Here is a 115,343-nt window from a genome sequence, read left to right as displayed (position 1 = left end):
GGTTACCATAGAGGGCGTAGGCTGGGATACGGCTTACGATCGTGCGCAGGCAGAGCCTTTGATGTGGGGATGGGGAGCCCATTCTCCTATGGAACTGTATAATATTTATCATACTTTGGAAAATGGTTCCGCAGAATATTCTCCCTATTCCAATGAAGCGGTTGACAAATACATGGATGAAGCCCTGGCGGCCAGCGATCTGGACAGTTCCTATGAGTTTTGGCAAAAAGCACAGTGGGATGGAACAACCGGAATTACACAGGAGGGAGATATTCCCTGGATTTGGCTTGTGAATGTGGATCATCTGTACTGGTCAAGGGAAAATCTGAAAGTGGCAGAGCAGAAGCTGCATCCCCATGGACATGGCTGGTCTATTGTTAATAATGTGGATCAGTGGATGTGGCAGTAAGTGTTTACAATAATAAGCTAACCCATTATAACCAACTATAAAAGCAAAGCAGGAGCTGCTTTAGGCGGCTCCACTTTGTGCGTTTATATGGAATGGTGGGGCATTTGGAATTCACCAAGTTTTTGGCAAGGGCGTTATCTTGTAATAGGAGGAACTGACAGATGAAATTAGATGAAAAAGATCCATCTGCAAATATAGGAAATACCCAAAGGGTATCCCTTTATGCACGCAAAACATGTGCAAATATAGGAAAGCAGGCCATTCGGATGTTTCTGCTGCTCATATGTGTCAGCATGGCGGCATTTTTTCTGGTATCCCTGTCTCCGGTAGATCCCCTGCAGGCCAATGTGGGTCAGGCGGCATTAGGAAGCATGAGTCAGGAGCAGATTGCGAAGCTCAATGCTTATTGGGGTGTGGGTGAGCCCCCGGCGGAGCGCTTTCTTGCATGGGCTTCGGATTTTTTTCGGGGAGATATGGGGATTTCCCTCCTGTATCGGCGGCCCGTATCGGAAGTGATTGGTGTTAAATTTTTCAATTCTATCTGGCTTCTTGCTATTGCCTGGGTGATTTCCGGCGTGATGGGCTTCTGTCTGGGAGCTTTGGCAGGGATGAAGCGCGGGACATGGGTGGATAAGGCCATACGTGGATATTCTCTTTTGATCGCCAGCACTCCGGCGTTCTGGCTTGCTTTGGTACTCCTTATGATTTTTGCAGTCTGGCTTCAGGTTCTTCCGGTAGGCTTAAGTGTCCCCATTGGCATGGAGGCCGCAGGCGTCACCCTGGCAGATCGGATTCGTCATGGGATTCTTCCTGCCCTTACATTAAGCATCACCGGGATTTCCAATATTACTTTGCATACCAGAGAGAAAATGATTGACATTATGGAGAGCGACTATGTGCTTTTTGCAAGAGCGAGAGGGGAGAGCAATTGGAGCATTTTTAAAAATCACGGTTTTCGAAATGTGATTCTTCCCGCATTGACTCTGCAATTTGCTTCCATCAGTGAGATTTTTGGCGGCTCTGTCCTGGTGGAGGAGATATTTTCCTACCCCGGACTTGGTCAGGCTGCGGTGACGGCAGGGATTGGAAGTGATGTTCCCCTGCTTCTTGGAATTACGGTAATCAGTGCGGCGATTGTATTTGGGGGCAATCTGATTGCGAATATTTTGTACGGAATCGTAGATCCCCGTATTCGCAGGGGAGGTGCAGGGCTGTGAGACGGATGAACGGAAGAGAGCGTACGGTACTTTTGTTTGGCATGGCATTGCTGTTTTTGGCCTTGATTACCATAGCAGGGCAGAGCTTTGCCAAGGCAGCTATGGAGACGGATTTTTCCAGAAAGAACCTGTCTCCCTGTTGGGAATATTTATTTGGTACAGACTGGATGGGACGTGATGTGTTTGTGCGCACCCTTACGGGCTTGTCTATGAGCATTCGCATCGGGCTTTTGGCAGCAGGGGTCAGCGCACTCCTGGCTTTGGCGCTGGGAATTCTCTCGGCTGCCATGGGAAAGGCTGTAGATTCCATTGTCACCTGGATTATCGATCTGGTTATGGGAATTCCTCATATTTTGCTGCTGATTCTCATTTCCTATGCCTGCGGAAAGGGCTTTAAGGGAGTGGTGATAGGAGTGTCCCTCACCCACTGGACTTCTTTGGCAAGGCTGATTCGGGGTGAGGTCTTGCAGTTAAAGGAAGCTGCGTATATAAAGGCGGCGAAAAAGCTTGGCATGAGTCCCTGGCGGATTGCCTGGAAGCATATGGTTCCTCACTTGTTTCCTCAGTTTTTGGTGGGATTGATTCTTTTGTTTCCCCATGCGATTCTCCATGAGGCAAGCATCACCTTTCTGGGATTTGGTCTGTCCCCGGAGCAGCCGGCTATTGGGGTGATATTGTCAGAGAGCATGCAGTATCTGGCCATGGGAAAGTGGTGGCTGGCGCTGTTTCCGGGGCTTTTGCTGGTATTGACGGTGGTGCTGTTTGATGTGGCAGGTGAGAGCCTGCGGAAGCTCCTGGATCCGGGCAGCGCACATGTATAAAACAGATTTGGGTGTACTGTTTGAGAGGGACGGAACTGGAATAGGAGACATAGTAGCAGATGGTAGAAAAGAAGATTATATTAGATATACAAAATTTATCCATTTCTTTTCAGCAATATGACAAGGGCTTTGCAAGAACGGATTTGGATGTGATTCGGGATCTGAATGTAACCATTCATGAGGGCGAAATGGTGGCGGTGGTAGGCTCCAGCGGCTCCGGAAAAAGTCTGCTGGCCCATGGAATCCTGGGGATTCTTCCCTACAATGGAGTGCTTGGCGGTACCATCCTTTATGATGGGGAGGAACTGACACAAAAGCGGAAGGAAGCGCTTCGGGGAAATGAGATTGTTCTGGTTCCCCAGAGTGTGGCATTCTTAGATCCGCTTATGAAGATAGGTCCTCAGATCCGAAAGGGAAAAAAGGATCCGGCATCCAGGGAAAAACTGAACCAGATCTTTGAGGGCTATCATCTAAAGCAGGAGGTTCAGGAGCTTTATCCCTTTGAACTGTCCGGGGGAATGAATCGGCGTGTGCTGGTTTCTACGGCTATGATGGGCAATCCCCGCCTGGTAATTGCGGATGAGCCCACGCCGGGGCTTCATATGAAGATGGTGCGCCGGGTGATGAGCCATTTCCGGGAATTAGCGGATCAGGGGGCAGGGGTTCTCTTGATTACCCATGATCTGGAGCAGGCTCTGGAGGTAGCTGACCGGGTGGGGGTGTTCTATGCGGGCACTACGGTGGAGGATGCGGATGTAAGGGATTTTGATAAGGAGGAAACCCTGCGGCATCCCTACTCCAAGGCTTTGTGGCGAGCGCTTCCTCAGAATGGATTTCAGTTTATCGGGGGAACACAGCCTTATGTGAAGGATATGCCAAAGGGCTGTCCTTTTGGTCCCAGGTGCGACAAGTATTGTGAGAAGTGTAAAGGGGAGATTCCCTATCGTAAACTCCGAGGCGGTAAGGTTCGCTGCTTGTATGCGGAACCATAATCAGCAGGACTATAAATAGGAGAATTCAGATGGTATTGGAAGCAAAACATATTTCTTTTCGCTATGGAACGGATAGCAGACAGATTTTAAATGATTTCAGCCTGAAGCTGACCCAGGAGGAACGGGTGGGACTTATTGCCCCCAGCGGCTTTGGAAAGACTACTTTCTGTAAGATTCTGGCAGGCTATGAAAAGCCGGATGAGGGGGAGGTCCTTTTGGACGGACATTCCCTGGCTGAGTATAAAGGCTATTGCCCGGTGCAGATGATCTGGCAGCATCCGGAAATGGTAGTCAATCCCCGTCTTCGGATGAAAGAGGTTCTGGCAGAGGGCGATAAGCTGGAGCAGCGAGTGATTGAGGGGCTTGGGATTGAGCCGGATTGGCTGAACCGATATCCGGCGGAGCTTTCCGGCGGAGAGCTTCAAAGATTTTGTATAGCAAGGGCTTTGGGAGCGGGGACGCGGTTTGTTCTGGCGGATGAGATTAGTACTATGCTGGATCTCATTACCCAGAGTCAGATCTGGAGCTTTCTGGTTCAGGAGGTGGAGAGCCGGGGGATTGGGCTTTTGGCAGTGAGCCACAGCACCCCGCTTTTAGAGCAGGTCTGCACCCGGATGGAGGATTTGGAGAAAACGGAATAAAGGGAAGAAGTGTTAACTGGAAAAAATAGTCTTTTTTTATCTTGTCATTTGCGGTATACTATAAAAAAGCGTGGACAGAGGTATATTTTTTCTGACGGGCAAATATAAACAATAGGAAATACCCTACGGGTATCCCTCTATGCACAAAAAAGCATGTGCAGATCAAAGAAACACCCTACGGGTATCCCTCTATGCACAAAAAAAGCATGTGCAGATCAAAGAAAGGAGAATTTTTATGGCACTTATAGAGGTAACGGAGCAGAATTTTGAGCAGGAAGTATTGAAATCAGATATTCCGGTTTTAGTGGATTTCTGGGCAACCTGGTGTGGTCCCTGCAGGATGCAGGCGCCCATTGTAGATGAGCTTTCCGGGGAGGTAAGCAGTGTAAAGTTTGCCAAGCTGGATGTGGATGCAAACGGCAGACTGGCACAGCAGTATGGGGTAATGAATATTCCCACCCTGCTTGTATTTAAAGAGGGAAAGGTAGCAGGGAGCGCCGTAGGGCTTCAGTCCAAGGAGAGCTTACGGGAGCTGCTTGGCTTATAAGTCTTAAGTATAGGAATTGAGATGGAGAAAATGATATCATGATGTATGATGCGGTGATGATCGGGAGCGGTCCGGCAGGCCTGTCGGCGGCGCTCTACACAAGCCGGGCAAATTTAAAGACTCTTGTAATCGGCAAAGACCGAGGCGCTTTGGAAAAGGCGGATCGAATTGAGAACTATTTTGGAATGGCTGAGCCCATATCCGGCTGCGAGCTGGTGGAGAATACAAAGACTCAGGCCAGGAATCTCGGTGTGGAGCTGGCAGAGGATGAGATTTTCCATATCTCCTGGAACGGTCATTTTATTTTGGAGGGGAAAAATGGAATTTATGAGACTCTGGCTGTGCTTCTGGCCACAGGAACCGGAAGAAAAACTTTGAAGATAAAGGGCTTAAAGGAACTGGAGGGCAGAGGTGTCAGCTACTGCGCTATCTGTGATGCCTTTTTCTACCGGGATAAAGAGGTGGCTGTTCTTGGCAATGAAGCCTATGCCGTCCATGAGCTGAGCCAGCTTCTTCCGGTGGTGAAGTCCGTTACGCTTTTGACCAACGGGCAGGAGCTCAAGGCTGAGGTGCCGGAGGGTGTTCATATTATCCGGGAACCGGTTATTTCCGTAGACGGAGCGGAACGTGTGGAGGGCGTGACTTTTGCAGATGGAAGCAGCCTTTCGGCAGAAGGACTTTTTGTAGCCCTTGGAAGTGCAGGAGCCATGGAGCTGGCAAAAAAGGCAGGAGCATTTACCGAGGGGCAGAATATCAAGGTAAATGAGCGGATGGAAACGAATGTTCCGGGCCTGTATGCGGCCGGGGACTGTATTGGCGGTCTTTTGCAGATTTCCACTGCCGTGGGAGAGGGGGCACAGGCGGCTATGTCTATGATTCCCTTTGTGCGGAAGCAGAGGAAGGAAGTGTAAAAAAATAATGCTCTCAGCAGCTCAAAGGCTGCTGGGTGCATTATAAAATCAATGCTATATGCCAGAGTTTATTCTTGCAGATAATAAACCATATATACATGTTTGAATGTTTTCTCTTAGTTAGAGCCGGACAGCATATTCCAATTTAACGTCTGTATATCTTTTAAAACGGATTCCAGTATCGCCCCTCATTTATAAACTGAAGCGCAATAGAAATACCAATCAGTACAAAACCTAAGATAATAGTAGTATAATCCAGACCAGTAAACTTCCGCTCCCGATACCAAGTCCGCCTGGACTTCTTGCCGAAGCAGCGAAGTTCCATGGCATTGGAAACTACCTCAATCCGCTCCATGCTGGACAGAATCAAAGGCATAAGAATAGCGGCAGCCCCTTTCAGCCTTTTCACCAGACTTTCTTTTCCTGACAGCTCCACGCCCCGGGCCTGCTGCGCCAGAGAAATAGTGTGAAATTCGTCCAGAACGTCCGGAATATAGCGCAGGGCCAGAGATACGGAATAGGAAACCTTGTAGCTGACACCGATTTTATTCAGGGATGCAGCGAATTCGCTTGGCTGTGTGGTGGAGATAAAAAGAATCACCACCGGAATGGTTGCTGTGTATTTTAAAATTACATTTGCATGATAAAGAAGCTGCTGTACAGTAATGCTGTACCTCCCGATAATGTGAAACAGCTCAGTTCGGGTATCATAGATGCTTATCCCATGCTCCGGGGAGAAAAGATAGATCAAAAGGTTATTCATAACCAGAAATACTAAAGAGAAAATAAGGATAACCTTAACATCGCTTACTTTGATTTTTGATACTTTGAACAGAACCAGCGCAGCAATGGTCAGCAGGATAAGATATCTGGTATCAAAGGTAATCATAGCTGCAAGAACCCAGCAGAGCATGCAGGCCAGCTTGGAGGCTCCGGTTAATTTGTGAATGGGAGAAACGCGGTCTATGTAATTAAATAGCTGAATCATTTTCGTACCTCCTCCTCTTCATAGTCTATAAAGTGCTGAACGAATACATTAGGGTCCTCAATTCCGCACAAAAGCGCCAGATCATAAAGGGAGGTTTCTTTCAGATTCGCACGCTTGATAATATCCGGATTGGTCAGAATGTTGGCAGAGGTATCATCTGCAATCACCTGTCCCCCTGAGAAGACAATAGCTCTCTGAGCGTATTCCAGCATGAGATGCATGTCATGAGTAATCATAACTACCGTGATTCCCCGGTTGTGAAGCTCTTTCAGGAATTCCATGATCTCCGTATAATGACGGTAATCCTGTCCTGCCGTAGGCTCGTCCAGAATAATCATCTGGGGATCGAGGGCTAGAATGGAGGCAATGGTAACACGCTTTTTCTGTCCAAAGCTTAAGGCAGATACCGGCCATTTCCGGAAAGGATACAGGCCGCAGATTTTTAATACTTCTTCTACCTTTGCTGTGACGGTGTCTTCCGGCACTTGTCTCTGGCGAAGTCCAAAGGCCACCTCGTCAAAGATCATGGTCTTGGAAATCATCTGGTTGGGATTCTGCATCACATAGCCAATGCGATCCGCACGCTCCTTGATGCTGTAGTTCATCATATCCTCACCCTGGAATGTAAGAGTGCCGGACTGCTGCTTTTCAAAACCGCAGATAACCTTGGAAAATGTAGACTTACCGGCTCCGTTTGTTCCTACAATCGCCAGAAGTTCCCCTTTGGCGGCTGTGGCGCTGATTCCCTTTAGGGCATGGAAGCCGTTTTCATAAGTGAAATCAATTCCGTCGGCCCGAAGCAGAATATCCGGTTCATCCTTTTTTTCCTTTTCCTTTCGGCTGTGATACCAATCACGGACTGCTGCCGTTTCCTCATCTGACAGGGTAAGGCTGTGGATGCTGTGGGGCTTACACTTTGGAGTAATGGTCATTCCGGCGTATTTGAGAGCTGTTAAGTATAAGGGCTCCCGGATTCCGTTTTCCAGAAGAAGATTGGTGGAGAGAAGTTCGTCAGGAGCTTGAACAGCCGCAATTTCTCCATTTTTCATGAGTACAATCCGATCTACGTCACGCCACAGCACATCTTCCAAACGGTGCTCTACAATGATTACAGCTGCTCCTGTTTCCTTTTGAATCTGATCAATGATCTCAATGGCACGTTTTCCGGTAGCCGGGTCAAGATTGGCTAAAGGTTCGTCAAAGAGAAGAATTTCCACCTGATTTACCATGACCCCTGCCATGGAAACCCGCTGCTTTTGTCCGCCGGAGAGAGCATCGGGAGCATGCTCCAAGTGGTCGGCAATTCCTACCTTTCGGGCCGCCTGAAGAACTTCTCTTTTCATATCCTCCTGATTTACACAGGCATTTTCCAGAGCAAAGGCAATATCCTCCGCAACAGTTAATCCAATAAACTGTCCGTCCAGATCTTGAAGGACGGTTCCGATGGTTTTGGATATCTCGAAAATACTTTCATTTTTCGTTTCCTTGCCATGTATGGTCAGAGTTCCGGTAGATACTCCGGAATAGGCAAAGGGAATCAGCCCGTTCATACAGTGGGTGAGGGTGGATTTGCCGCAGCCGGAAGGGCCAGCAATGAGAAGCTTTTCTCCCGGATAAATCTTCAGATTGATGTTTTTCAGAGTCGGCTCTGCCTGGGCATCGTACTGGAAACTGAAATTTTCAAATTTTATAATCGGTTCTTTCACCTGTACCTCCTTTTCGATTGCTGGACATTGTCAGACAGTATAACTCATACGAAATATCTTAAGGCATGGCGTGAAACATAAAGTTGTTTCGCAGGGATTATACGAATAACAGGCATTCCAGAATCGAGATGTATGGTTCATAACAATTAAGAAAGGCTGCCGCAAAATAAGACAGCGGATTTTTTGATCCAAATGCCTTACTTTGGGACAGCCTTTTCCGTATATTTTATTTTTCTGCTTTTAAGGACCCCTTTTTCGCTCTTGTAGATGCATAAGCAAAGCACAAAATAGTGCCTACAATTGCTGTTGACAGAATATTTCCAACGCTGCCTACTGCGCCCTGAAGAAAGATTTTTTCTGCAGGCTCGTCATAGATCAGAATATCCAGGCCAGGTGCAATAAGACCCCATGCAATCAAATGCGCAATAATCTGTACTATATTAAAGATAATAACGCCTTTTACACCAAAATCACCTTTGGACAATTTCAGTTTGTAGCCTAAGAAGCCCATAACCAGACCGAAAAATGCGCTCCCTGCGATCCAGCTCCACCAAACCCCCCAGCCGCTTGCAAGGTCGCTTAAGAAGTGGCCGATAAGACTCATAAGGAAGCCTGCTGCCGGGCCGAACAGCATAGCCATCACTGCCACAACGGGGTAGTGTACGCTGATCTTCAGATTGGGCGCCGGTGTGGGAATTGCCACATAGCTGCTCAGCACGAAAAACAGTGCTGCGCCGATTCCGGTTGCTACGATTGTTTTTACTGAGAAATTCTTCATTTGTAACTCTCCTTTTCCCTCTTGATAGTTTGGAATACTCGTACAAATTTAGCATCATATACCTTATAGGCATCATGTAATACATACCCTGCGGAGGCAGCGGACCTCATCCTTAAAGGTTTATTCCTGTGGGCAATGAGCCAAGCGGACGTGCTTGCACGTCCATTTGGCGACTGCCGCAGGGGTCAAATACCCCGCAGCTCTGCTGCGCTACAAGCTTGATGCCCCGTCAGCTTGCTGCGGGGTATTTGACTTTGCAGGAGTACTCTTAGGTATATAAATTTATATTACAAAGGCTTAAGGCCTTTTGCAACCTTATTCCTGCGGGTACCTGACTATATAGGGGGATATACAGCCTGGTACAGTGAGGGCATTATCCTCTGGGATCCTTTCGAATCTCAATATGCCAGCTGTTGCCGGTTCCGATATTATAAGCCTTGGCAAAGCTTCCCTGATTGATGGCGACTGCCATACAGTTCAGAGAATTCATATAGACCAGAGGTTCGCCTACATATACATCTGCAAAGGAGTGGGCATAGACCATGGTATTTCGGTACAGGGTTCTGGTATCATTGGAGATCTGTACTTCTACACGCTCGCCAAAATCAATGCCGAGGGTTTTAAACAGTTCTATGGGAATATTCGTCCACAGGCTTCCAAACCGAACATCCAGTACGTCGATGGTGCCTGCCGCGCCTCCGTCCGAAGTTTCTTTGGCCGGAATGGTAGGCAGTTCCAGAATGGTGGAGGGATCGATTTCTTCTCCTACCTGCTCAAAAGTAATCGTACCGGCAGCAAGTCTGGCGCCTGTAAAAGCATAGACGTCCCGGCCATGGAAAGTATAGGATTCCTCAGAACCGGAACGGCGGTTAACTGTTTCATCAATAATACGGGCCGCCTCAATTCCGGGGTTTCGCTTTACAAAGGTCAGAGTGCCGTTGTCCGGAGTTACTACATACTGCCCGGTCTTTGTCTTGGCGACAATGCTTCTTCTGGTGGAACCTACTCCCGGATCTACCACCGATACGAATACAGTGCCCTCCGGCCAGTAGCTTACAGTCTGAATCAGACGATAGCTGGCCTCCCAGGTGTTGTAGGGTTCAATTCCATGGGTGAGATCGTAAATCTTTAAATCCGGTGATACACCGTAGGCAACACCGTACATAGCGCTTACGGCGCCGTCCTGCATTCCGAAATCTGTCTGGAACACCAAGGCTCCTTTTACCATATTCATCACCTCTTTCTTTTATATTTTTCTTAATTTTGTTATTAAATCTGTCATCAGCGGATCACGTTCCATCCGATATACGTACCGCATGGAATGGCGTCCTTCTGTGAAATGATATCTGCCCTGGCTGGTAATCTTCGGACAGGGAACCGTTCGTTCTTTCATAAATCGCTGATTGTCATTGAGAAGCCACGCCACAGCCGCCACATCCCAAATAGCCTTTGTCCACATAGGAGTTTCGGCCCATTCTTCCACAGAGGCGATGGCATGGGAAGCCAGATAATCTGTAAGAGGACTGTGCCCTTTCAGATATACTTCCAGCTCCGGTTTGCTGATGGAGAAGCTTTCCACAACACCCCAGCAGGGAAGCTGTACCAGAGGAACACCGCTGTCAAAAAGCACCTGTGCTGCAGGAATATCCTCCATAAGGTTAAATTCTTCTATTTCCGAACAGTGAAATCCGCTTCCTCCAAGCCAGATAACCACAATGCGCTCTCGTATGGAGGGTTCCAGAAGAATGGCAGATGCAAGATTGGTAGCTGCCGCAATTCCGATTACATATAAGGGATGTTCCTTTGAATACTGGAGGGCACGTTCAATCAAATCTTGGGCGGCTTCCGATTTTGCAGGCTCATTTCTGTCTTTCAGAAAATGCTCTGCACCTGGAAATACTCGTTCTCTGTATTTTGGCGCCTCAGCCAGATTCAGAATATTCAGAATCTCATCATAGCTTTTCTCCATTCCTGTTTTTGGGGAATCCGCTTTTTCATTGAAGAAAGGGGCCGCATAGATGGCCTGTAGACGAAGCTTTTCCTGATTGCGTATTAGATAGGCCAGAGCGAATTGATCATCGACTTCATTGAAAGCATCGGTGTCCAAAACCACATCTACCGGATATGTGGGATATTCGAGCATCTGAAGCCGCAGGGTTTCTTCCAAAAACAGCACCTCCCTGGTTTTGTAATATCTTAAAAATACTGTTTTAAAACCAATGCCTAAATTTTGTGGAATTTATGTAAAAAAATAGAAAAAAATAAACTTCTTGTAGCATTTATACCATGGAACCGGCAAGATGTCAATTGGTTTATTTTTATTAAAAAATGACTTGTGGCAGCCTCCGGAATGTAGTATGATAAGGGAAACATATGTTTGCAAAATGCTGTGGGAAAAGGGCAAGGTGATAGGAAATGATGGAACAGCTAAGCCTGTTTGACGATCGGGAACAAAGTGCGCCGCTGGCCAGCCGTCTAAGGCCGGAAAGTCTGGATGAATATGTAGGGCAAAGACATTTAATCGGGGAGGGGAAAATCCTGCAGAAGTTAATCGAGAGGGATCAGGTATCTTCTATGATTTTCTGGGGTCCTCCGGGAGTGGGAAAGACGACTCTGGCAAGGATTATCGCTAAACAGACACGGGCGGAGTTTGTAGAATTCAGCGCAGTAACCAGCGGAATTAAGGAAGTAAAGGAAGTGATGAATCAGGCAGAGCAGAATCGCAGAATGGGGATTCGCACCCTTTTGTTTACAGATGAGATTCATCGTTTCAACAAGGCTCAGCAGGATGCATTTCTGCCTTTTGTGGAGAAAGGCAGCATTGTTCTGGTAGGGGCAACCACGGAGAATCCCTCCTTTGAGATTAATTCCGCTCTCTTATCACGCTGTAAGGTTTTTATTTTAAAGGCCCTGGAGGAAAAAGATCTGATGGCTCTTCTTTGCCATGCATTAAAAAGTCCCAAGGGCTTTGGCAATCTGTATATATTAATAGAAGAAACACAGTTGAAAGCCATTGCCCGATTTGCCAATGGTGATGCAAGAACGGCGCTAAATACGCTGGAAATGGCTGTTTTGAATGGAAAAATGAATGAGGAGGGAGTGCTCTGTGTAGATTCGGAGCTTTTGGCCCAGTGTATGAACCGGCGTTCCCTTTTGTACGATAAAAATGGAGAGGAGCATTACAATTTGATTTCCGCACTCCATAAGTCCATGCGCAACAGCGATCCGGACGCAGCGGTTTACTGGATGCACCGGATGCTGGACGGAGGAGAGGAGCCTTTGTATATTGCAAGGAGGCTGATACGGTTTGCCAGTGAGGATGTGGGAATGGCGGATTCCGGAGCTCTTTCTCTGGCGGTTTCAGTCTATCAGGCCTGTCATTTTCTGGGAATTCCGGAATGTGATGTGCATCTGACCCATGCAGTCGTGTATCTTTCCATGGCTCCCAAGTCCAATGCCCTTTACCAGGCTTGTGAGGCATGCAAGACGGATGTGCGTGAGCTTCCGGCGGAGCCTGTGCCATTGCAGATCTGCAATGGGCCCACGAATCTTATGAAAGAGCTTCATTATGGGGAAGGATATATTTATGCTCATGATACGGAAGAAAAGCTGAGCAGAATGGAGTGTCTGCCGGAGGCTTTGGCAGGGAGGAGGTATTACCATCCCACAGAGCAGGGACAGGAGCGGCAGGTGAAGGAAAGGCTTGAGGAAATATTGAGGTGGAAAAATGAAAAGTCCAAGGCATAAAGTGCGCAAATCTGCAAAAAGATTAGGCTTAAATGTGGTAGAAGTGCATAAAAATAAAATAGAACTTGAATAATATGAAAAATAGTGATAATATATGCAATGAATATGCATAATAATTCAAAACCGTAAATGCAGAATATGAGGTGCACAGTGTCCTGCTTCTTATAGCCGCTCGACCAAGGAGCATGAGGTTATTGGAAAAATGTAAACAGGATACGGAAGAATTAGAGAAGAAAGCTTAAAGCAGAGAGGATAGAGGAGATTATGATTAAAGTAGGAATTATTGGATCAACCGGATACGCAGGCGGGGAACTGGTGCGAATCCTGACAGGGCATAAGGAAGCGGAGATTAAATGGTATGGTTCCCGAAGCTACATAGATAAGAAGTATGCCCAGGTTTATCAAAACATGTTCCAGATTGTGGATGACAAATGTATGGACGACAATATGGAGGAGCTGTCCAGGGAGGTGGATGTGATTTTCACTGCCACTCCACAGGGGCTTTGCGCATCTCTGGTAAATGAAGAGATTCTGTCACGGACAAAGATTGTGGACTTGAGCGCAGATTTTCGAATCAAGGATGTTAAGGTATATGAGCAGTGGTATGGGATCACCCATCCTACGCCCGGGTATATACCGGAAGCGGTTTACGGTCTCTGTGAGATTAACCGGGAGGATATAAGAAAGGCAAGGCTGATTGCCAATCCCGGATGTTATCCTACCTGTACCACACTTTCCATTTATCCCTTGTTAAAGGAAGGGCTCATTGCGCCAAATACGATCATAGTGGATGCCAAGTCCGGAACATCCGGCGCAGGCCGTGGAGCCAAGGTGGACAATCTGTTCTGCGAGGTGAATGAAAATATCAAGGCTTACGGTGTGGCAACCCATCGCCACACTCCGGAGATTGAGGAACAGTTAGGCTATGCGGCAGGGGAGCCGCTTAAGATTAATTTCACGCCGCATCTGGTGCCTATGAACCGGGGAATACTGATTACGGCTTATGCTAGTCTGAAAAAGGAGACTTCTTATGAAGAGGTAAAGGCAGCTTATGACAAATATTATGCTTCCGAGCAGTTTGTACGGGTACTGGATCAGGATGTATGCCCTCAGACGAAATGGGTGGAGGGCAGCAATTATGTGGATGTGAATTTTAAGCTGGATCCCAGAACGAACCGGATTATTATGATGGGGGCTATGGATAATCTGGTAAAAGGAGCAACCGGTCAGGCAGTTCAGAATATGAATCTGATGTTTGGAATAAAGGAGAGCGAGGGACTTAATCTGGTTCCGATGTTTCCGTAGTTTTACTAGAAAGGAATGGCAAAAAACATGACAATCCGAACAATGACAATCGAAGATTATGACGGTGTATATGAGCTTTGGATGACAATCAAAGGTTTTGCCATTCGAAGCATTGACGATTCCAGAGTGGGTGTGGAGCGTTTTCTTCGCCGGAATCCGGATACCAGTGTGGTTGCTCTGGAGGATGGAAAGGTGGTAGGGAGCATCCTCTGCGGCCATGACGGGCGGCGTGGCTGTCTGTACCATGTGTGCGTACATGGGGATTATCGGATGAGGGGAATCGGCAAGGCGATGGTAGTGTATGCCATGAATGCGCTGAGAAAAGAGCAGATCAGCAAGGTATCCCTGATCGCATTTACCCAAAATGACATTGGAAATGCTTTTTGGAACCGAATTGGCTGGACAAAACGGCAGGATTTGAATTATTATGATTTTGTGCTGAATGAAAAGAATATTGAGGAGTTCAATAAATAATTGGGCCGGGAATCGGGAGCTTTTAGAATACAAGACAAACTATACAGAAAATGGAGAATTAGATTATGAAAGATATAAAAACCATTTCAGGCGGCGTGACAGCGGCAAAAGGATTTGAGGCAGCAGCAGCGGCAGCGGAGATCAAATATAAGGGGCGCACGGATATGGCCCTTATCTACAGCGAGACGCCCTGTCAGGCAGCGGGAACCTTTACCACCAATGTAGTAAAAGCTGCTCCTGTAAAATGGGATCAGAAGATTGTGGCCGAGTCTCCCTTTGTTCAGGCAGTGGTTGTCAATTCCGGAATTGCAAACGCCTGCACGGGAGCGGAAGGGTATGGGTATTGCAAGGATACAGCTAGAGAGTGTGCCAGGGTGCTGGATGTGCCGGAGGATGCCGTATTGGTAGCTTCCACAGGCGTGATCGGCATGCAGCTTCCTATGGAACGCCTGAAAAAGGGAATCACTTTATTAAAGGAAGCAAAGGGCAGTACTGCAGAGCACGGTACGGCGGCGGCCAAGGCAATTATGACTACGGATACAGTGCATAAGGAGATTGCGGTTCAGACAGAGATCGGCGGAAAAACAGTGACCATCGGCGGAATGTGCAAGGGCTCTGGTATGATACATCCCAATATGTGCACCATGCTTGCCTTTGTGACCACGGACGTCTGCATTTCCAAGGAAATGCTGCAAAAGGCTGTGAGCGAGGATGTAAAGGATACTTTCAATATGATTTCTGTGGACGGAGATACCTCCACCAATGATACATTGCTGGTTCTGGCCAACAAAGCGGCAGAAAATCCGGAGATAGCAGAGGAAAATGAGGACTTCAGGCAGTTTGCGGCTGCGCTTAATATAGTCAATACTTATCTTGCAAAGAAAATGGCAGGGGATGGGGAAGGAGCCACAGCCCTTTTTGAAGTAAAGATTGTGGGTGCAAAGACAAAGGAGGATGCAGTGACCTTAAGTAAGTCTGTGGTGACCTCCAGCCTGGTGAAAGCGGCCATCTATGGTCATGATGCCAATTGGGGCCGGATTCTTTGTGCTATGGGTTATTCCGGCGTACAGTTTGATCCGGAGAAAGTGGATCTGTTCTTTGAGAGTAAGGCAGGAAAGCTTCAGATTATAGAAAACGGCGTTGCAGTGGATTACAGTGAAAAGGAGGCTACCCGGATTTTGTCGGAGCCGGAGGTGACAGCTTTGGCGGATGTGAAGATGGGGGATGCTGCGGCTGCGGCGTGGGGATGTGATCTCACGTATGATTATGTGAAGATTAATGCGGATTATCGGTCATAACAGAATGAATAGGGGAAAATATGTGAAAAGAGGGGGCTGTCGGGAAATAAGACATCAGCCGGACACAGGGTATCAGAAAAGTCTTCGGTCTTATTTCCCGACAGCCCCTTTTCCGCTGCTGGGTATGATTTAGATTTTGATTTAAATGCACCTTTTTATGCTGCTTTTCGAGATCCTACGACTCCCAATTTTCTTCCAAAAACCGCAGGATATCAACGGCTTTGGGCGGACATCCCTTTAAAAAATCAGAACAGCAGGAAGTACAATTCCCTATACCGATTTTTCCGGGACAATTTTTCCAGCCCTGGCCGATGGAGACAGGAGAGGCATTCTTTTTAAGCTTTCCGGCTTGGCGTAAACGGTCTAGTGCATAGATAAGGGAACCATAACAAGCGGAGCAGGCATCCTTGGGAGCAGTATATCCGGCCAGAGCTTCTACCCGGCGTGTGAATCTGGGACGGGAGTCAGTAAAAGTATCTTGATTCAGCAAAATTACATTTGCTTTCGAGGTGTCGGCACAACCTACCCCCAGACGCTCTGCCATAGTAATATAGGGCACTTCATCTACGGAATGCCCCATAGAATCGCAAACATAGGCATCACAAAGGACTGGATCCCAAAAGCCCAGGATTCGGTTCATGGTTACAGGATTGCCGCCCTCTTCAAAATCCAGATCCCCACAGATATTGTCTACCAATATAAAATCATTGCGGGCAACTGTGTTTAAGTGAGCAATAGGCTTATGGAGACCCAACGTATGAAATCTGCGTTTTTCAGAATTGGGAATCACACCTTTATTATTCTTAAGGGCGCAGGTGATAGTAGTTTGACAATGCCCCTTAAGAACTGGAAGATTAATCATAAAGTCCACATTCATTGCAGCATCACATACATTGATTTGCATTCCTTTTGCATCATAGGTATGATAGCTGTCCTTTTGGAGATCCACAAAGGGGATACCATAGGCATCACAGATGCGGTCATAGCCAAATGCATGGAAGGAACGAGAGGTACGCTCTCCAACCCAGGAGCTTTCCATCACTGTAATGTGAGAAAAACCATGTTTTTGCAGATATTCAATGGTTCCAGCGGTTAGCTCTCCATGAGTGGTGGCTCCAAGGGAAGGATCCTTGGCACAGATCAGGTTTGGTTTTAATCCAATATGTTTTTTGGTGCTGCCAATAGCTGCTGCCAGATCTGCAGCTTCCAAAAGCTGTAAGGTCATTTCCTTATAGTTTGTTCCGTGAATAATGAAAATATCTTTTTTGTTCATAGGTATCATAACCTCCTGTTCTGATTATATAATAGTTTATATTTTCTGGCAAATGGAGGGAGAGCGTTTATATAATTTAACCTGTTGTGCCGCTTAAATAACCAGTGCTGCATTCTTTGCACAAAGTACTAAAAAGCCTAAAATATCTCTATGAAATTAGTGAGACGGTTCATAATCTTTGGGAAAAATTTGATGTAAGGATAGGGGAGAAAATAGGAAAATTAGTAGAAAAAGATATAAATAAGTTCGTAGAGTAACCTGCTCTACAAAAAAATGCAGAAGCAGCAAGGCTCTTAGATACTGAAAGAGCTGCGGTACAGAAAGGGGTCCTTGATATCTGGTATGTGCTTTATTGTCCGAATCAAAAGGAAGAAGATCTGCTCTACGCCTGTAAGCAGCATTTGACCGGCGAGGCTCTTAAGGATGCTTTTGTATTCACCTATGACCGCATGCGGCGGTACGGCGGTGCCTGGCATCTGGATACAATTGTTAATTTCCATAATGCGCTGCTTCCGAAGTTCCCTGGGAGGAATGCGCCGAGCTGGGCTATATTTGAAAACGAGCAGGAAACGGGGATCACCTGGCACTATGTCACAAAGCAGGTGGATGCGGGAGATATTATTATACAGAAAAAGTGCAGGATAACCGCAGATGTACGGGCGTATGAGCTTACTGAAAAATTGATGCAGCTTGCTTTTGAAGCATTTAAGGAAAAATTTGCGGAAATAATAGAGGACCGGGCAGCGGCCAGAAAGCAGCTGCTGACAGGGAAAAGAAAGATTTATAAGTCATCAGATATTCCGGGAATGTGCAGGTTCGGCATGGAGGATTCACCGGAGTATATTTATCGTCTGCTGCGGGCGGAGGAAAAGCCGGGTAGGCTGTATCTGCCGTTGGACGGAGAGTTTTCTTTGCGGCTGTCCTGGGCGGAGGTTTGTGGAAATTTTGAGGGGGGGGGGTAATGCCTGACATAGAATATTTTTATGAACTGGTATCATGGGTAAGGACTGCTGACAGAAAATATCTGTCCAATTATTACTTTTTGCAGAATACGTTACTGTCAAAAGCAATTGAGCAGGCAGAAATAACATATCATTACAGGGAAAAAGAGTATTTGGTTTTGTGGTATCAGAAGGAACAATTTAAAAGAATGTATTATTTCATTGCGGATGCCGGCCATTATAAAATAAGTAACGATTCTGATGAGATATATGTATGTGACATTATCTGCCGGGATCCCGATTCATCGGAAGCAGGCCGGATATTATCCAGGGCAGGAATGCGTAAACACGCAGTTTACATGAAGTGGCTCTGCAGAAGTCCGGTTTATCTGAATATGCAGAGCCCGAGTGATTTACAGATAGTTTATGAGGATGATGGAGATCTGTTTAAAGAAAAGTTATATCTGTATTTTGATGAACTTTCAGATTTACTGCCGGATAAAAGGGAATGGGATACTTTTCTTAAAGAGAAGCATTTTATCGGAGTACATGATATAGACAGAGGTGCTCTTGCAGCAGGAATGGTTTATTCAAAGTCCGGCAGCGTTATTACAGAGGATTTTATATTCGTCACGCCTGCATATCAGGGAAAGGGGATAAGTAAGCTGCTGCATTATGCTTTATACGAAAAATATGCGGCAGATAAGGTGAGGTATATTGCGTGGATACGGACGGACAACATAAAGAGTATAGGTTTACACAGGTTTTTTAAGTATCAAAGACAGGAGCAGTTTAAAATTACTTTTAGGAGCTGATACAGCAGCCATTGTAATCAGAAAAGTAGTGTTTGGCTGTTATTTGTTTTGGCGTATAAAGAGTTCCAAGAGAAAATAAGATTATGATATGCATAGAAAATACTCACTATTCTAACAGCTAATATGATTAGATAGTGAGTATTTTTTTGCCATGCATACAGAATTTCTGTATTTAAAAGAACAGTTTAAATTGATTCGGCTTATTTTGGTAAGAATTATAGGAGTTATTACTGAAGTGTATAACGGTTTTACTTTTTTATAATTTTGAAATTGCACAATGGGAAAAAGAGGAAGAAAAACGGTAGTTGAAGCTATAGAGTGGATGGAGGCTTAAAGGCTATTATAACAAACAATCTAGATTTTTTGGATGGAGCTTTACACATAGAACTACAAAAATTCTAAGAAGAAAATCTAGGAATCCCCAAAGATTTATGGTATCCTAAAATAAAATACCAAAATATGACATACGGAACCATAAGATAAAAAGGGGAAAACACAAATGAGTTATGAAGAACTGTCCTTAACTGGATTTATAAATGAAATGAAGGATGTCTCCGTCGGTCCCCATGCAAGAAAATTTTGTTTTGTCCTAGGGGCAGGGGCGTCCATTACATCCGGAATAAAGTCAGGCCAGGAGCTTGTAAACATATGGGACAAAGAACTACTGGAGAGAAACAGGGATAGTCATTTAAAATGGAAAAAGGATTTAAAAATAAACGATTCCAATAAATACAGCTTTTACAGCCAATATTATGAAAGACGTTTTAAACGTCAGCCCATGGATGGGTATAATTATTTGGAAAAACTGATGGAGCATGCAAAGCCAAGCATTGGATATGTAATGCTTTCGTATATGCTGACGCAGACGGAGCATAACGTTGTAATCACCACAAACTTTGATCATCTGACAGAAGACGCCGTAAATTATTACACACAGACAATACCCCTCATCATAGGACATGAGACATTGGCCCATTATATAGGAAAGCAGATCAGAAGGCCCACAATTATAAAAATACACAGGGATCTTCTTTTTGATCCGAAGAATAGAACGGACGAATTGGAAAAGCTGCATAAAAACTGGAAGGAAGCATTGGGGATCGTATTTTCCGAGTATCATCCTGTCTTTATAGGATATGCAGGAAATGATAAGAGCCTTATGAATTTTTTGTTGGAGAATAAGGAGAGATTTTCAAGAGACGAATGGAGATTCCCTTACTGGATGCTTTATAAGACAGACGAGGCAAACGCCGAGGTGATGCAGTTTCTGGAAGCGGCCAATGGATATCTGATTAAGCATAATGGATTCGATAAGGTTTTGTATTTGCTGGGAGCTGAATTTGAGTGCAAATTGCCTTTAAAGGAAGACTTCATCAACGATGCCGAAAAGCGGTTTCAGATGCTGGCAAATGCGATAGACGAGTTTACTGAGAAATCAATCCGGAAAGAGGATATGCCTCAGGAGGAAAAAGAGCCTGACGAAGAAATGGACCAGGCAGTTCGGAAAATTACCAATCAGACAAAATTGCAGGGGATGTACAGAAGGGCAGTTGAATTGCACAACTCTGAGAAAAATAAAGAGGCAATAGAATTGGAACAGCAGCTTCTGGAGTTTGAGCCGGACAATGCCAGATACCGTTATCTTTTGGGCTTAACTTTACAGCAAATGGAGCGTTATGAGGAATCATTAGATGAGCTTCAGAGAGCATTGGAGCTTGATCCGGATAATGCAGAATACAACTACAGCCTTGGTGTAACCTTTTTTGAATTAAACCGTTACAATGAGGATTTGGAGGCGACAAGAAGAGCATTGGAATTTGACCCGGATAATGCGGAATATCACTGGAGCCTGGGACGCACTCTGCAAACGCTGAAGCGCTATGATGAGGCACAATGGGCAATGCAGAAGGCTTTAGAATTGGAGCCTGACAATGAACAGTATCAGGCTACTCTTGAAAAGATAAAAAATGAAAAATTCGGTTGACAACCTTGGAAGCTACTGGGGCTTTTGGGGTATCCAAAGGAAGAGTTTGATACATGGAGGTAAAAAATGGTTGATTTACATATGCACAGCAATTACAGTGATGACGGAGAGTTTACGCCCCTTGAGCTGGTGGAGAAATGTGCAGCTTGGGGAGTGGAGCTGATGGCTGTCACGGATCACAACTGCGCCTGCGCAAATCAGGAAGTAAAAGAAGCGGCAAAGGAACGGGGAATCCGTTATATTTCAGGAATTGAGATTGATTGTACCTATGAGGGAGCGAATTTTCATGTGCTGGGATACGGTATAGATGATGCGTCCCCGGATTTTGCCAGGGTGGAGGAAAATATCAGATCTCAGGTTCGAAATGCTTCTATAGAAATGCTCGCCAAGACGAGAAAGCTGGGGTTTATGGTGGAAGAATGGGAGATGCGGCAGCTTTCCGAAGGGAGCCGCTGGCCGGATTCCTGGACGGGAGAGATGTTTGCGGAGGTTCTCCTTGCAAAGCCGGAATACAGAGAACATCCTCTGCTTTTGCCTTATCGGGAGGGCGGAACCAGGGCGGATAATGCGCTGGTGAACTTTTACTGGGATTTTTATTCTCAGGGAAAGCCCTGCCATGCGGATATTGAGATACCGGAAATGAAAGATATCATAGATATCATCCATCAAAACCACGGCTTGGCGGTTCTGGCCCACCCTTGCGTCAACCTGAAAGGGCGGGAGCAGCTTCTTGGCGGAATCATAGGTTTGGGGATAGACGGGATCGAAGCTTTCAGCAGTTACCATACGCCAGAGCAGGCTTTGGAGCGTGTGGAGCAGGCAAGGGCTTATGGGCTCTTCTACACCTGCGGCAGTGATTTTCACGGAAAGACAAAGCCGGCCATTTGCCTGGGAGGGCATGGATGCAAAGCGCCGAAGGAAGAACTTGAACGGGAATTGGAGAAGCTGATGGAGAAAGCGCTGTGAGTGTTCGCTGATTTTGATTGAAAAGACAGCTTGCTTTTACAAGTTTTATGATGCTTTTATGGAAAACCCGGTTGACAATCTCGAAATCTACAGATATAATGTCCCTAGTATCTGACAGATATCCATTACAATTTTATCATTGCAAAAGCATTGACGGGAACAAGTAGAGAGCAGTGACCCCGGACAGAAAGCAGCCGGCTGATGAGAGGCGCACGGAAAGCCTGTTTTTGAATACATCCCTGAGCTTCACACCAAACGGAGTAATATTCTAAATTAGCTCCAAGTAGGCTGTGACGGAGCCCTGCACACGTTATCGTGCTAGAGTGTTTTGAGACACTTGAAGAGGTAAGCGGCGTGAGCCGTTTATAAAAAAAGGTGGTAACACGAGTATAACCCTCGTCCTTTTATTAGGACGGGGGTTTTTTGCACGCTGGCAATGAGCCGGGCAGCCAAGCGGAATCGAGCGGCCCGGCAGGGTAAATTTAAAATCAAACAAAATAATCAAAAGGAGAACAAACCAATGTCACAAAACGTATACGACACCCTGATGGAGCGTGGCTTCATCGAACAATGTACCCACCCGGAGGAGGTAAGGGAGCTTCTGGGGGGCAGTGAGCCGGTAACCTTTTACATCGGCTTTGACGCAACGGCGGACAGCCTGACGGCAGGACATTTCCTGACGATTATGGCTATGATGCATATGCAGAGGGCAGGCCACAGGCCCATTGCCCTTCTTGGCGGCGGTACTACGATGGTAGGGGATCCCTCCGGAAAATCCGATATGAGAAAGGTTATGACCAAGGAAACCATTGAGCACAATGCGGAGTGTTTTCGTAAGCAATTTTCTCATTTTCTGAATTTTGAGGATGACAAGGCGATTCTGGCCAACAATGCGGACTGGCTGCTGAATCTGAACTATGTGGAGTTCCTGCGGGAAGTAGGCGCTCATTTTTCCGTAAACCGGATGCTGACGGCCGAGTGCTATAAGCAGAGAATGGAGAAAGGATTGACATTCTTTGAATTTAACTACATGATTATGCAGTCCTATGATTTCCTGAAGCTGAATCAATTGTACGGCTGCCAGATGCAGCTAGGCGGCAATGATCAGTGGTCCAATATCATCGGCGGCGTGGAGCTGATTAGAAGAAAAGAGAACAAGCCGGCTTATGGTCTGACCTTTAAGCTCTTGACCACCAGCGAGGGCATTAAGATGGGCAAGACTATGAAGGGAGCTGTGTGGCTTGACCCAAAGAAGACCTCTCCCTACGAGTTTTATCAGTACTGGAGAAACATTGAGGATGTGAAAGTGGAGGAATGCCTGGGACTTCTGACGTTCCTGCCTATGGATGAGGTGCGCCGTCTGGGAGCTTTGGAGGGTGCCGAGATTAACCATGCCAAGGAAGTGCTTGCCTATGAGATTACCAAGATTGTTCATGGGGAGGAAGAGGCAAAGAAAGCTCAGGATGCCGCAAAGGCGCTCTTTGTAAGCGGCGGCAAGACGGATGATATGCCTACGACGGCTTACCCGAAAGCAGATTTGGAAGCAGGCAAGGATATCCTTTCTCTGTTGGTTGAGACTAAGCTTGCGCCGACCCGTTCGGAGGCCCGCCGTCTGGTGCAGCAGGGAGGCGTAACCGTCAACGATGCAAAGGTGACGGATGTTTACAAGAGCTTTACTGCTGCTGATTTTGACAGTGACGGGGCGCTGATTATTCGGAAAGGGAAAAAGGCATACCATAAGGTTATAGCAGAATAAAGGTTCAGGGATTACAGGGACATTCGCAAAATAAGCTGATCAATTTATTTTGCGGATGTCCCTTGTCTTTGAAAGGATTGAAAAAAAGCAAATATGCGTCCCTGCGATTCGGGGATTCATTTTACAGTTTTATTTCCTCTCTAAGAAGCGAATAAATGTAATAAGAATGAACCCGACCATTCTTGTAAATACCGTTCCGCATAGTGCCCTCATAGGTAAAGCCGGCTTTTTTAAGAACACCTATTGATCCGGCATTATAGGCAAAGGGCTCTGCAGAGATGCGGATAATGTCAAAGGTCTTGAAGGCTTCCCGGCAAATGATTTGCACGGCCTGAGACATAATGCCCTGCCGCCAATATTCTTCCGAAAGCCAGTAGCCCAATTCACCGGATTTCTCGTATACATCATTCAGGAGCGTGACTGCAATGCACCCGGCGGCTTTCCCCTCCACTTCAATGGCCCATGTGAACCCATGGCTGTCTCCCTTGGAAATGCAGTCGTTGATGAACCAGTTGGCATCCTCAAGGGTATAGGGATTGGGAAAGACATTGCGCAGGTTGGCGGCGATCTTCGGATTGTCCGCAGCTTTGGCAAGGGCTTTAGCGTCTTCTGTTCTCCAGTGTCTTAGTTGAAAGTTCATATTAATAATCTCCTTTTAAAAGCGTTCCAAATGTCTTTTTCAAATAATACAGCAAATAGCTCCTTTTATCAATAAAATATTGTTGTAACACTTTACATTAAAACGTCCCTTTCCGGTATGCGGAGGGAGACACGGAAAATTCCTTTTTAAATAGTTTGGAAAAAGCCAGCGCATCCTCAAAGCCCAAAGATTCCGCAACAACGGCCACCGGAAGCTGAGTGGACTTAAGCAGTCCGCAGGCTTTCTTAAGCTTTAGCTCTATGAGGTATTGCTTGGGCGGAATTCCAAACTGTTCCCGGAAAATCCGTGTCATGTAATGGGGGTGAAAGCCCAGATCCGAAGCCACGTCCTTTAATTTCAAGTTTTTGAAATAATTCATATCCAGATAAAAGCGTATCTTATCCGCCCCGTTGCGGCGGCCCCACTCCTGCTCCTGGAATGCAATATCCGAAAATAAGTAGGACATAATACGCAGTAAAATGCTGTTAACTGCAAAATAGCTGCTGGTAGTGTCATCCTGAAAGGTGAGCAGCTCCAGGATGGCAGTTTCGTATTTTTCTGCTGAAAGGCCGCGGATGATATAGATTTCCTCCGTGGATGTCATAATATGACGAAGATAATTTTCGGCCTGAATGCCCAGAAAGCAGACCCAGGCATAGGTCCATGGCTCATCCCTGGAGGCTTCATAATAGGCCACCTGTCCTGCCGGTATCAAAAAGGCATCGCCTGAAGCTGCATGGAACACATGATCACCGATATGCAGCTCCCCCTGGCCCCTTAAAACAAAGTGAATCAAATTATAGGGCCTGACCCGAGGACCATAATTCTGTCCGGGGCTGCAGGCTTCATGCCCGGCACTGTAAAGTGTAAGATCTGAGTTGGATTTAAACAGCAGTGAATGATGGGTCTCTTTATATTCTCGCATAAAATCTCCCTGTTCCCCTTTTTCATATGAAGCAACCCCCAGGTATTAGGAGCTAAGATCTCTTTGGCCCAGGCATCCTATCATGAGTTTAAGCTAAAAACAGGTAAAGGCTTCGGTAAAGTCATCTTTTTATTTAAAGAATAACACAAAAAGTGTGTTTTTTCCATATTTATTTTTGGAAATGATATGGAAGAACGGGGTGAAATCTAGTTTAATAGAAGCATGAAAGTCAAGTACCCCACAGGAGGATGAATATGGGACCTGATAAGAAACAGCAGTACCACCTTGAGCCGCCCAAGGGGCTTATGAATGACCCCAACGGCCTTGTCTGGTTTCGGGACAGATATTATGTGTTTTTTCAATGGAATCGATATAAAAAGGATCATTCCCATAAGGAGTGGGGGATGTTCTGGTCCAAGGATCTGATAAACTGGGAATTTCGGGGAGGGGCGATTCAGCCGGGCGATACCTATGACCGCTCGGGAGTCCATTCCGGAAGCTGTCTTGAGATTGACGGAAAGCTTTGCGCTTTTTATACGGGAAGCCGAAAGGACAGTCAGGGAAAACGCAACAGCACACAATGTCTTGCCGTGAGCCAGGACGGACTGCATTTTGAAAAGAAAGGTGTGGTTCTTTCAACTCCCAAGGGCTTTACCCAGCATTTTCGGGATCCGAAGGTTTTTCGGACGAAAAAAAACGGCTATTACATGGTACTGGGCGGACAGAAAGAGAACGGAAAGGGCTCCGTAGTTCTGGGAAGCTCAGAGGACGGGCTTCAGTGGAGGTATTCTCATATACTGGCTGAGGCAAAGGAGCACGAAATGATTGAGTGTCCGGATTTGTTCGCCCTGGATGGACAGTATATACTGCTGTATTGCCTGCAGAGACGGAACAATGAGGAGGATCAGGTGATTTCCGCCCATTCCGCCTATCAGCTGGTTTCCTTTGATGAGGATACGGGCCAGCTTAGGAGCGGGGATTTGGAACATGGCTATGAGACGCTGGAATCCGGTTTTGATTTCTTTGCACCCCAGACCTTTGAAGCTCCGGACGGACGGCGGATTCTCTTTGCTTGGATGTCACGGATGGAGGAAGAGGAGCAGGAAAACAGCTTTGGCCAGGGAGATCCCCGGATTCACTGTCTGACCATTCCCAGAGAGTTGGAGCTTCGGGATGGAAAGCTGTATCAGAGACCGCTTCGTGAGTTATACGGGCTGCTTGGGCAGGAATATGAAGTTAAACGGACCGGAGAAAATAGTTGTGTGGTGCGGCCTGAGCGGCGGACATGGTATTTGAAGCTTCAGGCAATCTCCCATGAGGCATTTTCATCAGAGCTGCATTTGAATCTGGGTGAGACCGAACTTCACTGGGACGGACGGAGGCTGGTATTCACTCGCCGGAACTGGGTGAGGGATGAACAAGAAATCCGCAGCCGGATCCTTGATAGACTGGAAGAGATCGAGATTTGGTCGGATGTTTCCAGCGTAGAGGTATTTTTAAACGGCGGAGAGGCAGTATTTTCCGCAAGGGTATTTCCCATGACGGAGCCGGCTGTGGTGATTGACGGGATGGATGAGAGAGCAAAGCTTACGGTTCGGGGAATGATATAAAATACCGGTATCCCGGACGGCGCCGGAAATTGTTTCATAGAGAGGGCTCCTAAAAAGGGTACTGAAAAATTAAAAATGAGGAGGAGATTCAAAATGACGGAACAAGAATTGGCTTCGAAGATCGTAGAACTGACCGGCGGTAAGGAAAACATTTCCACTGTCCGGCACTGTGCCACACGTCTGCGCATTGTTGTGATTGACAGGGAAAAGATTGACACGGACGCAGTGGAGAATCTGGAGAGGGTTAAGGGCTCCTTTTTCAACTCGGGACAGTATCAGATTATTTTGGGTACGGGTCTGGTAAACCGTATCTATGACGAGGTAATTAAGATTACCGGAGATCCGGATGCCGGTGCAAAGGGCGGCAAGGAGGAAGCGCCTGTGTACGGAAATAAGTTCCAGAGGGCCGTCCGCATGTTTTCCGATGTGTTTGTGCCAGTAATTCCCGTACTGGTGGCTACAGGTCTGTTTATGGAGCTTCGGGGGCTTCTGACACAGGAGGCGGTTCTGTCGCTTTTTGGAATGACGCCCGGGGATGTTCCTCAGGCGCTGCTTACGTACACGCAGATTCTTACGGATACGGCATTTGCATTCCTGCCCGCGCTGGTGTGCTGGTCCACGTTCCGCAACTTTGGCGGCAGCCCTGTGATCAGCATTGTGCTTGGCCTGATGCTGGTAAGCCCCAGTCTTCCCAGCGCCTACGATGTGGGATCCGGGGCGGCGGAGCCTTTGATTTTCTTCGGCTTTCTTCGGGTGGCAGGTTATCAGGGCTCGGTGCTTCCGGCCTTTGCTACAGGCATTCTTACCGCAAAGTTTGAAAAGTTCCTCCGCCGCCATGTGCCGGATGCGGTTGATTTGATCGTGACGCCTTTTGTGACTCTTTTGGCGGGCTCGGCTCTTGCCATGTTCTGTATCGGGCCGGTGCTTCACATGGTAGAAAATGTGGTATTATTCTGGTAAATGTGGTTTCCTTTGGGGCGGCATTTGCGCTTACATGGTTCTTTGGCTTTAGTGACAAGACGGGGGAAGAGAAAAAGGCTGTTAAGACCGAAAAGTCCAATTTCCTGCCTGAGCCTGAAAAGACGGCTAAAATTGGCGCAGTGGTAACCGGAACCTATGTACCGATGGCAGAGATTCCTGACCAGGTGTTTGCGCAGGGAGTGCTGGGACAGTGCTGCGGAATTAAGCCGGATGAGGGCAAGGTTTATGCGCCTTTTGACGGGACGGTTACCCAGGTGGCGGATACGAAGCATGCGATTGGACTTCAGGGGCCGAAAGGCGTGGAGCTGCTGATTCATGTGGGACTTGACACGGTGGATATGAACGGCCAGGGCTTTGATGTTCAGGTGAAGGAGGAGCAGGAGGTCCGTAAGGGACAGTTGCTGCTGACGATGGATTTGAAGCAGATCGCAGAGGCGGGGCATCCGGATGTGGTGATGATGGCTGTGACTAACAGTGATGGTTATGAGGACCTAAGGTGGACTGTCGGCGGCAGGGTTGCGGCTGGTGAGGATGTGGCTGAGGTAGGTTAAAAATATTTTTTGAAAGCGGAGTATCGTACCAAAGTTAGGGGCTGCGGCAGCTGCCTGATGGTGTTGGTGAAGTACTCCGCTTTTTATACCTTTTATTAAAGTAAATTTTGCTAGAAATAACCGAAATTCTGTAGTATAATGAAAAAGTCCTAATAAAAATTGAAAAAATAATCTAATGTTTTATTTATATATGCCGATATATACAATAACGGAGCTGAAAATGAGCGCTCCAGCAGATATTTATGTTTTGCGGACAAAGTTTCGCAGAAATAAATATAAAAGTTATTCCAGGAGGTATCAAACGTGTCAAACACAGAGCCAAAGAACAACGTAGAGGCAAAGAAGAAGGGAGGGAAAATTGTTCTTATCATATGCATTTTGATTATCCTGGCCTTGATAGGCGTTGTGATCTATCTGTTGCTGAACAAGGATGGTGAAGAGCAGGGACGCCGCAATGTGGTAGTCAATGAGGACAATGTGGATAAGATCATTGAGCAGATGCAGGACAGCGAAAGAGTTGCTGACGGTTACTACGAGATGACCATGAATTCCACTTGGTATTTTGAGAATGGTACCGCAGCGTCGGACAATGCATATGTAGAGAATACGGTGACGAATACCAACTCGGTGTACTTTGATATCGTGCGTTCTGATACGGGGGAGACAATCTTTGAATCACCCATTATTCCGGTGGGGAGTCATATGGAGGGAATCACTCTGGATAAGGACTTGGATGCCGGAACGTATGATTGCGTTCTTATTTATCATTTGTTGGATGAAGAAAATGAGAATGATATCAGTACAGTGCGGGTGAGTGTAACGATTGTTATTGAGAATTAAAGGAATTGGATGTATTTTCAAGGAGGATATGATAATGAGAAATTATAAGAAGGTTTTGGCAGCCACATTGGCAATGGCTATGGTAGCAGGTAATTCCGTACTGGCAGCGGCTCCGGGGAACAGCTATATGACTGGCAGTAACGTTGATAAAGTAACAAGCAGTGATACACAGGGAACTGTTTCAGGCGGAGGCCAGATGGAAGGTCAGGTTAGTAAGGATGTTTTCTGTGTGACTGTTCCTACACAGATTACTGATGCAGGCGGTGCGTCTACTTATGATGGCTTTACTTTTGTAATGGATCCGCAGAAGCTCATTACAGCGACACAAGCTACCAAATATGTGGATGCAACTACACCATTAGCAAAGGGTTTTGTAGAGGGTAAGACTTTATACTTTACAAAGAGAACAGATGAGATATTGGATAATGTCAGTGATTATGCTCTGATTACCAATAAGAGCAGTATAGCTGTTGATATTGCAATAAAAGCTGTAATGAAAAATCACACTGGTATCACAATGTCCTCGTCGGATGAATTTGAAGACGATAGTGTAAGCATGTATATGGCAGTGATTGGAAACGGGAAAGAAACAGCAATTGGAGAGACCAGTGCAGCGGAAGTTGCAGGGACGATTCCTGCAGCAGGAGATGGTGCATATGAAATAGCGTATGATGATACTGCTGGTGATTATGAGTATAAGCTGGTAGGAACAGATCCGTCTCTCTTCTCAACATATGAGTTTGCCTTGACGGGTTCTTGCAGTGAGGGTGAAGGCTGGTTGGATCTTCCTTCTACTGTAGCTCCTGAGGTAGAGTTGACATGGAAGGTTGAGCCTTCAACGGCTCCGACAGAAGCAGCTCCGTCTCTTGCACAGACATCATTTGCAAGACCGGCTAGTGGAGATTTGGACATAGCTGTTAATTTGGGCGCAGGCGATCTGGCAGCAACGGGAATTACTTCTATTTCATTCATAAATCCGACAACAAGTGCTGAGCAGATTGTAAAAGACACAAATTACACATTTGCAGATGGTACATTGACATTAAAGTCAAATCTTTTTCTTAATTTGACAGCAGATCGTACTTATACAATTACGTTTAATGACGATGCAAAGACTACGGTTCAGTTTACAATTACAATTTAAGTGTGTTTGAAGTATAAAAGTTGATTTATGACTGATAGAGAAGAGATACTTTGTAGTATCTCTTCTCTTCAAAAGAAGTATATGAGTAAAGAATGAGGACAGGATGGTTTTAAGGGAGAGGGCGATGTGGATTTTGTAAAAGCTTCTTTTTTGGACGTGATTTGTGAAGATGAGTATTTGTGGATTTTTGATAATTTGATACAGGCTATTTGTCGAATAGATATTGATAGCTTTGAAATGGAAGTAGTATCTTGCTACAGGAAAGAAGAGCGATTTGCTGCTCGAAGAATATTTTTATTTCAAGATAAATTTTATCTGGTAACAGAGAATTCGCTAAAGATTTTAGTATTTGATAGAAAAAAACAGGGAGAAGATTCAGGCTTTTATTTACAGGAACCCTCTATATTGTACGAAATGTCAAGGCCATATATGACATTTATGCATGAGAGTTGTATTTATTTTTTCCCTAGATATATAGATGGAGAAGTTATTTGCTTTGAATTATTAACAAAGAAGTATATAAAAAAGAAATTATATGAGTGCATTAGAAGAACAAAAATAAGCAATAATGATTTGCGTATCAGATATCCTGGCTATTATAAAGGGGTAGTGAGTTTTACTTTGCATAATACAAAATATTATGTGGAATGCAATCTAAATGATGATAAAGTAATTATAAATGAATCAGAGTTTAATAATATTATTCTGAATAGTTGTTGTTATGATGGAAAAGAAATTTGGCTGACAGAATTGGACAGCAGCAATGTTACTTGCATGGGCAGGAGGATTGAGAGGTTACCAAAAGAACAGGGTTATTCCAGAATTTATCCGTTAGAGGATGGTGTTATCATATTTCCGGATAATGGTAATAAGTTGGTTTATGTCGAAAAAGGGACTTTTAAAGTGGCAGTAATGCAGATACCTTTGTTGGAAAATGAAAAGCAACATATACGATTGGATTGCTGTGAGAATAGCAATTTTGTTTTTTTGTTTTCGAGGAATGAACATATAGATGGATTCTTTCTCGTGAATAAGAGAACTTTTGAAGTAAAACGTGTTCATTTAAAATGTGCAAATTATCTAAAAAAATGTTTTGAATTTGAAAAGATTATAATAAATGAAGATGAGTTTAAAGATTTAATAAAGCTTATACAATTTAGCAAAGAAAGAGTTAATGTTTTATACACTGGAGAAGGCGTTATGGCTGATGCAGGTAAAGCGATATGGGGGGCCATAAGGTAGAAAACCAGAGAGTTGGAAAGATTAAAAAGGAGAAGCGCTTTATGGAACACAAGTGTAAAAGGATGATTGCAGGTATTTTGGCAGCAACAATAATAATGAGTGGCTCTGTTTCATTTGATTCTAGAGCGACGGGCGGCAGTACAGGTGGGTCTGGCGGGATGGAAGGTGTGCTGTCAGATGTATTTAGTGTTGTGGTTCCAACAGAGGCAAATCGTCCTGCAAATGAGAATACGCTTTACACAAGTGCATTTGATTTTATCTTAGATCCAAAAGGCCTTGCTTCAGCAGCAGGCGGTTCTCTTGTTGGCAAAAACCTAGAACCCAATGCAAGTGTATATTTTGAAAACTTAGAGCAAGATGCTGCTTATGATTATAGCAGTACAAGCGATGGGTTTACTGTAATTAATAAAGGTATGGTTGATGTTGATGTCACGTTAGAGGCTACTCTTACAGGGATGGATGGCGTTCGGCTAATTGGGGATAAAAACTTTGTGGATGATATGAGTGCCAGTGTTTATCTTGCATTGACGGACAGTAAGGGGAAGACTTCGGCGGTTGATAAATTTGGTGCTGCTATAAAGACAACCTTGAAAGGGCAGCCAAATGGATATAAGGCGACATATAATCATTCGACAGGTAAGTATGAGTATCAGATAAAAAGTGATGTTGAGCTGTTGAAAGATAATATTAAGTTTGTAGATTATACATTTCGGTTGACAGGGGCCTGCAATTCAGCGAATTCCTGGTTTAAATTGTCTGGTTATTTGGAACCAGTGATTAGTGTTGAATGGCATGTTGCGGCTCGTCCTAAAAATCTGGCTCCATCAATTGTAAAGACCTCTTATGTTATGAACGTTGGTAAGGCGCTTTTTGTTGATGTGGATCTGGGTTCAGGAAATTTAGCAGCTACAGGTATTAGCTCAATTACTTATACAAACTCTTCGGGGACGATGAGTACATTGGCAGACAGTAATTATGTATTTGAAGATGGTGTATTGAGATTTAGAGCTTCCTATATCTCCAGTGTGCTTAGAGAAGGTGTTAAGCAGCGAGATTATACAATTACTTTTAATGATAGGGCAAGAACTGGGAAAGTAGTTAAATTAGTTGCAAATGATGATATAGCTCCATCCATTGCTCAAACAAAATATAGTATGACTTCTGGACAGTCTATTGATGTGGATATGGATTTAGGTGCAGGAGCTCTGGGAGCAAGTGGCATTACTTCTATTACGTTTATTAATTCGTCTGGAGCGACACAAACTCTGAAAACCGATAAATATACATTTACAAATGGTGTGTTGACATTTAATGATCTTTACATTGATATGATGCTAAGTAATGGTATTGCATCACGCACACATGTTATTACTTTGAATGATAATGCCAAAACTCAGTTTTCAGTTACATTAGCAGTAGATGGGACAGAGCCATCTATTGCCCAGACGGAGTATAGGATGGAAAGAGGAACGGATGTTGATGTGGCAGTAGATTTGGGCACTGATTCATTGGCAGCATCAGGAATAAGTTCCATTACATTTACGCCTCCGGCTGGCGGAACTAAAACTTTACAAACTGACAAATATACATTTGCCAATGGTGTACTCACATTTAAAGCAGACTTTATTAATATGCTGTTTAATAGCGGTGTTGCATCACGAGCTTTTACAGTCAATTTTAATAATGTTACAACAACATCAGTAGTGATTACATTAACTGCTGATGATATTGAACCTTCTAATGCAGATGTTAGCAGTTTTATTAACAGTGGTCAGCCTATTACAGTGAATGTGGATTTGGGTTCAGGAACAGTAGGGGCAACTGGAATTAAGTCAATTACTTTTATAAATCCGACTGGTGCCGAGAAGACCTTGCAGACGGATAAATATACATTTGCAGATGGGGTGCTTACATTTGAAGCTGCTTATATTGACATGTTATTAAGTAATGGTGTAACGTCCCGTACACATGTAGTCACTTTAAATAATAAGTTAGAAACGAAAATGAAAATCACATTGGAGGTGGACGGAACAGGGCCAGCTATCGCACAGGCAGATTATACTATGGATCGAGGGAAGAGTATTGATGTGCCAGTGGATTTAGGCACTAAAGCGTTGGCGGCAACTGGAATTAGTACTATAACGTTTGTATCTCCGACTGGTGAGGTTAAGACTTTATTAACTGATAAATATACATTTTCAAACAGTGTATTTACGTTCAAAGACAGTTTCATTGATATGTTGCTTAATAATAGTGTTGTATCACGAACTTTTACAATTACCTTTAATGATATGGCCAAAACACAGGCAAAGGTTACATTAAAGGCACCGGATGTGGCCCCGACTATTGATGTAAAAGAGTATACAATGGTTAATAATCAGCCGCTTAATATAAAAGTGGATCTTGGTTCAGGTTCTATAGGGGCAACTGGTATTAAATCAGTCACATATATGGATGGAACTAAGCAAAAAACAGTTCCCACTACTTATTATACATTTGCAGATGGAATATTGAAGCTTAGAGCTTCTTATGTTAATGGAGTAATCAGTGCTGGGATTACATCACGTGATTATACAATTACTTTTAATGATACAAATGGGACGAAGGAAGTAATTAAGTTGCAAAAGTAATTGAAGTTTTTGGCAAGAAAAAGGGGTACTTTAAAGTACCTCTTTTTTGCAGAATCAGTGTAGAACAGGGCGGAAGGAAAATAAAAAATTGCGGATTGTTTTTTGGGGAACAGGGAATACGGCAAAGAAATATATAGATCGAATAAAAAGATTATCAGACCGATTTGAAGTTGTGGCATTTACTGATAGTTGTCAGAATGACAATAACACTTGTTTTTGCTGGGAAGGGTTTAAATTGATAGCCCCCAAAGCGATTTGTGAGCTTGATGTGGACCTCCTTTGTATTTTAAGTATTTGGGAATGGGAAATACGTAGGACAATTTATGAAGAAAGGGTGTTTGATTTATCGAGGATTATAAGCTTCCATGAGATTTGCATGATGGATTCTTTTGATATGGAATTGGATATTTGTTATGAAAAGGAATTGGAAAATATGCATCCGCAACAAAAAGAATCGGCAGAAATGTGGAGAGATTATGAATATCTTAAAAGAAAGTATTCCTATGTGTTGTGTGATAAGTGCTATTGGAAGATAGAAGCAAAGAGAAAGGCTTATTTTGAAAAAGATATAAGACCGATTTGGATTCTTTGGTTACAAGGAATGGATCGGGCTCCGGAATTGGTAGAAATCTGCATTCGATCTTTAAAAAGAGCATTGGGAGATAAAGAATTTATCTGTCTGTTAGATGCAGAGAATGTATGGAATTATATTGATCTGCCTGACTATATAGTACAAAAATGGGAAAATGGAGTAATAAGCAATACCCATTTTTCAGATCTTATCAGACTGCGCCTTTTAAATGTTTATGGCGGCATATGGATAGATGCAACTGTGTATTTTACAGGAAGCAAATTGCCGGATTATATGAAAAACAGCAAATTATTTATGTTCAATATGAGGGAACATTGGAGTGTGTGTACAGAACCCAGGATAGCGGCAAACTGGCTGATATCTGCTCAGTCTGAAAATAAGATGCTGATTATTTTAGAAGCATTGCTGCATGAGTATTGGAAAAGAGAGAACAGAGCGATAAATTATTATTTTTTTCATATATTCTGGACAATGGTAGTGGAGTGTAGGCCGAAGGAATGGGAACAGGTGGAAAATGTTATAAGAGATCCGGCTCAACTATTAAATGGGAAATTAACCAAAGAATTTCAGGAAGATTCTTTCGAATATTTAAAACAGATGTCAGATATTCATAAGCTTTCTTATAAGGAGGCTTATTTGGATGCTGGAAAAACAAACAGTTTTTGGGCTAAATTATGCGAGATAGACAGGAGGAACAGGTAATGGAGCATACGTTATTGATACACATAGGAATAAGCAAAACAGGGACAAGTGCGCTGCAGACTTTTTTGTACGAGAATATGGAAAAATTAGAGGAATATGGATGGCGCTATCCGGATTTAAATAAGGAACTGTTTGGGCTTCAATTTCTTACATTTGGAAAAGAAATAAACGGAAGTGTTTTCTATAAGGAAAGAGAAAAGCTGGATACCGAAGCAGAAAATTGGAATAAGGCGTGGGAACGAGTACTGGAGCATTTAAAAACTAAAAATGTAATAATATCGGATGAGAGAATATGTGTCTGGGATACAAACAAATTTCTTACTGCAGCGAAAGAGAAGTATGACAATATTAAGGTTATTATTTATTTAAGACGTCAGGATAGGGCAATTGAATCCTTTTGGAATCAGAGAGTAAAAAATCCGGTGGGATGCGGACAAATATTCCAGGAATTTATACATTTCGACGGCTGTGCAGAATGTGCCCCATATCATTATAAAAGACAGTTAGATGATATAAGTAATATTGTTGGTAAAGAAAATCTTATTGTAAGAGTATATGAAAAAGGACAGCTTTGTGGGGAAAAGCATAATACAGAGTCAGATTTTTTGTCGTCTATTGGAATAGAACCAGACTGGGATCAATGGAAAAAGTGTGTTCCTCAAAATCTTAGATTAGGTGAAAATTATCTTGAGATTAAAAGAATTTTTAATTCCATACTTGATGAGGGAGATGTGGAACAAGGAATATCATCTATGTTATGTTTTGAGAAATTATCGCAAAATTTTTGCTGTGAGGAAAAAGAAAAGGGATGTTTTACTATAGAAGAACGGGAAAAGTTTTTAAAACAGTTTGAAGCAGAAAATGAAGAAATTGCAAGGGAATATCTGCATAGAAATGATGGGATTTTGTTCTATGATGACAGGAAGGATTACCCTTTATATGAATATTCTTATACTTCATTTGAGCAGGATATGATAAGAGTATTTTCTGCTTTGATAAATAATCAGAGCAGAGAACTTCAGCGTTTGGAAAAGCACAACTCCTTTCTGGCAGAGAAGCTTATGCTGTTTAACAACTCAAATGGCAAGAGATTGCTACTTTTTGGAGCAGGGCATAAATGCAGAAAACTTTTGGATGAATTGAGAACTCCTGTTACTTTAATTGTGGATAATGATGAAACAAAAAGCGGTAAAAGTTTACAAAAAGTTCCTATTGTTTTTACGGAACAAGTAAAGGATTGGTCTGACTATTTTATAATTGTAACTTGTGCAGAAACAGAGGAGATAGAACAACAATTGCAGGGGTTCGGATTAGAGAAAGAAAAAGACTATGTAGTTGCTAAGGATTACTTTATATATTATTGATCGTAGTTTGTAAGTGACAGTATTTTTTAAACAGAGAGTTTAGAGGGAAAAATATGAAAAAGCTAATTATGGTTTTAGGAATGCATAGAAGTGGTACTTCAGTTGTAACCCAATTATGTCAATGCATGGGTGGTTATTTAGGTGAGGAAGATGAATTGATAACTGCAAGCAAAGATAATCCGGATGGTTATTTTGAGAATAAAGATATAACGTGTATAGATGATGAAATATTGCACTTGGCTGGACGGGAATGGTATAGTTTAGGAATGTTGGAGGCGGATTACGACTATACTCAGCTTGCAAAAGTAATGGCAGAGTTAAGGTCAAGTATTCAAAAGCTTCTAAAAAGAGGGAATATCGTTACGATTAAAGATCCGAGAACTGCTGTTCTGCTTCCTGTGTGGGAGAAAATTTTAGGTGAATTAGAGGTTGAGGTCCATTATATCTGGGTGTTTAGAAATCCATTGGAGGTGGCAGAGTCATTACGAAAAAGGGACGGATATAGTAGAGAGCATGGGGTATTGCTTTGGGCCTATTACAATCTTAGTATATTGAACTACCTTAAAAGAAAAGAGTATAAATTGGTTCACTATAGGGATCTATTAGAAAATGTGCAGATAATTGAGGAATTAAATCAATTGTTTGGCAGTGAGACAGATGAAAGCTTAAAATATAAACAGGAACGTATTATAAAAAGAGGATATTGTCACTCGGAGTATTCAGTACAGGACGTATGGGATATACAAGACAAACTGGTTTCAGATTTTTATTGCTCATTGTTAAAAAATGAAGGACTGGAACAAAAGATATTGGATTGGGAGAAACAGTATACAGAAAGAATTCCACAAGAAAAGGAAAGATATATTGATTATGATGTATTAGATAATAACAGTTCTTTGAAGGAAAAAGATATAGTTATCTATGGAGCGGGAAAATGTGGTAAGCAGGTTGCGGGAATGCTGCAGCAGATGGGATTCAGGTATGACTTTTGTGATAAAGATATTCATAAGCAAGGTACGCTTCTTATGGGGGGACATGTTTTATCAATTGAAGATGTAAAAGAAAAAGAAAAACTTTGTTTTATTATTGCAATTGAAAAAGAAAGCTTGAAAAAAGAGATTGAGCAAACACTGTTATGTGTAAAAAAAGCAAGTTTTCTTTCATCTTTTGCAGTACAGCTCTTATCAAAATGTTTTATATGTGAAAATACTGTTTTGGAAACGAAAGCAGAGATATTTTCTTCCGGATATAAAAGGATGGTGTCGCAGTGGGGGATGATTAAAGATGCTTGTAAATACCCTGTACTGGTTTACCAAGGTGGAAAAGTAGGTTCATTGACAGTTTCACAAAGCTTATGGAAGGCTGGTGTAAAGAACACACATATACATGGATTCTTTTTTAAAAATGATATAGTTGCCGAATTACTACTTAAAGACTGGTATAGAGATTTTGTAAAAAGTTCAAGTATTTACCAATTTCATTCACCGGAATATGCAAAATATGTAAAGGATGAAATGAAAGGTAAAAAGATTATCACAATGGTACGAGAACCTATAGCGGTTGACCTATCTAGAGTGTTCCAGTGGATAGGGACAGGAATTGCGGATAGCTATCTGAGACAACAACTAAAACAAGGAAAGACCTTCTTGGAGATTGTTTATACACTTATGATGCGGATTCAGGATCGAGTTTTTATCTGGTTTGATGAAGAACTTAAGGAATTGTGCGGAGTTGATGTTTTTGCATATCCTTTTGATAAAGAAAAAGGATATGTGCGTATCAAAGAAAATGGTGTGGAAATATTGCTTATGAAGGCAGAAAAACTATCTCAAATGACAGAGGTAATTCGCAAATTTACAGGTAATCAACAGTTGGAATTGAAGAACCAGAATGTGGGAAAGGACAAAGAGTACGCTCATATCTATGAAGAAGTAAAGAAGAAACTTGAAATTCCGAGAGAGTATGCAGAGCATTATTATAGAAATAATCCATATATGGATCATTTCTATACAGAAGAAGAGAAGAAAAGCTTTTATAAAAAATGGATGAAAAACATAAAAGATTAAGAATTATTAAACAAATTAGTCAATGCATAGAAAAGTGGGAACGTGAAGAATATGATTTGGTATTGGGAAAAGGATACTCATTGGATAAAAGAAAATTGGAGAGAGCACTATGAGATGTAAAGGCTTAAGGCTGCTGTGCGGGAGTGTGCTGAGCGGTGTGGCAGTGGGATATCTGATAAACGCTTATTGGGCAAAGAGGCAGAAAGTTTTACAACAACAGGAAGAAAAGCTCCAAGACCATTACTGGCTGTTAAATCATTGGTTAGAGTTTAAAAATGAGGGAAAAACGGCGGCTTCCTATTTTGAGGATATGGGCTATCATCATATAGCTATTTATGGAATGTCCGATTTGGCTAACCGTCTTATGGAGGACTTGGAGGGAAGCTCCATTCAGATTGATTATGGAATTGATCGGGATATCTGCTGTTCGAACGCAAGAATATCAGATATTTATTTTCCGGAGGATGAGCTTCCAAAGGCAGATGCTATTGTAGTTACACCATATTCGGCAATGGAATCTATCAGTGCGATGCTTAAGAGTAAAGTAGACTGCCCGGTTATTTCCTTGGAAGAGGTTGTATGGAGTGTATAAAAATGAAAATGATTGCAATGTACTTACCACAGTTTCATGAAATTCCTGAAAATAATGATGCCTGGGGAAAAGGATTTACGGAGTGGGTGAATGTGAAAAAAGCAAAGCCCTTATTTTTCGGACATAATCAGCCGCGGATTCCTTTGCATAATCATTATTATAATCTTTTGGATAAGGGCGTGTTGGAAGGACAGACTGCGTTGGCAAAGCGGGCAGGCATCTATGGATTTTGCTTTTATCATTATTGGTTTCATGGCAGGATGGTCTTGGAAAAGCCGGTTCAGATGCTTTTGGATAACAATAAGATAGATTTTCATTATTGTTTTTCCTGGGCTAATGAGCCTTGGACAAAAACCTGGCATGGCGCAGGAGGTAATAAGGAGATTTTGATTCCGCAGACCTATGGAAAAGAGGATGAATGGCAGGAGCATTATAATTATTTCAGGCCTTTTTTTATGGATGAACGGTATATTAAGGAGGGAAACTGTCCGGTTCTGTTGATTTACCGTCTGCGGAATATACCCCATTTTAATGATATGATTCGCTTTTGGAATGAATGTGCCCGTGGGGATGGATTTTCCGGAATATTTGTGGTTTCTATGAATAAAAGCCGGGAACATGTGGCAATGAGTCGTTTGGTAAATGCGTCAGTGGATTTTGAACCCAATAGAACAAAATCAGATTTACTTGAAACACCGTCCTGCCTGCCTGTAAAGGCAGAAGAGAGTCTCTTGTGGAATTGGTTTGCCATGAAACGTATTGATTATAAGCTCTTAAATGAAAAGATGCTTCATACTACACATGAAAAAAATCATTTTCGCATGGTATTTGCAGACTTTGATGATTCTCCTCGGAGAAATACAAGGGCCGTGGTTATGAAGGGGAGTACGCCCAAGCGGTTTGGAAGATATTTGAGGAGAACCTTGCAACTGAGCCGGCAGGAGGGAAATGATTATGTGTTTTTAAATGCATGGAATGAATGGGGAGAGGGAAACTACCTGGAGCCGGACGTAAGGCATGGCTATAAATATTTGAAGGAGATAAAAGCCGCCTTAGAATACCAGGGAAAGGAAATTTGAGAACTATGGATAATAAAAATCCTTTAGTTAGTATTGTTGTACCTGTATATAATGTATCTCTCTATATAGAAAAGTGTATCAAAAGTATACAGGAACAAAGTTATGAAAACTTGGATATTATCCTTATAGATGATGGTTCCACAGATGGAACATCAGAAATTTGCGATAAAATCGCTGAAAATGATATGAGAATAAAAGTAGTTCATCAAAAAAATTCCGGAGTTGTCAGGGCAAGGAAGAGGGGCGTAGAGTTAGCAAAAGGAAAATATATTTCTTTTGTTGACGGAGATGATTGGATTGAACCGGATATGATCAAGTTTATGCTGAATAATATCAGAGAAGCGGAGATTCTTTCCCTGGGAGTTTATGAGGAAGTTGCACCGGATAATATTGCGGTAAGATATGACGAATTTCCGGAAGGACTGTATATAGGTGAATCACAAATTGCTGAAATATTAAGGAATATGATTTATGATTTTGCCCAAGACCGTTTGCAGAGATTGACGCCTTGGGGATGGAATAAACTTTTTTTGAGTGTTCTGATTAAAAAAATTTATCAGGAAATAGATCCTGAGATTACGATTGCAGAAGATACGGTGTTCGTCTATAAATGTTTATTAAGGTGCAAATCGATAGTTATCAGCCATAATTGCTTCTATCATTACCAATATCGGGAAGAATCTGCCGTACATACGGCGAATCCTCATATGTTGATTAGCATTAATAAAATTTATCTTGCACTGTATACTGAATTTAGCAAGCATCCAATGAGTGAATCCCTGCTTCTTCAACTGCAGAAGTGGGTTTTGCTGATGGATTATTGGGCTGTTAATATTTATTTGGGCTTTGATAAACGAATCTATATTCCGGAATTTGTTGCGAATCTTTCCGGTTTAGAAAATAAAAAGATAATATTATATGGGGCGGGAAAAGTAGGAAAGACGGCATATGAACAACTTAAAAAATTTGGATATAATATTGTGTCATGGGTAGATAAAAATTTTAAATATTATCAGAATATAAATTTGCCGGTTACGGCACCTGATAGATTAGCAGATAAAGACTTTGATTTGATTTACATCGCTGTCAGTGATCAGGAAGTAGCAGAGAAAATAAAAATGGAGTTATTGGCAAAAGGAATTCCGGACTATAAGTTAATATGGAAAGAACCTATGAAGATTTTTGATTATAGCGAATGTCGGTAAATGAAAGGGTTAAAATGGAATGAGGATATTATTGTATAATTGGATACCATTTGATGACAAGAATGGACGAGGCGGAGGAGTAACCGTATATTTAAAGAATTTAATTGATGAAATGGTGAAAGAACATAGCCCCAACATAGAGGTGTTTTTTTTATCTTCCGGTTGTTATTATGATATATATAATGAAGAAACGAGAGTTGAAGAAACATCAAATGTTTACGGGAAAAAATGCAGGACTTTTTCAATTATCAATTCTCCCGTATTTTCGCCGGGCTATCTGTCATTTTATTATTTGGACAAGGTATTATATGACGAAACATTGAAAGATGTATTTTACAAATTTTTAAATGAATATGGACCCTTTGATGCTGTACATTTTCATAATTTAGAAGGTGTGTCAATTCAGCTTTTGGCATGCAAAAAAGATTATCCGAAAACAAAGTTTATCTATACGCTGCATAATTATTACCCCTTCTGCCCCCAGATTAATTTATGGAAGGAAGAGCGACGTAACTGTAATATTCAGGATACGGGTGAGATCTGTATGAAATGTATGGATCAGCATGTACCGGCGGAAAAGCTCAGACGTAAGATGGCAATGACCTACAACCTTGTAAAAAATCCGTCGGAGAACTTAGCCAAAGCATATAAATATTGCGGAAGTCAATTGGACAGCTATTTTGAAAAATTTGAAAAGAGTGATTTGTCAGAAGAGGATTATAAACGTGTAGTGGATGCGCTAAAACAATTTAGACAATATTTTGTAGAGATGATTAATACAAATATAGATCTTGTGTTAGCTGTTTCGGAAAGAGTCCGTGAAATTGCCATAAGAATGGGAATTCAAAAAGAACGATTGACTGTTTCCTATATAGGAACTAAAGCGGCTGATTTTGCATTAAACCATGCAAATTGTACCTGTTTAAAAAAGGAACCTTTTTCTTTAATATATATGGGATATCAACGCATAGATAAGGGGTATTATTTTTTGGCGGAGGTTTTAAATAATATGCCGGAAGCTATAGCAAAAAAAATAGATGTTACGCTTTTGGCAAAGAAATATCCTAATTCGAAATATAAAGATACACAGATAAATGAAGACAAATTTCATTCATTTATTGCAAAGGATGGTTATTTAAAAGATGAAATGCAGTCGTTATTAATGAATAAGCATTTGGGAATTATCCCGGTTTTATGGGAAGATAATTTGCCACAAGTAGCTATTGAGATGACAGCTTATGGTGTACCGATACTAACATCTGATTTAGGAGGCGCTTCGGAGCTATGCGGCGATAAGGCATTTGTTTTCCATGCAGGTGATGTTAATGATTGTATCAATAAAATTATCAATTTTGTTTCCCATCCGGAAATATTGGAAAAGTATTGGGAGAACTATAAAGGGCTTAAAACAATGAAGGAACATTTAAAAGAACTAATAGAGCATTGGAGCTGAATCACAAATCAAGGCATGTAGGAAAGACTATTAGAAAGATTGTATGGCATGGTGCAGGGCAAATAAATGAAAATAAATCAGGGACAATATGAATCTATAATAATATATGGGATCGGGCAGTATTTTGAAAGTATTAAAGAAGACTTATTTCAATATGTAGAGCCTGACTATTTGTGCGACAGAAAATGGGATGATGATGTACCAAGTAGTTATCATGGCATACCAATTATAAAGAGAAAAGAACTGCCTCATTTAAAAAACAGCTTAATAATTATAACAACAGGTTCCCCCTGGATAACGGCTTCTATAAAAAATGAATTAAAGCTGGAGGAAGCATCTGTAATACATGCAAATGAAGTTCTTGGAAGACCTAAAAGTATAACAGGTAAGGAATTGAAAGAAGCTTCCCATAAGGGGTATTATCAGGATATATGGGAAAATCGCATCTACTTTAACGAGACAGTCCCAAATTCAATTATAATAAATTTTTTAGGGAAAAATAATACGCTGGAGATAGGTACTAATGTGACGGTAAATAATCTGAAAATTTCCTTTGGAAATGGCGGAAGGTGCAGTATTGGGGAAAGAACAGAGGTGATGGGAGCAAATTTTGCGGTATCAGGAGCAAGTTTGAAGATTGGAAGAGACTGTTTGCTTTCTTTTGGAGTATTTATACGAAATCATGATTCACATCATATTTTTGATGTTCATACACATGAAAGAATTAATTATCCTAAAGATATTGTAATTGATGATCATGTATGGATCGGACAAAATGCGATTATCCTGCCAGGCGCTGGAATAGGCAGGAATTCCATTGTAGGAGCCGGAACGGTTACTTCCGGCCAGTTTGGCGAAAATCTAATTATTGCAGGGTGTCCGGCAAGAGTGATTCGCAAACAGGTATGTTGGAGCAGAGAGGATACGGCTTATTTTAGTTATGATACATTGGAAGAGTGTGCATCTCAGGAGGCGCTTAAATATCTATGAAAGATAACAACTGAATAAAGGCTTTACACCTTTCAAGCGATCCATTATAATATCAAGTAACAATACATTATAATAGAGTAACGAGAAGGTGATGAAGATATGACAGAAAAAGAAATGATAAAGGTATCTATAGAAGAGTTTTCCAGGCTTCAAAGTTATATGCTTGCAACTGAGAAAGATTCGAATGGTTACAAACTCATGAAAGAGCGTTACATTGAGTTAAAAGTAATTTTAACTTCTTTTGGCATCAATCTAACAGAGATAGACAGGATCAAAGAATAGCTCTGCAAACAAATCAAACAGCATGAAAGCATGGTGTAAAGCCTTTGTTGGATTATTAAGGGGCTTTACACTTTTTGATTTTTTAAAGGAGAATCCATATGACAGAAAGAAAAACAAACACCCACTTAGACGCCCTTGAGGCAGAAGCCATTTACATCATAAGAGAAGTAGCGGCGGAGTGCGAAAAGCCGGTAATGCTCTACTCCATTGGAAAGGACAGCTCGGTGATGCTTCACCTGGCACTGAAAGCATTCTATCCCGAGAAGCCCCCTTTCCCCTTTCTTCACATTGACACTACATGGAAGTTCAAGGATATGATCGCTTTCCGTGACCGGATTGCAAAGGAAAAAGGCATCGAAATGTTGGTTTACACCAACGAGGAGGGCGTACGCCAGGGCATCAATCCCTTTGATCACGGCTCTGCCTACACAGACATCATGAAAACTCAGGCATTAAAGCAGGCCCTTACCAAATACGGTTTTACGGCAGCCTTCGGCGGCGGCCGCCGGGATGAGGAGAAGTCCAGAGCTAAGGAGAGAATATTCTCCTTCCGCAACAGTGAACAGGCATGGGACCCCAAGAATCAGCGGCCGGAGATGTGGAAGCAGTATAACACGCAGCTTCACAAGGGCGAGAGCATCCGGGTATTTCCCATTTCCAACTGGACAGAGAAGGATATCTGGCAGTACATTGAGAGGGAAAAGATAGAGATTGTGCCCCTGTACTTTGCAAAAGAACGCCCGGTGGTGTATCGGGACGGCAATATTATCATGGTGGATGACGACAGGATGCGGATGCGCCTTCTTCCGGAAGAGCAGATAGAACAAAAAAGTGTCCGCTTCCGGACCCTGGGCTGCTATCCTCTGACCGGCGGCGTGGAATCTACGGCAGACACCCTGGAAGAGATTGTAAAGGAAACCCTTGGAGCAGTGACCTCCGAGCGGACAAGCCGGGTGATTGATCATGAGGCGGCAGGAAGTATGGAAAGACGTAAGCGGGAGGGATATTTCTAATATGAACGGACTACTAAAATTTATTACCTGCGGAAGTGTGGACGATGGAAAATCAACGCTGATTGGGCATATGCTGTATGATGCCAAGCTGCTTTTTGCGGATCAGGAACGTGCCCTGGAGCTTGACAGCAAGGTGGGAAGCCGTGAGGGTGAGATTGATTATTCTCTGCTGCTGGACGGACTGATGGCGGAGAGGGAGCAGGGAATCACCATTGACGTGGCATACCGGTATTTTACCACGGAGAAAAGGAGTTTTATTGTTGCCGATACCCCCGGTCATGAGGAATATACCCGAAATATGGCAGTGGGAGCCTCCTTTGCGGATCTGGCGGTCATTCTTGTGGATGCGTCTCAGGGAATCCTGGTACAGACCAGGCGCCATGCCAGAATCTGTGCACTTATGGGAATCCGGCATTTTGTATTTGCCGTAAATAAGATGGATCTGGTGCGCTATGATCAAAAGATCTATCGAAGGATCGAAAAGGATATTAAAAAGCTGGCAGTGGATCTGGAGCTTGACCATGTGAATGTGATTCCGGTTTCAGCCACAGAGGGGGATAATGTTACCTTAAAGTCACCCAGTATGCCATGGTACCAGGGAAAGACCCTCCTTGGACATCTGGAAACGGTGGATGTGGAGGATGAGACGGAGGAACAGGGCTTTGTTCTGCCTGTTCAGAGGGTCTGCAGGCCCAACCATACTTTCCGTGGATTTCAGGGGCAGATTGAATCCGGAACGGTTAAAAGGGGAGATGGGATCACCGTTCTGCCAAGCAGGGAGAAAGCTATCGTGCAGTCGATTCTGGTAACGGATCAGGAGGCTTCGGAGGCTTCTGCGGGAAAGGCGGTGACTGTTACCCTTGACAGGGAAATTGATGTTTCCCGGGGATGCATCCTTGTGAAGGATGCGGACTTGATTGTGAGCAGTATGTTTACGGCGACGATTCTCTGGATGGATGACGTAGAGCTGACCCAGGGAAAGAATTTTCTGGTTAAGATAGGGACAAAGCTTATTCCTGCGGCCGTTATGGATATCAAGTATCGTGTCGATATTAATACGGGAGAACATCTGGCCGCAACCCATTTATACAAAAATGAGATTGCAGTCTGCGATATTGCGGCAGCAGATGAAATCGTGTATGATACGTTCCGAAAGCATAAGGGAGTTGGAAGCTTTATCCTGATTGACCGGGTAACCAATATGACCTCTGCCTGCGGCGTGGTGGAGCATTCCCTAAGGAGATCCGAAAATATCGTGTGGCAGAAGCTGGATATCACACGGGAGATCCGGGCCGGCAAGATGGGACAGAAGCCTTTGACCTTATGGTTTACGGGGCTTTCCGGTTCCGGAAAATCTGCGCTGGCCAATGAGCTTGAAAAGCGTCTGAGCGTTGCCGGAAGGTTCACCATGCTTCTGGACGGAGACAATATCCGTATGGGGCTTAATAAGAATCTTGGATTTGAGCCGGAGGATCGAATCGAGAATATAAGAAGAATTGCGGAAGTGGCCCGGCTTATGAATGATGCGGGACTGATTGTTCTTACCGCATTTATCTCTCCTTTTGCCAGCGACAGGCAGAACGCAAGAGACATTATCGGAGAGGGAAATTTTGTTGAGATCTATGTGAGCACTCCTTTGGAGGAATGTGAGCGCAGGGATATCAAGGGTCTCTACCGGAAAGCCAGGGATGGCAGAATCCCTAATTTTACGGGTATTTCAAGTCCTTATGAAGTGCCTGAAAAAGCAGAGATTGTCATAGATACAAGCAAACAGTCCATTGAGGAATCCGTGGACATAGTACTTGAGGCACTGGAAAAGTATTTTTAGTATTATTCATGGCTATTTTAAATCTCCACGCCAATTACTTTGCTGATTGGCGTGGAGATCGCAGAGTAATACGGCTTATATATGGAAACAACTGTCTCTTTCCATGATGTGACACGGGAATTCCACACGCAGCTTTTCCGCATGTCCGTGCAGAATCCGATCATGCAGTATCTGTACGGCCATATGAGCCATAGTCTCTCTGGGGATATGAACGGTTGTAAGCAGCGGCTTCGTCATCTGGGCTTCATCCGTGTCATCAATAGCAATGACTGAGATTTTCCTGTTTCGCTGCTTCTTATGGACGTGCAGTGCTTCCAAGGCTCCCACGGCAGTGATATCATTTGCGCATAAGACAGCGGTTAGCTCCGTATCTTCAAGGAGCCGTTCCATAGCCTGAAACCCTTCTTCCTTTGACTGATCCGTAGGGATAATGCAGGAGTAATCAATGGGGAGATGATGGTTGATCATGGTCTCACAGTATCCTATATAACGGCTCTCATAAGAGCAGTCTCCGATATATCCGATTTTTCGATGACCCTTTTGGATTAGATAGGTGACGGCGGCTTGGGCGGCTTTTTGACCATCGCATACGATTTCATCGATTTCAAAATTCATCGGATTTCTCCAGATTCCAACTAAATTTTGCGTAAGATTTGAAAGGGTGTGTATTATTTTTGAGGAACATCGCCCAAGAATGACGGCGCCGTCACAGGTAAGAGATTTTTGGCGGACAACATCGTTCTGGGTAATGATGCATTCGGTAGTGAATCCTTTCTTAAATGTTTCAATCTCAAGATTGCGGTAAAGATCTCTGAAAAAGGGGTCCTGTTCCAAGGTTTTTACTCTTGCCAGAACAATTAGTATATGCAGCTTTTTTTCCTGGCCAGACTGGCCGGACTTCAGGTTTCGGGCGGAAACATTTGGCACGTAATTAATTTCGTGAGCCGCTTTCCAGATTTTTGCTTTTAATTCCTCCGATGCACAGGTGGCATAATTATTGTTTAAAACTCTTGAAACGGTGGAGGTGGAAGTGCCGGCCATTTCGGCAATCTTTTTTAAGGACATGATTTACTCCTTTGTTTACACAAACGTTTGTGAAATGAGAGGTTGAAAGGGAGCGGATTTTGTGCTAACATCTTTATGTGAAATATATTATATCTTATTTTTAAGGATTTTCAATAGCTTTATTCCTGCGGGCAACGAGCCAAGCGGACATGCTAGCATGTCCATTTGGCGACTGCCGCAAGGGTCAAATACCCCGCAGCTTGCTGCGGGGTATTTGACTTAGACAAACGTTTGTGTAAATTGAAAATATCTGCAATATATTTCAGAAAGATTTGTTATAGCGAGGAGTGATTGAAGCATGAAAGAAAGAACTATGAAAAAAAGGACCGCAGCAGGGGCGCTGATTATAGCAATGGTGTTTTTGGCCCTGTTGGCCGGATGCGGGAAGAGCTCCAAGACGGGTGACAACAAGGGCATGGAGCTTTTGAATGTTTCTTATGATCCCACCAGAGAATTTTATGCAAAGTATAATGAACTGTTTTCGGAATATTGGAAAGATAAGACGGGCGAGGAGATAACGGTAACGCAGTCTCATGGCGGCTCCGGCTCCCAGGCACGTTCCGTAATTGAGGGAAATGAGGCGGATGTGGTGACCCTGGCCCTGGCCCATGACGTTACGGCTATTGAAGAGGCTGGGCTTATTGAAAAGGGCTGGATTGAAGAGTTTGACGGCAACAGTGCGCCCTATACATCCACCATTGTATTTCTGGTTCGGAAAGGGAATGAAAAGGGGATTCAGGATTGGGACGATCTGGTGAAGGACGGCGTTGAGGTAATCACCCCCAATCCCAAAACATCAGGCGGTGCCTGCTGGAATTTCCTTGCGGCCTGGGCTTATGAGCAGAAGCAGAACGGCGGGGACGAGGAAGCTGCCAAAGCCTTTTTGAATAAATTGTATGAAAATGTACTGGTTCTGGATTCCGGCGCCAGAGGAGCCACCAATACCTTTGTGGAAAACGGGCAGGGGGATGTGCTGATTGCATGGGAAAATGAGGCATACCTCTCTATGGAGCAGTATCCAGGAGAGTATGAGATTGTAGCGCCCAGCATCAGTATTCTGGCGGAGCCGTCCGTGGCGGTGGTAGACAGCAATGCAAAGGATCATGGGACAGAGGAACTTTCTAAAGCTTATCTGGAATATCTGTATAGCGCTGATGCCCAGCGACTGGCAGGGGAGAATTATTACCGGCCCTCCGATCAAGAGATTCTTAAGGAGTTTTCTGACCAGTTTAATCTTGATATGGATTTGGTTACTATTGATGATTTTGGCGGATGGAATGCGGCATATGATACATATTTTAACGATGGTGCGGTGTTTGACCAGATTTATGGAAGTTAGGAAAGGGCCCGTTGCTTTATGGAACAGCAGATTGTAAAAGTAAAGAATAAAAAGGGAGTTCGAGTGATTCCGGGCTTTGGACTTTCTTTGGGAGTGACACTTACCATGCTGAGCTGTCTGGTGCTGATCCCTTTGGCATCCATTTTTTTAAGTGCCGGTCAGCTTGGATTTCGGGAGTTCCTTGCGGTGGTTACTGCCCGCCAGATTGTCTCCGGTTATATAGTCAGTCTCTCCTGTGCTTTTTTTGCTGCGGTGGTCAATGGGGTGTTTGGGCTGATTCTTGCATGGGTGCTGGTGCGGTATGATTTTCCGGGGAAACGGCTTATGGACGGACTGATCGAGCTGCCCTTTGCTCTTCCTACGGCAGTGGCGGGAATTTCCCTTACGTTTCTTTACTCGGATAAGGGATGGGTCGGAGCGCTGTTTGATAAGGCGGGAATCCGAATTGCATATACCCGTATTGGGATTACCATAGCCATGGTATTTGTAGGAATTCCTTTTGTGGTCAGGTCCGTGCAGCCGGTACTGGAGAAGCTGGATCGGCAGTATGAGGAAGCGGCCATGACCCTTGGGGCAGGCAGAACGTATACCTTTTTTCGGGTGATTCTGCCGGAGCTTTTTCCGGCATTGTTGGCCGGGTTTGGGCTTGCGTTTGCAAGGGGAATTGGAGAATATGGAAGCGTTGTATTTATTGCCGGCAATATTCCCTATAAGACGCAGATTGCGCCCCTTTTGATTATGACGAAGCTGGAGCAGTATAAGTATGCGGATGCCACGGCCATTGCCCTGGTGCTGCTTCTGCTTTCGTTTGTGCTGATGTTTTTGATTAATTCCGCACAGATTTATATGCAGAGGTTCAGCAAATCATAGCAGATTTCATACCCGTGAGTTGTAAGGGATATTACGGAACTGGAATAGTCCAGCTAAAAAATGTCAAGTGTTTTTAAGAAATATTTTATGCTGGACGGTAAAGTCGCAAAGGCACACGAGAGGAACTTTCATGAGTGTCCTTTCGAATGAAAGTTTCTCTCATTACAGGTGTGCCGAAGTGACTTTACCCTTTCGTACCGTTGTGTAGCAACTTAAAACAGCAATGTCCCGAGTGGACCAGAAGGATTTGCAGACGCATGCTTTAAGCGGCTGGAAATCCTTCTAAGAAGGCGGGCCGGGAGAGGACATTGCGGAACTTAAAATAGGAGGATTGTGATGTCAAAAAAGGCGGAGAGAACCTATGAGCAGGATGTGGTGGGGGATGATATTAATTCCATACGGAAAGTAATAGAGCCGCCCCGGAGGGATTCGGATCAGGCCGTAAAGTATATATTGATAGGTATAAGCGTTATGTTCCTGTTTTTCATGTTGGTTCTGCCGCTCTTAGTGGTAGCCGCCAACGCTCTGCGGGATGGATGGAATGCATACAGGGAAGCGGTTTTCGATGAATATACCGTGAAGGCGCTTAAGCTGACCTTGCTGGCAACCTTGTGTGCCGTTGCGGTAAATACCGTATTTGGAATTTTTGCTTCTTATCTCTTATCGAAATATTATTTTAAGGGCAGGCAGCTACTGGCAACCTTGATTGATATTCCCTTTTCTATTTCTCCGGTTATTGCGGGCCTTCTGTTTATTCTGACCTTTGGAAATGTGGGATGGATGGGAAGCTTTTTAAAGGCAAATGATATTAAGATTGTATTTGCCGTGCCTGGCGTGATCCTGGCTACTGTCTTTGTGACCCTTCCCTTTGTGTTCCGGGAACTGTTTCCGGTGATGAATGCCCAGGGAAAGGATGAGGAGGAAGCGGCGGCGCTTATGGGAGCAGGCGGCTTTACGATTTTTCGGCGGATTACGTTTCCTCATATTAAATGGGCGCTGCTGTATGGTGTGATTTTGTGTACGGCCCGGGCTATGGGAGAGTTTGGAGCCGTTTCAGTCATATCGGGGCATTTGAGAGGAAAAACCAATACGCTTCCTCTTCATGTGGAGATTCTTTATAATGAATTCAATACTACGGCGGCTTTTGCGGTTTCTTCTATATTAGTGATTCTGGCGGTGCTGATCCTGATAGCAAGAAATCTTGTGGAGTGGAAGAGAAAGTAAGCGGACTATGGAGCTTTATAATGGAGAGTATTTGTTATGTATGTGGAAATGAGGCATGTGAATAAAACCTTTGACGGCTTTCACGCATCCAGAGATGTGTCCTTTGGAATAGAGAAAGGGCATATGGCGGCGCTTTTAGGACCCAGCGGAAGCGGGAAAACTACGATCTTAAGAATGATTGCCGGATTGGATCGGCCGGATTCCGGGGATATTCTGATCAATGGAGTTCGGGTGAATGATTTGCAGGGAAGCAAACGGGGAATTGGCTTTGTCTTTCAGAATTACGCACTGTTTCGCTATATGACTGTGGCAGATAACATTGCTTTCGGACTGCAGGTTCAGAAAAAAGGCAAGGCAGAGATAAAAGAACGGGTGGAGGAGCTTTTGGAATTGATTTCCATGCAGGATTTTGGAAAGCGCTATCCTCATCAGCTATCCGGCGGACAGCGCCAGCGTGTGGCATTTGCCCGGGCGTTGGCTCCGAAGCCACAGCTTCTTCTGCTGGACGAACCCTTTGCGGCGATTGATGCCAAGGTGCGGGGGGAGCTGCGTACCTGGCTTCGGAATATGATTGGCAGAGTGGGCATTACCAGTATATTTGTCACCCATGATCAGGAGGAAGCGATGGAGGTGGCCAATGCGATTCTGATTATCAATGAGGGAAGCATCGAGCAAATCGGCACGCCGGAGGAGATCTGCCGCCATCCTAAGACGGAGTTTGTGGCTGACTTTATTGATGCGAAGCGGTTTGAGGCACTTATGGCTCTCAGGGGATAGCGGGATGTTACGGAACTTTAAATAAAATCAGCAGAATCCGTACAGTGCACAAAAGGATTTACGGGCACATGTTCTTGTGACCGGAAATTCTTTTAGATGATAGTGTGCTGTTCGGATTCTGCGGAACTGGAAACAGTAACATCTGTTACAGTGCCAGAAGGATTTACGGACACATGTCTTTGTGGCCGGAAATTCTTCTAGATAAGCGGTACTGTAACAGATGTTACGGAACTTTAAATAGGAGGATTTTGAGATAATATGGAATGGATGAAGGAGCTTGAGACTGCAAAGGAGGCGGCTGTTCGGGCGGGAAAAGCAATTATGGAGATTTATAATGCTGCCGATCCAATTAAAGTAGAGTATAAAGGGGATCATTCGCCCCTGACAGAGGCAGATAAAGCGGCCAATCAGATTATTGTGGAGGCCCTTAGAAGCGGCTTTCCCCAATATGCGGTTTTGTCGGAGGAAGAGAAGGATAATAAGTCAAGACTGGAGAATGCATACTGCTTTGTGGTAGATCCCTTGGATGGGACCAAGGAATTTTTGAAGAGAAACGGGCAGTTTACGGTGAACATTGCCCTGGCATATGAGCATGAATCGGTTATGGGCGTTATCTATGTGCCGGTGACGGGAGATCTGTATTATGCGGCGAAAGGATATGGAGCCTATAAAAAGGATTCGGAAGGCAGGGCTGAAAAGCTGTCGGTGTCAGACAATGTGGATACGGCCTCTCTTCGTGTGGTGGCCAGCAATTCCCATGAGTGTGCGCAGATGAGTGAGCTAATAGAGAAATATCAGTTTAAGAATCTGGTGAAGATGGGAAGTTCTCTGAAAGGATGCCTGATTGCGGAGAATAAGGCGGATGTGTATTACCGGTTTAATCCGACTATGGAATGGGATACTGCGGCCATGCAGTGCATTGCGGAGGAAGCCGGGGCTATTTTTAGGCAGATGGATGGCTCTGTTATGACTTATAACAGGGAGGATAGTTTGAATTCAAAAGGGTTTTATGTGATTAATCGGGTGGAGAATTTGTTGGTTTAGCTTGGCCCGGTTAAAAGGAAAATCATTGAATCGGCAGCCCGAAGTTGTTATACTATAAACAGCCGGGGCTGCCTTTTTGAATATGGGCATAGATGAATGGAATAGGAATTTAAACTAAGAAGAGGATAAAGAAATGAACCTAAGAGAATTTACGGAAATCGTAGACAGCAAAGCAAAAGAAATGAGTAAGGAAAACCTTCAAATGGCGTTTCACAGCCTTGCACGCAAGGTTCCGGAAAAACAGCGTGCAGAATTTATAAAAATAATGGAGGGAGCAGCGAAGAATAAGACAGCAACGGGAAAGGAAGGTACTCTTGAAGCCATAGTAAAGAAGCAGGACGAAGAAGAGATACAAAAGGAATATGCCCGGCTGAAGGAACAATTTGAGAAAATTGAAGAAGAAGAGCTTTATTTTTATGCTGAGGGGTATGAAGATTATTCTTCCGGATATTGGGATGCAGACTGGGTATATGAATATGAAGATCCGCAAGGCATTGGACGTATCTATGAGGAGGCTGCGATGCTGCTGCAGCGAAGTGTAAATGACAAATGTTATGGGGTAGCTGTGGATCTATTTGAGCTGCTCATTGGAACAGAAGTATCTGTGCAGGATCAGGGGGACTGTTTCACACTGGAACTGAAAGAAATGGTAGATGAGCATTTGACTTCTGTGGATTGTGAACTTTTGGCACAATATGTGTTATATGCTGTATATCAGATGAATACGGCAGAGAAACGGCCAAAAGTTTTGTATCAATATTGTACACAGCCGCTTTTTCGAAATATACAATTGGAAAAAGTACTGTCATTAGGCGGCGAAGAATTAGAAGAACTTCCGCAATTCTGGGATGCATGGATCGACCTCTTGAACAATGAGGAAGGAGATACGGCAGGGAGGCTTTTGAGGGAAGCAGTTCTGTATCAGAAAAATGAGACGGAGATGATAGAAGCAGCTCGCAAAGCAGCACAAAAACATCCATCTCTTTACCTTGCAGTGTTGGAGTATCTGGAGGACAGACATAAGAGTGACAGGCAGCTTACAGTTGGAAAAGAAGCTGTAGAGACCATTGATAAGAACCTTAAGGTGCGCAGTGAGATTGCACTGAAAACGGCAGAAGCAGCCTTGGAGACAGGTGAAGAAAATGCGGCAGAGATATACCGGATGGAGGCATTCGTATCTAACAGTACACCATTAAATTATCTGAGAGTGGCGGCAGAAAGTTCTGAACCGAACTTATACAAGGAGCGGGCGTCAGAGATCATTAATTCACTGGCTTCTTCCGAAGGAATGGACAGATATGGGAATACTGTAAATAAGGAACGAGAGTATAACAGTTTATCAGAAAATGACAGAAAAATTATGGGTTTTTTGACAGGTGATTTTGCAGCATCTATGGAAGAATGCATAAAGATAAAGAAAGGACTTGGATGGTCAGGAAGATTCATTAAAACAGGGATTCCTCTGTTCCTTTTGCTGCTGTTAAACTCGGATCAGCTTCAGGCAGGCTGCCGGGAAATGGCTAGGCAGGCATCCGTTTCTTTGAGATTTCAAAGGGAAGAATATGTAAAAGGCACAGCATCTTATCGGATGGAAATAAAAGATTCCGGAAAGAGTAAAGGCGAGACAGATGCTTTTTGGGAATGTTTTCAGCACTGGAAAGAGGTATATGCGCAAGAAGTAACAAAGGAACAGACCGGAGATTATCTGGCGGCTTTAGAAAAAATGATTGATAAACGTGTGCATGGAATTGTATCGGGTCAGCACCGTAATCATTATGAAAGTGTGGCAGCTTTGGCAGCAGCTCTTGGGGAAGTGAAGGAATCAAGAGGAGAAGCGGGAGCAAAGGAAATACAGCTTCAAAAATACCGGGAAGAATTCCCCAGACATTCAGCCCTGCATGGAGAGCTGAGAAGCTATGGGATGACAGATATGCGGAAAAAGAAAAGGCTTTGATTTGATAACAAAGTTAACTTTTTTTCTCCATCTATATTGACGAATCTTTGTATCTATGATAAAATAGAACATAAGTTCGAAAAAGGAGGAGATATATGGACAAACTCAAAGGGAGTATGGAAGCGCTCAGCTCCATGCAGGTTACGGCAGATATGGAGGGCCTGGATGCACAGAGCAAGGCTGTTCTGCATAGCAAAGAGGTGCTGGCAGTAATTTTGCAAGAGGTCATAGAAGAGTACAAAGGATATAGTCGGAAAGAAATTATGAGTTTTATAGATTCAGATTCTATGAGCGATTTAAAAGAAGTTTCTGCCGGAAGAAGCAATACACAGGTTCAGGGTGATAATGCAGAGTTTGTTCAGTTGAATGAGAAGGTTTCACGATTTGATTTGGTGTTTCGAGCAAAGAATCCTTTGCTTTCTAAAGAGGATGTGCAGATCAGCCTGCATGTGGATATAGAGTCACAGAAGACCTATCGGCCAGGTTATCCTCTTGAAAAGCGTGGAATTTATTATTTGGCAAGACAACTATCATTGCAATTGTCTCTGGCTGCAGAGAATACGGATTACGGAGCTCTGGAGAAGTGTTATGGTATTTGGATCTGTCGGGATGATATTCCAAAAGAAGCTCAATATAGTATATCAGTATATGAAGTGGCTAATACAAAGAATACCAGAATACATACTGTGGAAAAAGAGAATTATGATTTGATGACACTGGTTGTTATTAAGCTTGGTTCGAAGATATATGATGGAATAGAGGAAGATGATGGATATGAGCTTCTGCGCTTTCTGAATGCGCTTATGTATCCGCACAAGGATGACTTTATGGATACAATTTCGGAGTATATTGATTTTTCTGAGAATGAAGAATTGTGGAAGGAGGTAACACATATGGGAGGGCTGGGCCAGAGTATATTGGAAGAGGGAATGGAACAGGGAATAGAACAAGGGATAGAACAAGGAATAGAACAAGGAATAGAACAAGGAATAGAACAAGGAATAGAACAAGGAATACAAGCATTGATTCAGGACAATTTAGAGGAACAGATCACAAGAGAAAGAATCCTTATAAAGCTTCAAAAGCATTTCGGCCTGACAGAAGAAAAGTCTGTGCAGTATTATGAAAAGTTTGCTGCTTCTTATGATGGGAACCTGTAATGTTATGCATATTAAAAAATGATAAAGAATTAAAGAAAAGACTGGTACAGCCAATAATTAATATTTGCTGTACTAGTCTTTTTTTAAGTTTGTCCTCATATACTTTCCTAAGAGGTGAGACAATGAAAGACAGGAACAAAATCATATGCTTTTTTTCCGGGCATATCCGGGAAATTTTGGAGCAGGCCAGGTTGGATTTTGAAAAACTGCAGGAAATCCGGCTCCGGGCGGAGAAGCCTTTTTTGATTCGTCTGGATGGTGAAGAATACTTTTTGTCCGAACATGGGAAAGTTTTGAAAGAACCGGGGAATGCCTGGGCAGTGACACAAAAGGAAATTCGGGAAACGATGGAGCTTGTGGGAAAATACTCCCTCTATGCCTATGAAGATGAATTGAAACAAGGTTATCTGACGCTTCAGGGGGGACATCGGCTGGGGATATCCGGAAAAGCCGTTCTGGAGGGGGACAAGGTGAAAAGCATTCGTTATATCTCATGTCTCAATCTCCGTTTGTCCCATCAGATTATCGGCTGTGGGGACAAGGTGTTGCCCTGCCTTTATGATAAGGCAGGACTTAAGCATACATTGATTATTTCACCTCCTCGATGCGGAAAAACCACACTGCTTCGGGATCTGATCCGGCAAATATCCAATGGAAGCAGGGAACTGCCGGGACAGACAGTGGGGGTGGTGGATGAGCGTTCTGAGATCTGCGGCTGCTGCCAGGGGATTCCGGCGAATGATATAGGCATCCGTACAGATGTAATGGATGCCTGTCCGAAAGCGGAGGGAATGATGATGATGATTCGTTCCATGGCCCCGGAGGTGTTGGCAGTGGACGAGATTGGCGGCGAGAAGGATATAAGCGCTTTGGAGACGGCTTTGTTTTGCGGCTGTCGTCTTCTTGCCACGGTTCACGGCAGTTCCTTGGAGGATATTCGTTCCAAACCTCTTCTTCGGCGGCTGGTGGAGGAACAAATATTTGAGCGCTATGTGGTTTTATACAATTTGCCCGCTCCAAAGGAGCATGAATTACGGGATGCCCATGGGGCGGATAATCGGATACGAACAGGCATGATTCGGCACATTCTGGATGAAAGGGGGATGAGCTTATGCTAAAGGGGATTGGCGCATTGCTGATTCTGGCTTCCGCTGCAGGAATCGGTGCCAGCTTCAGCAGCGATTTAAAGGGACGCTGCATGGAGCTTCGGTTATTGAAACAGATGATTTATATGTTAAGGGGAGAGATTAAATATACAAAGACACCTTTGCCGGAGGCATTTTCCAGTATTGCGGTTCGCATGAAAGAGCCTTTCGGCAGCTTTTTGGAACAGACGGCAGAGCAGATGGGGAGCATGGAGGGGCAAAGCTTTGGGGAACTGTGGCAGAAGCAGATTAAGCGTTGGCTTTCCGATACTCATTTGAAAAAGGGGGACAAGGAGCAGCTTGGAAGCTTAGGAGAGGTTCTGGGATATCTGGACCTGGAAATGCAGCTTTCCTCCATTGATCTTTATCTGGATCAGCTTGAACTTTGCATTCGGGAGGCTCAGGAAGCGGCACAGACAAAACGGAAATTATACCAGAGCTTAGGAGTGGCCGGAGGCATTTTCCTGGTCATTCTGCTGGTGTAAATGGAGGAACTTATGAGCGTTAATCTCATATTTAAAATTGCGGCGGTTGGAATCCTGGTCTCTGTGCTGAGCCAGATTCTAAAGCACAGCGGACGGGAGGAGCAGGCATTTTTGACCAGCCTTGCGGGCCTGGTATTGGTGCTGTTCTGGATTCTTCCCTACATTTTTGATTTGTTTGATACCATGCAGCGCCTTTTTGCGTTGTAGATATTACGGAACTAAAAACAGTAATATCACTTACAGTGCCAGAAGGATTTGCGGACGCATGTTTTTGCGGCCGGAAATTCTTCTAGATGAGTGGTGCTGTAAGTGATATTACGGAACTAAAATAGAGGTGATATTATGCTTCAGGCAGCCATGATTGGAATTGCCGGCGTTTTGCTGGCGCTTCAGATAAAAGCGGTAAAACCGGAATTTTCCGTCTATCTGAGCATTGCTACCAGCGTATTTCTGCTGCTTTTAGCAGTTCAGAAGCTGGAGATTGTGGTAGAGAGCGTAAAGCTGATTCAAAGCTCCATTTCCATCCAAAGCTCTTACATACAAGCGCTGCTTAAAATCATAGGCATTACCTATATATCGGAATTTGCCGCAGACATCTGCCGGGATGCAGGGTATGGGGCTATTGCCGGACAGATTGGAGTATTCAGCAAGCTTTCGATCCTAGCTGTCAGTATGCCTATCATCACGGCTCTCTTAGATACCATTCATGGATTTTTGGGAACATAAAGATGGAAAAGAAATGGAAAAATATACCGCATTTTAGATTTTGCGCTCTCCTGTCGGGCATCCTGTTTTTGGGCTTTCTCATACCGCTTAATGTCCGGGCCGAAGACTTTTCTATGATAGATGAGTTAGATTTTAACGAAATAGAAGAATCGGTGGATGAGATTTTGGGAGGGGAATTCCAGTTTAAGAATACGGTGCTGGAGCTTTTGCAGGGAGGACGATCCCTGACTTTGGAGAACTTCGTGACGGCCGTAGTGGAACAGATGGGAGATAATTGGCAGACAGAAAAGCATTTGCTGCTTTCTATTTTGCTCCTTGCAATTGCAGCGGCTCTCATGTCTAATTTTTCTAATATTTTCCAGAACCAGCAGATTGCGGAGGTAAGCTTTGAGATTACTTATCTATTGCTGTTTTTGATATTATTGCAGATTTTTTCCGGGGCAATGGAGATTGCCGGGGAAGTGCTCCTGGGGATTCAGAATTTTATGAATGTGCTGGTTCCGGCTTTTTGCCTTGCGGTGACGATGGCATCCGGAAGTACCACGGCTCTGGTATTTTATGAATTTTTCCTGGGGCTTATTTATTTCATTCAGAGACTGATTCAAAACGGGCTGATGGCTTTGATTCAGATCCATGTGATCCTCGTCTTTGTAAACCATCTGACGAAGGATGAGTATCTGTCCCAGATGAAAGAAATGACATCAAAGGTCACAGTATGGCTGCTGAAATCCATGCTTGCAGTGGTGATTGGCTTTAATACGATACAGGGAATTTTGAATCCGGCAGTAGATTCTTTGAAAACTACCTTATTCAGCCGGGCGGCGGAGATGATTCCGGGAATCGGCAATATCGCCGGTTCCGTAACGGACGTGGTGCTGGGATCTTCCGTTCTTATAAAAAATGGCATCGGCGTTGCGGCTCTGGTAGTACTTGTGCTTATCTGCCTGATGCCTTTGGCAAAGCTTGGGATGCTGGTACTGATTCTGGAACTGGCGGCTGCGCTCATTCAGCCGGTATCGGATAAACGGATGATCGGCTGTGTGTCCGGAGTGGGAGAGGGAATCCGCCTGCTGTTTCGGGTAGTATTTACTACGGTAGTTTTGTTTATGCTGACCATTGCAGTTGTGACTGTGTCAGTAAGGGGATGAAAAGGAGGGCTGGAATATAAAAAATTTATTATTTGGCTGGATACAGGATATTGCGTTTTATACTCTTTTGATGGTGGTAGTGCTTCATGTGCTGCCGGAGAAAAACCAGCGGAAATATTTACAATTTTTTATGGGAATTGTTTTGATGATCCTTGTAATGTCCCCCCTGCTGTCAGCCTTGGGATTAGATCGGCAGTTGGATAAGACCTATGCCAGACAGACCTATGACAGGGAGCTTCAGGAATTTTTAGAAAGGCAGGAGGCTGTTGAGGAAGAGTATCAGCGGTACATGGAGGAGAAGCTTTATGAAGCCCGGGATGAGGCGGAAAGCTTAAAGGAAGAACAGAGGGAACAGGAGGGGCAGGAGGAAAGATTGGTCCCTCAGGGAGGAGACGAGAGTGGAATTCCTGAAATCCATATTGAAATCGGAAAACCGGAAGAGGATTAAAAAGCCAAAAAAGGATCAACTGGTGATTCTCCTGCTCTTTGGCGTTCTTTTGCTGGTGATTGCCATTCCTGTGGAACCTAAGAAAGAGAAGCAGGGAGAAAAAGAAACGGCCCAGGAGGGAGAGGGCGCTTTAGAGGGAACGAAAGAGACGTTTTCGTCCGATTCTTATGAACGGCAGCAGGAGCAGCGCTTAAAGGAAGTTTTAGAGAAAGTGGAGGGGGTAGGCAGGGTAGATGTGATGATTACCCTGCGTGCTTCCGCCCAGAAAGTGGTGGAGAAAGATGCACCCTCCAGAAGTCAGAGAGTAGAAGAGACGGACTCTCAGGGAGGAAGCCGGACGACAGAGGAAAATGAGAAAGAAGAGGCCACTGTTTATGAGGAAGGGGAAGACGGAATAAGAACGCCTTATGTGATTCAGGAATTGGAGCCTGCAGTGGAGGGGGTCATCGTGATTGCCGAGGGCGGCGGAAATCCAACGGTAAAACAGAATATTCTGGAGGCCATTCAGGCATTATTTCCTGTGGAGGCACATAAAATAAAAATAATGAAGATGGAGGGTTCAAAGTGAAGAACATATTCAAGAAAAACCAGATGATCATTACCGCACTTGCTATTATGATTGCGGTAGCAGGGTACTTAAACTATTCCGGAAGCAAGCTTGACTCTGCCAGCATTACGGCAGGATCGGGGGCAGCCACAAAAGAGGATGACGATAACATTGCAGCAGATATTTCCGCAGAGGATCTGTATGCCGAGACCGGGCTTGAGGAACTGCAGTTTGCGGACGGCGATATTGCAAGCCTGGATCAGGATGCATCGGATCTGGATACGGCTGAACTGGGAGAAGATGAGAATCCAGGAGAGGCCGTACTGGCAAGCTCCACATCGGGGGTAGGCTTTTCTGCTGAGGCGAAGGTGACGAGAGAGCAGCTTCGTTCTAAGAATAAGGAGATTCTTCTGGAGGTTATCAACAATGCGAATATTTCCGATGCCCAGAAGCAGGAGGCTATTGACAGCATGATAGCCCTGACAGACGTTGCGGAGCGGGAATCTGCCGCAGAGATACTGCTTCAGGCCAAAGGCTTTGAGGATGCTGTGGTAAGCATCACGGACGGGCAGGTGGATGTGGTTGTGAATATGGCGGAGGTAGACGACGCAGGCCGGGCGCAGATCGAGGATATTGTGAAGCGCAAGACCGGAATCTCCGGAGAAAATATTGTAATTACGCCTATGGCAGAAGCGGAGTAAAAAGGACGGCGGTGTGGATTCTTAAAAGGGGAATCTTACACCGCCGGAATTTTATGAGGAGGGCAATGAGCTATAGGGGTAAATTTTAAAGAATTGGAACCTGGCAGGATATTGCCGGGTTTTTGTTTTTAGGGGGGTGTGACAGAAAACTGCATACGGGAATATTTGACGAATGAGGAAAAGTCCGCTATGATAATAGATAGCTTTTTTGATTGTCTGTGGAGAGGCATGGGCAATTGAATGCTTATATGAAGTATGCTTTGAGCAGTCTTAAAAAGCATTGGAAGAGATTTGGGAAAAGAAAAAAGAACAGGAGTACAAACTATGGCAGGTTCAATATTTGGAAAACATTTTTGTATTTCAACCTGGGGAGAGTCCCACGGAAAGGCAATCGGCGTGGTGGTAGACGGATGCCCCGCAGGTCTTGCCATCACAGAAGAGGATATTCAGCAATATCTGAACCGCAGAAAACCGGGGCAGTCCCGATATACCACCAGCCGCACTGAGGCGGATCAGGTGGAAATTCTTTCAGGAGTTTTCGAGGGAATGACCACAGGAACCCCCATTTCCCTGATGGTAAGAAATACCTCCCAGCGTTCCGGAGATTACAGTGAGATAGCTTCCTGCTATCGTCCGGGACATGCGGATTATACCTTTGATGAGAAATACGGCTTTCGGGACTATCGGGGCGGCGGCCGTTCCTCCGGCAGGGAGACCATTGGACGGGTAGCAGCAGGGGCGATTGCGGCAAAGCTTCTTAAGGAATTGGGAATTCATCTATGCGCCTATGCCAGCGCCATTGGCCCGGTGGAAATCGACAGGGAGCGGTTTTCGGAGGAAGTCATCTGGGAAAATGCATTTTTTATGCCAGATGCCCGGGCGGCAGAGCAGGCGGCGGCTTATCTTCATGAGTGTATGAAAGAACAGGATTCTTCCGGCGGTATCATTGAGTGTGTAGTCAGGGGGCTTCCGGCAGGCTTAGGCGAGCCTTGCTTTGACAAGCTGGATGCCAATCTTGCAAAGGCCATACTTTCCATTGGTGCGGTGAAAGGCTTTGAGATAGGAGACGGTTTTGGAGCAGCCAAGGCGAAAGGAAGCAAAAACAACGATGCCTTTGTGTGCCGGGAACAGAAGGTTTCCAAGAAGACCAACCATGCAGGCGGCACCTTAGGAGGGATCAGCGACGGAAGCCATCTGGTGTTCCGGGCGGCCATTAAGCCTACGCCATCCATCAGTGCACTTCAGCATACGGTGAATAAAAAAGGGGAAAACATTGAGGTCAGCATCCGGGGACGCCACGATCCGGTGATTGTACCAAGAGCAGTGGTTGTGGTAGAATCCATGGCAGCCCTCGTTCTGGCAGACGCCCTGCTGGAGGGGATGGGGGCGAAAATGGAGTATTTGCAGAAGATTTGGGAACGGTAAAGTTGCAAAGGCACACGAGAGGAACTTTCATGAGTACCCTTTCGAATGAAAGTTTCTCTCATTACGGGTGTGTCGAAGCGACTTTATCCTTTCGTGCTATCACGCAGTGATTTTGAACAGTAATATCCTGTCTATGCACAAATCAATTTACAGACGCATGTATCTGCGGCTGGGAATTGATTTATATGAGGGTGTATGGACAGGATATTACGGAACTGGACTAAGAGGAAAAGATGAAATATGTAATTGCAGGCTCCGGCACCGTAGGAGGAAGCTGTCTTTGTATGTGTAAAGGGATATTCTCTGGGGGAGGCCATGGAGCTTGGACTGCAGGAGGACATTGCAGAGGCCAACCTGAAGGTTCTGGCAGACTTAAGTCCCGCAGGAACCTCCATGCAGCGGGATATTGCCAAAGGCGGGGCTTCGGAGATTGAGGGATTGGTCTATGGCGTGGAGAAAATGGTTTCTGCCTATGGTGTGGACATGCCTGTATATAAGAGGATAATTGATGAATTGAAAGCAAGAGGGCTGAAATAAATGTATCGAATACTGAAAAAGGATGGAAATGCAAAGCGCGGGGAGCTGACTACCGTTCATGGGTCAGTGCAGACACCGGTATTTATGAATGTAGGTACGGCGGCCGCCATTAAGGGGGCGGTTGCAACATCGGATTTGGAGGGGATTGGCACCCAGATTGAGCTGTCCAATACCTATCATCTTCATGTGCGTCCGGGGGATGAGATTGTAAAAAAACTTGGAGGTTTACATAAATTCATGTCCTGGGACAAGCCTGTTCTTACGGATTCCGGCGGGTTTCAGGTGTTTTCCCTTGCCTCGCTGCGGAAGATTAAGGAGGAAGGTGTATATTTTCACTCTCATGTAGACGGGCGGAAGATTTTTATGGGGCCGGAGGAGAGTATGCGGATTCAGTCCAACCTGGCTTCCACCATTGCCATGGCCTTTGACGAGTGTGCGCCGGCATTAGCGGAACGGGATTATGTGGAGCGATCCGTGGCCCGGACAACCCGGTGGCTTGGGAGGTGTAAGGCGGAAATGAAGCGGCTGAATAGTCTTCCCGATACCATCAACCGGGAACAGCTTCTTTTTGGTATCAATCAGGGAGCTATTTTTGCAGATATCCGCATAGAGCATGCCAAGGAGATTGCGGAGATGGAGCTGGACGGCTACGCCATCGGCGGCCTGGCCGTGGGTGAGACCCATGAGGAGATGTATCATATTATTGAAGAGACAGTGCCGTATCTTCCGGAGAATAAGCCCACCTACCTGATGGGAGTGGGAACTCCGGCCAATATTCTGGAAGCTGTGGAACGGGGGGTGGATTTCTTTGACTGTGTATACCCCAGCCGGAATGGCCGTCATGGACATCTCTACACCAACTATGGAAAGATCAATCTTTTTAATGCAAAATATGAGCTGGATGACAGACCTATTGAGGAGGGCTGCCAGTGTCCGGCCTGCCGACGCTACAGCAGGGCGTACATCCGCCACCTTTTGAAAGCAAAAGAGATGCTGGGAATGCGTCTCTGTGTGCTTCATAACCTGTATTTCTACAATACCATGATGACGGAGATCCGTACGGCCATTGAGGAAGAGCGCTATGGGGCATATAAGAAAGAGAAGCTGGAGCGGATGAGCGGAATGACCTAAACAAAACCAATACCAGATAACATCTATGGTGCAGATTTAAAAATAAAATATTTACTGCTTGTCATATAGTTTTAAATACTATATAATAAGTTGTGAGGTGATTGGTATGACAATGGATGTACAAAATATTTTAAAAGACATTTTAGATAATCTGGATCGGATGGATCATATCCGTCCGGAGGATGTACCGGGAATTGATCTGTATATGGATCAGGTTACAACATTTATGGATCGGCAGCTTCAAGCATCCAAGCGCTACGAGGATGACAAGATCCTGACAAAAACCATGATCAACAACTATGCCAAGAACAACCTGCTTCCTCCGCCGGAGAAGAAAAAATATTCCAAGGAGCACCTGCTTCTATTGATTTTTATTTATTATTTTAAAAATATTTTGTCCATCAGTGATATTCACAGTCTGTTTGCTCCGCTGACAGAGAAGTACTTTCACACAGGCCATGCCATTCAGCTGGAGCAGATTTATGATGAGGTATTCAGCCTGGAGAAAGCACAGATTGAGACATTGAAGGAGGATCTTCGTTCAAAATATCAGATTGCAGGAGAAACCTTCAAAGATGCTTCCAGTGAGGACAAGGATTTTCTGGAACTCTTTTCCTTTATCTGTATGCTGAGTTTGGATGTATACATGAAAAAGCATGTCATTGAGAAGCTGATCGATCAGCTTCCGGAACCGGAAAAGAAAGGCAAGAAAAAAGGAGCCGAGTCTCAATAAAATACTGGCTTCTGCAGCGAGTGATACCATAAAGCCAGAATACTTGTCAGATAATGGAACAGCAAAAATAAGAGGCAGTTTGGAGATAATCATTTTGATTACTTCCAAACTGCCTCTTTGATGTACTTTTAAAGTTCTTGTGTCTCCAGATATTCCATGTACTTGGCGACCATAAGGGCAATCTGGAATACCAGAGCATTCTCGAAAATCCGGATATCCAGCCCGGTTGTCTTCTCCAGTTTTTCTAAGCGGTATACCAGGGTATTGCGGTGTACAAATAACTGGCGGGCTGTTTCCGAAACATTCAGGTTATTTTCAAAAAACTTCTCAATGGTAGTCAGAGTTTCTTCGTCAAAGGTATTGGGCAGATTTTCCCCTAAAACCTCTACCATAAACATCCTGCACAGGGACAGAGGAAGCTGGTAAATCAACCGTCCAAGTCCTAAGGTATGGTAGGCAACCACTGTCTTTTCCGGATAGAAGATTTCACCTACATCCATAGCCATCCGTGCTTCTTTGTAAGATTTGGAGACATCCTTAAGCTGACTCACAATTGTTCCATAGGACACACGCACAGTGCTCAGCATATCCACTAACAGGCGTGCAGTTTTTTCCAGTTCCTCATAGCCGTCCTGATCACTCAGCTCCTTTACTACTACAATATTTTTCTCATCTACAGCCGTGATAACATCCTGAGAATCTGGTGCAAATGCGCTGCGTACAGATTCCATGGTGATAATATCCTCATCCGTGTTTGTCTCTACCAGATACACGACCCGCAGGGTATCCTGATTGATATGCAGTTTTTTAGCCTGATTGCTGATGTCCACCAGAAGCAGGTTATCAAGAAGCAGATTCTGGATAAAATTATTGCGGTCAAAACGCTGCTTATAAGCCACGATCAGTCCCTCAATCTGCTTCACAGTCACCTTGCCGATCATATAGGCATCATCGCCGGTCCCTTTTGTCAAAAGAACATAGCTTAATTGTCCTTCATCATAAATCTTAAAGAAGTGATATCCCTGAAAGCTCTGGCTTTCCGCCGGGGAAGCAGCAAATACATCAAGGATTTCTTTGGAAATCTCTGACGGCTCGAAGGTAGATGCCGCCAGACTGCCGCTTATATCCAAAACGCATAAGTCAATTCTTGTAATTCCCCGTAAGTCGTCAATGGTTGTCTGAATAATCTGATTGGAAATCATAGGTCTGTCCCCCTGAATCTAGTAAGATTTTTGCAAAGCTTTTGCCAGTATGCACAAAGAATTGGCCTTTTACGGGATATATTATAAGATTTTTTGGATAAAAAGTAAAGATGACCGCTCAATATTCTTGGATTTTTTACGAATTGCCGGGATTTAAATCCTGACAGGCAGTAAAGTTTTACTTTTTTTGCTGTAATATAATTGACAAATACTGGAAAATAGATTATAGTACAAAACAGGACGATACAGTCATTCGAAGATTCGGGGAATTCCTCCCTGCTTCCTGTGAGATCCGTCCCAATTCTTTTTTATTCCACAATCGTTTAAAAAGTATGGAGCTCAGACAGAAAGGAGTAGTACAAATTTATGAAAAGAAAATGGAAAGAGCGGCTGAAAAAGGCAGGCATCCTGCTTCTTTTAGCTGCAGTGCTTGCTCAGACAGCAAACGCTTATGTCTATGCAGGAACAGAAGTAAATACGGCAGAAAGTCAGAGACAAAAAGAAGATACAGAAGCTGAGAAAAATGCAAAATCAGAGAAAAACACAGAAGACGAAAAAAATGCAGAAGATGAAGAGGATACAAAAACAGGAAATGCCGTGGAAACAGAGAAAGATGCAAAAGAAGAAAAAGGCATGGAATCTGAAAAAAAATCAGAAACAGAAAAAAATACAGAAATTATAGAAGGTATCCAAGACAAAAAAGATTCAGAGAGCTTAAAAGATATAGAAACAAGCAAAAATACAGAAGCCGGAGAAGACATGGAATTAGAGGAAAATGCAGAATCCGGAAAAGACACAGGCATGGAAAATAATACAGAATCCAAGGAAGATACAAAGAAAAGTATAGAAGGTACAGCAAAGGAAGCAGTGCAGGAGGCAGCAGAGGAAATTGCGGCTTCACAGCGGCAAAAAGAACAGTATCATTTTCAGGAAGGAAATGTAGAGAGTATTCAGCAATGGATGAAGCTCTATCTGCCAGAGGGTTACAGAGATATTCTTTTGAGAGAAAAAGCCTGGTGGGAAGCTCTCTATGACTATGAACGTGATTTGGCTGAATTCATTCAGTCATCTTTGGTAGAATTGGATCCATATGTATATGGTGGGCAGGACTTGGCCCAGATTCTATCTATATTGGAGCAGGGAGTTTCAGCTGCGGCATTTTTTGAGGGAACTATATTTCAGATATTGGAACTCTCAGATCTGCAGGAATTACAGGCGGACGGCTGGACTCTGGATCAGGTATATGAATTTCTTGCAGCATTTTTAGAAGAAGACATGGAAAGTGAACTCTATAGAAGCTGGCAGGCAGGGATGGAAGACGGTGAGGAGGGGCGTTTTGACAGCCTTCTCAATGCCGCAGAAAAAATTCTGACGGATCTGGGAATGGTGCAAACCTATTCTGCAGCATCCGGCGTGCTGGAGGCAGGAGACAAGGTTGCCAGTCTGTCTGTTTCAGCTACCGGATATTCCGGAACCGGACATGGAACCATCTATAAGCTGACCCTGGGAGGAGAGCCTGCCCTGTGCTTAAGCATGGGAAAATCGGCCCGAAACGGATACAAATATTTTGCAGAAGATGGTTCCTATGACTCAAAACAAGGGGGGATCGGCTATCTGATAAGCTATGCGTCTCTGTCCGGCAAGTATTACGCAGTAGTTCAGATAGCAGCTTGGCTGTACCTTAAATCTTCCTCTCTTTCTCAAAATCAGGTTATCAGCCGTGCAGTGTCCATGCTCAATACTTCTTCTGACGAGGCTTCCAATATGGCGGAGATGGTATGGGATTACTATCAGGGAGCATGTCATCACTCCAACACATATTATGCGTATCACTCGGCTAACAGCAGCGCCCAGACAGCAGGTGTCCGCAGTAAAGCTTCCGCAAGCATTTATCAGCCGGGGACCGGCGGAGGCGGAGAAGAGCCGGACATTCCGGAAGTCCCAAAGGTTGAACCGGAATTCTCTTCCATAGAAGATTCCATTGCCGTATCCTATGGAGTTCAGGTGAAAAAGACAGATTGGCAGACCAAAGTGGGATTGGCAGGCTGCGTGATCGACATTTTTGAAAATGGGGAAAAGGCTGCTTCGGTTACTACAGATATCAATGGAGAAGCTTCTTGGAGCACCAGCAAATCTGCATCCTATCGTGCAAGCTATTGCAGCAACTATGACGAATTGACGCCGGAGCAGCAGGCGGAAATTGACGGCCACACCTCTATGCGCAAAGCTCAGGCAGAGATTGACGCCCAAAAGGAAGCATTTGCCGCAGTAAGCTATACCTATAGCATCCGGGAGGTAACGGCCCCCGCTGGTTATGTGTGGCAGGCCAACGAAGCTTCCAGAGCCGTATCGGGAAATGGAACAGCCGATTTCCATCTGACCAACGAGCGCACACTGGGGAGCGTGGAACTGGTCAAATATGACACAGAAACTGAGAGCGGCATTGCCCAGGGAGATGCGGACCTGAAAGGAGCTGTGTATGGAATCTATGCAGCAGAAAATATTATTCACGGGGATCGAAAAACAGGAATTCTGTTCCGCAAGGATGCACTGGTAGCCAGGGCCACTGTAGGCCGCTCGCCTAAACAGGACAAAGACGGCTATATTCTGAACACAGACGGAAGCCGTCATATAGCCAATCCGTCAGGAACCATTGCCTATGTGGAGACGCCGGGGAAGACGGCTTTCGGAGATCTGGAGCTGGGAAGCTACTATATTCGTGAGCTTACACCCCCTGAAGGCTATATGCTGGATGAGGCTCGTTATCCGGCCGCCTTTACCTACAAAAATCAGATGACCAGAGTAGAGGTTCGGAATGAACAGGCAAAGGATGCGGATAATCAGCTGACAGCGGATAATCAAAGCAGCTCCCACACCATCTATTCCGGCGATTATGTAATGAAACAGGGAATTCAGATTTTAAAGACCTCAGATAACGGATATCAGACAGAACTCTCAAATATGGCCGGAGCAGGATTTTCCGTCTACCGAATCCGGGAGCTCTCCAAAGTGAAGGATGGAACCCTTGCTGCCGTAAATGGTATCTGGGGCAGCGACGATATTTCTTCCTTTTGGGAATATGATTTTACAAATGAACCAAAAGCTGTGGTCTACAAGCGCTCAGGTCAGGAGCAATGGACAGCAGGGGACAGGAAATGGCTTGTGTCCGCAGGGGGCGTCAACCGCTATCAGGTGGCAGAGATGTTCACGGATAAAGAAGGACATATTGAGACACCGGAGCTGCCCTACGGAACCTATGTGATTGCAGAGACTACCACACCGGAGGGACATGTGATGGCAAAGCCTTTTATCGTTCATATTTCTCAGGATGGAGGCGTCCTTTACACAGACACCCGAAAACAGACAGTGGAAAAAACCTATACGTCTGCAGAAGGAATTCGCTACGGTGATCACAAAAATACAAAGGATCGGGAAGGAAGAATTCTTCAAAAGCCGCGGATGATCAACAATCGGATAACCACTGCTTATCTGCGGATTGTGAAGGCAGATGAAGAATTTTTGGTACAGCCGGGAGCTTACATAAAGGCGGATGAAATGGTGCGGGGAACTGTTTTGAAGGAGGGCGCCGAGTATCGCCTTCGGTGTCTCACCAAGGAGGCCAGCTTGGACAGCTTAAAAGCTCTCAATTGGAAAATGGATTCGGAAGGATATCTGAGCTTTTATAATCTCAGTGAAAAAGTTCTGACCGGAACAGAGGAATATCCTTTTACTACATCCTTTTTGAAAGAAGCAGGCAAAGTTACGGACTGTTATATTACCCTGCCCCGAGAACTGCCTGTGGGAACCTATGAGCTTACAGAATTGACAGCCCCTGAGGGGTACGTGGTTAATGGAAGGGAGCAGGCAGTAAAGGATACAAGTACAGAGGGACAAAATGGCTATGAGCTTGTGGGGACTTCCAGGGAAAGGACTATTTTTGCTATTGAAAATGGATCGGTATATCCGGACGGGCAGATGGGAGTGAGCAAATACGCCATCTGTGATGCCTATGGTAATCTTACGGTGACCGTTTTGCAGAAAAATCAGGAGCAGAAGGGAATCATTGAGATCTATAAGCATGGAGAGCAGCTGGCAGGTACAGGGGAGGATACAAAAACTCTTCTGGACAAGCTGGTATCAGAGCCTTTCCGCTATCTAAAGCTGGAGGATATTGCCATGCATAAGGATGTAACTTTTTCTTATGAGGATGCGCCTGTTGAGGGTGCGGGCTTTCAGATTGTGGCGGCAGAGGATATCTACAGCCAGGAAATAGATTTGAAACTGCTTAAGGAATACGGGATAGATCCGGAACCCTACCGCATTTGGAAAAAGGGTGATGTGGCAGCAGAGGTAACGACAGACCGAAATGGATACGCTTATGCTTCCGGGCTGTATATTGGGAAATATAAGATTCGGGAGACTGTTGCAGGATCTGGTTTTGTGCTGAATACTGCAGAAGAGGAGTTTGCCATTACACCTCAGAGGCAGACAGTCAGCTTCGATATCAAACATGCTGATTATAAAAATGAGCGTCAGCGGTTAAAGATCAAGGTGGTAAAAAAGGATCGGGATTCCGGAAAATGTTTGCAGGGAGCCATCTGCGGCCTTTATGCAGGGGAGGATATCTATACTGGAATTGTGTACAGTGAGGAAAAAAATGCCTGGATTCTTCGGGAGGAACCAGTTCTGCTGTTTCCGGAAGGAACTTTGATTGCTGCATGCATAACAGATCTTGATGGGAATGGAGTATTTGATGAAGATCTGCCTCTTGGCCGCTATGAAGTTCGAGAATTGGAAGCGCCTGTCGGTTATCTTCAATCAGAAGAGGTTTTGTCGGTAGACGGAAGCTATGAAAGCGAAAAGGGCGGTCAGAAGACAGATATACAGGAACATGTGGTAGTTTTGGAAAACCAGATTACGAGAGTGCGTTTTCGGAAGCTGGATCTGACGGATGGACAGGAACTGGCAGGAGCCCTGCTGGAAGTATGGGAGCTGCCTTTTGCGGAAAAAGATTTTTTTGCTGCATCGGAAGGTGAACGAGAACAAAAACCGGATTTAGAGCCGGGTACAGAGGTTATCAAAGACTCCTGGATCTCTACGGGGCCGGCCAGAATGATCCATATGACAGAAGGACTGCAGCTGGGGCGGGTCTACGCATTTCGGGAGGCAGAGCCGGCGCCTGGGTATGTGACAGCAGAGGATGTTCATTTCCGGCTGGAACAGGCCCGGGATACAGAAGGGAAGCTGTTAGATGCAATAGAGATCTATTTGGTGGATTCTCAGGAAGAGGAGCAGCAGAATGATACGGATATTTCAATAACAGCAGATGAAGAAGGATCGGGCTCAAAACCGGAGGGACAGGAAGTGCAGATACCGGAGAAGGAAGATAGAGAGACTGAAGAAACGGATAAGAGAACGGAGGATGAGAATGCAGAGCCTGTCAAAATAGAGGTTGTGGAAATGGAGGATGATGTGACAAAGGTTCAGATCAGCAAGAAGGATATTACAACAAGAGAGGAGCTTCCGGGAGCACTGTTAGAGCTTTATGATGAGAATCAAGTTTTGGTAGAAACCTGGGTGAGTACCAATACTCCTCATTATATAGAGCGGCTTCCGATTGGAACCTATCGGCTGGTAGAGAAGGAAGCGCCTTCTGGGTATGGTTATGCAGAGGATGTGATTTTCCAAATTCTGGATACGGATGAGGTTCAGACAGTGGAGATGCTGGATGATTTTCCAAAAGAAGATGAACCGGAAACTCCAAAGGAAACACCCGGCAGGCCAGTGGAAGAAAGTAATCATTCAGGAGGCGGCTCTGGAAATCACGAGCCGGAAGCTTTGCCTTGGGAGGTGGGCGCTCCAAAGCTTGGCGATGGCAGCAGGCTCGAAACGTATCTTTTCGTTTTTTTACTTCTGTTAGCAGTAATCACTGCTGGAATTTTCCGATATAGAGCGAATGAGGATGAATAAGGAAATACATTTGCTCCCGGCTTGTAAAGTCAGGAGGTTTATGGTAGTATAGGTGCAGGAAATGTGTAAAGTTTTGGAAAGCAATATACAAAAGAAAACGGCTGGATAGCAGAGAGGAACGGCATGGGAAGTCAACTGGACAAAGTGATTATGAGTCTCAGCGGAGATGATTTGTGGAAAATGTTGGAACGGCACCAGAGAAAAACTTTTTATACAGCAAAAAATCTTCCTTTTACCTACGAGATACGTGGGGGAGAGATGTTCGTGGATCGCAGATCCAAATCCATCACCAAGGCCACTTTTTGCCGGGCTTTGGAGCGGATCAAAGAGGCTCCGGAGAAGATCACAGGTCCCAAGTCCCTGAATGTCTTTGGCGCACCGTATATTTTCGCACTTTTGCGGAGCCTGTCTGAGAAGCTGTCAGAGAATTAAAAAAATGTTTGAAGCATATAGATATTTGTGATATACTATATCCAAATCCTAACACATATCCCTTCGGGGTGGATGAACTTCGTTCAATAAGGTATAAAGAGGTGATTGTTATGGATATTGCAGCATTATCATCTTCCATGTCGTACAGCCGGTTGCAAATGAATGTAGGCTATGCTGTGGCAGCAAAGGCTATGGATCAGGTGGAACAGACCAGTGCAGAACTGCTGGAGATGTTAGAGGCAGCTATTCCATCGGATCTGGGGCAGCATATCGACATACGCGCATAGGACAGAGAGAAAGAGGTCAGGGGCTTTACCTTGACTTCTTTTTTTATAAAAGTGCATTCATATCATTGACAAGGCAACCGTGTTCAGAATATGATAATACAATGAGTGTTAACGATGTAGTCAAATGGACATGCCAGCATGTCCGCTTGGCTCGTTGCCCGCAGAAATAAATGCTATTGAGAAGAATTGGGAGTGGATAGTGGAAAAACCATTTGATGAAGATGAGGATGAGATGCGCCGCCGGATGCGGCGAATGAAAAGAAGGCAGGCGATAAGGCGCAGAAAAAGAAGACAGGCCCTGATGCGCCGGATTATGAAAACCGGAATTGCATTTGTTATGATGGGGCTTCTGCTGTTAGTGATGAGAACAGTATGGAGAAAGATAAATCCGGAACGAAAGGCTGCGGCAAATATCGGGCAGGAGTTTTTAGCAAAGACAGGTAAGAAGGAGCAGAGAAACGGTCTGTGGGCTCTGGGGCAGAATATTTTGGAAGATAATGGACAAAAGGAACCGGAGGACGGTGAAAAAGTGCAGCAGCTCTTTCAGTATGAAGCCACAGAGGATACGCATGCCTTGGGAGAGGAGGAGATTACCAGCAGCTATGCCGTTTTTGTGGATACGGAGAATGACACGATTCTGGCGTCCAGAGATGCTTTCAGCCGTATGGTCCCGGCGTCAATGACCAAGGTGCTGACAGCTCTGATTGCGGCGGAGCATGTTGAGAATTGGGACGACAAGTTTACAATCACCATTGACATTACGGATTACAGCTTCCAAAACCACTGCAGCAATGCCGGCTTTGACAGAGATGAGACTGTCACCATACGGGATCTGATATACGGGGCGATATTGCCCTCCGGGGCCGATGCGTCGTTAGGATTGGCCGTCTATGTGGCAGGCTCCCAGGAGGCGTTTGTGGAGCTGATGAATGAGAAGCTTGAGGAACTGGGATTGTCTGAGACGTCGCATTTTACGAATTGTGTAGGAATCTATGATGTCAATCATTACACTACGGCTTATGATATGGCAGTAATTATGGAGGCTGCTATCCAAAATGAGATGTGCAGAGAGGTATTTTCAACCCGCATCTACACCACCTCCGTCACCGAACAGCATCCGGAGGGGATAGAGATGTCCAATTGGTTTGTGCGGCGCATAGAGGACAAGGAGACCAATGGGATCATGGTCTATGGAAAGACCGGTTATGTGGATGAGTCGGGAAGCTGCGCAGTAAGCTTCGGGACCAATGAGAACGGCAGAACTTATATCTGTGTGACGGCCAATTCGGGCAGTAAATGGTGGTGCATCGACGATCATGCAAAGCTGTATCTGGAGCTTACGGAATAGTAGGGCAATATCTATTGCCGAAAGCAGGCTTTTTCTATGCTTTGTATTCTGAAGAGGTTGTCTTATAGGGGCAGCCGAATTACCACAGACCGGCACACATCCTTCAAAAGCTCAAATTCTATAGTCCCCTGGTGAGCCTCCAGAATCTGCTTTACAATGCGAAGCCCCATGACGTGGGGAAGGGAGCCGTTCTTGTCCACGGCTTCGGTGCGATACAGGGCTTTTACTACCTGGACCGGAATGCCCCTTCCGGTGTCAGAAAAAGTAAGCCCCAGAGAATTCCCTTTTAGCTTTCCCCGGATTTGGATGTGACAGCCTTCAGGGTTATGGCGGATGCTGTTGTCGGTCAGATTGCGGAAGGCCCGAAGCAGAAGGTCCGGATCGCCTTTTAAGGTAATCCCTTCCAGGCCGGAATCCAACGCAAGTTCCAGGGACCACTCTTCCTCCAGACCATGGTTATAGTAGGAGGCAATCAGACTGCGGAGCAGGGCCGCAGGGGTGTAAGTTTTTATTTGTAAGGGATAGGAATCGTACTCCAGGCGGGAGGTGAGATTCAGATCCGCAATCAGACGTTTGATGAGAAGGCTGTTTTCCCGAATGGAGACAGCCTCTTTTCGTTCCTCGTCATCCAAATGGGGGCTTTCTGCAAGACTGTCGCTAAAGCCGAGTATGAGGGACAGAGGGGTGCGGATGTCATGGGAAACGCCTGCGATCCAGTTAGTTCTTGCATTGTCACGCTTTTCCAGGGCTTTTCGCTGGAAAATGAGGGTGGCGGAAGCCTCGTTAAGCTTTCCTGCCAGACCGCCTACAATGCCTTGCTCGGCCAGGCCGAGAGCCTTATCCTCGGTTAGCTGCTCGATTCCGTTTACCAGAGGCTTTAGGGAGGTGTAAAAGCGCTGTCCAAAGAGGATGGCAAAGGTGAAAATCAGTAGCAGGTTGGTGAGCAGAACCAGCAGCAGGTAGGAGGGGATAGCATTGAGAAAGCCTTCCTGGAATTCAAGCGAATATTTCCACATGGAATGGCGGGGAGCGGCCGTCACAAAGAGACCGTCCGGGCGTGTGTAGACCTTTACGGGATAGTCCTGTAGGTACCACCGTGTGAAGGAGGCTACCTGGGTGAGAGAGTAGGAGAGGGGGATCTCGTCCGGAAGGTTCCGGCTCCAGATGACCTGCCCCTCCTGGTTAATCAGCATGGCAAAGGCCAGATTTTCATCGATCTGTTTTTCGGCGGCTTCCGTAAGTACGTATTGTCCATGCTCCAGGGTCAGTTGATCGGACAGGGCATCGATTCGGGAGGACTGGTAATCTTTTGCCGCTTTGTATCCGAATTGGTTTAGGAGAAAGAGAAATATAAGCATTAGATTGAGCATAAAAATAAGGATGCTTATGAAGGAAGCAGTGAGAATGTAACGGCGGTATATTTTGAGAAGATCCTTCATGGGGTGTCCTTTCTGTGTTTCTTTGTTCCAAAGGTATTTTTGGGGCTTTATAATTGGAAAAGCATTCTGTGCAATTGTCCCGGCTATGCCAGCCGGTAGCCGATGCCCCTGGCGGTAAGAAGCCATTTGGGATGGGAAGGGTCCTCTTCAAGCTTTTCACGGAGACGCCGTATGTGGACCATCAGTGTATTTTCATAAGTGTAGTAGCCGTCGCCCCATACGGCGTCGCAGAGGGCGTCAAAGGTTACGATCCGGCCTCGGTTCTCCCAGAGCTTTTTTAAAATGAGCAGTTCCTTGGCGGTAAGAGCCGTTTCTCCTTGGTTGGTTTCAACGGTTCCACGATCAAAATGGACGGTGCGTGGTCCAAGGTTCAGGCTTTGGGCTTCAGGCAGGGCAGAGCGGCCGGATAGGTAGGTTCTGCGGATGATGGCACTGATTCTTAAAATGAGTTCCTTGGGCAGAAAGGGCTTGGTCAGATAGTCGTCCGCACCAAGGCCCAGACCTAAGAGGCGGTCGTTGTCCTCATCACGGGCGGAGAGAAAGAGGATGGGAATATCCGCCTTTGCACGTATTTCCTGGAATAAGGAGAAGCCATTTCCGTCAGGAAGCATGACATCCAGGATGATGAGATCCGGCAGTGCGTCTGCGAGGGCTTCTCTGGCTTTACGGCAGCAGGAAGCGGTGGTTAGATTGGCAAAGCCTTCCTTGGTCAGCATATGGGTCAGCATGGAAAGGAGTTCTTGGTTGTCGTCTATTAATAGGATTTTGCATTCGTATATGTGGGTCATAGGGGCCTCCTGGTTTTTTGTGATTATCCTCCCTGTTATATTGTAGTGTCGTATTTTTTCAACCTAATTATAAAACAAAACTGGAGAGATTTCCGTCTTTTTTGAAAAAATTAAGGTAAATGTAAGGCATACGTCATCGCCATGTAAGGTGGAGGACGTATGCTTTTTTTAGATTACGGAACTTCAAACAGTAATGCCGCTTTCGGTGCACAAATCGATTTACAGACACATGCTGCTGTGGCTGGAAATTGATTTAGGTAAGGGTGTACAGGAAGGGGGATTACGGAACTTTAATGGGAGGAACATATGGAATATATGGTTGAAACAAAGGGCTTGACGAAGCAATACGGCAGCAAGGAGGTGGTGAAGGATGTGGACTTAAAGGTTCCAAAAGCTCACGTCTACGGTTTTATGGGGCCCAACGGAGCCGGAAAAAGCACCACTCTTAAGATGCTTCTGGGTCTGATTCAAATCAGCGCCGGCCAGGTTACCATTGGCGGCGAGACTGTTAATCGGAAAAACCGCATTGCCATCCTAAAGGAGATTGGCTCTCTCATTGAGTCGCCCTCCTACTACGGTCATCTCACCGGACGGGAGAATCTGGAGATTGTGCGGACTTTAAAGAGGGTGCCGGAACAGGAGATTACCCAGGTTCTAAAGCTGGTACGGATGGAGGAGCAGCAGAACAAAAAGGTACGGGAGTATTCCCTTGGCATGAAGCAGCGTCTTGGCCTGGCCGAAGCGCTTCTCGGCCGGCCGGATCTGCTGATTCTCGACGAACCGACAAATGGTCTCGATCCGGCAGGCATCCAGGAAATCCGTGAGCTGATCCGAGAACTTCCGGGGCGCATGGGCATGACAGTACTGGTGTCCAGCCATCTTTTGGGGGAAATGGATCAGATGGCGGATTATGTAGGCATTATTAACCACGGGCATCTGATTTTTCAGGATAGGCTGGAGGCCCTTCATGAACACAGCAGAGGAAGCTTGCGGTTGTGTGTGATGAATCAGTCTGTAGCCCTGGAAATATTAAAAAGCGAGGGCATTTCCTGCAATATACAGGAGGGAGCTCTGGAGCTTCCAAGGCTTGCGGATGATGCTGCGGCAAGGCTTATCGCTCTTCTCTGCGAGGGCGGAGCCGGAGTTTATCGGGCGGAGGAAAAGCAGAAGAGCCTGGAGGAAATTTTCTTAAGTCTCACAGGAAGGAGGGGAAGTCTCTGATGCTGCGCGAATGGAAAACCGAATGGCTGAAGGTACGGCGCAGGAGAATTGGACTGGTACCAGCAGCATTTCTCCTGTTTACCTTTCTCTGGCTCTCCTGGGCAGTCCAAAGCGCCCATATGGAATCATCGAAGGATAGCTGGATGTGGCTGCTTATGTGCCTTAGCCTTATTGATACCATATTGATGCCAACCATGATCGCCATGATTGCCAGCCGCCTTTGCGATGTGGAACTGAAAGGAAATACATGGAAGCTTCTGTGTACGATGGAGCGAAAAGGCCGTCTCTTTGATATGAAACTTTTGACAGGAGCCGTATATGTGGGCGGCTATGTGGCGGCGGAGCTTGTGATGATGTTTGCCTTTGCAGGGCTTCACGGCTTTGCGGGAGGGATGACGCTGCGGCATCTGGTGTGTTTTCTTTTACAGTGCGGTCTTGTAAGCCTTGGAGTGCTGCTGGTGCAGATGCTTTTGTCACTCTTTAGTACCAATCAGATCTTTCCGCTGGCGGTGGGACTGGCAGGTTCTTTTCTGGGGCTGTTTAGCTGGTTTCTGTCTTCGCCCCTCTGGAGGCCAGTGTTGTGGGCTTACTATAATCTTCTGGTATATATCGGCCAGGACTGGGATCAGGGCAGCCGGATTGTAAGCTATTATGAAAGACCGCTGGACTGGTCGGCGGTGATTACTCTGCTGGTTGCGCTTCCTTTGGGATATATCCTGGGAAGACAGTTGTTTATCCGCCGCACGCCGGGATGTGGATGAGGGGGCTTACGGAACTGGAAATCAGTAAGCTCCCGTGCAGTGCCAGAAGAATTTACAGACACATGAATATGTGGCTGTAAATTCTTCTATATAAGGGGCACTGTTAGGGGGCTTACGGAACTGGAATAGTCCAGCTAAGAAATGTCAAGTGTTTTAAGAAATATTTTATGCTGGACGGTAAAGTCGCAAAGGCACACGAGAGGAACTTTCATGAGTGCCCTTTCGAATGAAAGTTTCTCTCGTTACAGGTGTGCCGAAGTGACTTTACCCTTTAGTACCGTTGCGTAGCAACTTAAGATAGGAGGAATTTTTCTATGCTGAGAGCATGTATTAAAACGGAGCGGATGAAGCTTAGGCACGCCCACCTGTGGCTTGTGTTTTTTGCAATCCCGCTGCTTCCGACCGTACTGGGTGCGGCGAATTATCTAAACAATATAAGTATGCTAAAATCTGAGTGGTACTCTCTGTGGACGCAGCACTCTTTGTTCTATGCCAATTTTTTCTATGGGCCGTTGATTGCCATTTACTGCTCCTATATCTGGAGAGTGGAGCATCTCAATTATAACTGGAACAGTCTGATGACCATGCCGGTGGCGGAAGGGGATATCTTTCTGGCTAAGCTATTATTGGCTTTGCGCTGTACGGTGACACTTCAGCTCTGGGTGGGTGTGCTGTTTTCCATATCCGGAAAGCTTGTGGGACTGCCGGGGCTTCCGCCGGCGGAAATCCTGTTCTGGCTTCTTCGGGGAAGCTTAGGGGGTATGGTGATTGCGGCTTTGCAGCTTCTGCTATCGATGATGATCCGAAGCTTTGCGGTTCCCATTGCCATTGCCCTTCTTGGGAGCGTGGCCGGCTTTCTTTTGAATAATAAGGGATTTGGAATGATTTGGCCTTATTCTCTGATGATGATGGGCATGAATGCCAACAAGGATACAAATGTACTTTCCAGTCCGGCCGGATTTGCGGCGGCATTGAGTGTGTTTCTTGTGCTGTTTGTCAGTATGGGGATCTGGTACTTGAGGCACAAAGATGTGCATGCATAGAGCCAAAAGGGCAGAAATACCTATGATTGTTTTTCATTGCGAAGCCCCTCGTTTTTTGCTATCATAGGTTTAGCAGAAACAGGTTGACTTTTGACGAAGAATTGGAGGAACTTTGCTATGAAATGTTTATTTTCTTACGCAGACAAATACCTGCAAAAAAGCAGCTGGAAGGATCTTGCGCTGATTAAGCTCTGTCTTTTTGCTATGGGAATTATGGCAGGCATAAGGATACCGGAAAAGAACAGGAGGGCGGCAGGCTGGGCCGCATACTTTGTATTTCTAGTTACTTACCTTCCGCTGATGTCAAAATTTCTTTGTATTGTGACGGAAAAGGACGACTGATATGGGATTATCACAGGGTAATCGGTGAAATAAAACAGGGCAGATTGACAGAGGAAGAAATTTGATTGTCAATCTGCTTTTTTATCTTGCATTTCCAAAAGAAAAAATTCTATCCTGAAAATGAGAATGCAGGGCTGCTCTGCGTCCCAAAAGCTTTGGAGGGATAATACGGTCAGCTTTACAACTTGACATGTAAGCGACAACGTTTATAATAAATTGCGGAAGACTTTCAATAAAAATGAGGAGATTATGATGAGCAAGGAAGAGGAAATGAAGCGCTCTCTGGAAAAAGCAGAGGTTTTAATTGAAGCTCTGCCTTATATTCAGAGATTTAACCGGAAGATAATTGTCGTAAAGTATGGCGGCAGCGCCATGGTGGATGATGAACTAAAGCGGAATGTCATTAAAGATGTGACGCTCTTAAAACTGGTCGGCTTTAAGCCGATTATCGTTCATGGCGGGGGCAGGGAGATCAGCCGCTGGGTAGCAAAAGCGGGCATGGAGCCCCGATTTGTGAACGGTCTGCGCGTGACAGATGAGGATACTATGGAGATTGCCGAGATGGTTCTGGGCAAGGTAGGAAAGAGTTTGGTACAGATGGTGCAGGAGCTGGGGGTCAAGGCAGTGAGCATCAGCGGCAAGGACGGAGGACTTCTGCATGTGGAGAAAAAATATTCCGGAGGGGAGGATATTGGCTTTGTAGGGGAGATTACAGAGGTCAATCCCAAGATTCTCTACGATCTGCTGGAAAAGGATTTTCTTCCAATCGTGTGCCCTGTCGGGATGGACAGTGAGTTTCAGACCTACAATATTAATGCGGATGATGCGGCCTGCGCCATTGCAAGGGCAGTCAATGCAGAAAAGCTGGCATTCTTAACAGACATTGAGGGAGTATACCGGAATCCGGAGGATCCTTCCACCCTGATTTCCGAGCTGCATGTAAAAGAAGCACGCAGGCTTATTGGAGGCGGAACAATTGGAGGCGGCATGCTTCCAAAGCTGAATAACTGTATTGATGCCATTGAGAACGGCGTTTCCAGAGTTCATATTTTGGACGGTCGGATTGTTCACTGTCTGCTTTTGGAGATTTTTACCAACAAGGGAATCGGCACCGCTATTTTAAGCGAAGGAGAAAATAATTATTATGACGGAGAATAAAGAGAACATTATCGAGCGTGCAGAAGGAACTGTTCTTCATACTTACAACCGTTATCCACTTGTGCTGGAGAGGGGAGAGGGTGTCTATCTGTATGATACAGATGGAAAGCAGTATCTGGACTTCGCAGCAGGCATTGCGGTTCAGGCTTTGGGTTATCATTATCCCGGCTATGACGAGGCATTAAAGGAACAGGTAGACAAGCTGCTACATACCTCCAATCTATTCTACAATATTCCGGCGATGGAGGCGGCAGGAAAGCTTGTGAAGGCAAGCGGCATGAGCAAGGTATTCTTTACCAACAGCGGCACCGAGGCTGTTGAAGGCGCTATAAAAGCGGCCAGAAAGTATGCCTGGCTTAAGGATAAAGGAAACGATCACGAAATTATAGCCATGAACCATTCCTTCCATGGAAGAAGCATGGGGGCCTTGTCCGTAACAGGCAATAAGGCATATCAAGCGCCTTTTCGTCCTCTGATCGGAGGTATTCGTTTTGCCGATTTTAATGATTTGGAAAGCGTTCGGGCTCAGATTTCAGACAAAACCTGCGGTATCATTTTAGAGACTGTTCAGGGAGAGGGCGGCATCTACCCGGCTGCAGAGGAATTTTTGAAGGGTGTGAAGGCCCTCTGTGAAGAACATGATATTCTGTTGATTTTGGATGAGATTCAATGCGGTATGGGGCGCACGGGCTATATGTTCGCATGGCAGGAGTATGATGTGAAGCCTAATATTATGACCTGTGCCAAGGCCCTTGGCTGCGGTGTTCCCGTGGGCGCTTTTGTGCTGGATGAGAAAGCGGCCAAGGCTTCTCTGGCTCCCGGGGATCATGGAACCACCTACGGCGGCAACCCCTTTGCCTGCGCTGCAGTCAGCAAGGTATTTGATCTCTTTGAGGAAAACGGAATTGTAGAGCATGTGCAGGAAGTGGGGGCGTACCTCACCCAAAGACTTGACGGGCTTGTAGAAAAATATGATTTTATTGAAGCCCGCAGAGGAAAAGGTCTGATACAGGGATTGGCAATTCAGGGTAGACCTGTGGGTGATATTGTGGTAAAATCACAGGAAATGGGCCTTTTGGTCATTACAGCAGGAAGTAATGTTCTGCGTCTGGTTCCGCCGCTTGTTATCGAGAAGAAGCATGTGGATGAGATGATGGAGAAGCTGACCAGGGCTTTGGAAATGCAGCAATAAAAAGCTATATAGAAAAGGAATAATATATGAGACATACATTATATCGGAGAGCCTTTGCCATTATTTGCGTCATTTTGGTATTTTCCCAGATGGTGCAGGTGGCGGCGTCTTATCATCAGGAGCAGCAGAGGATTCAGGAGCAGGGAGAGCCGGATGAGAAAACCCAGTTAACCCTCTGGTATACCGATGACAAGCTGAACGCTTATCTGGTGGAGGCGGCCGGGGAATTTGAGAAACAGCATCCGGTGGAGATTACCCTTCAGCTGGTAACAGCGGTGGATTATATTGAGAATATCAATACAGCCAGTATCTCGGATCTGGGGGGGCCGGATCTGTTCGTTACCTCCAGCGAGCTCTTGGAAAAGGCCAGACTTGCGGGGCTGGCAGTGGAGAATGACAGCTTTTCCGAGAGAGAGCTTCAGGAAGCCTTTCCCCAGAAAGCTCTGGACGCAGCTACCTGCGGCGGAAAGCTGATGGCCTATCCGTTTTATTTTGAAACCTGTTTTCTTTTATATAATAAGAGTTATACGAGTACGGCTCCGGCGACCATTGATGAGATTCTCACTTATGCCGATAATTTCGAGGGCGGCGCCAGCACTGAGAAGGTAGAAAGTATTTTTAAATGGAATGTGGCAGATATTTTCTTTAATTTTTTCTTTGTGGCCAATTATGTCAATCTTGGAGGGGCTACGGGAGATAATAAGGCAGAGGTAGAGCTGTCGGCAGAAGAGATTATCCTCTGTCTGGAATATTATCAAAGCCTGAATGCCTTCTTTGCTATTGATGCAGATGAAGTAACTACAGATGACGTACTGCAGGAATTTATTGATGGAAAGATTGTTTATACCATAGCCAAGACGGATGCCATCGCAAGGCTGGATGCGGCCATCGCAGAAGGTTTGGTGTATCAGGTTCAGGCGGAGGAGACGGAAGAAGGGGCAGAGGGTGAAGAGACAGAGGAGGCTGTACCAGAAGAAGTGCCGGAGGATAATGGCTATTTCTATGGAATTGCCCAGGTGCCCGATTTGACAGAAGAACTTCACACAAAGGGACTCTCCGTGACCAATTCTGTGGCAGTCAATGCCTATTCCAGAGAAAAGGATCTGGCCAAGGAATTTGCAAAATATCTTACTTATGATAAGGTAGACTCATTGTACACTATGGCCAATAAGATGCCTGTAAAAATGGGCGTCAGCTATGCAAATGAGGAAATGGAGCTGTTGATTGCCCAGTATGAGGATTCCGTGGAGGTTCCCAAAATTACGGATTTATCTAATTACTGGATTGAGATGGAGATTGTCTTTTCCAATATCTGGAGGGGAAATGATGTAAGAACGGAGATTGACGGGGTGAATCAATCGGTTCAGGCACAGCTGCAGACAGAAGAGTAGGAATAAAAATCCAATCATAGAAGCCGGTATTATTCACATGAAATACGTTTCTGTGGGTTATACTAATACGAAAGACAAAGATACCGTAGGAGGCTTTTGCTATGATTGGAATTTTTATTGCCCTGATTTCCGGGGCGCTTATGAGTATTCAGGGAGTATTCAACACAGAAGTAACCAAGAGCAGCAGTATGTGGGCTTCGGCCAGCTGGGTGCAGTTTTCCGCTCTTTTAACTTGTCTGGCAGTGTGGGCGCTGCGAGAGAGAGAAAACCTGATGAATGTGTTTCAGGTAAGCCCCAAATATATGCTTCTTGGAGGCGTGATTGGAGCTTTTATTACTTTTACAGTTATACAGAGCATGGACAGCTTAGGGCCGGCTAAGGCAGTAATGCTGATTGTGATTTCTCAGCTTATTGTGGCCTACCTGATTGAACTCTTTGGAATGTTCGGTGTAGAAAAGGCAGCCCTTGAGTGGCGCAAGGTTTTGGGTATGGTGATCGCCATTGTAGGAGTTGTGATGTTTAAGTGGGAATAAAAAAAGGTTGTAATAAGTTCGAAAATCAGCTACACTAATATTGTCTGTATCAGAGGGGATCCGGTCTGCAAAGAGGACTGGAAAATGAGGAAGACAATAAATAAGATTCTATGGAGCTGCAGCCTGCTGACAATTCTGTTTTTAACAAGCATGGGCTGCGGCAGACAAGCCGTACTCTATGACAGCAGCGGGCAGAGGGAAGAATTCCGGGAAACAGAAGATAAGAAAGCAGAGGCTTTAGAAGAGACAAAAGCAGAAGAATTCCCATCCAGAATCTGTGTCTATGTCTGCGGAGAGGTAGCAGTTCCTGGAGTCTATGAGCTGGAAGCGTCGGCCCGGATCGGTGAAGCAGTGGAAGCAGCGGGAGGTATGACGGAAGAGGCGGCGGAGAGCTGGCTGAATCTGGCAGAGCATATGACAGACGGACAGAAGATAGAGGTGCCTTCCAAGGAGCAGGCAGAGAAGCTTGAAGAACAGGACACAGAGCAGGAGAGCAGCTTAGTGAACCTGAATACAGCTACAGCGGAGCAGCTTACAACTCTTTCGGGAATTGGAGAGTCGAAGGCGAAGGATATCCTGAATTACCGGGAACAGCATGGGGGTTTTCAAGGGATTGAGGAGCTGATGCAGATTCCTGGGATAAAGGAACGTGTTTTTGAAAAGATCAAAGATCAGATCACAATATGAGAGAGGCAGAAAAATGGCAAAAAAGGTTTTGGTAGTTGATGATGAAAAGCTGATTGTAAAGGGACTGCGCTTTAGTCTGGAGCAGGATGGAATGGAAGTGGACTGTGCCTATGACGGAGAAGAGGCCCTGGAGTACGCCCGAAGCAAGGAATATGATATTGTTCTTTTGGATGTGATGCTTCCTAAGATGGATGGTTTTGAGGTTTGTCAGCAGATTCGTGAATTTTCCAATATGCCGATTGTCATGCTGACTGCCAAGGGAGACGATATGGATAAGATCCTTGGCCTGGAGTACGGTGCCGATGACTATATTACAAAGCCCTTTAACATACTGGAGATTAAGGCCCGGATCAAAGCCATTATGCGCAGAACCGGACGTCCGGAGAAGGGAAGTCAGGGCAAGGTAGTGGAAGCTTCCGAACTGCGGATGGATCTGGAGAGCCGCCGATTGTTTATTGCCGGAAAGGAGATCAACTTAACTGCAAAGGAGTTTGATCTTCTGGAGCTGATGGCTCTGAATCCGGGCAAGGTGTATGGCCGGGAAAGCCTGCTGAATACAGTGTGGGGCTACGAATATCCGGGTGATGTGAGAACCGTGGATGTGCATATCCGCCGTCTTCGGGAAAAGATTGAAGCAAATCCAAGTGAACCCAAGTATGTTCACACAAAGTGGGGAGTGGGCTATTATTTCCAGGCATAGAGTCTTTATTACATATTTAAAAAGTTTGAAATTTCGGATTCTTCTGGTACTGCTTCTGGCCGGCTGGTTGCCCATGCTGATTGTGGCGGCCGGCGTGCTGGACAGCTACCGTGAGAGGGCCATTACAGTTCGCAGTACAGATGTGCAGAATCAGTGCAGGATTCTGTCCAATCAATTAATAAGTTATAATTATCTGAAGGATCCATCTTCAGAGCTCATTGGGGGGGAGCTGACGCAGCTTTCAAACCTTTATGACGGGCGTATCATCGTGATTGATGAGAATTTTAAGGTGATCCGTGATACATATGGTCTGATTGAAGGAAAGCTGGTGGTATCAGAGGAGGTAATCCGGTGCTTTCAGGGAGAAACCACCAATCAGCTTTCCACCAAGCGCTATATTGAGATGACGATTCCTATTCAGGAGGCGGATTCTCAGAAGATTCTGGGGGTATTGCTGGTAAGCGTGTCTACAGACAGCATATGGGACAATCTGGATGTGCTTACAGGGAATGCGAGAATTTTTGTCTTAATCTGCGGTGTTCTTGTATTTACCGCTGCAGTTCTGCTTTCTTACTTTCTGGATCGTCCCTTTAACCGAATGGTACAGTCTCTGCAAGAGATTGCACAAGGCCATTCCACAGAGGATCTGCAGATTCGATCTTACACAGAGACAGAGCAGATCTCATCGGAGTTTAATAAGATTGTCAATCAGATGCGCCTGTTGGATGAATCTCGGCAGGAGTTTGTGTCTAATGTGTCCCACGAACTGAAGACGCCGCTGACCTCCATGAAGGTGCTGGCAGATTCACTTCTGGTTCAGGAGGATGCCCCTGTAGAGCTCTATCAGGAGTTTATGACGGATATTGCAGAAGAAATTGAACGGGAGAATAAGATTATTACAGATTTACTGTCTCTGGTCAAGATGGACAAGAAGGCGGCGAACCTGAATATTGAACCGGTAGATATCAACGATCTTCTGGAGCTGATTTTAAAGCGGCTGCGGCCCATTGCAAGCAGGAAAAATATTGAGATGGTGCTGGAAAGCTTCCGGCCTGTGACTGCGGAGGTGGATGCAGGCCGTCTGACCCTGGCCTTTACGAATCTGATGGAAAATGCAGTGAAATATAACAAGGAAGATGGATGGGTCCATGTATCTCTGGATGCAGATCACAAGTTTTTCTATGTAAAGGTAATGGATTCCGGCATGGGGATTCCGGAGGAGTCCATAGACTATATCTTTGAGCGTTTCTATCGGGTGGACAAGTCCCACTCCAATGAGATTGACGGGACAGGGCTTGGCCTTGCTATTACCAGAAGCGCCATACTGGTACATAAGGGGGCCATCAAAGTAACCAGTCATCTGGGGGAAGGCACGACTTTTTCTGTGCGTATTCCTCTGAACTATATTGCATAGACAGATAGACGTGCTTTGCGTTACAGCCTTCCTGTCAATAGACGGATGCGGAGGTAAGCTATGAAAAGAGATGGATGGAGGATTTTTCCTGTTCTTTTGATTTTGCTGTCAGCAGCCCTGGCCGGCTGCGCTTGGAAGAGAGAAGAACCAAAGGAACCGGAAGGATATCAGATATATTATATTAATAAGGCAGAGACGGCCGTAGTGCGGGAAGCCTATACGCCTCAGGGAGAGACGGCCGATGAACTGCTGAATGAATTTCTTCTTCAGCTTCAGGAGGATTCCGAAGACGGAGAATCAAAGTCTGCCATTCCGGACAATGTATTTCTTCTAAATTATACTCTTGATAAGGGACAACTGTCCCTGTCTTTTGACTTGCCTTACCTGGAAATGAGTAAGCCCTATGAGATTCTCTGCCGCTCAGCAATTGTGCGGACTCTGTGCCAGATTCCGGAGGTTGAGTACGTATCCCTTCTGGTAGGCGATAAGCCATTAATGGATTCCAATGAGACGCCTATCGGACCTTTAAATGAGGAGAGCTTTGTGGAGAATGCAGGCAATGAGATTAATACCTATACAATGACCACCCTGCAGCTGTACTTTGCCAATGAGACCGGGGATATGCTGGTGGGGGAACGGGTAGAGGTTCACTACAGCAGTAATATGTCTATCGAAAAGCTGGTGGTAGAGCAGTTGATCAAGGGGCCTATTACAAAGGATGCGTATCCGGCCATACCTCCGGAGACGAAGATTGTCAGCGTATCTACCAAGGATGGGATTTGTTATGTAAATCTGGATAAGGGATTTCTGGAGCAGGGGTATGACGTTCTTGAAGCGATCCCAGTGTATTCTATTGTAAATTCTCTTACGGAGCTTCCGGGGATTAGTAAGGTGCAGATCCTGATTAACGGCGAGACAAATCTTACGTACCAGGAGAGTGTCCGCTTTGAGACTATATTTGAACGCAATTTAGATTTAATAGAGGAAATATAAGGAATGTTAAGAAAACGGCCTTTATGTGTGGCTGTTCTGGCTGCAGCAGCTTTGTTGCTGCTACTGCCCTCCGGGATTTGGATGAAAGCATCCATACCGGAGGGTGTAAGCCCTGCAGAGGGCCTGACGGGAAAAGTCTGCAGGATGGAAAGTAGAAATGAGGGTCAGGCAGTCTATTTAAAAGGGACACCTGAAGGGTGTTGCCTGTCAGATGATGAAATACTTCTAATATACTTCGATGCCGAGCAGCCTTTTTCTATCGGCAATACCATACGAATCGAACCGCCCTACCGGATATGGGAACCGGAAGCACCTGCCAATCCAGGCCAATTTGATGCCAGGCTTTACTATCAGACACAGCATATTACCCATTTGGGAAGTGCAAAAAATGCTTCCGTAATAGAAGGAAATGTATTTTGGCCGGGAGAACTTCTGCGGCGGTTAAGAGAAAATCTAAGCATCCGCTGTATGCGGCTTTTTGGGGAAACAAACGGCGGCGTGATCCGGGCTATGCTTTTGGGAGACAAGGCAGAGCTTGGAGATGAGACAAAAAATATTTATCAGAAAAGCGGTATGTCTCATCTGTTGGCTATCTCAGGACTTCACATTTCCATAGTAGGCATGAGCCTGTATCGCTTTCTTCGAAAGAAAGGATGTTCTTACGGGATTTCCGGAAGTATTGGCATGATAGTGGTGCTTTTGTACGGAACAATGACCGGAATGAGTACTTCAACGGCCCGGGCTGTTACCATGTTTGTTCTGGCAGTGCTGGCAGACCTTTTGGGCTGCAGTTATGATATGCTGACAGCTTTGGCTGCGGCAGCACTTTTGCTTTTGATAGAGCAGCCTTTGCATGTGTACAGTGCTTCTTTTCTTCTTTCTTTTGGGGCGGTGATGGGAGTGGGTATACTCTATCCGGCAGTCAGGAGTCTCTTTACGGCGCCTCATAAGCTGGGAGATGCCTTTTTGGTGAGCCTTTCCATTCAGATTGCAACTCTTCCTCTGATTCAGTGGTTCTACTGGGAATTTCCCCTTTATTCTGTGTTTTTAAACCTTCTGGTAATACCATTGATGGGGGTATTGATGTTCTGTGGAATGGGCGCTCTTGGAATCAGCTTTCTGTCCTGGCAGGCAGCAGGCGTTCCGGCTTTTCTCTGCCGTATGATTTTGAGTTTTTATGAGAGTTTGGGAGAGGGAACACTTAGACTTCCATGGTCTGTAATCGTCTGCGGAAGGCCAAAATACTGGCAGATGTTTTTGTATTATGGAGGAATCCTGGGCTTTGTTCTGTGGCGCAGCCGGGTGAAGGAGAGGGAGAAGTGGAGATTGTGCATGCGAACAGCGAAAGGAGAAGAAGCAGAACAGGAAGAAGAACAACATTATCAGAAAGGGAGACGGCGGTGGGAAAAGAAAATCAGTCTGGCTCTCGCTTTGCTGCTTTGCTGCTGCCTTCAGCTTCGCTTTTATGGGGGATTTTCCTTTACCATGTTAGATGTAGGGCAGGGAGACGGCTTGTTTCTGCGGACAGAAGCAGGAACCACTTGTCTTATAGATGGAGGAAGCAGCGATGTGAAGCAGGTAGGACGCTATCGGATTCTTCCTTTCTTAAAGGAACAGGGAGTGGGAACTTTGGATTATGTGTTTATTACCCACACGGATAAGGATCACATTTCAGGAGTTGAAGAACTGCTTGAGCAGGCAGGAGAGCCAGGCGGGATGAGGGTAGGAGCCTTGCTGCTGTCGGAACAGTCCGCTTGGGAGGAAACCGGAATACGGCTGCGTGAGTTGGCTGAGGCTGCAGGTACGGATGTGAAAATTATAAAGGCAGGAATGATTCTCACGGATAAGAGTACAAAGCTTTATTGTATGCACCCAAAGGAAGGGGCCCAGTATACCGATAAGAATGCAGGCTCTCTTGTACTCCGGCTGTCTTATGGGGAATTTTCCATGCTGCTGACAGGGGATCTGGAAGAAACAGGAGAGAGGGAAATTTTAGAATGGGGAGAAAATATATCCTGTGATATTTTGAAAGCAGGACATCATGGGTCACGATTTTCCACTACAGGGGAATGGATTGAGAAAGCACAGCCCAAATTGACACTGATTTCCTGCGGTCAGGACAATTCCTATGGACATCCTCATGAGGAAACACTGGAACGGCTGGAGAATGCACAAAGCCGATGGCTTTTGACTGCAGAGCAGGGGGCTGTTACTATCCGCAGTGATGGTAAAAGCTTTTGGGCACAGGGATATAAGTCAAAGAACGATTAGCTTGATTGGCTATACTTTATAATCAAAAGTTCTACACTTAAAACATCATTCATACGGCCGGTTTTTACAGCTTCTTCCGCATCCACGCAGTCCCGGACGGCGGCTTCCAGCTGCTCTGAGGAAAAGCTTCGGGCCTGATTCATACAGCGGCCGGCAATAAAGGGTGCTATCTGAGCTTTGGAAGCAATAGCGCCCTTGTCGAAGCCTTTTGCCATCAGGCTCTTTACCAGAAGAAGCTGCTGAAACTGCCGGGCTATCAGAAACAGGATCCGCATGGGAGGTTCTTTTAGGGCAAGCAGATCGTAATAGAGATCAAGGGCTTCCTTCTGCTTCTTCTCGGCTATGGCACGGATCATATCAAAAATACGGTTGCTGGTGAGAACAGTGCAGATTTCCTCCACATCCTGAGGGGTAATGGCATCCCTTCCGTGAGTGTAGCTTAGGAGTTTTTCTAATTCACTGGAAATATGCTCCATATCTGTGCCTGTTCGTTCCAGAAAGATGGCAAGGGCCTGTCTTGAGATCTGCTTTCCTTCACGCTTTAGGGTTCCCAGAATCCACTTGGTGAGGGTGGCTTCATCCTGTGTCTGAAATTCCACTATCCGGCCCTTGCTCTTTACCGCTTTATACAGACGGTTCCGCTTGTCTACCTCAGTTTCCACAAAGAGCAGGCAGGCGGTGTCAGGCAGGGAAGGCAGGTAATCGGCCAGAGCATCACATTTTCCTTTGAAAAAGCCGCTGTTTTCCACAAGGATCACTCTGCGCTCAGTAAAAAAAGGCAGGGTTTCTGCCAGATCTATGATTTCCTCCGGCCGGATGTTCTTTCCCTCAAAACGTGATACATTCATGGTATCCTGCGGATCGGCCAGGGCATTCATCAGGCGGTTACGGTACTGGGTGCGCAGATATGCCTCATCTCCGCAGAGCAGATAAGAGGTTTTAAAGGATCTGTTTTTAATATCTTCGGACAGCATTTTCATGGCAATATCTCCTTGCTTGCAGAAGTCAAAAAAAAGATACCCAACTGACGGTATTGGGCATCCTTTTTGAATGTTCTCTGATTTATGCGATGCTGTTTACAGCCTTGGTTAAACGAGAGATCTTTCTGGAAGTTGTGTTCTTGTGATAAACTCCCTTAGAAGTCGCCTTGTTCATGGTTGCGATTGCAGCTCTAAGGCTTGTCTTTGCAGCCTCAACATCCTTGGCAGAGACAGCAGCGTCAACCTTCTTGATTGCAGTCTTAACCTCAGACTTAATTGCCTTATTCCTTGCAGCTCTTGTCTCGGCTACCAGAATTCTCTTTTTTGCAGACTTAATATTAGCCAACCCGTACACCTCCAAATGTTTATTTCATCTTAAATATAATTTATCTGTACATGCTCTGTAAAAGCCGGACACGGACGTCTTAACAAAACATGTCACTGTTTGGCTCATCCAAACACACTTAATTATTTTATGTCAGGAAAGGCTTTCTGTCAATACATAATTCCCAAAAAATAAGAGAAAATATAGTAAGGAGTATGTTGAAAAAGCAGCAGTGCCTGATGCGGCGGCGGAATGATTTCAGGCATATGCTTTGCGGATGAAAATATGACACAGAAAGTATCCAGAAAGAGGGCTGTGTCAGGAGGAGGAAAATATGGAACGGTTTCAGGTTCGGACAGATTTGGCTTTGGAAGCGAGAGAAAGCTTTGAGGAAGATGGTGTAGAGATCCGGGGAGTTGCCATTGAAGAAACTTATGATGAGGAACGGGATATTCGGATCACACGTGTATGCATTGAGACAGAAAACGGAGCAAGGGCTATGGGTAAGCCGGTGGGAACTTATCTGACTTTGGAAGCTCCCAGGCTTTCCGATCCGGATGAGGGGTATCATCGGGAAGTATCCAGACAGCTTGCGGAGGAACTTAAGAGCCTTCTTGGAACGGATGAAGAAAAGTCTGTGCTGGTGGTGGGCCTTGGCAACCGGGAGGTGACGCCGGATGCCTTAGGACCGGAGGCGGTAAATCACCTGATGATTACCCGCCATGTGGTTCGGGAGTATGGAAAGAAGGCATTGGGGAAGGACAAGGTGCATCTGGTAAGCGGAATTGTCCCCGGTGTTATGGCGCAGACGGGAATGGAAACCTTTGAGATCATCAAAGGGATCATTGATGAAACACAGCCGGATGTAGTGGTGGCCATTGATGCTTTGGCAGCCAGAAGTACCAAGCGCCTGAACCGAACCATTCAGCTTTCCGATGCAGGGATTCACCCGGGTTCTGGCGTGGGAAATCATCGGAACAGTTTGACAAAAGAAAATCTGGGGATCCCCATTGTGGCAATCGGCGTGCCTACGGTGGTGGACGCTGCCACGATTATTTATGATGCAACTGGAGATCGGAATGCTATTTCTCCAAATTTAAATGGAATGTTTGTAACACCCAAGGACATAGATGAGACCATACGGCGTCTGAGCTTTACCATTTCCGAGGCTCTGAATATGGCCCTGGCATAAAAGCTTTGGATGCAAATTGCAGTCTTGGGAGGCAGTATCGGCATAAAGCAGTCTTTTTTCGAATATATTTAAAACACAAACACCCGATGAGTATTCCTTTATGCTCTGAAAAGATGGGCAAATGTTGGGAAAGCGCGTTACAATTCGCAGCTGTATAACATAAATACAAAAAACGGACATAGGTATGAATTGTAACAAAGGAGTAAGGGGTGATTGGAAATGAGCCGTCTTAGTAAGATACTGAATACAATTGTCTGGGGAATCATTGGAGTACTGGGAATCTATATTCTTGGTTATGGCGTAAAGGGGCAGTCTTTTGCAAAGGCTGCCTATGCTTGTGTGAAAGTGCTGACCAATGGAGAGGGAAGCCTGCAAAGGGCAGCGGAAAAATCTCTGTATCCGGGGTTTTCCTTTATAGCCGGGGATCGGGAGCTTTCCTATAGCTTTGAGGAATTTCTGCTTCGCAAGGCGGTGGGGCTGTTTCCCCTCTACACTTTTTTGGATGAAAAGGAGCTGTATGAGACAGAGATTGAGAGTCAGGCAGCTTATGACATCCTTATAGAGGGAGGGGCTCACGATGAAAATGAGATTGATGAGCGGACAGGAGAAGCCTTTGACCTTGCCGAGAAAATGGAAGAGGAAAATCTTCAGGCAGCCCATGAACAGGAACAGACAGCATTGGAACAAGAGCCCCAGAAAGCAGCAGGCACAGAGTATATGACAGAGCAGCTTGCAGATTTTGATTTTCTGAAAAATAATTTTTATATTGTGGAAAATAATACGGATATCGGAAGTGAACTGCTGAATGCAGAGACACTGCTTGAAAAAGATATGAGAATTCAGGAATTCGATTCAGGACCCCAGATTTTGATTTACCACACGCACTCTCAGGAGGGATTTGTGGATTCTGTGGCAGGGGACAACAGCACCACCATTGTAGGGGTAGGAGATTATCTGGCAGAGCTGTTGGAGGGCACATACGGTTATCAGGTGATACATAATAAAAATGTATATGATTTTATTGATGGGAAATTGGATCGGAATCGGGCCTATGCTCTGGCTGAAGAGGATGTACGGCAGATTTTGGAAGAATATCCTTCCATAGAAGTAATCATTGACCTGCATCGGGATGGAGTGGATGAAGGAACCCATCTGGTCACAGAGGTGAACGGGAAGCCTACAGCACAGTTTATGTTTTTCAACGGATTGAGCTTCAGCAAGAGAAACGGAGTTATTGACTATTTGCCCAACCCGTATATTCAGGATAATCTGGCGCTGTCTCTGCAATTAAAGCTGGCCTGTGAGAAATACTATCCGGGGCTCAGCCGGAAGATCTATCTGAAAAGCCTTCGGTATAACCTGCATCTGCGGCCAAAATGCCTTTTGGTGGAGGCAGGAGCCCAGACAAACACATTGGAGGAAATGATGAATGCTATGGAGCCTCTGGCCTTTGTGCTGAATGAAGTGCTGGGAGGCGGGATACCGGAAGAATAGGGACGTTATACTTTACGCTTCATCAATATTGCCGCTTCCCATAGTTCGATACCAGCTTCCGGGGAGAAGCACCATATGGCCTGCAGCCAGAGATTTAGGAACATCAATGATATTTTGATTGGAGGATCCACGGAACAGAAGTCCTGGATCCTTCAAGGCTTCTGCAAATTTTCCATCCACAAGGACGTTCAGACAGGAAAGGAGTTCATGTACAATTTGGGGGCTGCCGACACGTCCGGATAAGAGATCCTTCTCCAGAGTAAAGCCCGTGTAACACCAGATGGTTTTCTGGGGATATCGCTGCCGTGTCTGCTGTGCCAGCCGAAGAACATCCTCCTGATTTTCCGGCTCAAAGGGTTCGCCGCCCAGCAGGGAAAGCCCCGCTACATAATCGGGAGCAAGAGCACAAAGAATCTCATCTATGGTCTCATCTGTAAAGGGAGTGCCATAGGAGAAATCCCAGGCCTCTTCATTGAAGCAATTTTTACAGTGATGGCGGCAGCCGCTGACAAAGAGGGAAACCCTTACGCCGGGGCCGTTGGCGATATCATTTTTTTTGATAACTGCATAATTCATGGAAGAAATCCTTTCCTAAATAGTTTGCCTGAAAAAAGGGCTGCCGCAGAGATAATTTGCGGCAGCTCTGATTGCTGTAGTACTAGAGATGAAGCACCCGTTCCTTGATTTCCTGAGTTCGTCCCTGATTCCAGAACTGAGTTCCGATATAGCCGCAGGTACGCCGAGCTACATTCATCTTATTCTGGTCTGTATTGCCGCAGTTGGGGCATTTCCAAATCAGTTTGCCGTGCTCATCCTCCTGGATCTCAATCTCCCCGTCATAGCCGCAGGCCTGGCAGTAATCACTCTTTGTGTTCAGTTCTGCATACATAATATTGTCATAGATAAAACGTATCACAGAGAGAACAGCCTCCAGATTATTCTGCATATTGGGAACCTCCACATAGGAGATGGCTCCGCCGGGAGACAGTGCCTGGAACTTGGCTTCCAGTGCCAGCTTATCAAAAGCATCAATATTTTCCGTCACATGCACATGATAGCTGTTAGTAATATAGCTCTTATCAGTTACGTTCTTTACAATGCCGAAACGCTTTTGGAGGCATTTTGCAAACTTATAGGTAGTACTTTCCAGCGGTGTACCGTAGAGAGAATAGTCAATCTGCTCAGCAGCCTTCCACTTGGCAGTATATTCATTCAGCTTGCGCATAATCTCAAGCCCCAGTTTTTCACCTTCGGGTTCTGTGAGCTTCTTGCCGTTCAGGCTGTAGACGCATTCCCAGAGACCTGCATAACCCAGCGAAAGTGTGGAATATCCGTTGTGAAGGTATTTGTCAATGGTTTCTCCCTTTTTCAGACGAAGGAGGGCGCCGTGCTGCCAGAGAATGGGGGCGGCATCGGAAAGGGTTCCGGTGAGACGCTCATGGCGGCACTGAAGGGCCCGGTGGCAAAGTTCCATCCGCTCATCAAAGATCTCCCAGAAACGGTCAATATCGCCGTCAGCGGAGAGGCCGATATCTACCAGATTGACCGTAACAACACCCTGGTTGAAGCGGCCGTAGTATTTCGGCTTTCCGTTTTCATCGATGTAGGGAGTCAGAAAGCTGCGGCAGCCCATGCAGGTGTAGCAATGCCCCTCTCCGTTCTTATCAATCTTGTTTTGCAACATGATTTTTTCGGAAATATAATCCGGTACCAGCCTCTTGGCGGTACATTTGGCAGCTAATTTGGTCAGGTAGTAGTATTTACTGTCCTCATAGATATTGTCTTCCTCCAGAACGTAAATAAGCTTGGGGAAGGCAGGAGTGATCCAGGTTCCCTTTTCATTTTTGACGCCCTGATAGCGCTGACGCAGGGTTTCCTCAATAATGAGAGCCAGATCGTTCTTTTCCTGCTCATTCTGAGCCTCGTTCAGATACATGAAGACCGTCACAAAGGGAGCCTGTCCGTTGGTAGTCATCAGGGTTACTACCTGATACTGGATCATCTGTACGCCGTTGCGCACCTCTTCCCGAAGACGCTTTTCTGTGATAGTATCAATCTCTTCTTCTGTAACAGCTTCATGGATGGAATGGAGCTCATCTGCTACCTGCTTCCGGATTTTTTTGCGGCTGGTATCCACAAAAGGAGCCAGGTGGGTCAGGCTGATGCTCTGGCCGCCGTACTGACAGGAAGCTACCTGGGCAATGATCTGGGTAGCAATGTTGCAGGCTGTGGAGAAGCTGTGAGGCTTTTCAATCATGGTGCCGCTGATGACGGTTCCGTTCTGGAGCATGTCCTCAAGGTTTACCAGATCACAGTTGTGCATATGCTGTGCAAAATAATCTGCATCATGAAAGTGAATGATTCCCTGATCATGGGCAGCTACAATATCGTTGGGAAGGAGAATACGCTTGGTGATATCCTTGCTCACCTCTCCGGCCATGTAATCACGCTGTACGCTGTTGACAGTGGGATTCTTGTTGGAGTTCTCCTGCTTTACCTCCTCATTGTTGCATTCAATCAGACTTAAGATCTGCTCATCTGTGGTATTGGACTTGCGGACCAGGGCTCTGCGGTAACGGTAGGTGATATAGCGCCTGGCAACATCAAAGGCACGCTGATTCATAATCTGATCCTCTACCATATCCTGAATCTCTTCTACGCTTAAGGAGCGGCTCATATTCTGAGCGGCACTTTCCACATCTTCGGCAATCCGCTTTATCTGGATGGGAGTCATTCGCGCACTGGGAACAACCTTATCATTGGCTCTGGTAACGGCAACGACGATCTTTGCAGGATCAAATTCAACCTCAGCACCGCTTCTTTTAATAATTTTCATAAAACTTTTCCTCAATTCCTAGTATCGTTGTAATGGATGGTGACGAAACCTATTGTAACAATATATAGTGGTTTTGTCAATGACAATTACAATATATTGTTTGCTGCATTCGACAGTGCATGTATAGATAGTATAGGAAAACAGAAGAAAAATCAAGGATTTTTATAGAATAAAAAGTTTTGGAAAGATATTTAAATAAAAATAAAAAAATCTATGGAATAAAGACAGATTTTTTGGTATATTCTAGTAGAACGAGTTGTTTATCCATCCTGAAAGGGATGCAGCAGGACATACCCTTTGGGTATATGATTAAGAAAGGAATGATTGCTATGAAAAAGTATGTATGTGAACCCTGTGGTTATGAGTACGATCCGGAGGCAGGCGATCCGGATAACGGCATTGCTGCCGGAACGGCCTTTGAAGATCTGCCGGAGGATTGGGTGTGCCCCGTCTGCGGCATGGGCAAGGATGCGTTTGTGGAGGCGTAAATGTACCAATACCAAAGACAAATCCGGGAATACCGGCCAACCTGTGAACAGGAGGAACGGGATAGGAAGCTGATGCTGCAATATCTGGAGTTGTTTTCGGAAACGATTGGGACAAGACAATGTGAGATTGCACATATGACAGCTTCTTCTTTAATCTTTAATAAGAATCGGGAGAAGCTGTTGATGGTGTACCATAATATCTACCAGTCCTGGTCCTGGACAGGCGGCCACGCGGACGGAGAAGAGCAATTACTTGTGACAGCCATGCGTGAGGCGAAAGAAGAGACAGGTATTCATGAGGTTCGTCCCATTCGGGAGGAAGCGCAGAGCCTGGAGATTCTGCCTGTTTGGGGACACTGGAAACGGGGACGTTATGTGAGCGCACACCAGCATCTGAATCTGAGTTATCTTCTGGAGGCCGATGAAGAAGATGTGCTTAAGGTGAAACCGGACGAAAACAGCAAAGTGGCATGGATTCCGCTTGAGAAGCTGGGAGAGATGGTGTCAGAGCGGGAGATGATGCCTTTTTATGAGAAGCTGATTGGGAGGTGCTTAAATGCCTTGTAACGGCGAAATTGTAAAAGGTGCAGTAAAGTACAGGCTCCTATGAGATTTTAACTTCTTTGGGCGTAAATCTTACCGATATTGACAAAATCAAAAAATAATCAAAGGCAAACAGATTAAGGACGCAAGTTTATTTTATATAGCTTACGTCCTTATTTTTATTTTAGATGGCTGCTAAGAAAAGCAAATTTAGATATTTTTTTAACAAAAGTTCCCCGATTTATGGAAGAATCTTTTCAATGGCCTCCCTGGTCCCGTGGAGGGAGCCCTGTGCCATCTCTGCCTTGCCGCCGCCTTTTCCCTGAAACGCTTCGTTCAGCTTCCTGCACAGAGGGCGGACATCCTCTATGGCGCTTCCTAAAATGTAGCGGTAGCCGTCTGTATCATCTCCAGTGAAGACACAGGCAGTACCGGTGCAGTGCCTGGTGAGGAGATTGACAAATTCCCGGGCAGTATTGTTATCCAGTTCTTTTTCAAAAAAGGCAATATCCTTCGTACCTTCAGGCACAAGAGCAGCTTTTTGTTCAATCAGAGCTTTTTCAAGCTGAAGGATCTTTCCAAACAGATTGAAATTTTCCTGTTTCAGGCGTTCAACAGCTCTGGCAGTATCATCTTCTTTGGCTGAGAGCAGGACAGAGATAGCTTTTGTATTCCTTTCTTTTTCCTGATAGTCGGCAAGGGCTCGTGATCCGGCTGAAAGATAGATGCGCACGCCGCCCCGGTGAGTCTGGATATGGGTGAGCTTAATAAGACCGATTTCTCCTGTATAGCTGACATGAGGCGCACAGCAGGCACAGACATCAATTTCGGGAATGGTGACAATGCGGACCTGTCCCTGAATTTCGATTTTACTGCGGTATTTTAGGGTTTTAAGCTCATTTTTGTCAGGATAGGTAATCTCTATAGGGATGTTGTCCCAAACGGCCTGATTGGCCTCCTGCTCGATTTTAACAAGCTCATCTTTGGTGATTGGGCCGTCAAAGTCTAAAGTTACCTCTGTCTCGCCCAGATGAAATCCTACATTATTATAATGAAAATGCTTATGTACCAGGCCGGACACAATATGTTCTCCGGAATGCTGCTGCATGCGCTCGAAACGTGTTTCCCAGTTTAAGTGTCCGGCAACCTGAGTCCCGGGCGCCAAGGGGCATTTGGTGTAATGCCAGATAAGAGCGTTTTCCTCCTGAGTATCAACGACCAGGCAGTCGTTCAGAAAGCCGATATCGCCGCTCTGACCGCCGCCTTCAGGAAAGAACGCAGTCTGATCCAGGCAAATGCGGTAAGCATCGCCAATGGCTTCACAGTTGATTACAGTAGCAGTGAAATCTTTTTGACAGCTGTTTTCATAATATAATTTTCTGGTCATATGGTTCCTCTTATTCTGATTTTTTGTTTATACTGATATGTGATTTGTGCAGAAACATTCTTTAACACTTTCATTTGTGTCGGAAGATGCTGTTATTTATGATACCACCAGAATTGACTTTTGGAAAGGGAAAACGTATACTGAATAGGTATCCTACAGGGCAGATGAGGAGGAATAGTATGATAGGACAACACAATACAGATGAAAAAACATTGGCATATATTAATCTTTTTGCAGTACTTGGAACATTGGAGAATCTGTGTAAGATTGATGATGAGGCAAAAGCAATTATTGCAAGAAAGCAGGTAAGCATTGGCTTCGCAGTGGAGGATGGGCCTGCCGCTGCTCTGTTTTTTGACCATGGAACCTGCAGGCTGAAAAATGGAGCGGCTCAGTGTCAGATACGGCTGCCGTTTTCGAGCATACAGAAATTTAATGGAATGATTGATGGAACTGTGACACCGATTCCTTCAAAGGGATTTCTGAAGCTTCCTTTTCTGTTAAAGGGATTTACAGGGCTTACAGACATTTTAACACGCTATTTAAAGGCATCACCAGAAGAATTGCAGGATCCGGCTTTTTTTGAGAAAAGTACGACTCTTATGTTTTATACCATAGCATCAGCTGTCAGTCAGATTGGGAACCACGATAAGGTTAGCCAGGCAAGCGCTTCTTACATGAAGGACGGCATTATCAAGCTTTCCATTAAGAATGGCCCTACAGCTTCAATCTGCGTGAAGGACCATCATTTGACAACTGTGAAGAAGGTGCCCAAGGCGCCGGATGCATCCATGGAGTTTGGCAGTATTTCCATTGCCCGTGATTTGTTTGATGGTAAAGTGAACTCTTTGGCATGCATCGGCACTGGAGATATCCGTATGAGCGGAATGATCTCCATGCTGGACAATATGAACCGAATTCTGGATCGGGTAGGGCTGTATTTGGCTTAGAGAGGAGAGAACGATGAGAGAATTAAATACCTATACAAAGAGCAGAGAGGCGTTTACAAGGGCGGCAAAGGTGATTCCGTCAGGCGTTTACGGACATCTGGGGCCTGCGGAGGGATGTTTTATTCCGGTGGAGGCATTTCCGCTGTTTGGCGAGAAGGCAAAGGGAAGCTATTTCTGGGATGTGGACGGAAATCGTTTTATTGACTATATGTGCGCTTATGGCCCCAATATCCTGGGCTATTGCGATCCGGATGTGGATGCGGCGGCAAGAGCACAGATGGAGCTTGGAAACTGTATGACGTCTCCCTCTCCCAAAATGATTGATTTTGCGGAACTTTTGGTAGAAACGGTTCACACGGCGGATTGGGCCTTCTTTGCAAAAAACGGCAATGATGTTACTACATTGGCGGTAATGACTGCCCGTGCCTATACCCATCGGAAGAAAATCGTGTTCTTTAAGGGATATTATCATGGTATTGCTCCCTGGACACAGAAGATTGATTATGCCGGCATTATTGAGGAAGATGTATGCAACAATCTGTATGTGGATTGGAATGATTATGAAGCCCTGGAGAAGGTGTTTGAAGAAAATAAGGGAGAGATTGCAGCAGTGATTGGACAGCCTTATATGCATGGGAATTTTCAGGACAATGAGCTGCCGGCGGAAGGTTTTTGGGCAAAGGTGCGGAAGCTTTGCACAGATGAGGATACGGTGCTTGTGATTGATGATGTACGGGCAGGATTTCGGCTGGATATGGCTGGTTCGGATCATTATTTTGGTTTTGAGGCAGACCTTATCTGTTTCTGCAAAGCCTTGGCGAATGGTTATAATGTATCGGCTCTCTGCGGCAAGAATTTTTTGAAAAATGCTGTGAGCAGTCTTTCTTATACGGGCAGCTATTGGATGAGTGCTGTGCCTTTTGCGGCGGGAATTGCCTGTATTGAGAAAATGAAAAGGCTGAATATTACTTCCTTATTAAATGAAAAGGGAATGAAGCTAAAGGAGGGGCTTATTTCGGCTGCAGAGAAATTTGATTTTGACTTGCATGTCAGTGGTATGCCGTCATTATTTTATCTGCGGATTGCAGATGATCCAACTTTGACCATGCATCAGGAGTGGGTGGCAGAGTGTGTGCTGCGGGGCATATTCTTTACAAATCATCACAATCATTTTTTGAATGCGGCTTTGAGTGATGAGGATATTGCTGAAACACTGGCAGTGGCAGAAGAGGCATTTGAGGTGGTCCGCAGGCGGCATCCCTTATAGATTGTCAGGTAAAGTAAAAAAGGTCTATGACAGGAGAGTGGGGCGATATGATAGATTTGCATGGTCAGGCAGGCCTGCCTTATGTGAATCGGAATGCGTATACAGGAAGCTGCCAGGGAATGCGCTACCGTTTGCAAAAGAAGGTTAAGGAAGAAGGCGGGACATCTCTGGAGGCGGTGACTTACCCGGAGCCTTATAGTTATGAGGTGACGGATGAGAAAGAGAAGACTTTTCGGGAATTTCCGTTTACGCAGGAAGGGTTTGAGCAGGCAGTGGCCTGGCTGAATGAGGAGTATGAGAGACAGGCAAAGAGATGGGGGCAGGTGTCGAAGTAAGCATTTAATTTTTTGATAGAAAAAAGGATAAAAGCGCTGACATAAGAGATATCACATTTATACATGGATATGCGATGCATTTTATGTCAGTGCTTTTTATACTTGGAATATTCGGATGTTTTAATAAATCTTAGTTAACAATTGCTGTTGCAGCTTTAAAAGCTCCGTATCGTTTGGTAGCAGGGGCAGAAGCTGGGAGAGCACAGACATGGCTTCTGCATATTGGCCGCTTTGTATCATGGTTTTCAGCGCTGCTTTCATCTGGATGGACAGCTGGTCAAATTCAGCGCTGTCTGCAGGGGCCGGAAGAGCTGTTTCGTTTTTTAAAAGACGCAGAATCTCCCTGACAACGCCTGTCATTTGCGGATAAATCTGAAGTACTTGACGGAATAGGCGGATTGTTTCGGCCAAATTTCCGTGCTTCCAATTATCTAAGGCGTCTAAAACGGCAAGCGCCATTCGGCAATCTGCCGGCAGGAGATACAGTGAGGCATCCTCAAACATTGCATTGTGATATTGAGCCTGGTAAAAGCTTCGTATACATTCTGCATATTCTTCAAGAGTTTGCAACAATTGTTCCTTCATTAAGAAGCCTCTGGAAAGGTCTTTTTCCAAAATAAGCTTCTTAAGCCACAAGCCCTGAAGGGGATATTCGGTAAAAAGAGAACCAAGGGTTTCCCATAAATGCCCATTTTCTTCGTATGGTGTTTCGCTTACAATTGCACAAATGTATGTTTTCCAGGAATCCAGATCTATTCTTTTTAGCAGCGGGGTCAGATCCGTTTTTTTTCTCAGGGCTATTTCTATAAGCTGCTTTTGCAGATAGGGGTGGTTGATTTCTTTTAGGCAGCGGCGGAAGATGAAAAGTTTTGTTTCCGACTCGTTATTCGTATTCTGTTCTTCATAAAGCAGCCTTTGAAATAGGAGATAGGATGAGTCATAGGGGAGCTTTGCCAAAAGTACAGTTAGATAAGGAGCATAAGTTTCTTTCCACTGATCCAGAAGTGGATAGTAGTTATGGATACGGTATTCATCTTCCCATGGCAGAAGTCCAAGAAAATATTCGGCATTTTTCAAATTTTTAAGTTCTAGCTCAGCTCTGGCACAGTTTAATCTTATTGGATAGAGCCATTCCGGATACATTACCTTGTCTTTGCTTACAGTTCCGATTTGCTGGGTGAGCCAGAGCTCTGGATGTTGTTCCATATGGGTCAGAAGACTTTCAAACTCAATACCATATTCTGACAATTTTTGACAATTCTTCCATTCATTATAGATTCCAAGAAGGAATTCCAACAAAAGCAGGCGTACCAATTCGCAGGGAGATTCTTCGTCCAGAATCTGAAGCGCTTCCCGTTCCGCCTGTATATAATCTTCTTTTTTATATAAAACTTCAACGACAACTACCTGGAGCCAACTTCTAAGCCGGTCTTCTTCTTTTAAACATACGCTGCGCCCTTTGCGGCAGAGGTCTTCTGCCTGATCCCACTGTTCTTGCGTACAATATTCCTGTGCGAGCTGAACATAGTTTTTCGTATGGTTCGGCTGCTTTTCTATCTCTTTCAATAGAAGAGGAATGTTTCGTAAAGCCTTGCTGCCTCTTTTTTCTGCTGTATTTTTGATATATCCGTAATGATGAACATAGGATTGGAAGAGTTTACAGGGCAGAAGGTATGGTCTTAGTTCCTCATGGATGGAACCCTCAAAATACAGTCCGGAATGCCTGCGGGCCATTCTGTATACAACAGCATCCACATGCCTGGAGCCTTCCTGATTCAAATAGTTGCGTTGAACATAAGCGGCAAAATTATAATGCTGATATTCGCCACTTCGAAAGAATTCACAGATTTCTGTCACATCATCAAACCATTCATCATCGTCCAGATAAAGGAACCATTCACCCTTTGCATGTTTAAGTCCCGTATTCCGGGCTGCTGAAAAATTGTCACACCAGGTAAAGGAGATAATTTGGTTCGTATAACGTTGCGCCACTTGTCTGATGCGTATGTCTGTCCCGGTAAAAACTATAATAAGCTCAGCCGGGACCTGTAGAAGAAGTGGTTTCAAAGAATCCAAACACCGCTCTAAAGTAGAGATTCTGTTGGAAGCCAGAAGCGAAATCGTAAGTGGCAGTTTCATAAAGATATGCTCCTTTTCTTGTATTTGAAATAGAATATCACAAATCCCATCCTTATTGGCGAATTGTGAATGCTTTGATTTTCCTGTTTGCACAAAAAAATACCGGCCCAAAGGACCGGCATTTTTTGTTGTTTATTCAGCTTACTGCAACAACTGCAGAACTCCCTGAGGAACCTGATTAGCCTGAGCGAGCATAGCCTGAGAAGCCTGAACCAGAATGTTATTCTTGGTGTAAGCCATCATCTCTTTTGCCATGTCTACATCACGGATACGGCTCTCGGCAGCGGTGATATTCTCATTCTGAACACCCAGGTTATTGATGGTGTGATCCAGACGATTCTGAAGAGCACCGAAATCGGAACGCATGGAAGAAATGTTGTCAATTGCATCATTTATCTTTGCGATTGAATCCATAGCGTTTTGAGCAGTGTCAACCTTAACATCGGATTTAAGGTCTATTGCATTAGAACCATCGCCCTTGCTTATACTACTACTTGACATTGCAGCAAGTGTAACTGTTAATTGGTTGTCAGTTGTTCCCTCTTCACCAACGTGAAGTATGATTGAATCCACATCTCTGTTAAACAACTTAGTACCATTAAAGTTTGCTGTCTTACCAATTCGATCAATTTCGTCATTCAATGCATCGATTTCCTTCTGCATCTCAGCACGGTTTGCAGTAGAATAGGTTCCATTTGCAGACTGGGTAGCCAGAGCAACCATACGGTTCAGCATGGAGTGAACTTCTGTCAGAGCACCTTCTGCTGTCTGTACCAGAGATACACCGTCTTCTGCGTTTTTCTGAGCGGTCTCAAGACCGGTAATCTGAGCTCTCATCTTCTCGGAAATAGCCAGACCAGCGGCATCATCGCCAGCACGGTTAATCTTGTAACCGGAGGACAATTTCTCCAGGTTCTTTCCTACGGAAGAATTGTTATTGCTCAAGTTTCTGTGTGCATTTAATGCAGTAATATTGTGCTGAATTCTCATATTTTTTTCCTCCTTGATAATTACAGGGAACATCCTTTTCCCAATAAAGTTATTATTCGGATGTCCGGGAAGTGCTGTATGGATTGCCGGCTATTGTCCAATGAAGTACACTTAAATGGAATAATGATCTTGCACTTCAATTACAGGAAATATATAAAAAAAGAACCGAATGCTCCGCTTACTTATAATTTCTTAACGAACGAAGTCCAACAGCCTCGAAGGGGCACGTATTAGCGGGTACCCATAGAGTATACCCTACGGGCACACCGTAATACATGCCCCTTCGGGGCAGGTGGACTTCGTCCAATAAGGTATAAAAATAAAACATGACATTAAAAGTATTCTGTCCAATTATATATTTCATGTTAGGACAGAGTTTCTTCTTTTATAATGTATTTTCAAATACGGCAGATAAAAGGAGGACTTTATGAAGAAAAATGTATATGGCTATGTACGTGTATCCACCAGAGAGCAGAATGTGGAGCGTCAACTGATTGCGCTGGAGAAAATCGGAGTTCCACAGGCAAAGATATTCATAGATCGGCAAAGCGGCAAAGATTTCAGAAGGCCGGCATATCAAAAAATGGTAAAAAAATTGAAAGCCGGCGACATAGTAGTGACAAAAAGCATCGACCGCCTTGGACGAAATTATGAAGAAATCAAGGAGCAATGGCGGATATTGACAAAAGAAATCGGTGCAGATATCATTATTCAGGATATGCCTCTGTTAGACACAACCAAAAGCCGGGATCTTTTGGGAAGCTTTATTAGTGATGTAGTGCTTCAGCTTCTTTCTTTTGTGGCAGAAAATGAACGAAACAATATCCGTATCAGGCAGGCTGAAGGGATCGAGGCTGCCAAACGGCGCGGCGTAAGGTTTGGAAAGCCCGCCATTCCTGTACCGGAGAATTTTTCGGAGCTCTATCTAAGATGGGAACAAGGGAGTATTACCATAAATGAATTCGCACAGCTTTGCAATATGGGAAGAAGCACCATATACAAGCGGATCGGGGAATACAAAAAAAATTAAAAAAATTTTTGAAAAACTATTAAGTTATTTCATTATCGCTCGATAATGTATATGAAAAGTAGTTTTCAGGGTGTCCATTTAAGTGTACTTTGTTGGACAATAGCCGGCAGTCCATGCAGCACTTTCCGGACATCCAAATAATAACTTTACGGGGAAAAGGATGTTCCCTGCAATTATCAAGGAGGAAAAAATATGAGAATTCAGCACAATATTACTGCATTAAATGCACACAGAAACTTAACCAACAACAACTCTTCCGTAGGTAAGAACCTGGAGAAATTATCCTCTGGTTACAAGATTAACCGTGCTGGCGATGATGCCGCTGGTCTGGCTATTTCCGAGAAGATGAGAGCTCAGATTACCGGTCTTGAGGCTGCTCAGAAGAACGCAGAAGACGGCGTATCTCTGGTACAGACCGCTGAGGGTGCTTTGACAGAGGTTCACTCCATGCTTAACCGTATGGTTTCCCTGGCTACCCAGTCCGCAAATGGAACATACTCCAGCACCAACCGAGTTGAGATGCAGAAAGAGATTACAGCTTTGAAGTCTGAGATCAACAGAATCGGCAAGAGTGCTAACTTCAATGGTATGGCATTATTTGATGATGAGAAGCTTGCTAATCTTGATCCGGCTAATCAGATTGTTCTTCATGTAGGAGAGACTTCTCAGGATTATAACAGCCTTGCAGTAACTCTGGAGGGAATGAATACTACTATTTTAAGTATTGATGATCTGAGCGTTGAGGATGCTGCATCCGCAAAAGAGGCTATTGATCTTGCAAATGCAGCTATTGATCAGATTTCCTCTATGCGTTCCGATTTCGGTGCTCTTCAGAACCGTCTGGATCATACTATCAACAACCTGGGTGTTCAGAACGAGAACATTTCTGCTGCTGAGAGCCGTATCCGTGACGTAGACATGGCAAAAGAGATGATGGCTTACACCAAGAATAACATTCTGGTTCAGGCTTCTCAGGCTATGCTGGCTCAGGCTAATCAGGTTCCTCAGGGAGTTCTGCAGTTACTGCAGTAAGCTGAATATACGGCGGAATAAAGCATATCTATGTTGTATGTTTTCTGCCTTCGAAAAAAGCGTCGGTTTTATGACCGGCGCTTTTTTATCATAAAAATATTTAATATAGTAAAGAAATGATAGGAGTATGAATATGAAGCTTCCACTTACAATCTCGCTTTTAGCATCCAATCGAACTGCTTCTTTAGAGCGCTGCTTGGATTCCTTAAAGCCTCTTTTGCAAAAAGTACCGGCGGAACTGATTATAGTCTTTACCGGAACGGAGGAACGTGTCCGCCAGGCAGCCGCACGTTATACGGAGCAGATAGTTCCCTTTACCTGGTGTGATGATTTTTCGGCTGCCCGGAACGAGGGACTTAAAAGGGCAAAAGGAGAGTGGTTTCTTTATCTGGATGATGATGAATGGTTTGATGACGTAACGGAGATATGTGAGTTTTTCCAAAGCGGAGAATATAAAAACTACAATTCAGCCAGTTATATTCAGCGCAACTATCTGGATTGGAATGGAGCACAATATTCGGATGTTACGGCCTGTCGTATGGCAAGGCGAACTGAGAACTTGTCCTTTCAAAATCCGATTCATGAAGTTTTGCTTCCTTTTGATGGGCCGTGCAAGATGTTTCATTCCTATGTACATCATTATGGTTATCTTAAGGAGACAGTTTCTAAAAGGGATGGTAAGGGAGAGCGGAATATTCCCCTATTACTGAAAGATATAAAAGAGCGGCCGGATTATACCAGAAATTATACACAGCTTACACAGGAGTATTTCGTAACCCAAAGATGGGACGAGGCGGTGGAAACCTGCCGTCAGGGTCTTAAGGTTTGCGGGAAAATGGAGACTAAATATCGGGATTGGCTACAGTCCTATCTAATTGAGAGTCTCTATAAAAAGGGCGATTATGAACAGACAGAGAAAGAAGCTCTTTTGATTTTGGAGAATGAAAGTCCCTGCGAACTGCTTCAGTTAGTTTTCTATCCGATACTCATAGCTATCTGTGAACAAAAAGGTGATTATGTGAAAGCCTTGAAATATGGAGAGAAATTTGAAGGCTTATTAAACTATATGGAGCAGCATCCGCAACTATGGACGGAACAGCGGTTGGGACTGGTAAACAAGGACAAGGTTATGAATCCGGACTGGCTCTATCCTGCCCGTCTGAATTGTGTCATGGCAGCACTGGAATTATCTGATCGTGAAAAAGCGAAATACTTTCTGCAGCTTCTCCCCTGGGATAAGGAATACATGATTGAGCAGTATTATCCGCTGCTGGATCAATGGAAAGAAACATATGCTGATTTATTGCCGGAGCTGCTGGCCTCTCTTCTTTATGATTCCCAGTATCTTTTAATGCAGCGCCTGCTCTTGGAAGGGGATCCGTTCCTGTTCCGCCGCTGTCTGAAAGAGATTGAGCATCCCTATCTGCTGCAGCAGCTTGTAAAAAAAGCATGCCAAAGCAAGAGCGACCTTTCCCTGCTTCTTAACCGTATGGATCTGGATTCCTGGAAAAAATGTATTTTCGGAGTTATAAACGGGACGCCTTACACGGACATGCGGTTTTTATGGGAGGCCCAGGAAACTCTTTTTGCGGACTATCTTCTTCAGGGACTGTGGTTCAAAAAGCTTCTTTTAGAGAAGGAGCTTACCCGGGGCTTTCCCATGAAAGAGGCTCTATTGGAGACCCTTGAAGAATACGCCCAATGCGTTCGTGCTTTTTACAAGGAACAATATCAAGAATTTATGTTCCGGGAAGACTGTTTTTATCTTCTTCCATCAGACTGCCGCCTTTCATTTGTGATATTGGAAGCCCTGGATTTTTGGAGACAGGGACAGATGGCGGAAACCATCCGGTCCCTGCGTACAGCCCTTCAAATAGAGCCTCGGATGACCGGCGTAATCCGAGAAGTAATTCGGATTTTAAATTATGAGACAGCGCATCCGGCTCCGGCGGCAGGAGCCGAATTTGAGCAGCTTGCCTCACAGATGAAAGCAGCTCTGCGGACTATGGCAGACAATAAACAATATTCGGAAGCCGAGCAGGTGCTTGCCCAGTTAATCCCTCTTTTGCCTGACGATATGGAGCTTTTAAAGCTCCAACAGAGGTTGATGGCGGAAATGAAGGACTAAAAAGAACCATTGCTTTTCCTGCGGTGATGCTTTAAAATGAGAGTGATATAAAAACCGGAGGACTGGCAATATGAATACCTTAGCCATTGTTATGATTGTAAAAAATGAGGAAAAAAGCCTGGAGCGCTGCCTTAAGCAGGCGGCGGGACTGGCCGATAAATTATATATTACAGATACGGGCTCCACAGACCGAACCAGGGAAATTGCCGCTGCTTATGGAGCAGTGGTGACGGAATATGTCTGGAATCAGGATTTTGCGGCAGCCCGTAATTTTGCCCTGGCTCAGTCTGATTGTGATTGGAATCTGGTGCTGGATGCAGATGAATATCTGATAAAAGGGAGCCGGAAAGATCTGGAAGGATTTTTGAAGCATCCGAACCGAATCGGTGCCGTAGAGCGGAAGGATTACTATCAGGAGGAGCTGCCAGGAGGGAGACAAGAGACAGCTTATGCCCATTCCTATACGTCACGTCTGCTTCCCCGGGGCGTGAGATATGAAGGGAGGATTCATGAGCAGGTAGATTCAAAGCTTCCTGTTTATCCCGTTCCCTTATTATTTGAGCATGATGGGTATCTGCGTCCGGGGAAGGCGGAGCGAAACCTGGCTATTCTTTTGGAGGAATTAAAGGAAGCGCCGGAAGATTCGTATTTCCTGTATCAGACAGCGGAAACTTTGCGGGGATTGAAACGGTATAAGGAAGCCTGCGGATATTATGAGAGGTTTTATAAGCATGTACCGGGGCAGGGAGCCGGGTATCGTGCAAACGGCATTATCAATTATCTCTACGCATTGATTGAAACAAAAGCCTGGGATACTGCTCTTGGAATTGTAGAAAAAGAAGCGAGGAATCTGAGCGCTTATGCTGATTTCCATTTTGCCTGCGGTATTCTTTTCATGCAGGCGGTTCTGGCGGATACCAGGAAATATGTTTCTTATCTGCCACGTATTGAGCAGTCGTATCTGCGATGCCTTGAGATTGGAGAGGTTCCGGCTAATCAGGGAGTGGGCGGTACCGGTTCTTTCCGTGCGGCTTATAATCTGGGCACATGGTATGAGGTGGCAGGGGATTTGGGCAAAGCACGGAAGTATTATCAAAAGGCTGCAGGAGAGAAGTATCAGCCTGCTATGGAACGGCTGGCCTTACTAGCGAAGTAGGGCGAAAATATGTACAGATTAAGGAAAGGAACACATATGAACATCGCATTAATCCTGGCGGGGGGTGTAGATCCCAGCTTCCGGATGGATATTCCAAAGCAGTTTGTGATTGTGGAAAACCGTCCGGTAATTGTATATACTCTGCAAGTGTTCCAGAATCATCCGGAGATTGACATGATTCTGGTGTCCTGCCTGTCCGGATGGCAGGAAATGGTGAAAGCTTACGGAAAGCAGTTTAATATAACGAAGCTTGAGAAGATAGTGGAAGGCGGCCCGGACGGTCAGGAATCCATTCGAAGAGGCGTGGCATGGCTGACGGAGCATTGCGGTTCGGATGACGTGGTGGTGATTCATGATGCTATCCGTCCGCTTGTAACGGATGACTTGATCACAGACAGTATCCGTACCTGCAGAAAGAAGGGGATGGGAGTTGCGGCAGTCCGTTCTATGGATACGGTGATGCTGACTACGGACGGGCAGAGCGGAAAGGAAAGTATATCCAGATATCATATTCGAAGAATCCAGACTCCTCAGTCTTACCGCCTGGATTATCTGGATCGGGTGCACAAGGAAGCCATTGAGAAAAAGGTTCTTCGATGCGTAGATAACAACAGTATGCTGGCACGGCTTGGAGAGACCATCTATTTTTCAAAAGGATCTGATTTTAATATTAAGCTGAACGCAGTGGAGGATGTGGAAATGTTCAAGGCTCTGTACCATATGATGCAGGCCTGAGGGAAATGTAGCAATCAAGGAGCAGGTTTATGAAAAATATTGCATTGATTATTGCAGGAGGGTCCGGGCAGCGGATGCATCAGGATATTCCGAAGCAGTTTTTAAACGTATATGATAAGCCGGTGATTATTTACACCTTGGAGGCATTTCAGAAACATCCATGCATAGACGGAATCGTAGTGGTTTGTGTGGAGGGATGGAATGAGATCTTGGAAGCTTATTGCAGGCAGTTCGGAATTACGAAGCTGGAAAGCATTGTATTAGGCGGTGCCAATGGGCAGGAATCCATTCGAAAAGGGATTATGAATGTTGCTTCTCGTCATCAAAAAGAAGATTTGATCTTGATTCATGATGCTATCCGGCCTATGGTATCAGAAGAAATTATTTCTGACTGCATCAGGGTTGCCGGCAGATACGGGAACGCCATATCCGTTATTCAGTGTACATCAGCAATGCTGTGTACGGAGGATGGAGAGACTTCCAGGAGCCAGATTGCCCGTGACAATCTGAAGATTACACAGACGCCTCAGTGTGCTTCGGTGGGAACATTGACAGAGATCCATGAGGAAGCTCTGCAGCGGGGAATTACGAATTCCGTAGCTACCTGTACGCTGCTCATTGAGCTGGGACATGAGCTTCATTTTTCTCTTGGCTCTGAGAAGAATATTAAGCTGACTTCTGTGGAGGATTTGGAGATATTTGAGGCATTGCTTCATTCACGGAAGGCAGAATGGATTAAATAGTATAGCAAAACAGAAAGGAAATGGAATATGAGCCGCACTACAAGAAAGCAGCTGCTTTCTATGACAGATACATTGATTAAGGCAAATAAGGCATTGAAAATTAATCTGCCCAAAGCCTTTAAAAAGAAGGAAGCGCTTATTCAGCTTCTGTCGGATTGCCAGGACAGCGCTATTTCCATTGGGGAAAATATGGAGAAGCTGTATGGAGACGGGACGGAAACCGTGGCAGAGCTGGAGGCTTACTGTGAAAGTCTTTATCAGATGACGCTGGCTTTGGAGAATCCGGGGCAGGCAAAGGAGCAGCTGCAGACATTGACAAGGCAGCTTCTTCAAATCCGCCGCCTGATTGAAAAGGAGGTTCCGGATCGCTTGGAAGCAGTTTTTCTGCCTTATAAAGCATCTATGTGGGATTCGCTGGAGAGTATTTGGATGGCGGCCAGGGAGGATCCGGATTGTGATACCTATGTGATACCTATTCCTTACTATGATAAAAATCCGGACGGAACTTTTCGTGAAGAGCATTACGAAGGAAAGCTGTTTCCTGATGAGGTACCGATCACCCGATATGATGAATATGACTTTGGAATTCGGATGCCCGATGTGATTTTTATTCATAATCCATATGATAAAGGGAATTATGTTACCTCAGTACATCCGTATTTTTATTCTAAAAATCTGAAAAATTTTACTGAAAAGCTGGTTTATGTACCTTATTTTGTCCTAAACGGTGAGGGGATTGACGATCTCTACTCTACACCCACGGCCGTACTGTATGCAGATTATGTCATTGCACAGACAGAGAAAGAGCGGCAGGACTATATCCGGCACTGCAGTGCTTTGTATCCGGAGGGGAATTTTGAAAAGAAGGTTCTTGCGCTTGGTTCGCCCAAGCTGGACAAGGCACGTGCCGTAAACAGGGACAATGTGACAGTTCCAAAAGAATGGCTGAAGCGGATAGAGGGAAGAAAAGTAATTCTTTATAATACGAGTTTAAACGGTTTTCTCAAAGACAGTGAAAAGTATCTGATAAAAATGCGGGATGTTTTTACGCTTTTTCAGAAGAGAGAAGATGCCGTACTGCTTTGGCGGCCCCATCCTTTGATGGAGAGTACGCTTCTGTCCATGAGGTTGGAATTGTATGAACGATATATTGAATTGAAGGAGTGGTTTTTGAAGGAAGATATCGGGATTTATGACGATACTGCGGATATGTATCCGGCTATTGGGCTTAGTGATGCTTACTATGGGGATTGGAGTTCTCTGGTATGGCTGTATCGGGAGACGGGGAAGCCGGTGATGATACAGGATGTGGAAGTAAGGATAGATGAGAAAGAAGGATAGGGTTCGCATTTTGTTTTTATGGATGTCAATGAACTATAGGCAGTCTGAGATTTAGTCTAAGGCTGCCTTTTGGTGTATAGATTTTGCTTAATGGATTCCAGCTTTAACCTATACTTATTTTTTTGAGCTAAATAGCCGATAATAAATAATATATATAGAATTTAATTCCTTTGGAGACTTAATAAAATGGAGATGATGAAGATGGGCGGGAATTTTAAGAAATTGATAACATTTGCATTATCTGCGGTTATGGCTATAGGATTATCCGTGACAACTTATGCAAGTGAACCAGAGTCAATGCAAATAGCTGGAGATGATAAGATTCAGGTTGTTTTGCCGACAGACGCCATAGGGATTTTTGATTTTATATTAGATCCTCAGGAACTGATTAATAAGACAAATGCGTCCGCCTATGACGGGCAGATTTTTGAGGAAGGAGCTACGCTTTTTTTTAAACGATCAGATAGTGAAGCTCTGGTCGATTACAGCAGCACCAGTGATGCAGTGACCATTACGAACAACGGGTCTGTACCCATAGATGTTGTTATAACGGCAGGCATTACTGTCTTAGCAAAAGATGGATTTGCAATGACGGATGACAGAGAATTTACTGATGATACGAGGGCAAGCCTTTATCTGGCATTGATAGATGGAGAAACAGAAGTTCCTATTATGGGGGCAAAAGAAGAGGCAGCGAGCTTGACTATAACGATTCCGCCATCCTCAGAGGAAGAAGATAACGAATATTCATTTCGACTCACTGGTGCAGCAAATAAAGAGGGTGATTGGTCCAGGATGAAGGACATTTCATTTGAGGTAGCGGTTACCTGGATAGTAGTTCCGCAAGAAGAGATAATTCCTGAAGAAGAAATGATTCCAGAGAGCGGAGAAATGGGTTTGCCAGATATGCAGGGGGCAGAGAACATTCCTGTGGAAGATCCTGGTGAGAAAATAGTGCGGAAGATACTGCCAGTTGTAACAGACAGCAATGCGGCACCAGATAAAGAAGAAAGCAATTCTCTGCCTATGGATATAACATCTGATAGCCCAACAGAGAAAAACGAATCAGCAGTGGAAGAAAAACAACCCGTTGGGGGAGAAGCAAAAGCAGAGGATGCTTCAACAATAGAAAATAGTTCAGAGGATATTGCCCCATAAGTTTATGGGGCATATGTTTTTTCTTTACATGCGGCCATACCCATAGCTAGCAGTAACCACATGAAAGGTGTCACAATAGGCACATCCAGATTGATGCTTGACTGGAATACATAGCAGATTACAGCAAGCAGAATTGCCGGAATGTAAGGATTTTTTTTACGATTT

104 protein-coding genes, 2 pseudogenes and 1 other annotated feature (2 of these 107 running past the window's edge) are annotated in these 115,343 nt (G+C 44.9%); of the genes and pseudogenes, 86 read left to right on the top strand and 20 right to left on the bottom strand.

Features of this window, described 5'->3' with window-relative positions; all coding sequences use genetic code 11:
• From VSQ61_RS02715 to VSQ61_RS02685, 7 genes are all read left to right on the top strand, one after another.
• A protein-coding gene (locus tag VSQ61_RS02715) for an ABC transporter substrate-binding protein (protein WP_334342889.1) crosses the window boundary here: on the top strand, window positions 1-409 show its final stretch. The gene continues 1,232 nt to the left of window position 1, outside the view; only the last 409 of its 1,641 coding nucleotides appear in the window; its start codon lies off the left edge, out of view; the stop codon is at window positions 407-409.
• A 266-nt stretch (window positions 410-675) separates the two neighbouring features.
• Entirely contained in the window at window positions 676-1,626 is a 951-nt protein-coding gene (locus tag VSQ61_RS02710) for an ABC transporter permease (RefSeq protein WP_334342988.1), read from the top strand.
• Between the two features lie 5 nt (window positions 1,627-1,631).
• Entirely contained in the window at window positions 1,632-2,447 is an 816-nt protein-coding gene (locus VSQ61_RS02705; protein WP_334342987.1) for an ABC transporter permease, read from the top strand.
• A gap of 59 nt (window positions 2,448-2,506) precedes the next feature.
• Complete coding sequence (locus VSQ61_RS02700; RefSeq protein WP_334342888.1) at window positions 2,507-3,439, top strand: oligopeptide/dipeptide ABC transporter ATP-binding protein; 933 nt, start codon at window positions 2,507-2,509, stop codon at window positions 3,437-3,439.
• A 29-nt stretch (window positions 3,440-3,468) separates the two neighbouring features.
• Window positions 3,469-4,080, top strand: a complete 612-nt coding sequence (locus VSQ61_RS02695) for an ABC transporter ATP-binding protein (RefSeq protein ID WP_334342887.1) — start codon at window positions 3,469-3,471, stop codon at window positions 4,078-4,080.
• 235 nt (window positions 4,081-4,315) lie between these two features.
• On the top strand, window positions 4,316-4,627 hold the full coding sequence (gene trxA, locus VSQ61_RS02690; RefSeq protein WP_334342886.1) for a thioredoxin: 312 nt from the start codon (window positions 4,316-4,318) through the stop codon (window positions 4,625-4,627).
• A gap of 38 nt (window positions 4,628-4,665) precedes the next feature.
• On the top strand, window positions 4,666-5,538 hold the full coding sequence (locus tag VSQ61_RS02685; protein WP_334342885.1) for an NAD(P)/FAD-dependent oxidoreductase: 873 nt from the start codon (window positions 4,666-4,668) through the stop codon (window positions 5,536-5,538).
• Between the two features lie 163 nt (window positions 5,539-5,701).
• On the opposite strand, the gene VSQ61_RS02680 is transcribed toward VSQ61_RS02685, so the two are convergent.
• From VSQ61_RS02680 to VSQ61_RS02660, 5 genes are all read right to left on the bottom strand, one after another.
• Complete coding sequence (locus tag VSQ61_RS02680; protein WP_334342884.1) at window positions 5,702-6,526, bottom strand: energy-coupling factor transporter transmembrane component T family protein; 825 nt, start codon at window positions 6,524-6,526, stop codon at window positions 5,702-5,704.
• The gene (locus VSQ61_RS02675) at window positions 6,523-8,232 is read right to left on the bottom strand and encodes an ABC transporter ATP-binding protein (RefSeq protein ID WP_334342883.1); all 1,710 of its coding nucleotides are present in this window, start codon (window positions 8,230-8,232) and stop codon (window positions 6,523-6,525) included. The genes VSQ61_RS02680 and VSQ61_RS02675 overlap by 4 nt, the downstream gene beginning before the upstream one ends.
• 226 nt (window positions 8,233-8,458) lie before the next feature.
• Complete coding sequence (locus VSQ61_RS02670; RefSeq protein ID WP_334342882.1) at window positions 8,459-9,010, bottom strand: ECF-type riboflavin transporter substrate-binding protein; 552 nt, start codon at window positions 9,008-9,010, stop codon at window positions 8,459-8,461.
• A 373-nt stretch (window positions 9,011-9,383) separates the two neighbouring features.
• Window positions 9,384-10,238, bottom strand: coding sequence for an SAM hydrolase/SAM-dependent halogenase family protein (locus tag VSQ61_RS02665; protein ID WP_334342881.1), 855 nt, complete (start codon window positions 10,236-10,238; stop codon window positions 9,384-9,386).
• A gap of 18 nt (window positions 10,239-10,256) precedes the next feature.
• A complete protein-coding gene (locus VSQ61_RS02660; RefSeq protein WP_502877013.1) occupies window positions 10,257-11,177 on the bottom strand; it encodes a nucleoside hydrolase in 921 nt (306 codons plus the stop codon).
• A gap of 251 nt (window positions 11,178-11,428) precedes the next feature.
• Here VSQ61_RS02660 and VSQ61_RS02655 point away from each other — a divergent pair, with 251 nt between their 5' ends.
• From VSQ61_RS02655 to argJ, 4 genes are all read left to right on the top strand, one after another.
• On the top strand, window positions 11,429-12,757 hold the full coding sequence (locus tag VSQ61_RS02655; RefSeq protein WP_334342986.1) for a replication-associated recombination protein A: 1,329 nt from the start codon (window positions 11,429-11,431) through the stop codon (window positions 12,755-12,757).
• 264 nt (window positions 12,758-13,021) lie between these two features.
• A complete protein-coding gene (gene argC / locus VSQ61_RS02650; protein ID WP_334342879.1) occupies window positions 13,022-14,062 on the top strand; it encodes an N-acetyl-gamma-glutamyl-phosphate reductase in 1,041 nt (346 codons plus the stop codon).
• A gap of 27 nt (window positions 14,063-14,089) precedes the next feature.
• Window positions 14,090-14,536 (top strand): GNAT family N-acetyltransferase, encoded by a 447-nt coding sequence (locus VSQ61_RS02645; RefSeq protein WP_334342878.1) that lies wholly within the window; start codon window positions 14,090-14,092, stop codon window positions 14,534-14,536.
• Between the two features lie 74 nt (window positions 14,537-14,610).
• Window positions 14,611-15,834, top strand: coding sequence for a bifunctional glutamate N-acetyltransferase/amino-acid acetyltransferase ArgJ (gene argJ / locus VSQ61_RS02640; protein ID WP_334342985.1), 1,224 nt, complete (start codon window positions 14,611-14,613; stop codon window positions 15,832-15,834).
• Between the two features lie 175 nt (window positions 15,835-16,009).
• On the opposite strand, the gene VSQ61_RS02635 is transcribed toward argJ, so the two are convergent.
• Complete coding sequence (locus VSQ61_RS02635) at window positions 16,010-17,107, bottom strand: DUF362 domain-containing protein (protein WP_334342877.1); 1,098 nt, start codon at window positions 17,105-17,107, stop codon at window positions 16,010-16,012.
• 344 nt (window positions 17,108-17,451) lie between these two features.
• On the opposite strand from VSQ61_RS02635, the gene VSQ61_RS02630 reads away from it, so the two are divergent.
• The 5 genes from VSQ61_RS02630 (at window position 17,452) to tyrS (ending at window position 23,569) form a co-directional block, all read left to right on the top strand.
• On the top strand, window positions 17,452-18,069 hold the full coding sequence (locus VSQ61_RS02630; protein WP_334342876.1) for a formyltransferase family protein: 618 nt from the start codon (window positions 17,452-17,454) through the stop codon (window positions 18,067-18,069).
• A complete protein-coding gene (locus VSQ61_RS02625; RefSeq protein ID WP_334342875.1) occupies window positions 18,069-18,863 on the top strand; it encodes a GNAT family N-acetyltransferase in 795 nt (264 codons plus the stop codon). Before VSQ61_RS02630 ends, VSQ61_RS02625 begins: the two co-directional genes overlap by 1 nt.
• A gap of 499 nt (window positions 18,864-19,362) precedes the next feature.
• A complete protein-coding gene (locus VSQ61_RS02620) occupies window positions 19,363-20,847 on the top strand; it encodes a tetratricopeptide repeat protein (RefSeq protein WP_334342874.1) in 1,485 nt (494 codons plus the stop codon).
• 66 nt (window positions 20,848-20,913) lie between these two features.
• On the top strand, window positions 20,914-21,813 hold the full coding sequence (locus VSQ61_RS02615; RefSeq protein WP_334342873.1) for a PHP domain-containing protein: 900 nt from the start codon (window positions 20,914-20,916) through the stop codon (window positions 21,811-21,813).
• A 141-nt stretch (window positions 21,814-21,954) separates the two neighbouring features.
• Window positions 21,955-22,220 (top strand) — a binding site (T-box leader).
• 113 nt (window positions 22,221-22,333) lie between these two features.
• Entirely contained in the window at window positions 22,334-23,569 is a 1,236-nt protein-coding gene (tyrS, locus tag VSQ61_RS02610; protein ID WP_334342872.1) for a tyrosine--tRNA ligase, read from the top strand.
• A gap of 121 nt (window positions 23,570-23,690) precedes the next feature.
• On the opposite strand, the gene VSQ61_RS02605 is transcribed toward tyrS, so the two are convergent.
• Window positions 23,691-24,209, bottom strand: a complete 519-nt coding sequence (locus VSQ61_RS02605; protein ID WP_334342871.1) for a GNAT family N-acetyltransferase — start codon at window positions 24,207-24,209, stop codon at window positions 23,691-23,693.
• A gap of 97 nt (window positions 24,210-24,306) precedes the next feature.
• Entirely contained in the window at window positions 24,307-25,134 is an 828-nt protein-coding gene (locus VSQ61_RS02600; protein WP_334342870.1) for an AraC family transcriptional regulator, read from the bottom strand.
• Between the two features lie 254 nt (window positions 25,135-25,388).
• Between VSQ61_RS02600 and VSQ61_RS02595 the strand changes: the two genes are divergently transcribed.
• From VSQ61_RS02595 to cysC, 19 genes and pseudogenes are all read left to right on the top strand, one after another.
• Entirely contained in the window at window positions 25,389-26,744 is a 1,356-nt protein-coding gene (locus VSQ61_RS02595) for a glycoside hydrolase family 32 protein (protein ID WP_334342868.1), read from the top strand.
• Between the two features lie 93 nt (window positions 26,745-26,837).
• Window positions 26,838-27,704: a PTS transporter subunit EIIC gene (locus VSQ61_RS02590; RefSeq protein WP_334342867.1), complete on the top strand. Its 867-nt coding sequence runs from the start codon at window positions 26,838-26,840 to the stop codon at window positions 27,702-27,704.
• Between the two features lie 2 nt (window positions 27,705-27,706).
• Window positions 27,707-28,276, top strand: a complete 570-nt coding sequence (locus VSQ61_RS02585; protein WP_334342866.1) for a PTS sugar transporter subunit IIA — start codon at window positions 27,707-27,709, stop codon at window positions 28,274-28,276.
• Between the two features lie 303 nt (window positions 28,277-28,579).
• Complete coding sequence (locus VSQ61_RS02580; RefSeq protein ID WP_334342865.1) at window positions 28,580-29,116, top strand: hypothetical protein; 537 nt, start codon at window positions 28,580-28,582, stop codon at window positions 29,114-29,116.
• A gap of 34 nt (window positions 29,117-29,150) precedes the next feature.
• On the top strand, window positions 29,151-30,260 hold the full coding sequence (locus VSQ61_RS02575; protein WP_334342864.1) for a hypothetical protein: 1,110 nt from the start codon (window positions 29,151-29,153) through the stop codon (window positions 30,258-30,260).
• A 126-nt stretch (window positions 30,261-30,386) separates the two neighbouring features.
• Complete coding sequence (locus tag VSQ61_RS02570) at window positions 30,387-31,502, top strand: hypothetical protein (RefSeq protein WP_334342863.1); 1,116 nt, start codon at window positions 30,387-30,389, stop codon at window positions 31,500-31,502.
• Between the two features lie 41 nt (window positions 31,503-31,543).
• Complete coding sequence (locus tag VSQ61_RS02565) at window positions 31,544-34,132, top strand: autotransporter outer membrane beta-barrel domain-containing protein (protein WP_334342862.1); 2,589 nt, start codon at window positions 31,544-31,546, stop codon at window positions 34,130-34,132.
• 46 nt (window positions 34,133-34,178) lie between these two features.
• Window positions 34,179-34,457, top strand: a pseudogene (locus VSQ61_RS22905) (hypothetical protein); the annotation flags it as partial.
• A 51-nt stretch (window positions 34,458-34,508) separates the two neighbouring features.
• The gene (locus VSQ61_RS02560) at window positions 34,509-35,426 is read left to right on the top strand and encodes a capsular polysaccharide synthesis protein (protein ID WP_334342861.1); all 918 of its coding nucleotides are present in this window, start codon (window positions 34,509-34,511) and stop codon (window positions 35,424-35,426) included.
• The gene (locus VSQ61_RS02555; protein WP_334342860.1) at window positions 35,426-36,790 is read left to right on the top strand and encodes a nucleoside-diphosphate sugar epimerase/dehydratase; all 1,365 of its coding nucleotides are present in this window, start codon (window positions 35,426-35,428) and stop codon (window positions 36,788-36,790) included. The genes VSQ61_RS02560 and VSQ61_RS02555 overlap by 1 nt, the downstream gene beginning before the upstream one ends.
• A 53-nt stretch (window positions 36,791-36,843) precedes the next feature.
• The gene (locus VSQ61_RS02550) at window positions 36,844-38,856 is read left to right on the top strand and encodes a putative capsular polysaccharide synthesis family protein (RefSeq protein WP_334342859.1); all 2,013 of its coding nucleotides are present in this window, start codon (window positions 36,844-36,846) and stop codon (window positions 38,854-38,856) included.
• Window positions 38,857-38,965: 109 nt separating this feature from the next.
• Complete coding sequence (locus tag VSQ61_RS02545) at window positions 38,966-39,448, top strand: hypothetical protein (RefSeq protein WP_334342858.1); 483 nt, start codon at window positions 38,966-38,968, stop codon at window positions 39,446-39,448.
• 2 nt (window positions 39,449-39,450) lie between these two features.
• Complete coding sequence (locus tag VSQ61_RS02540; protein WP_334342857.1) at window positions 39,451-40,527, top strand: glycosyltransferase WbsX family protein; 1,077 nt, start codon at window positions 39,451-39,453, stop codon at window positions 40,525-40,527.
• 5 nt (window positions 40,528-40,532) lie between these two features.
• A complete protein-coding gene (locus VSQ61_RS02535) occupies window positions 40,533-41,732 on the top strand; it encodes a glycosyltransferase (protein ID WP_334342856.1) in 1,200 nt (399 codons plus the stop codon).
• Between the two features lie 31 nt (window positions 41,733-41,763).
• Window positions 41,764-43,185 (top strand): glycosyltransferase, encoded by a 1,422-nt coding sequence (locus VSQ61_RS02530; RefSeq protein ID WP_334342855.1) that lies wholly within the window; start codon window positions 41,764-41,766, stop codon window positions 43,183-43,185.
• Between the two features lie 66 nt (window positions 43,186-43,251).
• Window positions 43,252-44,175 (top strand): acyltransferase, encoded by a 924-nt coding sequence (locus VSQ61_RS02525; protein ID WP_334342854.1) that lies wholly within the window; start codon window positions 43,252-43,254, stop codon window positions 44,173-44,175.
• 99 nt (window positions 44,176-44,274) lie between these two features.
• Window positions 44,275-44,457, top strand: a complete 183-nt coding sequence (locus VSQ61_RS02520) for a hypothetical protein (RefSeq protein ID WP_334342853.1) — start codon at window positions 44,275-44,277, stop codon at window positions 44,455-44,457.
• A gap of 98 nt (window positions 44,458-44,555) precedes the next feature.
• The gene (cysD, locus tag VSQ61_RS02515) at window positions 44,556-45,470 is read left to right on the top strand and encodes a sulfate adenylyltransferase subunit CysD (RefSeq protein ID WP_334342852.1); all 915 of its coding nucleotides are present in this window, start codon (window positions 44,556-44,558) and stop codon (window positions 45,468-45,470) included.
• Between the two features lies 1 nt (window position 45,471).
• Window positions 45,472-47,298, top strand: coding sequence for an adenylyl-sulfate kinase (gene cysC, locus VSQ61_RS02510; RefSeq protein ID WP_334342851.1), 1,827 nt, complete (start codon window positions 45,472-45,474; stop codon window positions 47,296-47,298).
• 75 nt (window positions 47,299-47,373) lie between these two features.
• Here cysC and VSQ61_RS02505 read toward each other — a convergent pair whose 3' ends face one another.
• Window positions 47,374-48,363, bottom strand: a complete 990-nt coding sequence (locus VSQ61_RS02505) for a LacI family DNA-binding transcriptional regulator (protein WP_334342850.1) — start codon at window positions 48,361-48,363, stop codon at window positions 47,374-47,376.
• Window positions 48,364-48,661: 298 nt separating this feature from the next.
• Here VSQ61_RS02505 and VSQ61_RS02500 point away from each other — a divergent pair, with 298 nt between their 5' ends.
• The 19 genes and pseudogenes from VSQ61_RS02500 to VSQ61_RS02410 all read left to right on the top strand — a co-directional run bounded on the left by VSQ61_RS02500 (window position 48,662) and on the right by VSQ61_RS02410 (window position 65,757).
• Entirely contained in the window at window positions 48,662-49,702 is a 1,041-nt protein-coding gene (locus VSQ61_RS02500) for a sulfate ABC transporter substrate-binding protein (RefSeq protein WP_334342849.1), read from the top strand.
• Window positions 49,703-49,720: 18 nt separating this feature from the next.
• A complete protein-coding gene (gene cysT / locus VSQ61_RS02495) occupies window positions 49,721-50,572 on the top strand; it encodes a sulfate ABC transporter permease subunit CysT (protein ID WP_334342848.1) in 852 nt (283 codons plus the stop codon).
• Between the two features lie 336 nt (window positions 50,573-50,908).
• Complete coding sequence (gene cysW, locus VSQ61_RS02490; RefSeq protein ID WP_334342847.1) at window positions 50,909-51,796, top strand: sulfate ABC transporter permease subunit CysW; 888 nt, start codon at window positions 50,909-50,911, stop codon at window positions 51,794-51,796.
• A 36-nt stretch (window positions 51,797-51,832) separates the two neighbouring features.
• Window positions 51,833-52,531: pseudogene (locus VSQ61_RS02485) on the top strand (sulfate/molybdate ABC transporter ATP-binding protein); the annotation flags it as partial.
• Between the two features lie 300 nt (window positions 52,532-52,831).
• Window positions 52,832-53,617, top strand: coding sequence for a 3'(2'),5'-bisphosphate nucleotidase CysQ (gene cysQ / locus VSQ61_RS02480; protein WP_334342846.1), 786 nt, complete (start codon window positions 52,832-52,834; stop codon window positions 53,615-53,617).
• Window positions 53,618-53,750: 133 nt separating this feature from the next.
• The gene (locus VSQ61_RS02475) at window positions 53,751-55,571 is read left to right on the top strand and encodes a hypothetical protein (RefSeq protein WP_334342845.1); all 1,821 of its coding nucleotides are present in this window, start codon (window positions 53,751-53,753) and stop codon (window positions 55,569-55,571) included.
• Between the two features lie 95 nt (window positions 55,572-55,666).
• Complete coding sequence (locus tag VSQ61_RS02470; RefSeq protein ID WP_334342844.1) at window positions 55,667-56,731, top strand: hypothetical protein; 1,065 nt, start codon at window positions 55,667-55,669, stop codon at window positions 56,729-56,731.
• A gap of 122 nt (window positions 56,732-56,853) precedes the next feature.
• Window positions 56,854-57,849, top strand: coding sequence for a stage III sporulation protein AA (gene spoIIIAA, locus VSQ61_RS02465; protein ID WP_334342843.1), 996 nt, complete (start codon window positions 56,854-56,856; stop codon window positions 57,847-57,849).
• Window positions 57,843-58,361 (top strand): stage III sporulation protein AB, encoded by a 519-nt coding sequence (locus VSQ61_RS02460; protein ID WP_334342842.1) that lies wholly within the window; start codon window positions 57,843-57,845, stop codon window positions 58,359-58,361. Before spoIIIAA ends, VSQ61_RS02460 begins: the two co-directional genes overlap by 7 nt.
• Before the next feature lie 12 nt (window positions 58,362-58,373).
• Window positions 58,374-58,568, top strand: coding sequence for a stage III sporulation protein AC (gene spoIIIAC, locus VSQ61_RS02455; RefSeq protein WP_160564500.1), 195 nt, complete (start codon window positions 58,374-58,376; stop codon window positions 58,566-58,568).
• Between the two features lie 135 nt (window positions 58,569-58,703).
• Entirely contained in the window at window positions 58,704-59,087 is a 384-nt protein-coding gene (locus VSQ61_RS02450; protein WP_334342841.1) for a SpoIIIAC/SpoIIIAD family protein, read from the top strand.
• Window positions 59,088-59,200: 113 nt separating this feature from the next.
• Window positions 59,201-60,235, top strand: coding sequence for a stage III sporulation protein AE (locus VSQ61_RS02445; protein ID WP_334342840.1), 1,035 nt, complete (start codon window positions 59,201-59,203; stop codon window positions 60,233-60,235).
• Between the two features lie 70 nt (window positions 60,236-60,305).
• Complete coding sequence (locus tag VSQ61_RS02440; RefSeq protein ID WP_334342984.1) at window positions 60,306-60,683, top strand: stage III sporulation protein AF; 378 nt, start codon at window positions 60,306-60,308, stop codon at window positions 60,681-60,683.
• Window positions 60,634-61,251, top strand: coding sequence for a stage III sporulation protein AG (gene spoIIIAG, locus VSQ61_RS02435; protein WP_334342839.1), 618 nt, complete (start codon window positions 60,634-60,636; stop codon window positions 61,249-61,251). Before VSQ61_RS02440 ends, spoIIIAG begins: the two co-directional genes overlap by 50 nt.
• Complete coding sequence (locus VSQ61_RS02430) at window positions 61,248-61,931, top strand: SpoIIIAH-like family protein (RefSeq protein ID WP_334342838.1); 684 nt, start codon at window positions 61,248-61,250, stop codon at window positions 61,929-61,931. The genes spoIIIAG and VSQ61_RS02430 overlap by 4 nt, the downstream gene beginning before the upstream one ends.
• 324 nt (window positions 61,932-62,255) lie before the next feature.
• Window positions 62,256-63,356 (top strand): chorismate synthase, encoded by a 1,101-nt coding sequence (gene aroC, locus VSQ61_RS02425; RefSeq protein ID WP_334342837.1) that lies wholly within the window; start codon window positions 62,256-62,258, stop codon window positions 63,354-63,356.
• A gap of 315 nt (window positions 63,357-63,671) precedes the next feature.
• Window positions 63,672-63,893: a ketopantoate reductase C-terminal domain-containing protein gene (locus VSQ61_RS02420; RefSeq protein ID WP_334342836.1), complete on the top strand. Its 222-nt coding sequence runs from the start codon at window positions 63,672-63,674 to the stop codon at window positions 63,891-63,893.
• Window positions 63,894-65,024 (top strand): tRNA guanosine(34) transglycosylase Tgt, encoded by a 1,131-nt coding sequence (gene tgt, locus VSQ61_RS02415; protein ID WP_334342835.1) that lies wholly within the window; start codon window positions 63,894-63,896, stop codon window positions 65,022-65,024.
• 106 nt (window positions 65,025-65,130) lie between these two features.
• Window positions 65,131-65,757 (top strand): DUF1836 domain-containing protein, encoded by a 627-nt coding sequence (locus VSQ61_RS02410; RefSeq protein WP_334342834.1) that lies wholly within the window; start codon window positions 65,131-65,133, stop codon window positions 65,755-65,757.
• Between the two features lie 128 nt (window positions 65,758-65,885).
• Here the strand turns inward: VSQ61_RS02410 and VSQ61_RS02405 are convergent, their stop codons facing one another.
• Window positions 65,886-66,959: a PucR family transcriptional regulator gene (locus VSQ61_RS02405; RefSeq protein ID WP_334342833.1), complete on the bottom strand. Its 1,074-nt coding sequence runs from the start codon at window positions 66,957-66,959 to the stop codon at window positions 65,886-65,888.
• Between the two features lie 366 nt (window positions 66,960-67,325).
• On the opposite strand from VSQ61_RS02405, the gene VSQ61_RS02400 reads away from it, so the two are divergent.
• From VSQ61_RS02400 to VSQ61_RS02385, 4 genes are all read left to right on the top strand, one after another.
• Window positions 67,326-72,929 (top strand): MSCRAMM family protein, encoded by a 5,604-nt coding sequence (locus tag VSQ61_RS02400; protein ID WP_334342832.1) that lies wholly within the window; start codon window positions 67,326-67,328, stop codon window positions 72,927-72,929.
• Window positions 72,930-73,052: 123 nt separating this feature from the next.
• Entirely contained in the window at window positions 73,053-73,361 is a 309-nt protein-coding gene (locus tag VSQ61_RS02395) for a hypothetical protein (protein WP_334342831.1), read from the top strand.
• A gap of 110 nt (window positions 73,362-73,471) precedes the next feature.
• Entirely contained in the window at window positions 73,472-73,648 is a 177-nt protein-coding gene (locus VSQ61_RS02390; RefSeq protein ID WP_334342830.1) for a YjfB family protein, read from the top strand.
• A gap of 199 nt (window positions 73,649-73,847) precedes the next feature.
• Complete coding sequence (locus VSQ61_RS02385; protein ID WP_334342829.1) at window positions 73,848-74,996, top strand: D-alanyl-D-alanine carboxypeptidase family protein; 1,149 nt, start codon at window positions 73,848-73,850, stop codon at window positions 74,994-74,996.
• A gap of 62 nt (window positions 74,997-75,058) precedes the next feature.
• Here the strand turns inward: VSQ61_RS02385 and VSQ61_RS02380 are convergent, their stop codons facing one another.
• A complete protein-coding gene (locus VSQ61_RS02380; protein WP_334342828.1) occupies window positions 75,059-76,435 on the bottom strand; it encodes a sensor histidine kinase in 1,377 nt (458 codons plus the stop codon).
• 83 nt (window positions 76,436-76,518) lie between these two features.
• Window positions 76,519-77,223 carry a response regulator transcription factor gene (locus tag VSQ61_RS02375; RefSeq protein ID WP_334342827.1) on the bottom strand — a complete coding sequence of 235 codons (705 nt, stop codon included), beginning with the start codon at window positions 77,221-77,223 and terminating at the stop codon, window positions 76,519-76,521.
• A gap of 306 nt (window positions 77,224-77,529) precedes the next feature.
• Between VSQ61_RS02375 and VSQ61_RS02370 the strand changes: the two genes are divergently transcribed.
• The 13 genes from VSQ61_RS02370 (at window position 77,530) to VSQ61_RS02310 (ending at window position 90,929) form a co-directional block, all read left to right on the top strand.
• Window positions 77,530-78,444: an ABC transporter ATP-binding protein gene (locus tag VSQ61_RS02370; protein ID WP_334342826.1), complete on the top strand. Its 915-nt coding sequence runs from the start codon at window positions 77,530-77,532 to the stop codon at window positions 78,442-78,444.
• Window positions 78,444-79,205: an ABC transporter permease gene (locus VSQ61_RS02365; protein ID WP_334342825.1), complete on the top strand. Its 762-nt coding sequence runs from the start codon at window positions 78,444-78,446 to the stop codon at window positions 79,203-79,205. Before VSQ61_RS02370 ends, VSQ61_RS02365 begins: the two co-directional genes overlap by 1 nt.
• Before the next feature lie 314 nt (window positions 79,206-79,519).
• Window positions 79,520-80,248, top strand: coding sequence for an ABC transporter permease (locus VSQ61_RS02360; RefSeq protein WP_334342824.1), 729 nt, complete (start codon window positions 79,520-79,522; stop codon window positions 80,246-80,248).
• A 117-nt stretch (window positions 80,249-80,365) separates the two neighbouring features.
• Complete coding sequence (locus tag VSQ61_RS02355) at window positions 80,366-80,590, top strand: permease of phosphate ABC transporter (RefSeq protein ID WP_334342823.1); 225 nt, start codon at window positions 80,366-80,368, stop codon at window positions 80,588-80,590.
• Between the two features lie 249 nt (window positions 80,591-80,839).
• Entirely contained in the window at window positions 80,840-81,748 is a 909-nt protein-coding gene (argB, locus tag VSQ61_RS02350; protein ID WP_334342822.1) for an acetylglutamate kinase, read from the top strand.
• The gene (locus VSQ61_RS02345) at window positions 81,735-82,940 is read left to right on the top strand and encodes an aspartate aminotransferase family protein (protein ID WP_334342821.1); all 1,206 of its coding nucleotides are present in this window, start codon (window positions 81,735-81,737) and stop codon (window positions 82,938-82,940) included. Before argB ends, VSQ61_RS02345 begins: the two co-directional genes overlap by 14 nt.
• 26 nt (window positions 82,941-82,966) lie before the next feature.
• Entirely contained in the window at window positions 82,967-84,331 is a 1,365-nt protein-coding gene (locus VSQ61_RS02340; RefSeq protein WP_334342820.1) for a sugar ABC transporter substrate-binding protein, read from the top strand.
• A 101-nt stretch (window positions 84,332-84,432) separates the two neighbouring features.
• The gene (locus VSQ61_RS02335; RefSeq protein WP_334342819.1) at window positions 84,433-84,864 is read left to right on the top strand and encodes a DMT family transporter; all 432 of its coding nucleotides are present in this window, start codon (window positions 84,433-84,435) and stop codon (window positions 84,862-84,864) included.
• Between the two features lie 84 nt (window positions 84,865-84,948).
• The gene (locus tag VSQ61_RS02330) at window positions 84,949-85,551 is read left to right on the top strand and encodes a helix-hairpin-helix domain-containing protein (protein ID WP_334342818.1); all 603 of its coding nucleotides are present in this window, start codon (window positions 84,949-84,951) and stop codon (window positions 85,549-85,551) included.
• A 13-nt stretch (window positions 85,552-85,564) separates the two neighbouring features.
• Window positions 85,565-86,251, top strand: a complete 687-nt coding sequence (locus tag VSQ61_RS02325; RefSeq protein ID WP_334342817.1) for a response regulator transcription factor — start codon at window positions 85,565-85,567, stop codon at window positions 86,249-86,251.
• A complete protein-coding gene (locus tag VSQ61_RS02320) occupies window positions 86,208-87,665 on the top strand; it encodes a sensor histidine kinase (protein ID WP_334342816.1) in 1,458 nt (485 codons plus the stop codon). Before VSQ61_RS02325 ends, VSQ61_RS02320 begins: the two co-directional genes overlap by 44 nt.
• Window positions 87,666-87,725: 60 nt before the next feature.
• The gene (locus VSQ61_RS02315) at window positions 87,726-88,658 is read left to right on the top strand and encodes a GerMN domain-containing protein (RefSeq protein ID WP_334342815.1); all 933 of its coding nucleotides are present in this window, start codon (window positions 87,726-87,728) and stop codon (window positions 88,656-88,658) included.
• A 3-nt stretch (window positions 88,659-88,661) separates the two neighbouring features.
• Window positions 88,662-90,929, top strand: a complete 2,268-nt coding sequence (locus tag VSQ61_RS02310; protein WP_334342814.1) for a ComEC/Rec2 family competence protein — start codon at window positions 88,662-88,664, stop codon at window positions 90,927-90,929.
• Here VSQ61_RS02310 and holA read toward each other — a convergent pair.
• Complete coding sequence (holA, locus tag VSQ61_RS02305) at window positions 90,926-91,909, bottom strand: DNA polymerase III subunit delta (RefSeq protein WP_334342813.1); 984 nt, start codon at window positions 91,907-91,909, stop codon at window positions 90,926-90,928. The two genes, VSQ61_RS02310 and holA, sit on opposite strands and share 4 nt — an antisense overlap.
• A gap of 82 nt (window positions 91,910-91,991) precedes the next feature.
• Window positions 91,992-92,255: a 30S ribosomal protein S20 gene (gene rpsT, locus VSQ61_RS02300; RefSeq protein WP_334342812.1), complete on the bottom strand. Its 264-nt coding sequence runs from the start codon at window positions 92,253-92,255 to the stop codon at window positions 91,992-91,994.
• 313 nt (window positions 92,256-92,568) lie between these two features.
• On the opposite strand from rpsT, the gene gpr reads away from it, so the two are divergent.
• Both gpr and spoIIP read left to right on the top strand, forming a co-directional pair.
• Window positions 92,569-93,426, top strand: a complete 858-nt coding sequence (gpr, locus tag VSQ61_RS02295; protein WP_334342811.1) for a GPR endopeptidase — start codon at window positions 92,569-92,571, stop codon at window positions 93,424-93,426.
• Window positions 93,427-93,645: 219 nt separating this feature from the next.
• On the top strand, window positions 93,646-94,920 hold the full coding sequence (spoIIP, locus tag VSQ61_RS02290; protein WP_334342983.1) for a stage II sporulation protein P: 1,275 nt from the start codon (window positions 93,646-93,648) through the stop codon (window positions 94,918-94,920).
• Window positions 94,921-94,932: 12 nt separating this feature from the next.
• Here the strand turns inward: spoIIP and nrdG are convergent, their stop codons facing one another.
• Window positions 94,933-95,496 carry an anaerobic ribonucleoside-triphosphate reductase activating protein gene (gene nrdG, locus VSQ61_RS02285; RefSeq protein WP_334342810.1) on the bottom strand — a complete coding sequence of 188 codons (564 nt, stop codon included), beginning with the start codon at window positions 95,494-95,496 and terminating at the stop codon, window positions 94,933-94,935.
• An 82-nt stretch (window positions 95,497-95,578) separates the two neighbouring features.
• The gene (gene nrdD / locus VSQ61_RS02280) at window positions 95,579-97,756 is read right to left on the bottom strand and encodes an anaerobic ribonucleoside-triphosphate reductase (RefSeq protein ID WP_334342809.1); all 2,178 of its coding nucleotides are present in this window, start codon (window positions 97,754-97,756) and stop codon (window positions 95,579-95,581) included.
• Window positions 97,757-98,085: 329 nt separating this feature from the next.
• On the opposite strand from nrdD, the gene rd reads away from it, so the two are divergent.
• Together rd and VSQ61_RS02270 are read left to right on the top strand one after the other, a co-directional pair.
• A complete protein-coding gene (gene rd / locus VSQ61_RS02275) occupies window positions 98,086-98,244 on the top strand; it encodes a rubredoxin (RefSeq protein WP_334342808.1) in 159 nt (52 codons plus the stop codon).
• Window positions 98,245-98,811, top strand: a complete 567-nt coding sequence (locus VSQ61_RS02270; protein ID WP_334342807.1) for an NUDIX hydrolase — start codon at window positions 98,245-98,247, stop codon at window positions 98,809-98,811.
• Window positions 98,812-99,028: 217 nt separating this feature from the next.
• Here the strand turns inward: VSQ61_RS02270 and VSQ61_RS02265 are convergent, their stop codons facing one another.
• Complete coding sequence (locus VSQ61_RS02265) at window positions 99,029-100,174, bottom strand: alanyl-tRNA editing protein (protein WP_334342806.1); 1,146 nt, start codon at window positions 100,172-100,174, stop codon at window positions 99,029-99,031.
• A 179-nt stretch (window positions 100,175-100,353) separates the two neighbouring features.
• Between VSQ61_RS02265 and VSQ61_RS02260 the strand changes: the two genes are divergently transcribed.
• The 3 genes from VSQ61_RS02260 to VSQ61_RS02250 are packed head-to-tail and all read left to right on the top strand — an operon-like array spanning window position 100,354 to window position 102,726.
• The gene (locus VSQ61_RS02260) at window positions 100,354-101,124 is read left to right on the top strand and encodes a hypothetical protein (RefSeq protein WP_334342805.1); all 771 of its coding nucleotides are present in this window, start codon (window positions 100,354-100,356) and stop codon (window positions 101,122-101,124) included.
• A 13-nt stretch (window positions 101,125-101,137) separates the two neighbouring features.
• On the top strand, window positions 101,138-102,391 hold the full coding sequence (locus tag VSQ61_RS02255; RefSeq protein WP_334342804.1) for an aminotransferase class III-fold pyridoxal phosphate-dependent enzyme: 1,254 nt from the start codon (window positions 101,138-101,140) through the stop codon (window positions 102,389-102,391).
• Between the two features lie 47 nt (window positions 102,392-102,438).
• Window positions 102,439-102,726 (top strand): hypothetical protein, encoded by a 288-nt coding sequence (locus VSQ61_RS02250; RefSeq protein ID WP_334342803.1) that lies wholly within the window; start codon window positions 102,439-102,441, stop codon window positions 102,724-102,726.
• Between the two features lie 120 nt (window positions 102,727-102,846).
• Here the strand turns inward: VSQ61_RS02250 and VSQ61_RS02245 are convergent, their stop codons facing one another.
• Both VSQ61_RS02245 and VSQ61_RS02240 read right to left on the bottom strand, forming a co-directional pair.
• Window positions 102,847-104,865 (bottom strand): glycosyltransferase, encoded by a 2,019-nt coding sequence (locus VSQ61_RS02245; protein WP_334342802.1) that lies wholly within the window; start codon window positions 104,863-104,865, stop codon window positions 102,847-102,849.
• Window positions 104,866-105,006: 141 nt separating this feature from the next.
• On the bottom strand, window positions 105,007-105,855 hold the full coding sequence (locus VSQ61_RS02240; protein WP_334342801.1) for a flagellin N-terminal helical domain-containing protein: 849 nt from the start codon (window positions 105,853-105,855) through the stop codon (window positions 105,007-105,009).
• Window positions 105,856-106,282: 427 nt separating this feature from the next.
• Between VSQ61_RS02240 and VSQ61_RS02235 the strand changes: the two genes are divergently transcribed.
• The 8 genes from VSQ61_RS02235 (at window position 106,283) to VSQ61_RS02200 (ending at window position 115,178) form a co-directional block, all read left to right on the top strand.
• Window positions 106,283-106,885, top strand: a complete 603-nt coding sequence (locus tag VSQ61_RS02235; RefSeq protein WP_334342800.1) for a recombinase family protein — start codon at window positions 106,283-106,285, stop codon at window positions 106,883-106,885.
• 192 nt (window positions 106,886-107,077) lie between these two features.
• The gene (locus VSQ61_RS02230; protein WP_334342799.1) at window positions 107,078-107,917 is read left to right on the top strand and encodes a flagellin N-terminal helical domain-containing protein; all 840 of its coding nucleotides are present in this window, start codon (window positions 107,078-107,080) and stop codon (window positions 107,915-107,917) included.
• Window positions 107,918-108,050: 133 nt separating this feature from the next.
• Window positions 108,051-110,045 carry a glycosyltransferase gene (locus VSQ61_RS02225; protein ID WP_334342798.1) on the top strand — a complete coding sequence of 665 codons (1,995 nt, stop codon included), beginning with the start codon at window positions 108,051-108,053 and terminating at the stop codon, window positions 110,043-110,045.
• 70 nt (window positions 110,046-110,115) lie between these two features.
• Window positions 110,116-111,201 carry a glycosyltransferase gene (locus VSQ61_RS02220; protein ID WP_334342797.1) on the top strand — a complete coding sequence of 362 codons (1,086 nt, stop codon included), beginning with the start codon at window positions 110,116-110,118 and terminating at the stop codon, window positions 111,199-111,201.
• Between the two features lie 36 nt (window positions 111,202-111,237).
• A complete protein-coding gene (locus VSQ61_RS02215; RefSeq protein WP_334342796.1) occupies window positions 111,238-111,936 on the top strand; it encodes an IspD/TarI family cytidylyltransferase in 699 nt (232 codons plus the stop codon).
• Window positions 111,937-111,965: 29 nt separating this feature from the next.
• Entirely contained in the window at window positions 111,966-112,679 is a 714-nt protein-coding gene (locus VSQ61_RS02210) for an IspD/TarI family cytidylyltransferase (protein WP_334342795.1), read from the top strand.
• A gap of 27 nt (window positions 112,680-112,706) precedes the next feature.
• A complete protein-coding gene (locus VSQ61_RS02205) occupies window positions 112,707-114,020 on the top strand; it encodes a CDP-glycerol glycerophosphotransferase family protein (RefSeq protein WP_334342794.1) in 1,314 nt (437 codons plus the stop codon).
• Window positions 114,021-114,206: 186 nt separating this feature from the next.
• Entirely contained in the window at window positions 114,207-115,178 is a 972-nt protein-coding gene (locus tag VSQ61_RS02200; RefSeq protein ID WP_334342793.1) for a hypothetical protein, read from the top strand.
• Window positions 115,179-115,180: 2 nt separating this feature from the next.
• Here the strand turns inward: VSQ61_RS02200 and VSQ61_RS02195 are convergent, their stop codons facing one another.
• A protein-coding gene (locus VSQ61_RS02195) for an O-antigen ligase family protein (RefSeq protein ID WP_334342792.1) crosses the window boundary here: on the bottom strand, window positions 115,181-115,343 show its 3' portion. 1,493 nt of this gene lie beyond the right edge of the window; 163 of the gene's 1,656 nt are visible here — the last part of the coding sequence; its start codon lies off the right edge, out of view; the stop codon is at window positions 115,181-115,183.

It is taken from the genome of Candidatus Merdisoma sp. JLR.KK006 (genome assembly GCF_036941035.1).
In the GTDB taxonomy this organism is placed as follows: domain Bacteria; phylum Bacillota; class Clostridia; order Lachnospirales; family Lachnospiraceae; genus Laedolimicola.
This window is presented reverse-complemented; position numbering and strand designations above follow the sequence as displayed.

Excerpts from the sequence above, each read along its gene's own strand:
- VSQ61_RS02710 (WP_334342988.1), top strand. The coding sequence starts at position 676 with ATGTTTCTGCTGCTCATATGTGTCAGCATGGCGGCATTTTTTCTGGTA.
- VSQ61_RS02705 (WP_334342987.1), top strand. The coding sequence starts at position 1,632 with ATGAACGGAAGAGAGCGTACGGTACTTTTGTTTGGCATGGCATTGCTG.
- VSQ61_RS02700 (WP_334342888.1), top strand. The coding sequence starts at position 2,507 with ATGGTAGAAAAGAAGATTATATTAGATATACAAAATTTATCCATTTCT.
- VSQ61_RS02695 (WP_334342887.1), top strand. The coding sequence starts at position 3,469 with ATGGTATTGGAAGCAAAACATATTTCTTTTCGCTATGGAACGGATAGC.
- trxA (WP_334342886.1), top strand. The coding sequence starts at position 4,316 with ATGGCACTTATAGAGGTAACGGAGCAGAATTTTGAGCAGGAAGTATTG.
- VSQ61_RS02685 (WP_334342885.1), top strand. The coding sequence starts at position 4,666 with ATGATGTATGATGCGGTGATGATCGGGAGCGGTCCGGCAGGCCTGTCG.
- VSQ61_RS02680 (WP_334342884.1), bottom strand. The coding sequence starts at position 6,526 with ATGATTCAGCTATTTAATTACATAGACCGCGTTTCTCCCATTCACAAA.
- VSQ61_RS02670 (WP_334342882.1), bottom strand. The coding sequence starts at position 9,010 with ATGAAGAATTTCTCAGTAAAAACAATCGTAGCAACCGGAATCGGCGCA.
- VSQ61_RS02665 (WP_334342881.1), bottom strand. The coding sequence starts at position 10,238 with ATGGTAAAAGGAGCCTTGGTGTTCCAGACAGATTTCGGAATGCAGGAC.
- VSQ61_RS02655 (WP_334342986.1), top strand. The coding sequence starts at position 11,429 with ATGGAACAGCTAAGCCTGTTTGACGATCGGGAACAAAGTGCGCCGCTG.
- argC (WP_334342879.1), top strand. The coding sequence starts at position 13,022 with ATGATTAAAGTAGGAATTATTGGATCAACCGGATACGCAGGCGGGGAA.
- VSQ61_RS02645 (WP_334342878.1), top strand. The coding sequence starts at position 14,090 with ATGACAATCCGAACAATGACAATCGAAGATTATGACGGTGTATATGAG.
- VSQ61_RS02635 (WP_334342877.1), bottom strand. The coding sequence starts at position 17,107 with ATGAACAAAAAAGATATTTTCATTATTCACGGAACAAACTATAAGGAA.
- VSQ61_RS02625 (WP_334342875.1), top strand. The coding sequence starts at position 18,069 with ATGCCTGACATAGAATATTTTTATGAACTGGTATCATGGGTAAGGACT.
- VSQ61_RS02620 (WP_334342874.1), top strand. The coding sequence starts at position 19,363 with ATGAGTTATGAAGAACTGTCCTTAACTGGATTTATAAATGAAATGAAG.
- VSQ61_RS02615 (WP_334342873.1), top strand. The coding sequence starts at position 20,914 with ATGGTTGATTTACATATGCACAGCAATTACAGTGATGACGGAGAGTTT.
- tyrS (WP_334342872.1), top strand. The coding sequence starts at position 22,334 with ATGTCACAAAACGTATACGACACCCTGATGGAGCGTGGCTTCATCGAA.
- VSQ61_RS02605 (WP_334342871.1), bottom strand. The coding sequence starts at position 24,209 with ATGAACTTTCAACTAAGACACTGGAGAACAGAAGACGCTAAAGCCCTT.
- VSQ61_RS02600 (WP_334342870.1), bottom strand. The coding sequence starts at position 25,134 with ATGCGAGAATATAAAGAGACCCATCATTCACTGCTGTTTAAATCCAAC.
- VSQ61_RS02595 (WP_334342868.1), top strand. The coding sequence starts at position 25,389 with ATGGGACCTGATAAGAAACAGCAGTACCACCTTGAGCCGCCCAAGGGG.
- VSQ61_RS02590 (WP_334342867.1), top strand. The coding sequence starts at position 26,838 with ATGACGGAACAAGAATTGGCTTCGAAGATCGTAGAACTGACCGGCGGT.
- VSQ61_RS02575 (WP_334342864.1), top strand. The coding sequence starts at position 29,151 with ATGAGAAATTATAAGAAGGTTTTGGCAGCCACATTGGCAATGGCTATG.
- VSQ61_RS02565 (WP_334342862.1), top strand. The coding sequence starts at position 31,544 with ATGGAACACAAGTGTAAAAGGATGATTGCAGGTATTTTGGCAGCAACA.
- VSQ61_RS02560 (WP_334342861.1), top strand. The coding sequence starts at position 34,509 with ATGATGGATTCTTTTGATATGGAATTGGATATTTGTTATGAAAAGGAA.
- VSQ61_RS02555 (WP_334342860.1), top strand. The coding sequence starts at position 35,426 with ATGGAGCATACGTTATTGATACACATAGGAATAAGCAAAACAGGGACA.
- VSQ61_RS02550 (WP_334342859.1), top strand. The coding sequence starts at position 36,844 with ATGAAAAAGCTAATTATGGTTTTAGGAATGCATAGAAGTGGTACTTCA.
- VSQ61_RS02545 (WP_334342858.1), top strand. The coding sequence starts at position 38,966 with ATGAGATGTAAAGGCTTAAGGCTGCTGTGCGGGAGTGTGCTGAGCGGT.
- VSQ61_RS02540 (WP_334342857.1), top strand. The coding sequence starts at position 39,451 with ATGAAAATGATTGCAATGTACTTACCACAGTTTCATGAAATTCCTGAA.
- VSQ61_RS02535 (WP_334342856.1), top strand. The coding sequence starts at position 40,533 with ATGGATAATAAAAATCCTTTAGTTAGTATTGTTGTACCTGTATATAAT.
- VSQ61_RS02525 (WP_334342854.1), top strand. The coding sequence starts at position 43,252 with ATGAAAATAAATCAGGGACAATATGAATCTATAATAATATATGGGATC.
- VSQ61_RS02520 (WP_334342853.1), top strand. The coding sequence starts at position 44,275 with ATGACAGAAAAAGAAATGATAAAGGTATCTATAGAAGAGTTTTCCAGG.
- cysD (WP_334342852.1), top strand. The coding sequence starts at position 44,556 with ATGACAGAAAGAAAAACAAACACCCACTTAGACGCCCTTGAGGCAGAA.
- cysC (WP_334342851.1), top strand. The coding sequence starts at position 45,472 with ATGAACGGACTACTAAAATTTATTACCTGCGGAAGTGTGGACGATGGA.
- VSQ61_RS02505 (WP_334342850.1), bottom strand. The coding sequence starts at position 48,363 with ATGTCCTTAAAAAAGATTGCCGAAATGGCCGGCACTTCCACCTCCACC.
- VSQ61_RS02500 (WP_334342849.1), top strand. The coding sequence starts at position 48,662 with ATGAAAGAAAGAACTATGAAAAAAAGGACCGCAGCAGGGGCGCTGATT.
- cysT (WP_334342848.1), top strand. The coding sequence starts at position 49,721 with ATGGAACAGCAGATTGTAAAAGTAAAGAATAAAAAGGGAGTTCGAGTG.
- cysW (WP_334342847.1), top strand. The coding sequence starts at position 50,909 with ATGTCAAAAAAGGCGGAGAGAACCTATGAGCAGGATGTGGTGGGGGAT.
- cysQ (WP_334342846.1), top strand. The coding sequence starts at position 52,832 with ATGGAATGGATGAAGGAGCTTGAGACTGCAAAGGAGGCGGCTGTTCGG.
- VSQ61_RS02475 (WP_334342845.1), top strand. The coding sequence starts at position 53,751 with ATGAACCTAAGAGAATTTACGGAAATCGTAGACAGCAAAGCAAAAGAA.
- VSQ61_RS02470 (WP_334342844.1), top strand. The coding sequence starts at position 55,667 with ATGGACAAACTCAAAGGGAGTATGGAAGCGCTCAGCTCCATGCAGGTT.
- spoIIIAA (WP_334342843.1), top strand. The coding sequence starts at position 56,854 with ATGAAAGACAGGAACAAAATCATATGCTTTTTTTCCGGGCATATCCGG.
- VSQ61_RS02460 (WP_334342842.1), top strand. The coding sequence starts at position 57,843 with ATGCTAAAGGGGATTGGCGCATTGCTGATTCTGGCTTCCGCTGCAGGA.
- spoIIIAC (WP_160564500.1), top strand. The coding sequence starts at position 58,374 with ATGAGCGTTAATCTCATATTTAAAATTGCGGCGGTTGGAATCCTGGTC.
- VSQ61_RS02450 (WP_334342841.1), top strand. The coding sequence starts at position 58,704 with ATGCTTCAGGCAGCCATGATTGGAATTGCCGGCGTTTTGCTGGCGCTT.
- VSQ61_RS02445 (WP_334342840.1), top strand. The coding sequence starts at position 59,201 with ATGATAGATGAGTTAGATTTTAACGAAATAGAAGAATCGGTGGATGAG.
- VSQ61_RS02440 (WP_334342984.1), top strand. The coding sequence starts at position 60,306 with ATGGTGGTAGTGCTTCATGTGCTGCCGGAGAAAAACCAGCGGAAATAT.
- aroC (WP_334342837.1), top strand. The coding sequence starts at position 62,256 with ATGGCAGGTTCAATATTTGGAAAACATTTTTGTATTTCAACCTGGGGA.
- VSQ61_RS02420 (WP_334342836.1), top strand. The coding sequence starts at position 63,672 with ATGGAGCTTGGACTGCAGGAGGACATTGCAGAGGCCAACCTGAAGGTT.
- tgt (WP_334342835.1), top strand. The coding sequence starts at position 63,894 with ATGTATCGAATACTGAAAAAGGATGGAAATGCAAAGCGCGGGGAGCTG.
- VSQ61_RS02410 (WP_334342834.1), top strand. The coding sequence starts at position 65,131 with ATGACAATGGATGTACAAAATATTTTAAAAGACATTTTAGATAATCTG.
- VSQ61_RS02405 (WP_334342833.1), bottom strand. The coding sequence starts at position 66,959 with ATGATTTCCAATCAGATTATTCAGACAACCATTGACGACTTACGGGGA.
- VSQ61_RS02400 (WP_334342832.1), top strand. The coding sequence starts at position 67,326 with ATGAAAAGAAAATGGAAAGAGCGGCTGAAAAAGGCAGGCATCCTGCTT.
- VSQ61_RS02395 (WP_334342831.1), top strand. The coding sequence starts at position 73,053 with ATGGGAAGTCAACTGGACAAAGTGATTATGAGTCTCAGCGGAGATGAT.
- VSQ61_RS02390 (WP_334342830.1), top strand. The coding sequence starts at position 73,472 with ATGGATATTGCAGCATTATCATCTTCCATGTCGTACAGCCGGTTGCAA.
- VSQ61_RS02380 (WP_334342828.1), bottom strand. The coding sequence starts at position 76,435 with ATGAAGGATCTTCTCAAAATATACCGCCGTTACATTCTCACTGCTTCC.
- VSQ61_RS02375 (WP_334342827.1), bottom strand. The coding sequence starts at position 77,223 with ATGACCCACATATACGAATGCAAAATCCTATTAATAGACGACAACCAA.
- VSQ61_RS02370 (WP_334342826.1), top strand. The coding sequence starts at position 77,530 with ATGGAATATATGGTTGAAACAAAGGGCTTGACGAAGCAATACGGCAGC.
- VSQ61_RS02365 (WP_334342825.1), top strand. The coding sequence starts at position 78,444 with ATGCTGCGCGAATGGAAAACCGAATGGCTGAAGGTACGGCGCAGGAGA.
- VSQ61_RS02360 (WP_334342824.1), top strand. The coding sequence starts at position 79,520 with ATGCTGAGAGCATGTATTAAAACGGAGCGGATGAAGCTTAGGCACGCC.
- VSQ61_RS02355 (WP_334342823.1), top strand. The coding sequence starts at position 80,366 with ATGAAATGTTTATTTTCTTACGCAGACAAATACCTGCAAAAAAGCAGC.
- argB (WP_334342822.1), top strand. The coding sequence starts at position 80,840 with ATGATGAGCAAGGAAGAGGAAATGAAGCGCTCTCTGGAAAAAGCAGAG.
- VSQ61_RS02345 (WP_334342821.1), top strand. The coding sequence starts at position 81,735 with ATGACGGAGAATAAAGAGAACATTATCGAGCGTGCAGAAGGAACTGTT.
- VSQ61_RS02340 (WP_334342820.1), top strand. The coding sequence starts at position 82,967 with ATGAGACATACATTATATCGGAGAGCCTTTGCCATTATTTGCGTCATT.
- VSQ61_RS02335 (WP_334342819.1), top strand. The coding sequence starts at position 84,433 with ATGATTGGAATTTTTATTGCCCTGATTTCCGGGGCGCTTATGAGTATT.
- VSQ61_RS02330 (WP_334342818.1), top strand. The coding sequence starts at position 84,949 with ATGAGGAAGACAATAAATAAGATTCTATGGAGCTGCAGCCTGCTGACA.
- VSQ61_RS02325 (WP_334342817.1), top strand. The coding sequence starts at position 85,565 with ATGGCAAAAAAGGTTTTGGTAGTTGATGATGAAAAGCTGATTGTAAAG.
- VSQ61_RS02320 (WP_334342816.1), top strand. The coding sequence starts at position 86,208 with ATGTTCACACAAAGTGGGGAGTGGGCTATTATTTCCAGGCATAGAGTC.
- VSQ61_RS02315 (WP_334342815.1), top strand. The coding sequence starts at position 87,726 with ATGAAAAGAGATGGATGGAGGATTTTTCCTGTTCTTTTGATTTTGCTG.
- VSQ61_RS02310 (WP_334342814.1), top strand. The coding sequence starts at position 88,662 with ATGTTAAGAAAACGGCCTTTATGTGTGGCTGTTCTGGCTGCAGCAGCT.
- holA (WP_334342813.1), bottom strand. The coding sequence starts at position 91,909 with ATGAAAATGCTGTCCGAAGATATTAAAAACAGATCCTTTAAAACCTCT.
- gpr (WP_334342811.1), top strand. The coding sequence starts at position 92,569 with ATGGAACGGTTTCAGGTTCGGACAGATTTGGCTTTGGAAGCGAGAGAA.
- spoIIP (WP_334342983.1), top strand. The coding sequence starts at position 93,646 with ATGAGCCGTCTTAGTAAGATACTGAATACAATTGTCTGGGGAATCATT.
- nrdG (WP_334342810.1), bottom strand. The coding sequence starts at position 95,496 with ATGAATTATGCAGTTATCAAAAAAAATGATATCGCCAACGGCCCCGGC.
- nrdD (WP_334342809.1), bottom strand. The coding sequence starts at position 97,756 with ATGAAAATTATTAAAAGAAGCGGTGCTGAGGTTGAATTTGATCCTGCA.
- rd (WP_334342808.1), top strand. The coding sequence starts at position 98,086 with ATGAAAAAGTATGTATGTGAACCCTGTGGTTATGAGTACGATCCGGAG.
- VSQ61_RS02270 (WP_334342807.1), top strand. The coding sequence starts at position 98,245 with ATGTACCAATACCAAAGACAAATCCGGGAATACCGGCCAACCTGTGAA.
- VSQ61_RS02265 (WP_334342806.1), bottom strand. The coding sequence starts at position 100,174 with ATGACCAGAAAATTATATTATGAAAACAGCTGTCAAAAAGATTTCACT.
- VSQ61_RS02260 (WP_334342805.1), top strand. The coding sequence starts at position 100,354 with ATGATAGGACAACACAATACAGATGAAAAAACATTGGCATATATTAAT.
- VSQ61_RS02255 (WP_334342804.1), top strand. The coding sequence starts at position 101,138 with ATGAGAGAATTAAATACCTATACAAAGAGCAGAGAGGCGTTTACAAGG.
- VSQ61_RS02250 (WP_334342803.1), top strand. The coding sequence starts at position 102,439 with ATGATAGATTTGCATGGTCAGGCAGGCCTGCCTTATGTGAATCGGAAT.
- VSQ61_RS02245 (WP_334342802.1), bottom strand. The coding sequence starts at position 104,865 with ATGAAACTGCCACTTACGATTTCGCTTCTGGCTTCCAACAGAATCTCT.
- VSQ61_RS02240 (WP_334342801.1), bottom strand. The coding sequence starts at position 105,855 with ATGAGAATTCAGCACAATATTACTGCATTAAATGCACACAGAAACTTG.
- VSQ61_RS02235 (WP_334342800.1), top strand. The coding sequence starts at position 106,283 with ATGAAGAAAAATGTATATGGCTATGTACGTGTATCCACCAGAGAGCAG.
- VSQ61_RS02230 (WP_334342799.1), top strand. The coding sequence starts at position 107,078 with ATGAGAATTCAGCACAATATTACTGCATTAAATGCACACAGAAACTTA.
- VSQ61_RS02225 (WP_334342798.1), top strand. The coding sequence starts at position 108,051 with ATGAAGCTTCCACTTACAATCTCGCTTTTAGCATCCAATCGAACTGCT.
- VSQ61_RS02220 (WP_334342797.1), top strand. The coding sequence starts at position 110,116 with ATGAATACCTTAGCCATTGTTATGATTGTAAAAAATGAGGAAAAAAGC.
- VSQ61_RS02215 (WP_334342796.1), top strand. The coding sequence starts at position 111,238 with ATGAACATCGCATTAATCCTGGCGGGGGGTGTAGATCCCAGCTTCCGG.
- VSQ61_RS02210 (WP_334342795.1), top strand. The coding sequence starts at position 111,966 with ATGAAAAATATTGCATTGATTATTGCAGGAGGGTCCGGGCAGCGGATG.
- VSQ61_RS02205 (WP_334342794.1), top strand. The coding sequence starts at position 112,707 with ATGAGCCGCACTACAAGAAAGCAGCTGCTTTCTATGACAGATACATTG.
- VSQ61_RS02200 (WP_334342793.1), top strand. The coding sequence starts at position 114,207 with ATGGAGATGATGAAGATGGGCGGGAATTTTAAGAAATTGATAACATTT.